The organism is Sphingomonas arvum, assembly GCF_026013565.1.
GTDB classification, from domain to species: Bacteria; Pseudomonadota; Alphaproteobacteria; order Sphingomonadales; family Sphingomonadaceae; genus Sphingomicrobium; species Sphingomicrobium arvum.
On the sequence record NZ_JAPDOB010000001.1, the window covers coordinates 1,419,287 to 1,513,685 of the forward strand.

At 65.3% G+C, this 94,399-nt stretch carries 84 protein-coding genes and 2 pseudogenes (1 of these 86 only partly in view); 25 read left to right on the forward strand and 61 right to left on the reverse strand.

All coding sequences use genetic code 11. From position 1 onward, the window contains the following. The 3 genes from OMW55_RS06975 to OMW55_RS06985 all read left to right on the forward strand — a co-directional run. A protein-coding gene (locus OMW55_RS06975; protein WP_264881824.1) for a putative bifunctional diguanylate cyclase/phosphodiesterase crosses the window boundary here: on the forward strand, positions 1–537 show its 3' portion. It extends 1,767 nt beyond the left edge of the window; only the last 537 of its 2,304 coding nucleotides appear in the window; the start codon falls outside the window, past its left edge; its stop codon occupies positions 535–537. A gap of 281 nt (positions 538–818) precedes the next feature. Next, on the forward strand, positions 819–1,235 hold the full coding sequence (locus tag OMW55_RS06980; protein WP_264881826.1) for a secondary thiamine-phosphate synthase enzyme YjbQ: 417 nt from the start codon (positions 819–821) through the stop codon (positions 1,233–1,235). A 1-nt stretch (position 1,236) separates the two neighbouring features. Continuing rightward, entirely contained in the window at positions 1,237–1,710 is a 474-nt protein-coding gene (locus tag OMW55_RS06985; RefSeq protein WP_264881828.1) for a YbaK/EbsC family protein, read from the forward strand. Here the strand turns inward: OMW55_RS06985 and OMW55_RS06990 are convergent. The 3 genes from OMW55_RS06990 to OMW55_RS07000 all read right to left on the reverse strand — a co-directional run bounded on the left by OMW55_RS06990 (position 1,707) and on the right by OMW55_RS07000 (position 3,347). Then, a complete protein-coding gene (locus OMW55_RS06990) occupies positions 1,707–1,931 on the reverse strand; it encodes a hypothetical protein (protein WP_264881830.1) in 225 nt (74 codons plus the stop codon). The genes OMW55_RS06985 and OMW55_RS06990 overlap by 4 nt on opposite strands. A 125-nt stretch (positions 1,932–2,056) precedes the next feature. After that, positions 2,057–3,187 (reverse strand): Re/Si-specific NAD(P)(+) transhydrogenase subunit alpha, encoded by a 1,131-nt coding sequence (locus OMW55_RS06995; RefSeq protein WP_264881831.1) that lies wholly within the window; start codon positions 3,185–3,187, stop codon positions 2,057–2,059. 10 nt (positions 3,188–3,197) lie between these two features. Further along, entirely contained in the window at positions 3,198–3,347 is a 150-nt protein-coding gene (locus OMW55_RS07000) for a hypothetical protein (protein ID WP_264881833.1), read from the reverse strand. 93 nt (positions 3,348–3,440) lie between these two features. Here OMW55_RS07000 and OMW55_RS07005 point away from each other — a divergent pair, with 93 nt between their 5' ends. The 3 genes from OMW55_RS07005 to OMW55_RS07015 all read left to right on the forward strand — a co-directional run bounded on the left by OMW55_RS07005 (position 3,441) and on the right by OMW55_RS07015 (position 6,975). Next, the gene (locus tag OMW55_RS07005) at positions 3,441–4,877 is read left to right on the forward strand and encodes a sigma-54-dependent transcriptional regulator (RefSeq protein ID WP_264881834.1); all 1,437 of its coding nucleotides are present in this window, start codon (positions 3,441–3,443) and stop codon (positions 4,875–4,877) included. 590 nt (positions 4,878–5,467) lie between these two features. Beyond that, positions 5,468–6,235 (forward strand): phosphodiester glycosidase family protein, encoded by a 768-nt coding sequence (locus OMW55_RS07010; RefSeq protein WP_264881835.1) that lies wholly within the window; start codon positions 5,468–5,470, stop codon positions 6,233–6,235. Continuing rightward, positions 6,232–6,975, forward strand: coding sequence for an SDR family NAD(P)-dependent oxidoreductase (locus OMW55_RS07015; protein ID WP_264881837.1), 744 nt, complete (start codon positions 6,232–6,234; stop codon positions 6,973–6,975). The genes OMW55_RS07010 and OMW55_RS07015 overlap by 4 nt, the downstream gene beginning before the upstream one ends. Here OMW55_RS07015 and folP read toward each other — a convergent pair. The 9 genes from folP to OMW55_RS07060 form a co-directional block, all read right to left on the reverse strand. Continuing rightward, a complete protein-coding gene (gene folP / locus OMW55_RS07020) occupies positions 6,972–8,039 on the reverse strand; it encodes a dihydropteroate synthase (RefSeq protein ID WP_264881839.1) in 1,068 nt (355 codons plus the stop codon). The genes OMW55_RS07015 and folP overlap by 4 nt on opposite strands. Continuing rightward, complete coding sequence (locus OMW55_RS07025; RefSeq protein ID WP_264881840.1) at positions 8,036–9,160, reverse strand: site-specific DNA-methyltransferase; 1,125 nt, start codon at positions 9,158–9,160, stop codon at positions 8,036–8,038. The genes folP and OMW55_RS07025 overlap by 4 nt, the downstream gene beginning before the upstream one ends. 191 nt (positions 9,161–9,351) lie before the next feature. After that, a complete protein-coding gene (locus tag OMW55_RS07030; protein ID WP_264881841.1) occupies positions 9,352–9,987 on the reverse strand; it encodes a ribonuclease HII in 636 nt (211 codons plus the stop codon). Between the two features lie 6 nt (positions 9,988–9,993). After that, positions 9,994–11,253 (reverse strand): bifunctional hydroxymethylpyrimidine kinase/phosphomethylpyrimidine kinase, encoded by a 1,260-nt coding sequence (gene thiD / locus OMW55_RS07035; RefSeq protein WP_264881842.1) that lies wholly within the window; start codon positions 11,251–11,253, stop codon positions 9,994–9,996. Between the two features lie 35 nt (positions 11,254–11,288). Next, the gene (gene glmM / locus OMW55_RS07040; RefSeq protein WP_264881843.1) at positions 11,289–12,629 is read right to left on the reverse strand and encodes a phosphoglucosamine mutase; all 1,341 of its coding nucleotides are present in this window, start codon (positions 12,627–12,629) and stop codon (positions 11,289–11,291) included. A 23-nt stretch (positions 12,630–12,652) separates the two neighbouring features. Then, complete coding sequence (locus OMW55_RS07045; protein WP_264881844.1) at positions 12,653–13,318, reverse strand: NnrU family protein; 666 nt, start codon at positions 13,316–13,318, stop codon at positions 12,653–12,655. Then, positions 13,315–14,697 (reverse strand): amidohydrolase family protein, encoded by a 1,383-nt coding sequence (locus OMW55_RS07050; RefSeq protein ID WP_264881846.1) that lies wholly within the window; start codon positions 14,695–14,697, stop codon positions 13,315–13,317. Before OMW55_RS07050 ends, OMW55_RS07045 begins: the two co-directional genes overlap by 4 nt. Continuing rightward, positions 14,694–16,079, reverse strand: coding sequence for an amidohydrolase (locus tag OMW55_RS07055; protein ID WP_264881848.1), 1,386 nt, complete (start codon positions 16,077–16,079; stop codon positions 14,694–14,696). Before OMW55_RS07055 ends, OMW55_RS07050 begins: the two co-directional genes overlap by 4 nt. Further along, positions 16,076–17,848, reverse strand: a complete 1,773-nt coding sequence (locus OMW55_RS07060; protein ID WP_264882043.1) for a peptide MFS transporter — start codon at positions 17,846–17,848, stop codon at positions 16,076–16,078. Before OMW55_RS07060 ends, OMW55_RS07055 begins: the two co-directional genes overlap by 4 nt. A 152-nt stretch (positions 17,849–18,000) precedes the next feature. Between OMW55_RS07060 and OMW55_RS07065 the strand changes: the two genes are divergently transcribed. After that, entirely contained in the window at positions 18,001–18,591 is a 591-nt protein-coding gene (locus OMW55_RS07065) for a nitroreductase family protein (protein WP_264881850.1), read from the forward strand. Positions 18,592–18,632: 41 nt separating this feature from the next. Then, entirely contained in the window at positions 18,633–18,989 is a 357-nt protein-coding gene (locus tag OMW55_RS07070; RefSeq protein ID WP_264881851.1) for a GntR family transcriptional regulator, read from the forward strand. On the opposite strand, the gene OMW55_RS07075 is transcribed toward OMW55_RS07070, so the two are convergent. Then, entirely contained in the window at positions 18,986–20,662 is a 1,677-nt protein-coding gene (locus tag OMW55_RS07075; RefSeq protein ID WP_264881852.1) for an acyl-CoA dehydrogenase, read from the reverse strand. The two genes, OMW55_RS07070 and OMW55_RS07075, sit on opposite strands and share 4 nt — an antisense overlap. Positions 20,663–20,708: 46 nt before the next feature. Between OMW55_RS07075 and OMW55_RS07080 the strand changes: the two genes are divergently transcribed. Together OMW55_RS07080 and OMW55_RS07085 are read left to right on the forward strand one after the other, a co-directional pair. Next, positions 20,709–21,635 carry an L-threonylcarbamoyladenylate synthase gene (locus OMW55_RS07080; protein WP_264881854.1) on the forward strand — a complete coding sequence of 309 codons (927 nt, stop codon included), beginning with the start codon at positions 20,709–20,711 and terminating at the stop codon, positions 21,633–21,635. 3 nt (positions 21,636–21,638) lie between these two features. Next, positions 21,639–22,400 (forward strand): ZIP family metal transporter, encoded by a 762-nt coding sequence (locus tag OMW55_RS07085; protein ID WP_264881856.1) that lies wholly within the window; start codon positions 21,639–21,641, stop codon positions 22,398–22,400. A 6-nt stretch (positions 22,401–22,406) separates the two neighbouring features. On the opposite strand, the gene msrA is transcribed toward OMW55_RS07085, so the two are convergent. Continuing rightward, entirely contained in the window at positions 22,407–22,955 is a 549-nt protein-coding gene (gene msrA / locus OMW55_RS07090) for a peptide-methionine (S)-S-oxide reductase MsrA (RefSeq protein WP_264881857.1), read from the reverse strand. A gap of 57 nt (positions 22,956–23,012) precedes the next feature. Continuing rightward, positions 23,013–23,672 carry a PilZ domain-containing protein gene (locus OMW55_RS07095; RefSeq protein WP_264881860.1) on the reverse strand — a complete coding sequence of 220 codons (660 nt, stop codon included), beginning with the start codon at positions 23,670–23,672 and terminating at the stop codon, positions 23,013–23,015. Positions 23,673–23,844: 172 nt separating this feature from the next. On the opposite strand from OMW55_RS07095, the gene OMW55_RS07100 reads away from it, so the two are divergent. Both OMW55_RS07100 and OMW55_RS07105 read left to right on the forward strand, forming a co-directional pair. Further along, positions 23,845–24,234 carry a response regulator gene (locus OMW55_RS07100; RefSeq protein ID WP_264881862.1) on the forward strand — a complete coding sequence of 130 codons (390 nt, stop codon included), beginning with the start codon at positions 23,845–23,847 and terminating at the stop codon, positions 24,232–24,234. Then, positions 24,231–25,082, forward strand: coding sequence for an EAL domain-containing protein (locus tag OMW55_RS07105; RefSeq protein ID WP_264881864.1), 852 nt, complete (start codon positions 24,231–24,233; stop codon positions 25,080–25,082). Before OMW55_RS07100 ends, OMW55_RS07105 begins: the two co-directional genes overlap by 4 nt. Here OMW55_RS07105 and amaB read toward each other — a convergent pair. The 3 genes from amaB to OMW55_RS07120 are packed head-to-tail and all read right to left on the reverse strand — an operon-like array spanning position 25,047 to position 28,746. Beyond that, on the reverse strand, positions 25,047–26,513 hold the full coding sequence (gene amaB, locus OMW55_RS07110) for an L-piperidine-6-carboxylate dehydrogenase (protein WP_264881865.1): 1,467 nt from the start codon (positions 26,511–26,513) through the stop codon (positions 25,047–25,049). The two genes, OMW55_RS07105 and amaB, sit on opposite strands and share 36 nt — an antisense overlap. Continuing rightward, the gene (locus OMW55_RS07115) at positions 26,507–27,658 is read right to left on the reverse strand and encodes an aminotransferase (protein WP_264881866.1); all 1,152 of its coding nucleotides are present in this window, start codon (positions 27,656–27,658) and stop codon (positions 26,507–26,509) included. The genes amaB and OMW55_RS07115 overlap by 7 nt, the downstream gene beginning before the upstream one ends. Further along, entirely contained in the window at positions 27,655–28,746 is a 1,092-nt protein-coding gene (locus tag OMW55_RS07120) for a CaiB/BaiF CoA transferase family protein (RefSeq protein WP_264881867.1), read from the reverse strand. The genes OMW55_RS07115 and OMW55_RS07120 overlap by 4 nt, the downstream gene beginning before the upstream one ends. A 59-nt stretch (positions 28,747–28,805) precedes the next feature. On the opposite strand from OMW55_RS07120, the gene OMW55_RS07125 reads away from it, so the two are divergent. Together OMW55_RS07125 and OMW55_RS07130 are read left to right on the forward strand one after the other, a co-directional pair. Then, a complete protein-coding gene (locus tag OMW55_RS07125) occupies positions 28,806–29,939 on the forward strand; it encodes an acyl-CoA dehydrogenase family protein (RefSeq protein WP_264881868.1) in 1,134 nt (377 codons plus the stop codon). A gap of 43 nt (positions 29,940–29,982) precedes the next feature. Continuing rightward, positions 29,983–30,843, forward strand: a complete 861-nt coding sequence (locus tag OMW55_RS07130) for a DUF6544 family protein (protein ID WP_264881870.1) — start codon at positions 29,983–29,985, stop codon at positions 30,841–30,843. Here the strand turns inward: OMW55_RS07130 and OMW55_RS07135 are convergent. The 11 genes from OMW55_RS07135 to OMW55_RS07185 form a co-directional block, all read right to left on the reverse strand. Continuing rightward, the gene (locus OMW55_RS07135) at positions 30,840–32,525 is read right to left on the reverse strand and encodes an AMP-binding protein (RefSeq protein ID WP_264881872.1); all 1,686 of its coding nucleotides are present in this window, start codon (positions 32,523–32,525) and stop codon (positions 30,840–30,842) included. The genes OMW55_RS07130 and OMW55_RS07135 overlap by 4 nt on opposite strands. Before the next feature lie 119 nt (positions 32,526–32,644). Beyond that, the gene (locus tag OMW55_RS07140; protein ID WP_264881874.1) at positions 32,645–34,030 is read right to left on the reverse strand and encodes an efflux transporter outer membrane subunit; all 1,386 of its coding nucleotides are present in this window, start codon (positions 34,028–34,030) and stop codon (positions 32,645–32,647) included. Next, on the reverse strand, positions 34,027–37,236 hold the full coding sequence (locus tag OMW55_RS07145; RefSeq protein ID WP_264881875.1) for an efflux RND transporter permease subunit: 3,210 nt from the start codon (positions 37,234–37,236) through the stop codon (positions 34,027–34,029). Before OMW55_RS07145 ends, OMW55_RS07140 begins: the two co-directional genes overlap by 4 nt. Before the next feature lie 3 nt (positions 37,237–37,239). Beyond that, complete coding sequence (locus OMW55_RS07150; RefSeq protein ID WP_407822125.1) at positions 37,240–38,478, reverse strand: efflux RND transporter periplasmic adaptor subunit; 1,239 nt, start codon at positions 38,476–38,478, stop codon at positions 37,240–37,242. 249 nt (positions 38,479–38,727) lie between these two features. Continuing rightward, positions 38,728–39,771: a YeiH family protein gene (locus tag OMW55_RS07155; RefSeq protein ID WP_264881878.1), complete on the reverse strand. Its 1,044-nt coding sequence runs from the start codon at positions 39,769–39,771 to the stop codon at positions 38,728–38,730. After that, a complete protein-coding gene (locus tag OMW55_RS07160) occupies positions 39,768–41,237 on the reverse strand; it encodes a glycerol kinase (protein WP_264881880.1) in 1,470 nt (489 codons plus the stop codon). The genes OMW55_RS07155 and OMW55_RS07160 overlap by 4 nt, the downstream gene beginning before the upstream one ends. Continuing rightward, on the reverse strand, positions 41,234–41,827 hold the full coding sequence (locus tag OMW55_RS07165; protein ID WP_264881882.1) for a 3,4-dihydroxy-2-butanone-4-phosphate synthase: 594 nt from the start codon (positions 41,825–41,827) through the stop codon (positions 41,234–41,236). The genes OMW55_RS07160 and OMW55_RS07165 overlap by 4 nt, the downstream gene beginning before the upstream one ends. Next, positions 41,824–42,381, reverse strand: a complete 558-nt coding sequence (locus OMW55_RS07170) for an NADPH-dependent FMN reductase (RefSeq protein WP_264881884.1) — start codon at positions 42,379–42,381, stop codon at positions 41,824–41,826. Before OMW55_RS07170 ends, OMW55_RS07165 begins: the two co-directional genes overlap by 4 nt. Next, on the reverse strand, positions 42,378–43,871 hold the full coding sequence (locus OMW55_RS07175) for a glycerol-3-phosphate dehydrogenase (protein WP_264881885.1): 1,494 nt from the start codon (positions 43,869–43,871) through the stop codon (positions 42,378–42,380). The genes OMW55_RS07170 and OMW55_RS07175 overlap by 4 nt, the downstream gene beginning before the upstream one ends. 80 nt (positions 43,872–43,951) lie before the next feature. Continuing rightward, positions 43,952–45,244, reverse strand: a complete 1,293-nt coding sequence (locus OMW55_RS07180) for an MFS transporter (RefSeq protein ID WP_264881887.1) — start codon at positions 45,242–45,244, stop codon at positions 43,952–43,954. A 10-nt stretch (positions 45,245–45,254) separates the two neighbouring features. After that, on the reverse strand, positions 45,255–47,765 hold the full coding sequence (locus tag OMW55_RS07185; RefSeq protein ID WP_264881889.1) for a TonB-dependent receptor: 2,511 nt from the start codon (positions 47,763–47,765) through the stop codon (positions 45,255–45,257). Between the two features lie 109 nt (positions 47,766–47,874). On the opposite strand from OMW55_RS07185, the gene OMW55_RS07190 reads away from it, so the two are divergent. From OMW55_RS07190 to OMW55_RS07205, 4 genes are read left to right on the forward strand one after another with little or no spacing between them, the layout of a single operon-like run. Next, complete coding sequence (locus tag OMW55_RS07190; protein WP_264881891.1) at positions 47,875–49,917, forward strand: alpha-glucosidase; 2,043 nt, start codon at positions 47,875–47,877, stop codon at positions 49,915–49,917. After that, positions 49,914–50,930 (forward strand): LacI family DNA-binding transcriptional regulator, encoded by a 1,017-nt coding sequence (locus OMW55_RS07195; RefSeq protein WP_264881893.1) that lies wholly within the window; start codon positions 49,914–49,916, stop codon positions 50,928–50,930. Before OMW55_RS07190 ends, OMW55_RS07195 begins: the two co-directional genes overlap by 4 nt. Further along, entirely contained in the window at positions 50,927–51,832 is a 906-nt protein-coding gene (locus OMW55_RS07200; RefSeq protein WP_264881895.1) for an aldo/keto reductase, read from the forward strand. Before OMW55_RS07195 ends, OMW55_RS07200 begins: the two co-directional genes overlap by 4 nt. Next, a complete protein-coding gene (locus tag OMW55_RS07205) occupies positions 51,829–52,917 on the forward strand; it encodes an LLM class flavin-dependent oxidoreductase (RefSeq protein WP_264881897.1) in 1,089 nt (362 codons plus the stop codon). The genes OMW55_RS07200 and OMW55_RS07205 overlap by 4 nt, the downstream gene beginning before the upstream one ends. Before the next feature lie 790 nt (positions 52,918–53,707). On the opposite strand, the gene OMW55_RS07210 is transcribed toward OMW55_RS07205, so the two are convergent. Beyond that, positions 53,708–54,880: a glycosyltransferase gene (locus tag OMW55_RS07210; protein ID WP_264881899.1), complete on the reverse strand. Its 1,173-nt coding sequence runs from the start codon at positions 54,878–54,880 to the stop codon at positions 53,708–53,710. A gap of 232 nt (positions 54,881–55,112) precedes the next feature. Here OMW55_RS07210 and OMW55_RS07215 point away from each other — a divergent pair, with 232 nt between their 5' ends. Beyond that, entirely contained in the window at positions 55,113–56,624 is a 1,512-nt protein-coding gene (locus tag OMW55_RS07215) for a lipopolysaccharide biosynthesis protein (protein WP_264881901.1), read from the forward strand. Between the two features lie 64 nt (positions 56,625–56,688). Continuing rightward, positions 56,689–57,297 carry a GNAT family N-acetyltransferase gene (locus OMW55_RS07220; protein ID WP_264881902.1) on the forward strand — a complete coding sequence of 203 codons (609 nt, stop codon included), beginning with the start codon at positions 56,689–56,691 and terminating at the stop codon, positions 57,295–57,297. A 37-nt stretch (positions 57,298–57,334) separates the two neighbouring features. Here the strand turns inward: OMW55_RS07220 and OMW55_RS07225 are convergent, their stop codons facing one another. From OMW55_RS07225 to OMW55_RS07240, 4 genes are read right to left on the reverse strand one after another with little or no spacing between them, the layout of a single operon-like run. Continuing rightward, positions 57,335–58,942, reverse strand: coding sequence for an amino acid adenylation domain-containing protein (locus tag OMW55_RS07225; RefSeq protein ID WP_264881904.1), 1,608 nt, complete (start codon positions 58,940–58,942; stop codon positions 57,335–57,337). Next, on the reverse strand, positions 58,942–59,166 hold the full coding sequence (locus OMW55_RS07230; RefSeq protein ID WP_264881905.1) for an acyl carrier protein: 225 nt from the start codon (positions 59,164–59,166) through the stop codon (positions 58,942–58,944). Before OMW55_RS07230 ends, OMW55_RS07225 begins: the two co-directional genes overlap by 1 nt. Positions 59,167–59,191: 25 nt before the next feature. Beyond that, positions 59,192–60,226 (reverse strand): hypothetical protein, encoded by a 1,035-nt coding sequence (locus OMW55_RS07235; RefSeq protein WP_264881906.1) that lies wholly within the window; start codon positions 60,224–60,226, stop codon positions 59,192–59,194. Further along, positions 60,223–61,368, reverse strand: a complete 1,146-nt coding sequence (locus OMW55_RS07240) for a serine hydrolase domain-containing protein (RefSeq protein WP_264881908.1) — start codon at positions 61,366–61,368, stop codon at positions 60,223–60,225. Before OMW55_RS07240 ends, OMW55_RS07235 begins: the two co-directional genes overlap by 4 nt. Positions 61,369–61,846: 478 nt before the next feature. Here OMW55_RS07240 and OMW55_RS07245 point away from each other — a divergent pair, with 478 nt between their 5' ends. Beyond that, positions 61,847–63,295 (forward strand): glucosamine inositolphosphorylceramide transferase family protein, encoded by a 1,449-nt coding sequence (locus OMW55_RS07245; RefSeq protein WP_264881910.1) that lies wholly within the window; start codon positions 61,847–61,849, stop codon positions 63,293–63,295. An 800-nt stretch (positions 63,296–64,095) separates the two neighbouring features. Here OMW55_RS07245 and OMW55_RS07250 read toward each other — a convergent pair. From OMW55_RS07250 to OMW55_RS07255, 3 genes are all read right to left on the reverse strand, one after another. Continuing rightward, positions 64,096–64,224: a hypothetical protein gene (locus tag OMW55_RS07250; protein ID WP_264881911.1), complete on the reverse strand. Its 129-nt coding sequence runs from the start codon at positions 64,222–64,224 to the stop codon at positions 64,096–64,098. A gap of 543 nt (positions 64,225–64,767) precedes the next feature. After that, positions 64,768–65,031, reverse strand: coding sequence for a helix-turn-helix domain-containing protein (locus tag OMW55_RS13940; RefSeq protein WP_407822106.1), 264 nt, complete (start codon positions 65,029–65,031; stop codon positions 64,768–64,770). A gap of 806 nt (positions 65,032–65,837) precedes the next feature. Continuing rightward, on the reverse strand, positions 65,838–66,056 hold the full coding sequence (locus tag OMW55_RS07255; RefSeq protein ID WP_264881912.1) for a hypothetical protein: 219 nt from the start codon (positions 66,054–66,056) through the stop codon (positions 65,838–65,840). Between the two features lie 384 nt (positions 66,057–66,440). Here OMW55_RS07255 and OMW55_RS07260 point away from each other — a divergent pair, with 384 nt between their 5' ends. Further along, entirely contained in the window at positions 66,441–67,358 is a 918-nt protein-coding gene (locus OMW55_RS07260; RefSeq protein ID WP_407822107.1) for an alpha/beta fold hydrolase, read from the forward strand. Between the two features lie 31 nt (positions 67,359–67,389). Then, positions 67,390–68,259 (forward strand): alpha/beta hydrolase, encoded by an 870-nt coding sequence (locus OMW55_RS07265; protein WP_264881914.1) that lies wholly within the window; start codon positions 67,390–67,392, stop codon positions 68,257–68,259. A gap of 346 nt (positions 68,260–68,605) precedes the next feature. On the opposite strand, the pseudogene poxB reads toward OMW55_RS07265, so the two are convergent. From poxB to OMW55_RS07315, 11 genes and pseudogenes are all read right to left on the reverse strand, one after another. Next, a pseudogene (poxB, locus tag OMW55_RS07270) lies at positions 68,606–70,329 on the reverse strand (ubiquinone-dependent pyruvate dehydrogenase). A gap of 123 nt (positions 70,330–70,452) precedes the next feature. Further along, positions 70,453–71,208 carry an SDR family oxidoreductase gene (locus OMW55_RS07275; protein ID WP_264881915.1) on the reverse strand — a complete coding sequence of 252 codons (756 nt, stop codon included), beginning with the start codon at positions 71,206–71,208 and terminating at the stop codon, positions 70,453–70,455. Positions 71,209–71,251: 43 nt separating this feature from the next. After that, positions 71,252–72,061 (reverse strand): alpha/beta fold hydrolase, encoded by an 810-nt coding sequence (locus OMW55_RS07280; protein WP_264881917.1) that lies wholly within the window; start codon positions 72,059–72,061, stop codon positions 71,252–71,254. Between the two features lie 72 nt (positions 72,062–72,133). After that, complete coding sequence (locus tag OMW55_RS07285; RefSeq protein ID WP_264881918.1) at positions 72,134–73,009, reverse strand: alpha/beta fold hydrolase; 876 nt, start codon at positions 73,007–73,009, stop codon at positions 72,134–72,136. Between the two features lie 69 nt (positions 73,010–73,078). Then, positions 73,079–73,498: pseudogene (locus OMW55_RS13945) on the reverse strand (DUF6130 family protein). 133 nt (positions 73,499–73,631) lie between these two features. Then, positions 73,632–74,573: an AraC family transcriptional regulator gene (locus tag OMW55_RS07290; RefSeq protein WP_264881919.1), complete on the reverse strand. Its 942-nt coding sequence runs from the start codon at positions 74,571–74,573 to the stop codon at positions 73,632–73,634. 25 nt (positions 74,574–74,598) lie between these two features. Then, a complete protein-coding gene (locus tag OMW55_RS07295) occupies positions 74,599–74,859 on the reverse strand; it encodes a hexameric tyrosine-coordinated heme protein (RefSeq protein ID WP_264881921.1) in 261 nt (86 codons plus the stop codon). Positions 74,860–74,918: 59 nt separating this feature from the next. Next, entirely contained in the window at positions 74,919–75,209 is a 291-nt protein-coding gene (locus OMW55_RS07300; protein WP_264881922.1) for a YciI family protein, read from the reverse strand. Positions 75,210–75,232: 23 nt separating this feature from the next. After that, on the reverse strand, positions 75,233–75,724 hold the full coding sequence (msrB, locus tag OMW55_RS07305) for a peptide-methionine (R)-S-oxide reductase MsrB (protein ID WP_264881923.1): 492 nt from the start codon (positions 75,722–75,724) through the stop codon (positions 75,233–75,235). A 778-nt stretch (positions 75,725–76,502) separates the two neighbouring features. Further along, entirely contained in the window at positions 76,503–77,357 is an 855-nt protein-coding gene (locus tag OMW55_RS07310) for a calcium-binding protein (RefSeq protein ID WP_264881924.1), read from the reverse strand. Between the two features lie 45 nt (positions 77,358–77,402). Further along, on the reverse strand, positions 77,403–77,870 hold the full coding sequence (locus OMW55_RS07315; protein ID WP_264881925.1) for a hypothetical protein: 468 nt from the start codon (positions 77,868–77,870) through the stop codon (positions 77,403–77,405). Positions 77,871–77,994: 124 nt separating this feature from the next. On the opposite strand from OMW55_RS07315, the gene OMW55_RS07320 reads away from it, so the two are divergent. Beyond that, positions 77,995–79,167 carry an alpha-hydroxy acid oxidase gene (locus tag OMW55_RS07320; protein WP_264881926.1) on the forward strand — a complete coding sequence of 391 codons (1,173 nt, stop codon included), beginning with the start codon at positions 77,995–77,997 and terminating at the stop codon, positions 79,165–79,167. 222 nt (positions 79,168–79,389) lie between these two features. On the opposite strand, the gene OMW55_RS13950 is transcribed toward OMW55_RS07320, so the two are convergent. From OMW55_RS13950 to OMW55_RS07375, 13 genes are all read right to left on the reverse strand, one after another. Then, the gene (locus tag OMW55_RS13950) at positions 79,390–79,707 is read right to left on the reverse strand and encodes an NUDIX domain-containing protein (RefSeq protein WP_407822108.1); all 318 of its coding nucleotides are present in this window, start codon (positions 79,705–79,707) and stop codon (positions 79,390–79,392) included. Between the two features lie 60 nt (positions 79,708–79,767). Next, entirely contained in the window at positions 79,768–80,499 is a 732-nt protein-coding gene (locus OMW55_RS07325; RefSeq protein WP_264881928.1) for a FadR/GntR family transcriptional regulator, read from the reverse strand. Further along, on the reverse strand, positions 80,499–81,266 hold the full coding sequence (locus OMW55_RS07330; protein ID WP_264881930.1) for a helix-turn-helix transcriptional regulator: 768 nt from the start codon (positions 81,264–81,266) through the stop codon (positions 80,499–80,501). The genes OMW55_RS07325 and OMW55_RS07330 overlap by 1 nt, the downstream gene beginning before the upstream one ends. A 43-nt stretch (positions 81,267–81,309) precedes the next feature. Then, a complete protein-coding gene (locus tag OMW55_RS07335) occupies positions 81,310–82,194 on the reverse strand; it encodes an ROK family protein (protein ID WP_264881931.1) in 885 nt (294 codons plus the stop codon). A 1-nt stretch (position 82,195) separates the two neighbouring features. Then, complete coding sequence (locus OMW55_RS07340) at positions 82,196–83,515, reverse strand: MFS transporter (protein ID WP_264881932.1); 1,320 nt, start codon at positions 83,513–83,515, stop codon at positions 82,196–82,198. A 31-nt stretch (positions 83,516–83,546) separates the two neighbouring features. Beyond that, the gene (locus tag OMW55_RS07345; protein ID WP_264881934.1) at positions 83,547–84,947 is read right to left on the reverse strand and encodes an FAD-binding oxidoreductase; all 1,401 of its coding nucleotides are present in this window, start codon (positions 84,945–84,947) and stop codon (positions 83,547–83,549) included. A 2-nt stretch (positions 84,948–84,949) separates the two neighbouring features. Further along, positions 84,950–87,148, reverse strand: a complete 2,199-nt coding sequence (locus tag OMW55_RS07350) for a TonB-dependent receptor (RefSeq protein WP_264881936.1) — start codon at positions 87,146–87,148, stop codon at positions 84,950–84,952. A 131-nt stretch (positions 87,149–87,279) separates the two neighbouring features. Next, positions 87,280–88,053, reverse strand: coding sequence for an SDR family NAD(P)-dependent oxidoreductase (locus OMW55_RS07355; protein ID WP_264881937.1), 774 nt, complete (start codon positions 88,051–88,053; stop codon positions 87,280–87,282). 11 nt (positions 88,054–88,064) lie between these two features. Beyond that, positions 88,065–89,579, reverse strand: a complete 1,515-nt coding sequence (locus tag OMW55_RS07360) for a carboxylesterase/lipase family protein (protein WP_319950658.1) — start codon at positions 89,577–89,579, stop codon at positions 88,065–88,067. A 464-nt stretch (positions 89,580–90,043) separates the two neighbouring features. Continuing rightward, positions 90,044–90,244, reverse strand: coding sequence for a helix-turn-helix domain-containing protein (locus OMW55_RS13955; RefSeq protein ID WP_407822109.1), 201 nt, complete (start codon positions 90,242–90,244; stop codon positions 90,044–90,046). A 17-nt stretch (positions 90,245–90,261) separates the two neighbouring features. Continuing rightward, complete coding sequence (locus OMW55_RS07365; protein WP_264881939.1) at positions 90,262–90,948, reverse strand: response regulator transcription factor; 687 nt, start codon at positions 90,946–90,948, stop codon at positions 90,262–90,264. Next, positions 90,945–92,411, reverse strand: a complete 1,467-nt coding sequence (locus tag OMW55_RS07370; protein ID WP_264881941.1) for a sensor histidine kinase — start codon at positions 92,409–92,411, stop codon at positions 90,945–90,947. Before OMW55_RS07370 ends, OMW55_RS07365 begins: the two co-directional genes overlap by 4 nt. 139 nt (positions 92,412–92,550) lie before the next feature. Continuing rightward, complete coding sequence (locus tag OMW55_RS07375; RefSeq protein ID WP_264881942.1) at positions 92,551–92,907, reverse strand: response regulator; 357 nt, start codon at positions 92,905–92,907, stop codon at positions 92,551–92,553. Positions 92,908–93,237: 330 nt separating this feature from the next. Here OMW55_RS07375 and OMW55_RS07380 point away from each other — a divergent pair. After that, positions 93,238–94,399, forward strand: a 1,162-nt coding sequence (locus OMW55_RS07380; protein WP_264881944.1) for a VCBS domain-containing protein, incomplete at its 3' end; no start/stop codon positions are given.

Sequence of the window (94,399 nt, forward strand, 5' to 3'; positions counted from 1 at the left end):
ATCAATCGGCGGGGAACCCCGTTCACGATCGCTGTGAACATCTCGCCCCGCCTGCTGACCGATCGCGAGCTGGTGGGCCGCGTGAAGCATGCGCTGGCCCGGCACCAGCTGCCACCCGAGCGGCTGACCCTGGAGCTGACCGAGACCGAGTCGCTGCAAAGTGCCGAGGAGGGCTTGGCCATCCTCGACGGCCTGCGGGCGCTGGGCGTGCGCATCGCCATCGACGACTATGGCACCGGCCTGTCCACGCTGGACTATCTCAAGAAGATTCCGGCCAACGAAATCAAGATCGACCAGAGCTTCGTGAAAGGCATCAAGGTCAATCGCTCCGACCTCATCATGGTGCAGTCCACCATCGCCCTGGCCCACTCGCTCGGCCGCTCCGTGGTCGCGGAAGGAGTCGAGGAGCGTGCGACTCTGGACCAGCTGGCCGAGATGGACTGCGACGTGGCGCAAGGTTTCCTGATCGGCCGACCGATGGGCGTGCGCGAGTTGGTGCAGGCGCTGCAGGTTCGCAGCCTCCGCAGCGTAGCCTGATTTTCCGCTGAATTCTGCAACAAAGGTGCGTTCTTCAAACGAGTTCGCGCGACCTGTTGAAAAATATGGTGAATCGTTTGCTAACCGTTTCGATTAAGGTTAATACACTCTCAAGCAGCAATGATTCGCTGCTGAAACAGGGAGAGTTTTATGTGGAGCTACCTCTTCGGTTGCGGCTGGCGTTAAGCCATTAACCGCCGCCCGGGCTCGGCTGGGCACATAGACAAGCGCGTCCGTCGAAAGACTGGCGCGCTTTTCTGTTGGCGGGTAGCGGCTGGGCCATGTTGCAGGTCACCGGCTCCCTCACGCTCAGCGCGCCTCATGCGGGAATGCACGACATCACCGGCGAGGTCGTCGAGTGGCTGCGCGCCCAGCAGGTGCGCGACGGGCTCCTGACCCTGTTTATCCGGCACACGTCCGCGTCCCTGCTGATCCAGGAGAATGCGGCGCCGGCCGCCCGGCGTGACGTCGAGCGCTACTTCGCCCGGCTAGCACCCGAAAACGACGGTTACGAGCATGACGACGAGGGTCCGGACGACATGCCTGCCCACCTGCGCGCGGCGCTGACGCAGGTGCACCTGTCCATTCCGGTGATCGGCGGCGAGCTCCAGCTGGGCACGTGGCAGGGCATCTACCTGTTCGAGCATCGCCGCCGCCCCTCCCCGCGCGCCATTGCCATGCACCTGATCGGAGAATGATGTGAGCCTGGCGAGCGTGCGGACGTGGTTGGCGAAGCATGCGCCGGAGGTGCGCCTGATCGAGGCGCACGCGAGCACCGCCACTGTCGCGGACGCCGCGGCGGCGCTCGGGGTCGAGCCGGGCCGCATCGCCAAGACGCTGAGCGTCAGGGTTGGCGAGCAGGTGTTCCTGCTGGTCGCGCGCGGCGATGCGCGGTTGGACAATGCCAAGGCGAAGGCGGTGTTCGGCGGGCGGCCGCGGATGCTGGAGGCGGAGCAGACCGAAGCGCTGACCGGCCATCCGGTCGGCGGCGTCTGCCCGTTCGGTCTCGCCACGCCATTGCCGGTCTATTGCGACCGCAGCCTACAGGCATTCGCAACGGTATTTCCCGCGGCGGGCAGCCGCAACAGCTCGGTGGAGATCGCACCGGAACGGCTGGCGGAGGTCACCGGCGCCGCATGGGTGGACGCCTGCATTCTGCCGAATGGCGCTTAGCGGAGCGGCACCGCGCGAATGAGGGCTTCCAGCCGCTCTCGGCGTGGCGCGACCAGCGCCGCTGCATAAGTCAGGCAGTATAGGTCAGCCGTGGCCATGCCGCGCTCCCACCCGGCGCGGCTCTGCGCGACGAGCGGCAGCAGCCCGCGCGGGCGCGCAATCTGCCGGACGGGCTCCAGGGTCGCGTCCCAGCGGCGCGCATCATAGTCGGCGCAGGCCATATGAGTTTCGAGCTCCGCAAACGCGAAGCGGATCGCCTGTTGCTGCGCGGCCGTGGCGCGCGTGTCCGGTGGGGCGGCGGCGAGTCAGGAGCCGAGTAGCAGCACTCCCGGCAGCGGGGCGAGCCTCACGCGCTCGCCAGTCGCTCCGCCACGACCTGCCCATCACGGGTGAGGGTGATGGCCCGGACGATCTCGTCGTCAGCCGGAAGCACCGCGCCGCCAGAGTCCTTGTCCCAAAAGGCAGAGAGGAAGTTGTACAGGTTGCGTGCGAACAGGGCCGAGGCATCGGCCGGAAGGCTGCGCGCGAGGTTGAGCGCGCCGAGGATCGTTACGCCATGCCGCTGGGCGCGCTCGCCGCAAACCGTACCCTCGACGTTGCCGCCGGCATCGGCGGCGAGGTCCACCACCACGCTGCCCGGGCGCATGGTGGCGAGCTGGGCATCGCTGATGAGGCGCGGCGCCGGCTTGCCCGGAATAAGCGCTGTGGTGATGACGATATCCTGCTTGGAGAGGTGGCTAGAAACAAGTTCAGCCTGAGCCCGGCGGTACTCATCGCTGGTCTCGCCGGCGTAGCCACCCTGCCCTTCGCCTTCTATGCCGGCCACCCCCTCGACGAAGATCGGCTTGGCCCCCAGAGACTGGATCTGCTCGCGGGTGGCGGAGCGGACGTCGGTAGCGCTGACCTGGGCGCCAAGACGGCGAGCGGTGGCGATCGCCTGGAGCCCGGCCACGCCAACCCCCATGACGAACACGCGCGCCGGGCTGACGGTGCCGGCGGCCGTCATCATCATCGGAAAGGCGCGGCCGTACGCCGCAGCAGCGTCGATCACCGCCTTGTAGCCGGCAAGGTTGGACTGGCTGGAGAGGATGTCCATGCTTTGCGCCCGCGTGATGCGCGGCATCCACTCCATCGCTAGTGCCTGAAGCCCGGCGGCGGCGTAGCCGCGCACCGCGTCGGCCCGGCGGAACGGATCAAGCGCGCCGATCAGCAGCGCGCCTGCCCGAGCACCCGCAAGGCTGTCCGGCTCCGGACCCGACACGCACAGGATGAGGTCGGCATCGTGCAACACCTCGGCCCGGCTGCCGACCTCCGCGCCGGCGGCGGCGAAGTCCCCGTCGGGTACGGAGGCGGCAGCACCGGCTCCGGCCTCCACAGCGACGCGAGCGCCCAGTGCCGCGAACTTCTTCGCCGTTTCCGGGATGGCGGCCACGCGGGTCTCGCCCTGTGCCGTCTCCCTCAGGACTGCGAGCTTCAAGCCGCCCGGCTCAGCTGGCGATGATGATTACGACGAGCAGCGCGACGACCAACGACGCGATGCCGCCCCATTTCAGCAGGGCCATGACCCGGGTGTAGTCGTTGACGTGGCGTTTGAATTCGACCGGGTTGCCGTTCGGCTCGGAGGTGTGGATGGACATGGTTGCTCCCTGATGCGGTGACTTGTTGACGCGAGCATAACGCCGCCGCCGCCCTACACCAACTCTTTACTCCTTGGCTTGTATGTCCCAGGCATGCGCGCGGATACCATTCGCTTTCTATTGCTGGTCGACGCCGGCCTGACCGAGCGGCGGCTCGTCTCCGCCACGGCCAGCCGGGCGGGCTGGAGCACACTTGGCGCACCGGGCCTCAGCGAAGCCATCGAGCTGCTGCGCGGCCCGCATGGCCATGAGGTCAAGGCCGTGCTGGTCGGCAGCTGGAATGCGGCGAGCGGCCCGCAGCTGGTTCGTACCCTTCGCAGCGATCGTCCCGGATTGCCGATCATTGTCCTAGCCGAGGGCGGCTCCATCGCTCAGGCGGTTGAGGCGATGCGCGCCGGTGCATCCGACTTCCTGGCGACCCCAATCGCGCCGGAAAGGCTGATGGAGGCGCTGGCCGCCAACGCGGACCGGCGCCGGCCTGGCGGCGAACTCGCGCCCCTGTCGGAGAAGCTCGCGCCGGCCTTGGCGCTCGACGAGCTGGTTGGCTCCGTTCCAGACTTCCGCGCCGCGCTGGCGATCGCCGCCAAGGCCGCGCGCAATCGGCTGCCCATGCTGATCGTTGGCGAGCCGGGCACGGGCAAGGAGACGATTGCCAGGGCGATCCACGCCGCATCGCAGCGTGCCAGAGGGCCGCTGCTCAGTATCGATTGCCGCTCAACTCCGGCCAACATCATCGACAGTGAGCTGTTCGGACATGTCGCGGGCGCCTTCCCGGGCGCCTTCGCCGAGCGGGTGGGCAAGCTGGTCGAGGCCGACGGCGGCACGCTGCTGCTCTACGATGTCGGGCACCTGCCGTCCGAGACCCAGGAGCGGCTCGACCGCGTGCTGGCAACGGGCGAAGTCCGGCCGGTCGGCTGCAACGGCAGCCACTCGGTCGACGTGCGGGTGATCGCCACCACCGGTGCGCCGCTGCCGGACGGGTTCGACGGCGGCCTGGCAGAGCGCTTGACGGCGACCACCGTTACCGTTCCGCCGCTAAGGGAGCGCACGCAGGACATTCCGGCGCTCGCCCGCCATCTGCTGGGCCGCATCGCCGGACAGCCGGGGATCCGGCCGCTGTCGCTGGGCAACGATGCGCTAGCGGTGCTGATGCGCTACGGCTGGCCTGGCAACGTGCGCCAGTTGAGCAACGTGCTGTTCCGTGCGGCGCTGCAGTGCCAGGGATCGGCGTTGACGGCGGACGACTTCCCGCACATCGCCATCCAGTCACGCTTCAACGGCCGAGCGCAGGACTTCGCGCCGGAACTCAGCAAGGCGAGCCAGGAAGCGGCCATGTCGGGCGGGCCGGGCGTGACCCTGCTGAAGCCTGACGGGCACCTCCGCAGCCTGGAGGAGATCGAGGCTGACGTCATCCGCCTCGCCATCGGCCACTATCGCGGCAAGATGACGGAGGTTGCCCGGCGGCTGGGGATTGGGCGCTCGACGCTTTACCGCAAGCTCGGCGAACTGGGCATCGACAACCTCGGCTGAGGAGTCCGGCGCGCGTTACCGCGAAGTTGAACTCGGCTGATTAGGGGTCGACCGTTGAGCCTGTATCTCAGGTGTGAGTAACCATAGCTTCCGCGCCTTCTGGTCCAGCACGAAATCAAAGTGGGAGAGAAAGCCCATTTCGAGCCGGCCGTCGCCGTCACTGTTCGAAATCGGTTGCAGGGCAACCGTACCGGAGTCGACCTTAAACGGACCTGCCTGCAACCGATCGACCCTTGCCTCTGAGGTCCGAAAGAGATCCCCCGCAACTGTAGTTGCAACCTTCGCGATCTGTGGCCTGCTGCCGAGGTTCAACCTAGCCCATGCACTGTTGCCGAGCGCAACTGACCCGCCAAACTTCAGATCAAGCGTCAACTCCGCAGGCTTACCGTCGATCCTGGCGGTTACTGTTGGAACGGCATTGTTCAGGTATGCGAAGGGCGTATTTTCTGGAAGCGGAAGTCGACCACTCGGCCCGAACGTGAATTGGCGGCGGCTGTACCAAACGAGGAAGCCGAGATGGTGAAATCGCTCGCCCGCAAGCAGAAGTGGTCGCCATCGACAACGTCGGCTCACACCGGCAAAGCGGGGCGATGCACTGGGTGCTTGCCTTTCTCCTGCTGCTGGCGGGATGCCGCAAGGCGGAGCCGGCAGTTGCCGCGGAGGTGCCGGAGGAAACGGGGCCGTGCCGGACGGAGCTGTTCGACGGCAGCCGGTTCACCGTCTGCTCGGCGGCCGAGCTGCGGCTTGAACTGCACGTGGCCGGGCGGGACGGACGGGCTTATCGAAGCTTCGCCGCGCTGAACCATGTGCTTGGGCAGCGGGCGGAGCGCGTGGCCTTTGCGGTCAACGCGGGAATGTTCGACGAGGGGGGGCTGCCGATCGGGCTGGCGGTGGCGGACGGGCGCGAGCTCAAGGGCCTGAACCGGCGCGACGGCGGCGGTAACTTTCACCTGAAGCCCAACGGCGTGTTCCTGGTGCGGGACGACGGCAGCGCGGCGGTGGTGCCGACGGAGCAGTTCAAGCCGTCCAAGACCGTCCGACTCGCCACGCAATCAGGGCCGATGCTGCTGATTGGCGGCAAGCTGCACCCGCGGATCGAGGCGGATGGGCGCTCGCGATTTGTGCGCAACGCGGTGGGTGTGGACACGCACGGCGTGCCGCTGTTTGTCATCAGCGAGGAAGCGGTCAGCTTCGGCAAGCTGGCGCGGCTGTTCCGGGATCGGCTGGGGTGCCGAAACGCGCTGTACCTCGACGGGTCGGTCAGCTCTTTGTGGGATCCGGCGGGTCACAGGATGGACAGCTTTTCGGCTCTGGGGCCGATGATCGTGGCTCTTCGCGACGAGGAGGAACGGCGGTGAACTTTTCGGGTACGTCGACCCTGATCACCGGCGCCGCGTCGGGCATCGGGCTCGCCTGCGCCACACACCTGGCTGAACAGGGCGCGGGTCGGCTGGTGCTGGTGGACCGGGACGCGGAGGCGCTGGAGCAGGTCAGCTTCAGCTGCGAGGTGGTGCGGATCGCTGGCGACGTGGCGGACCCGCAGCTCTGGTCGTCGCGGCCGCTGGGTGAGCTCGACCATGCGGTGGTGAATGCCGGCGTGGCGGGTGTCGGCCCGATCACCGACATGCCGTTGGCGGAGTGGCGGCGGGTCATGTCGGTCAACCTGGACGGCGTGTTCCTGACCTTGCAGGCGGCCATGCGGGCGATGCGCGAGGGCGGGTCGGCGGTGCTGGTGGCGTCGGCAGCGGGCATCAAGCCCCTGCCCGGCCTGTGCGCCTACGGCACGTCCAAGGCGGCGGTGATCCACCTGGCCAAGATCGCTGCGCTGGAGGGTGCGCCCCGCAAGATTCGGGTCAACGCGATTGCGCCGGGCGGCGTCGAGACGCCGATTTGGTACAACACCGACTGGTTCCGCGGATTGGAGGCGGAGCTAGGCCGCGAGGGTGCGTTCGCCAGGATCGCCGAGGACGGCACGCCGCTCGGGCGGTTCGCCCGGCCGGAGGAGATCGCCGCGCAGATCGCCGTGCTGCTGTCGAACGAGGTGAGCGGCTACACCACCGGCGCCGTACTGGTCAGCGACGGCGGGCACGTCCTCTAGACCTTCGGCGTCAGCGCCTGGTCGCGCAGGCCACGCCAGACGCGCAAGGCCTGGACCGTGTCGTACACGTCGTGGACGCGGATCAGCTGGGCGCCCTGCTCCGCCGCCTTGAGCGCCAGGGCCACGCTGCCGCCCAGGCGAGCGTCGGCGGGCGCTTCGTTGTGGAGCGCGCCAATGGTGCGCTTGCGGCTGGCGCCGAACACCAGCGGGCAGCCGAGGCCGTGCAGGGCAGCGAGGCCATTGATGAGCTCGAGATTGTGGGCGACGGTCTTGCCGAAACCGATGCCCGGGTCGACCATGATGTTCGCGCGGTCGATGCCGGCAGCCACGGCCGCGGCGATCCGCTCTTCCAGCCATAACCAAACCTCGGCGAGGACGCCGCGCGGGTAGCTGGGGTTGCCTTGCATGGTTTCAGGCCGCCCCTGATGGTGCATCAGGATGACCGGTGCCTTCGCTGCGGCGACCACTTCGGCGGCGCGGTGGTCCCAGGTGAGTGCCGAGACATCGTTGACGAGTCGCGCGCCGGCCGCGAGCGCGGCTTCCATGACGACCGCTTTGCGGGTGTCCACAGAGGTGGCCACGCCACCGGCGGCCAAGGCGCGCACGACGGGCTCGACCCGGGCAATCTCGTCGCCTTCCCAGACGGGCCTGGAGCCCGGACGTGTGCTCTCCCCCCCAACGTCGATCAGTGCGGCGCCTTGCTCGGCCATGCCGAAGCCAGCTTGCGCGGCGTCCCTCCCCTCCCCGTGCTTGCCGCCGTCAGAGAAGCTGTCGGGCGTGACGTTGAGGATACCGACGACCTGCGGCTGATCGAGGCGGATCGTGCGCTCGCCCAGCTTGAGCAGTGATCGGGCGGCGGTGAGTGCCGTCCACTGGCGGGCGGTGTCGTCATCGAGACGGTCCTCGATGGCGCTGACCGGCACCAGCTCGGAGCTCGATTCGCCGGGGCGGATCAGTTCAACCTGGCTGAACCAGTTGAGGCCGCCCGCGAGGCGGGCAACCTGGCCGTCGTGGCCGAACGGTGCATCGACGAAGCCGGTCGGGCGCAGGATGGTACGGGTCACTCCACCCCCGCCAGATGCTCCTGCCGAAGGGTGTCGAGCGGCACGAGGCGGCCTTGGCGTTCGACATGCCAGAAGGTCCAACCGTTGCAGCTGGGTGCCTTGTTGAGGCCGGCGCCGACCTTGTGAATGGAGCCGGTGTGCGGACCGCAGTTCAAGGAACCGTCCGCGCGGACGGCCGCCTTCCACCGGCGCTTCGCGTCGCTCAGCACCGTGCCGGGCGGGACCATGCCGCTTTCCACCAGCAGGCCAAACGCGACACGCGGCTGCGAGCGCTTGTCGGGGACGGTCTCCATCGCGCTTTCGTCGAGCGGGAGGGTGGCGTGGATGCGGGTCTCCGCGACTTTGGCGTAGGCAGTTTCGCGCTCGATGCCGATCCAGCGGCGACCGAGCCGGCGGGCGACGGCGCCGGTGGTGCCCGTGCCGAAGAATGGGTCGAGCACCGTGTCGCCCGGCTTGGTGCAGGCGAGGAGCACGCGGTAGAGCAGGCTCTCGGGCTTCTGCGTCGGGTGGGCCTTGTGGCCGTCGACGTCCTTCAGCCGCTCGGCGCCCGAGCAGATCGGCAGCACCCAGTCCGACCGCATCTGCAGGTCGTCGTTGAGCGCCTTCATGGCGCGGTAGTTGAAGTGGTACTTGGCGTCCGCATCCTTGGCGCACCAGATCAACGTCTCATGCGCGTTGGTGAAGCGGGTGCCGCGGAAGTTCGGCATCGGGTTGGCCTTGCGCCAGACGATGTCGTTGAGGACCCAATAGCCGAGGTCCTGGAGCGCCGTGCCGACGCGGAAGATGTTGTGGTAGCTGCCGATCACCCACATTGACCCGTCGTCCTTCAGGACGCGCCGCGCCTCCGTCAGCCAGGCGCGGGTGAAGGCGTCATAGGCGGCGAAGCTGGCGAAGTGATCCCAGTCGTTATCGACCGCGTCGACCCGTCCGCCCTCCGGCCGGAAGAGGTCGCCCCCGAGCTGTAGATTGTAGGGCGGGTCGGCGAAGATCATGTCCACGCTCTTGGCCGGGAGCTTGGCCAGCTCCTCGATGCAATCGCCGAGGATGATCTGGCCATCGTCGAAGATAGGCGTGGCGCGCACGCGTTCCTGGACCGGCCGAACTGGCAGAACGAGATTCATGAAGAGCACCCCCGTGTTGGCCGCCATGCTGAGTCCGGGCGGACTCCCGGTCAACGGGGAAAGGGTTAACGGCCTGCTCGGACCTGGAGAACGGAACGAGTCCGCAATGATTCTGGACACAAGATGTTGAGTCTCGTCGCGGCCAGGGGACTCAATCGGCTGTGGTGTGGCGCGGAGGACTCGTCTTCCGGCTATTCAGCGGCGATGGCGAACAGATCAGGCTGCGCGGCGGCAGCGAGGGCCTCGCGGACGAGGTTGAAGCTGCGGCGATGGAGCGGCGTGGGGCCGAGTTCGCGCAAGGCCCGGCGGTGGTCGGGCGTGGGGTAGCCGCGATTCTGTTCCCAGCCGTAGCCGGGGTGCTGCTCGGCATATTGTGCCATGATTCGGTCGCGGGTCACCTTGGCGACGATGGACGCGGCGGCGATCGAGCGGCACTTGGCGTCGCCGGCGATGATCGGCAGGCTGGGGCGGTCCCACTTGGGGCAGCGGTTGCCGTCGACCATCACCATCGCCGGCTCGAAGCCGAGCGCCTCGACGGCGCGGATCATGGCCAGCATGCGCGCCCAGTAGATGTTGAGGGAGTCGATCTCCTCCACCGTGCAGATGCCGACCCCGCAACGGGCCTGGACCATCAGCTTGGCATGGATCGCTTCGCGGGTGGCGAGATCGAGCTTCTTGCTGTCGTCGATGCCGCGGGGGAACTTGTCGCGATCAAGGACCACGGCGGCCGCGACCACCGGACCCGCGAGCGGCGCGCAGCCGGCCTCGTCCACGCCGGCCAGCGGCATGGGGTGATCACGCTCAAGCTTGAAACAGGGTCTGGCCACGTGTCCCTAGGGTAGGACGGCCCGCTTCACCTCGAAAGAGTCGAATGCGGGTTCCGGGCTCGGCTCGTCGATTTTTGCCGGCGCTTCCGCTTCCGCCATGCGCCAGGGCGGGTAGCGGCGGTGCTCCCCGGCCTTGTAGAGGAAGACGATGTTGCCGCTGGGATCGCGCAGGCGCGCCTCGCGCCACATCCATGGCTGGTTGCGCGGGCCGTGCTCGAAAGGAAGGCCGGTGCGGGCGAGTTGCTCCACCCGAGCATCGAGGTCGTCGCATTCGAGGTAGATGGCGGTGGTTGGACCGATCTCTTCCTCGGGATCGATCTGGACCGAGAGGGTGCCGCCGCCCCAGCTCTCGAAGCGGGCGTAGCCGTTCTCCGGGCTGTCGACGATCTGCTTGAGGCCGACCTTGAGGTAGAAGGCGACGGACTTGGCGTAATCCTTGCCGGTGACCGTGACCTGGTTGAGCCGCGGCCCGCCGCCGACATCGAGGCGGACCTTGTGGTGGCCCATGGGGCCATGGCCCTGACCGAGGCCAGGTGCTTCGTGCAGCGCCATGCGGACGAACTCGCGCGCGGCGGCGATGGAGGATGCCAGGCCGTGCCCCTGCGCAAGGCCGACTGCGATGGCGCTGGCTAGGGTGCAGCCGGTGCCGTGCGTGTGCGGCGTGTCGATGCGGCTGCCCTGCCAGCTAGTGATGTTGTCTTCCTCGATCAGGGCGTCGGCGAGCGCGTCGCCCTCGTCGTGGCCACCCTTGATCATGACCGCACAACCGTGCGCGCCAACCAGCGCCAGCGCGGCCTCGACCGGGTCTTCCTTGCCGGTCAGCCGCTGCAGTTCGGGGAGGTTCGGCGTGGAGATGGTGGCGATCTCCATCAGCCGGGTGAAAGCAGCGACCGTGGCGTCGTCGGCCAGTGCCGCGCCACTGGTGGCGACCATCACGGGGTCGAACACGATCGGGACCTTGGGCTCGAGCGCCTCGAGCCGGTCGGCGACCACGTTGGCGGTGAAGGCCGAGCCGATCATGCCGATCTTGATGGCGTCAACGCCGATGTCGTAGATCACCGCGTCGATCTGCGCCAGCACGGTCTCGGCCGGGACCGGGTGGACCGCGGTGACGCCAAGCGTGTTCTGGGCGGTGATGGCGGTGATCGCGGTCATCGCGTAGCCGCCAAGCATGGTGACGGTCTTGATGTCCGCCTGCACGCCCGCCCCGCCCCCGCTGTCGGAGCCCGCGATGATCAGGATGCGGGGAGTGGTGGCGTTGGTCATTGAACCCTGTTTAGCGGCAAAGGGCGAACAGTTCGTTAAGCAGCGGCCCTGGTCACCGCCGCGCAGATGCGCTCCACGACGTCATGGACCTGCGCCTCGTCGTCGCCTTCGGCCATGACCCGGATCAGCGGCTCGGTGCCCGACTTACGGATAACCAGGCGGCCCCGCCCGTCGAGCTCGCGTTCGGCGGCGGCGATGCAGGCCTTGACGCTGTCTGCCTCGAGCGGCGCGCCGCCGGCGAACCGAACGTTCTTGAGCAGCTGCGGCACGGGCTCGAACTGATCAAGGAGCTCGCTGGCGGGTTTGCCCTGCCCCACCATGGCCGCGAGGATCTGCAGGGCGGCAACTAGCCCGTCGCCCGTGGTGCTGTGATCGGTCAGGATGATGTGGCCTGACTGCTCGCCCCCGACGTTGCAGCCGGTGGCGCGCATCGCTTCGAGCACGTAGCGGTCGCCGACCTTGGTCCGTTCCAGGCGCAACCCTTCAGCATCGAGTTTCCGTTCAAGACCAAGATTGCTCATCACGGTGGCGACCACCGCTCCGCCTTTGAGCTGGCCGAGGCGATGCTGGTCGAGCGCGATCAGCGCCATCAGCTGATCGCCGTCGATCACCTTGCCCGTTTCGTCGACCACGATCAGGCGGTCGGCGTCGCCGTCCAGCGCCAAGCCGATGTCGGCGCCGCTGGCGACCACAGTTTGCTGGAGCAGCTGCGGGTGGGTCGACCCGCAAGCATCGTTGATGTTGATGCCGTTCGGCGTGACGCCAAGAGGGATGACGTCGGCCCCAAGCTCCCACAGCGCATCGGGGGCGACGTGGTAGGCGGCGCCATGCGCGCAATCGACCACGATCTTCAGCCCGTCCAGGCGGAGCTGTTCAGGGAAGGTCGCCTTGGCGAAGTGGACGTAGCGGCCGCGGGCGTCGTCGATCCGCTTGGCCCGGCCGATGAGTTCGGGCTGAGCGAGCGGCGGCGCTCCTTCGAGCAGGCCTTCGATTTCCAGTTCGTCGGCGTCGCTTAGCTTGTAGCCGTCGGGGCCGAACAATTTGATGCCGTTGTCGGCGAAGGGGTTGTGGCTAGCGGAGATCATCACGCCGAGGTCGGCCCGCATGGAGCGGGTCAGCATGGCGACGGCGGGCGTCGGCATCGGTCCGAGCAGGACGACGTCCATGCCGACGCTCGTGAAGCCGGCGACCAGCGCCGATTCCATCATGTAGCCGGACAGGCGGGTGTCCTTGCCGATGACCACCCGGTGGCGGTGGTCGCCGCGCACGAAATGGGCGCCGGCGGCCTGGCCGACCTTGAGCGCTACTTCCGGGGTCATCGGGGCGGTGTTGGTGAGACCGCGGATACCGTCGGTGCCGAAGAACTTGCGTGCCATGCGAGCGCCTTAGCGCTGCTGGATCAGCCTAGCCAGCGCCAGACGCCGACAGGGATCGGGTGAAGCCAGGTTGCGGCGACGAACAGCGCGATCCCGCCGATGATCGCGAACCAGCCGGGGAAAGCGACGCCGCGAGCAAACGGCAGAAAGCTGGTCTGCGCGACCCAATTGGCCCAGCGGTCACCGAGCTGACGGCGCTTCTTGGCCTCCTGTCCGGCGGAGCCGACGAGCGCAAGGACGAGCACCGCCACCGCGATGACCATGGCCGAGGGCTCCGGATGCACCAGCAGGTGGGCGATGGCCCACAGCGCGAACGACCACATCATTGGATGGCGGGTGATGCGGAACACGCCGCTGGGCCGGCCTATCACCGCATCGTGCTGCTGCATGGTGACCATCGCTGGGTTGCGGACGAAGGAGCCGACCAGCAGCACGGACGCGACCAGCATCAGCAGGGCCGCGATCCACCACAGCGCTTCGCCCGGCTGCCACAGCCAGGGCTGCGGGCCGGTGTTGCGGCGGGCGAGGACCATGGGGATGAAGGTGGCGAAGGAAACGGCCGAGTAGGCCGCCTGGAACCCGCGAGCGCCGAGGCGCCCGGCGAGCGGCTCCCGCAACGGATGGGACATCAGCAGGTGGGTACCGACGAACAGGGCCGCGAACAGCGCAACGGCCCCGGTGCCGCTCACTGGCGGTAGGCCTGGGGCAGGACACCCGGCGAGAGGTCCTGGTAGCGTTGGCGGAGGCGGGTCTGGCGTGTGGCGAGCGGTTGCTCGACGCCGTCGATCAGTACCGTTTCCGCCGCCGACGCATTGTCGAGCGGGTCGCTGGACCAGATCACCACGTCGCCGCGGCGGCCAGCCTGGAGACTGCCGATCTCGCCGCCCAGGCCGACAGCCTCGGCCGGTCGGCTGGTTACCATCGCCAGCGCCTCACCCCAGCTCAGGCCGGCGGCGCCGGGCACCTTCGCGAGGGCGACCAGATTACCGGCATAGTAGCGGGCGCGGAACGCCATCCGGGTATCGTCGTCATTGATGGTGCCGATCGCGACCTTCACCCCGGCGGCGCGCATCCGGCCGACGTTGCTTTGCGTCGCGGCAATGCTCTCGAAATTGGCTGGGAGGTCGGACAGGGCGGACGCGATCACCGGAATGCCGCTTTGCGCAAGGCGGTCGGCCACGGTCCAGCCCTCGTCGGCGCCGACGATCACTAGGCGCAACCGCGGAAACTCGCGCCCAAGGGCGATCACCTGCAGGAGGTCGGAGGCGCGCTCGGCATGGATCATGAGCAGCTGGCGGCCCTGCAGCACCGGCACCAGTGCGGCGGCATCGAAGCGGGTCAGCAGGACGTCCTGGCTGCGGTTGCCGCGGTAGTCGCGCGATTCGTTCGGGTTGCGGACGACGGGCCGTTCGCGTTGGTCCATGCTGGCCTCATCCGACCGACTTGCGCCGACGGGTAGCGCGCGGCCGAGCTCAGCCGCTTCCCGCAGGGCGTTGCGGAGCAGCACATGGGCGGCGGCGCGGGACCCACCCGCCTGCTCCGAACCGGTCTCGCCCAGCTCTATGAATTGGAAGAGGCGTGGGCGAGTGACCGCGTCCAGGTCGGCGCCGGTGTCGATCAGCGCGCCCTGCCCGGCGAAGATGCTTTTGCCGACGGACGGCGCAACGATCGCACGGGTGACCCCGTCGGCTCGATTGATGGCGACCGGCTGGCCGTTGGGGTTGATCGCCGGCGCGATGTCCAGGGCGGCGCTGAACGGGCCTTCGGAGCTGGTGTCCGTGGCCTGTTCGACCGCGTCCACGTCGCTGAGGCCAAGGCGGGAGAAGCCGGCGACGATGCCGGGGGTAACCCACTTGCCGGTGGCGTCGATGACCCGAGCGCCGGCGGGGACGGCGACGCCCGCGCCCGCGCCGACCACCCGGCCGTCACGGATGACCACGGTGCCGTTCTGGATCGGCTCGGAGCCATCGCCGATCGCCACGGTGCCCCGGACGATGGCGATGGTTTCGGCGGAGACCGGAACGGCGGTGCCCACCAACAGGGCGCCGAGCAGCACGGAGCGGATCACTTCACGTCTCCCTGGCCAGTCTGGCCGAGCTCGAAATCGCTGACGGGCCGAAGCCGCGGATTGTTGGCGTCGTACATGAGAGCACCGTCAATCCACACGCGTTCGGGCCGGGTGTAGGTGCTGAACGGATTGCCGTTCCACAGCACCACGTCCGCCATCTTGCCGGGCTTGAGGCTGCCCACCCGATCGAAGATGCCGAGCGCCCTGGCCGGATTGGCGCTGAGCCAGGTCCAGGCGTGCTCCTCGGTGATCGGCATGCCCGCGCGGCGGCCTGACGCCATCGCCTTGCCCGCCTCCTGGTAAAGGCGCTGGATGCCGTTGGGGTCGTCGGAGTGGACAATGGCGCAGGCGCCGGCGCGGTCGACCAGCGCGACGTTCTCCGGAATGGCGTCGTAGGCTTCCATCTTGAAGCCGTACCAGTCGGCCCACATCGCCGAGCAGATGCCTTCGCGCGCCAGCAGGTCGGCGATCTTGTAGCTTTCCACCGCGTGGTGGAAGGCCGTGATCTTGTAGCCCATCTCCTTGGACAGATCGATCATGTTGGCCATCTCGTCGGCCCGGTAGCAGTGGTTCTGCACCAGGATTTCGCCGGCGAGCACACCGCGCAGCGTGTCCATCGCGAGGTCGCGATCGGGCATGTCGCCGCCCTCGCGTTCGTAGCGGTCCCATTTGCGCTTATACGCCTGGGCCTGGAGCCAGGTCTGGCGGGTAACCGCGATGTTGCCCATCCGGGTGGAGGGCATCTGGCCCTTGGAGCCGTAGACGCGTTTGGGGTTCTCGCCGCACGCCATCTTGAGGCCGTAGGGCGCGCCCGGGAACTTCATGCCCTGCACGGTGCGGGCAGGCACGTTCTTGAGCACCACGGAACGACCGCCGAACAGGTTGGCGGAGCCGGGCAGGACCTGCAGCGACGTCACGCCGCCGTTGGCGAGCGCCCGCGAGAAACCTGGGTCCTGTGGCCAGACGCTGTGTTCGGCCCAGACCTCTGGCCGCGCGGGCGCGGTTGCTTCGTTGCCGTCGTCGTGGGCCTGGACGGCTGGGCTGGGATAGTCGCCGAGGTGGCTATGGATGTCGATAACGCCGGGGGTCACGTACTTGCCCGCAGCGTCGATCACCACCGCGCCGGCCGGAGCGCTAAGCCCCTGCCCCACGGCCTGGATCTTGCCGTCAACCAGCAGCACGTCGCCGCCGTCGATCCGCCCGCCCTCGCCGTCCAGCACCGTGGCGCCGCGCAGCAGCGTCGGTACGCCCGGATAGGCTCGATAGGTGGAAGGATATGGATTTCGGTTGACCGGCTCCGGTGCCAGCTTGTCGCCAGTGCTGGCGCAACCGGCGAGGGAGACGGCGAAGGCCGCGGCGACGAAGCTCAGACGCATGCTCATTTGACCCCGTGCATCCACTTCTTGAGCGGCCATGAGAGAAGGAACAGCACCACGCCGGCGCCGATCGCGATCCAGGCGATGGTCGTGAAGGTGCCAGTGTAGGTCGTCAGGCTGTTCCGGAGGTTGGTGACCTGGCCACCGACCGTCTCCACGCTGGCGAACTGGGCCACCACGCCCGCGACATACTGCGCGACGGAGATCGACAGGAACCAGACGCCCATCATGAGGCCGACCACGCGGGCGATCGACAGCTTGGTGATCATCGACAGGCCGACGGGCGAGATGCACAGTTCGGCCAGCGAGTGGATCAGGTAAAGGCCCGCCAGCCACCACAAGCCGACCTGATAGTTGTTGCCCGGGCCCGCGAACTGCGCGCCGAACACCAGCAGCAGGAAGCCCGCACCGACGCCCATGAGCGCGATGGCGAACTTAATCGGGATCGAGGGTTCCAACCCCCGTTTGGCGAGGCGGAGCCAAACGGCGCTGAGGATCGGCGCGAAGATGACGATGAACAGCGGGTTGAAGTTCTGAGTCTGCGGCGCCGACAGGCTGAACAGGCCGAACACGCTGCGGTCCGTGTTGCGGTCCGCGAACAGGGTCAGCGAGGAGCCGGCCTGTTCGAACAGCGTCCAGAAGAAGACGTTGAACACGATCAGGATCATCGCCGCCGTCATCATCTGCGCTTCCTGGCGGGTGCCCTTGGCATAGGACCAGAAAAGGATCCCGGGCACTGCCACGATGAAGGTGCCGAACAACAGTTTGCCCATCAGCGACAGGGAAGCGAGATAGCCGATGAAGCCCGACCCGGCCTCAGCCGGCTGCGAGTTCATCAGGTTGTGGAACAGGAACACCAGCACCGGCACGGCAATGAATGCCGCGACGTAGATGAGGATGTCGCGGTTCGGCGCGTTGTCGGGGCGATTGCCATAGTCATTCAGCAGCCCGCGATCGAACTGGACCAGTGCGTAGCTGATCAACATGCCAAAGCCCGCGAGGCTCAGGCCCGCCCACCAGCCGAACCAGTCGGCCAACAGTGGGCAGAAGAACTGGCCACCGATGCTGCCCAGGTTGATGCCCATGTAGAATATGGTGAAGCCCGCATCCCGGCGCCGGTCCCCGGTTGCGTACAATGCACCCACCACCGTTGAGATGTTCGGCTTGAAGAAGCCGTTGCCGACGGAGATCAGCGACAGCGCGATCAGCATGATGGTGAGCGTCAGGTCGTCGCGCTGGGCGCCCGACTCGAACGAACCCTTGGGCAGCCGCCGCGCTTCCTGACCGCCGCTCAACAGCGAGATGGTGCCGTCGTCGTTGCCGCGGATCTGGAGCTTCTGGTTGTCGATGACGACCGAGCGCGTCTCATCCGGGCGGCTGGTCGGCCGGTCAACGAAATTGTCGACAACGACCTCGTAGCGCTGTCCGTTGATGCTGGCATACGGCTTGGCCGGACTGCCGCCGAAGGCCAGCAGGAAGTAGCCGGCCGCCATGACCAGCGCACCGAACTTGATCGCCCGCTTGGAGCCGAGGAATTGGTCCGCCAGCAGGCCGCCGACCAGCGGCGTCAGGTAAACAAGCGCGGTATAACCGCCGTAGAGCCCGGTCGCCTGACTGTCGGAGAAGAGGAAATGCTTGGTCAGGTATAGGGTCAGCAGCGCCCGCATGCCGTAGTAGCCGAACCGCTCCCACATCTCGGTGGTGAACAGCCGGGCCAATTGCCGCGGATGGCCGAACCAGCCCTTCTCATCGCTCCGCCCGACATCGTCAGTCATGGGAGCAGTGGTGGTTTCCGGTCCGACATTGACCATGCAGAATCTCTCCGAGGCGCGCCGGGAGGCGCTGAATGCGGCGGCACCGTAACGAGCATTTCCCGTCTGCCAAGCGCATTGTGACTGCCAGACCCGCGCCTTATGTGGGCTCGCCCATGCTGAATGATCGCTCCACCCCGCTCGCGCTGCTCGAAACCCGCCGTTCAGCCAGGGCCCGCGACATGGTGGGACCAGGCCCGTCGCCGGAGCAGCTGGGGCGGATCATCGCCGTCGCCGCGCGCACGCCCGACCATGGCAAGCTGGCGCCGTGGCGTTTCGTGATCGTCGAAGACGACCAGCGCGAGGCGCTGGCTGCGCTGCTGCACCGGGCGCTGGAGCAGAACGATCCGGAAGCTGGCCCGGCTCACCATGCCAAGGCCGACCAGTTTGCCCGGCAGGGCGAGGCGCTGGTGGTGCTCCTGTCGGCCCCGGTGCGGGGGCACAAGGTACCAATCGACGAGCAGGAGATGTCCGCCGGCGCCGTCGGCATGAACCTGCTGCACGCGGCCAACGCGCTGGGTTTCGTCGGCAGCTGGCTGACCGGCTGGGCTGCCTATGATCCGACGGTGCGCGAGGCCTTTGCTCAAGGTCCGGATGAACGGATCATCGGCTTCTTCTTCTTCGGTTCGCCGGGGCAGCCGCTGCAGGAGCGGCCGCGGCCGCTCCTGAGTCGGATCGTGCGCCAATGGAGCCCGACGGAAGCTTAGCGCCACTTGCAACCCTATGCGGCTCGCTGTATTAAAACAGCATGACGCTTCGTGCCGCTCCCGACAAGCCGGTCTACCTTCGCCTGCGGGAGACAATCGCCGAGCGGATCCTCGCCGGACGCTACAAGGACGGCGATCCCCTGCCCTCGGTCCGCGCGCTTGCTGCCGAGCAGGGCGCCAACCCACTGACGGTCGCGAAGGCGTACCAGGGTTTCCAGGACGATGGTCTGGTGGTCGTCCGGCGCGGCGTGGGCATGTTCGTTGCCGAGGGTGCCCGAGCGCGGTTGTCACACGCCGAGCGGGACCGGTTCGTCACTCAGGAGTGGCCAGCGATCCGCACCCGCATGCAGCAGTTGGGGATCAATCCCGCCGAGCTGCTCGGAACGGAGCGAGCCTAGGCCAGCGCTTCCGCGGGAACAGAGTAAAGCAGCTCGGCGCCAGCTTCTGCCCCAGCGGCGAGCCCGAGTGCTTCGGGCACCACCACTGACATGAAGTAACCGGCGGCCGCCCGCTTGACTTGGTCGAAGGGCGTGCCGCCTCGCGCAGCCTTGGACTGCCGTTCGAGCAACCAGCCGGCACTCAGGACGGCTGTCATCGTCAGGAACGGATAGCTGCCCGCCAGCCGGTCGTCGTGGCCGGCGCCTCGGAGGGTGGCGGCGGCAATCTCGACTGCATCGGCCAGCGCCTGCAGGCTCGGCGAGTCCGTTTCCGCGCGGATGTCGGCGATCAGGCCATCGAAGGCGAGCCCGCCGTCGAGTCCCAGCTTGCGGTTAACCAGGTCGGCGGCCTGGATGCCGTTGGTGCCTTCATAGATCGGCGCGATGCGGGCGTCGCGAAGGTACTGCGCTGCGCCGGTCTCCTCGACATAGCCCATGCCGCCATGGACCTGGATGCCGAGGCTGGCGACCTCGCAGCCGACGTCCGTGCCCCAGGCCTTGACCAGCGGGGTGAGCACGTCGGCGCGCATGCTTGCCTGCGCGTCGCCGCCCTGCCCACGGTCCACCTGCCCGAAGGCATAATAGGTCAGCGCCCGAGCACCCATGGTCAGTGCCCGCATCCGCAGCAGCATGCGACGCACGTCCGGGTGCTCGTGAATTGCAACGGCGTCCTTGCTGGGGCCGCCGGCACGGGCCGACTGGACGCGGCCGAGAGCATAATCGACGGCCCGCTGCGTCGCCCGCTCGGCAATGCCGACGCCCTGCAGGCCGACGTTGAGGCGCGCGTTGTTCATCATCGTGAACATTGCGCGCATCCCGCCATGCTCGGGCCCGATGAGCCAACCGGTCGCGCCGCCGTTGTCTCCGTAGGCCATGACGCAGGTCGGTGAGGCGTGGATGCCAAGCTTGTGCTCGATCGAAGCGCAGCGGACGTCGTTGCGGCTGCCGTCGGGCAGGACCTTGGGGACCAGGAACAGCGAGATGCCACGGGTGCCGACCGGCGCGTCGGGGGTGCGGGCGAGCACCAGGTGGATGATGTTGTCGGCCAGGTCGTGCTCGCCGTAGGTGATGTAGATCTTGGAGCCGGTGATCCGCCAGCTGCCATCGCCGTTCGGCTCCGCCCTGGTCTTGAGCGCGCCGACGTCCGATCCGGCCTGCGGCTCGGTCAGGTTCATGGTTGCCGGCCACTCGCCCGAGACGATCCGGGCCAGATAGTCGCGCTTCTGCTCGGGCGAGCCGTGCGCCTCCAGTGCTTCGATCGCGCCCATGCTGAGCATCGGACAGAGCGCGAACGCGAGGTTGGCAGCGTTCAGATCCTCCATGACAGCAGCCCCGAGCACGCCCGGCAGCCCCTGCCCGCCCGCATCCGCCGGCGCGCTGATCGTCATCCAGCCGCCTTCAACGAAGTGGCGGTAGGCCTCGTGAAAGCCCTGCGGCAGCGTGACCCCATCGGGCGACCATTTGGCGCCAACCTCGTCGCCGACGCGGTTCAGCGGCTCGACTTCGCCCTCGGCATATTGCGCCGCGCCTTCCAGCACGGCGTCGACGATGTCGAGGTCGTTGGTCAGCTCCGCAATCCCGACCACCTGGTCGAGAACGAAGCGCTGTTCCTGGACGGGTACGCGAAAGGTCATGGGGCTTCCCTTGTGAGCTCTTGCCGATTGCCATAGCGAGCCGGGCATGACCGTCCAAGACACCGCAGTACGGCCGTTCGACGAGGCAACGTTGGCCGAGGCGGCGGCGCTGATCCTCGCGGGGCAGCCGGTCGCCGTGCCGACGGAGACGGTCTATGGGCTGGCGGCGGATGCGACGAACGGCGAGGCGGTGGCGCGCATCTATGCGGCCAAGGGGCGGCCGAGCTTCAATCCGCTGATCGTGCATGTGCCGGACTTCGCCGCGGCGGAGGCGCTGGGCGCGTTCGATGAGCGCGCGCGGGAGCTTGCGCAGCGTCATTGGCCTGGGCCGCTGACCCTGGTGGTGCCGCTGCGGGCGGGCGCGCCCGTGGCGCCGCTGGTAACCGCCGGCCTGCCAACCGTGGCGCTGCGGGTGCCGGCGCATCCGGTCATGCAGGCACTGCTGCGGACGACCGGCCGGCCGCTCGCGGCGCCATCGGCCAACGCCAGTGGGCGGATCAGTCCGACGCGCGCGGAGCATGTGCTGGCGTCGCTGGGCGGACGAGTGCCGCTGATCCTGGATGGCGGCGCGACCGAGCGAGGTTTGGAGAGCACGATTGTGGCGGTCGGCCGTGGCGGGTTGCGGCTGCTGCGGCCGGGTCCGGTCCAAGTTCCGGACGCTGAGCAAGTTACCGGCGGACCGGTCCATGCCCCCGGCATGCTGGCGAGCCATTATGCGCCCACCAAGCCCGTGCGCCTCAACGCCACGGAACGGCAGGCAGGCGAGTGGTTGATCGGTTTCGGCCCGATCGCCGGGGACGATACTCTGAGCGCGGCCGGCAGTCTTGAGGAAGCGGCGGCCAACCTGTTCGCAGCGCTTCACCACGCCGACGCGCAACCTGTTGACGCCATTGCCGTTGCTTCGGTGCCGGATCACGAACTTGGCCGGGCAATCAACGACCGGCTGCGCAGGGCGGCGGCCGACAAGGAGTAAGGCATGCCCGTCGCCATCCAAGCTGGATTATGGGGGCTGCTGTCCGGCTCGGCCCTGCTGCTGGGGGCGCTGGTCGGGTGGTATGCCCGGCTGCCGCAACGGCTGATCGCCGCCATTATGGCGTTCGGGGCCGGCGTGCTGATCTCTGCCCTGTCGTTTGAGTTGATGGACGAAGCATGGAAGCAAGGTGGATTCCTGCCGGTGGCCGGCGGATTCCTGTCCGGCGCGACGATTTATACGGCGGCCAATTGGGTCCTGGCGCACCGCGGCGCGCGCCATCGCAAGCGCAGCGGTGCGAGCGGCAAGCGCGATCAGCAAGCGGCCGAGCATCCGAACAACGGCCTGGCGCTGGCGCTCGGCGCTCTGCTCGATGGCATCCCGGAATCGATCGTCATCGGCGTGAGCCTGATCCAGGGCGGCGCTGTTGGTGTGGTGGCCGTTATTGCCGTGTTCCTGTCCAACCTGCCCGAAGGCCTGTCGAGCGCCGCCGGGCTGAAGCAGGAGGGCAAGTCCGCCGCCTACAATTTCGGCCTGTGGACCGGTATTGCGCTGATTTCGGGCGCCGCGGCAGCGATCGGCTACGTTGCCTTTGCCGGCGTCGACCCTGGCGTCGTCGCCTTTGTTCAGGCAGTCGCGGCCGGAGCCATCCTGGCGATGATCGTGGATACCATGGTACCCGAGGCGTCCGAAGGCACCCACGACTTCGCCGGACTGATCTCCGTCAGCGGCTTCCTGGTCGCGTTCGCGCTCAGCAAGCTCGGCTGAGCCGGCTCAGGCGGTGGCTTGGGCCGACTTCAACCGGTTCTGAAAGCTCTTGCGCAGCTTCTGCAGCTTGGGCGGGATCACGGCCATGCAGTACGGGTTGCGCTGGCCCTCGTTCGCCCAATAATCCTGGTGGTAATCCTCGGCCGGATACCAGTCGGATAGCGGCTCAATCGTGGTGACGATGCGTCCGCCCTGGTCCTCATTATGCTCGGCGATCTTGTCCCGGGCGATCTGCGCCTGGGTGTCGTCCAGCGGGAAAATCGCGGAGCGATATTGCGTACCGATATCGTTGCCCTGCCGGTTGAGCTGGGTCGGATCGTGGGTCGCGAAGAAGATGTCCAGCAGGTCGGCATAGCTCACCTGTGCCTCGTCGAAGGTGACCCGGATCGCCTCGGCATGGCCGGTGTCGCCGCCGCAGACCTGCTTGTAAGTCGGGTTCACCGTCTGCCCGCCGATGTAGCCGCTCTCGACGCTGCTGACGCCCACGACGTCCAGAAACACCGCCTCGGTGCACCAGAAGCAGCCGCCGGCCAGAATCGCTTGGCTTTCCGCCATGTTCAAACACTCCGCTCGATAACTCGGAGTGACATGTAGGGTGGAACTGGTGCGAAACTAGCGGCTCTTGTGGACCGCCTTCAAGCTGGCGACTTCCAGCCGCTTGCCGACCCACTCGGCTACCTCTTCGAAGCGAAGCTCCTCGTCGAACACGATGCCGGCGCGACGGTCGCAATACCAGCGCACCTCGCCCTTCACCGGGCGGAGGCTCTCGATGACGACCACGACCTTCTTGCCCAGGCAGTACTCGCCGATCGGCTCCACCTTCATCCCGCCCAGCGAGATGTCATGGACGTTGCAGGTGTAGAAGGTGCGGCCGACCCGGACGGAGGCCTTGCACTCCACCTGCAGGCGCGGTGGGCGGGAGCGGAAACCATGGCGCGGCTTGCGCCCGGCCAGCAGCTCGCCAAGATCGATGTTCTGGTCGAACTTGATGCCGACCGCGCCTTCGCGGATCCAGACAATGGTGGCTGGAATTTTCTGCCCGGAGAACTCCACTTCCACAGCGTCACCGACGGGTGGTGGGACTCCGCAGTCGGCCATCAGCCCGCCCGCTGAGAGGTTGCGGATGCGGATCAGCTGCTCGCCTCCGACGCTGGACAGCTTGCCGACCTGCAAGGTCGACAGCACGCGGTCGTTGCTGCGGCGCTCGACCGGCCGCGGCACAGCGGTGCTGAGCGAGAACGTCGTCGATTCGAACGCGGCCTCTTCGCTCACGGGCTTGCGGCTTTTGCGGCGGATCAACGATGCCAACACGGAAAGCTTCTCCTTTGCCGGGAGTGCCGACATCCTTCGACCCTGCCGCAACGAAGTTAAGAAGCCGTAACAGGGTTTGACGGGAGCGGTTTTCGCGGCGCAAGGGGGAAGATTGCTCGGGGAGAACACAAGAATGGAGCGGCCGCGCCTGCTGCTGATCGACGACGAACCGGCGCTTGCGAGCTTTTTCGCCAGTGCCGCCCAGGACTGCGGCTATGAGCCGGCGATTGGAACCGACCAGGCCGATTTTCGGCGCCGCTACGGTGAGCGGCGGCCGGACGTGGTGGTGCTTGACCTTGGCATGCCAGGAATGGACGGGGTGGAGCTGCTTCGCTTTCTCAGCGGCGAAGATTTCCGCGGCCCCGTGCTGATCATCTCCGGCTTTGACCGGCGGGTGCTCGACAGCGCCTTCCGGCTTGGTGAAGCGTTGGGGCTGACGATGGTTGGCCCGCTCGAGAAACCCGCTCGGCTCGAAGCGCTGGAGGCCATCCTCAAGGAGGTCCGACCGACCGTTTCGCGATGACTTCCCCGGCGGACATCAAGTTGCTCGACGGGTTCGAGCGCGCCCTGCTGAACGGCCGGCTGACGATGGTGTACCAGCCCAAGGTTGCGCTTGCCGACGGTCAGCTGATCCGGGTTGAAGCGCTGGTCCGGTGGGACGACCCAGCGATGGGCCCGGTGGCGCCGTCGCGGTTCGTGCCCTTGGCCGAGCGCCACGGATTGATTGACCAGCTCACCCAATGGGGCCTGCGCACGACCTTGCGGCAATGGCTGACCTGGCGCGCGCAAGGGCTGGATACCACGATCGCCTTCAACATCTCGGCCCTGTCACTGCAACACCTGGACTTTCCGGATCTGGTGGAGCGGATGTGCCGGGCCCTCGATGTGCCGACTGACCGGCTGGTGCTGGAGCTGACCGAAGGCGCCACGCAGCCGCTGATCAAGCTGATGGACACCCTTACCCGGTTCCGGATCAAGGGGATCGGTCTTGCCATCGACGATTTCGGGACCGGCTATTCCAGTCTGATGCAGTTGCGGCAGCTGCCGTTCACGGACGTGAAGATCGATCGGCTGTTCGTTTCGGACATGTGCCGCAGCAACGACAGTCTGGTGATCGTCAAGGCGATCATCGACCTGGCGCATGGGCTGGGCCTCACGGCCACGGCCGAGGGGGTGGAAACGGCCGAGCAGCTGGCGCTGCTGCGCGAACTGGGGTGCGACACGGCGCAAGGATTCCTGATCGCCCAGCCGCTGGTGCCGGGGGAGCTGGTCGGCTGGAACTCACGGCACAAGCGGCGATGGAAGATGCTGGTCAACCCGCCGGCCGATCAGCAGCTACGGCGCCGGGTCGAAGCTGATGCCCTGCGCTAGCGGCAGGTCGTTGCCGTAGTTCACCGTGTTGGTCTGGCGGCGCATATAGGCCTTCCAGCTGTCCGACCCGCTCTCACGGCCGCCGCCGGTCTCCTTTTCCCCGCCGAACGCCCCACCGATCTCCGCGCCGGACGGGCCGATGTTGACGTTGGCGATGCCGCAATCCGAGCCCACGCCTGAGACGAACCGCTCCGCTTCCCTGAGATCGGTTGTGAAGATCGACGAGCTAAGTCCTTGCCGTACGCCGTTGTTGATGGCGATGGCCTGGTCCAGCTCCGAGTAGCGGACGAGGTACAGGATGGGCGCGAAGGTCTCGTTCAGCGCGCGGTGGTCCGGCCATTCGACTTCGACGAGTGCGGGGCGAACGTAGACACCGCCGGCGACCGCCTCAACCTGCTCGGCGTCTGGAACGACCGCCTGCATGGAGGTCCAAGCGGCCTCGTCGATGAGCGGGCCCATCAGCACGCCGGGCTCGCGCGGGTCCCCGATGTTGACCGCCGCGAACAACTCCCGGACTCGGGCGACCAGCTGGTCGGCGATGCTTTCATGAACAATGAGGCGCCGCAGCGTGGTGCAGCGCTGGCCGGCGGTGCCGACGGCCGAGAAGAGGATCCCGCGCTCGGCCAACTTAAGATCGGCGGAAGGCGCGACGATCATTGCGTTGTTGCCGCCGAGTTCCAGGAGGACCCGACCGAAGCGGCGCGCAACGCGTGGACCCAGTTCGCGGCCCATGCGGGTGGAGCCGGTTGCGGATACCAGGGCCATGCGCGAGTGGTCGGCCAGTGCTTCGCCCACTTCCCGGCCGCCTTGGGCGACCTGAACCAGCGTTTCCGGCACGCCGCCGAAGCGCTCCGCCGCACGCCGCAGGAGCACGAGCACCGCCTCGGCGACCAGCGGCGTCTTTTCGCTCGGCTTCCATACCACGGAGTTCCCGCAGACCAGTGCGAGCGCCGCGTTCCAGGCGAACACCGCTACGGGAAAGTTGAAGGCGGAGATGACGAGCACCGGCCCGAGTGGGTGCCATTGCTCCATCATGCGGTGGTCCGGACGCTCGCTGACGATGGTCAGGCCGTACAGCTGGCGCGACAGGCCGACCGCGAAGTCGCAGATGTCGATCATTTCCTGAACTTCGCCCTCGGCCTCGGCTAGGATCTTGCCGCATTCAAGCGTGACCAGTCGGGCAAGCGCCGTCTTCTCCCGGCGAAGTTCCTCGCCCCACAGGCGGACCAACTCGCCACGGCGAGGGGCGGGAACGGTGCGCCAAGCCAGGAACGCAGCCTGCGCGGCCGCGCAGATGCCCTCGACGTCGGTGCATTCGTCGACCGAGCCGATCACTGCCCCATCAATAGGCGAGCGGCTATCGAGACCGCCGGAGCCGCTCAGGCCAAAGTGGCGTAGCAGGTCGGACGCTTCCGCGGCTGGGCTCAGCATGCGAGCGCTCGTGCCTTGGCCAGCGCCTGGAGCCCTGCATCGATGGTCGAGTCCTGCTTGGCGAAGCAGAGGCGGACCATGGTGGTTACCGGCTCCGCTTCGAAGAAAGGCGAAAGCGGGATCACAGCCACCCCGGCCCGCTCAACTGCGAGCGTTGCGAACTCAATGTCGGTCATGTCGATCCCCGATTGGGCCAGGTCTACGCACTGAAAGTAGGTCGCCTGCGCCGGCAGCACGGCATAGCCGGCCTGCTCCAATCCATGCACGAGCCGATTGCGGGCGCGGGTAAACGCGGCGCGCATGGGCGTAAGCCACTCGTGGTGCGCCAGGCCGACGGCAACCGCCGCCTGCAGGTTCGGCGGCGTGGCAAAGGTCAGGAACTGGTGCGCCTTGGCGACCACGCCGGCGAACGCGGGCGGAGCGACCAGCCAGCCCACCTTCCAGCCGGTGAGCGAGAAGATCTTGCCTGCCGACCCGCACTTCAGCGTGCGCTCCGCCATGCCCGGCAGCACGGCAAGGGAGGTGAAGGCGGCGCCGTCGAGCAGCACATGCTCCCAGACCTCGTCGGAAAGGACCAGCAGGTCGTGCTCGCGGGCGATGCTCGCCACAGCCTCCAGTTCGGCGCGGGAGAACAGGCGACCAGTCGGGTTATGGGGGTTGTTCAGGATTAGCAGGCGGCTGCGATCGGTCACGGCGGCCCGCAGCGCAGCTTCGTCGATCTGCCAGTCCGGCGCCCGCAGCGCCACCTCGCGGACTGTGCCGCCGGCGCGGCGAACCAGCGGCGCGTAGGCGTCGTAGGCGGGCGCGATCACGATCGCCTCCTCGCCGGGACCGATCACCGCAAGTATGGCAGCGGCGATCGCCTCCGTGGCGCCGCTCGTCACCAGCACGTGGTCGGCGGTGAGTTGCAGTCCATGGCAGCGGTTGTAGTGGGCGGCCACAGCCTCGCGCAGCACCGGAAGGCCGCGCGAGGGCGGATACTGGTTGCTGCCCTCGCGCAGCAGCCGGGCTGCTTCCTCGACCAGCGGTTCGGGCCAGCCGAAGTCGGGAAAGCCCTGACCCAGGTTGACGGCGCCGTGGCGGATCGCCGCCATGCTCATCCGCTCGAAAATGCTGAGCGGCATATCAGCATAAAGTGGGTTCACCGGAGCACTCCGCTTGCGCGCAAGTCGGCGATCTCGTCTTCGCCATAACCAAGCTCGCCCAGGATCGCCGTGCCGTCAGCGCCCTCCGGACGGGGTGGGCGCGGGCTGGCGGCGGGGGTGGCGGAGAAGCGCGGGGCCGGGCCGGGCTGAACGACGCCGCCGACTTTGATGAAGGTGCCGCGCGCTTGGTTGTGCGGATGTTGCGGCGCCTCGGGCAGGCTGAGCACCGGCGCGACGCAGGCATCCTGCCCGGCGAACAGCGCCACCCACTCGTCGCGCGGCCTGGCGGCAATCGCTTGCGCAACCTCAGCCTTGGTCGGCGCTCCACCGAGCCCCAAGCCTGCGAAAAGCGCAGCCCGGAACTGCGGCTCGATGGCGCCGACGCTCAGCTCCTTGCCGTCGGCGCAGGTGTAGCACCCATACATCGGGTCGCCGCCGTCAAGCAGGTTGGCGCCGCGCTCGTCGCGCCACAGCCCGGCAGCCTTGAGCCCGTAGATGATGGCTCCGGTCAGCGCCGCACCGTCAGTCATGGCAGCGTCGACTACTTGGCCGCTTCCGCCCCGCTGCACGTACAGCAGCGCACTGACCATGCCGAACGCCAGCATTAGCCCACCGCCGGCATAGTCGCCGACCAGGTTCAGGGGCGGCACGGCCGGTCGGTCAGGCTCGCCGATGCAACCCAGCAGGCCGGTCAGCGCCACATAATTGATGTCGTGCCCGGCTTCCGTGCTGAGCGGCCCGTCCTGCCCCCAGCCGGTCACTCGGCCGTAGACCAGCCGCGGGTTCGCCTCGAGCAGCGCGTCGGGGCCAAGTCCAAGCTTCTCCATCACGCCCGGTCGATAGCCCTCGATTAGGCCGTCGGCTTGTTCGGCCAGGCGGCGGACGGCCGCCCTGCCCTCTTCCTGGCGCAGGTCGAGGGCGATGCTTTCCCGATTGCGGGTCAGCGGGTCGTTGGGAACGCTGAGGTTGCCGGGCCGCTCGACCCGGATGACCCGGGCGCCATGGTCGGCCAGCATGGTCGCCGCAAAGGGTCCGGGTCCGAGTCCCGCCAGCTCCACGATTGTCAGCCCTGCCAGCGCTCCGGCCATTCGCACCCTCTTCCTCCCCGCTGCTCTAGCCTCTAGCCTGCCGGGCACAAGGAGGACCCATGCTCGACACTTCGACCCGCGTGATCTTCGATGAGGACCACGACGCCTTCCGCGACACGGTGCGCAAGGTTGTCGCGGGGCTCGACACCGACCGGCATGAGCGGGAGGGCATGGTTGAGCGGGAAGCCTGGCTGGCGGCGGGCGCGGCGGGCATGCTGTGCCCAGGAGTGCCGGAAGCTTATGGCGGGCCGGGCCTCGACTTCGTCTGGAACGCGATCGTCGGCGAGGAGGTGAGCTACGCTGGGTCGGCGGCTGGCTGGTCGCTGCAGAGCGACATCGTGGCGGATTACCTGATCGCCTACGGCTCCGAGGAGCAGAAGCGCCGCTGGCTGCCGGGCATGGTGTCCGGCGAGGTGATCACCGCCATCGCCATGACCGAGCCGGGCGCCGGGTCCGACCTGCAGGGCATGAAGACCATGGCCAGGGCCGACGGCAACGGTTGGCGGCTGTCGGGCAGCAAGACCTACATCACCAACGGCCAGATGGCTGACCTCGTCATCGTCTGCGCCCGCAGCACGGAGGAAGGCGGCGCGCGGGGGATCAGCCTGTTCCTGGTCGAAAGCGGCGACGAGGGCTTCAGCCGGGGGCGGAACCTCAACAAGATCGGGCTGCACGGGAACGACACCAGCGAGCTGTTCTTCGACGAGGTAAAGCTGCCCGCCGACCGCCTGCTGGGGCAGGAGAACGGTGGCTTCGCCATGCTGATGAACCAGTTGCCGCAGGAGCGATTGTCGATCGCGGTCCAGTGCCAGGCGGCAGCGCAGCGGGCGTTCGACCTCGCGGTGGAATTTACCAAGGAGCGCAAGGCATTCGGCAAATCGGTGTTCGATTTTCAGAATACGCGGTTCACGCTGGCGGACCTCAAAGCGCGGCTGCAGGTTGGTTGGGCGCACATCGACTGGGCAATCCAGCGGCATGTGCGCGGTAAGCTGACCCCGGCGGAGGCGAGCGCCGCCAAGCTGTGGCATTCCGAGACCCAGTTCCAGTTATGCGACGCCGCACTGCAGCTGCATGGCGGCGCCGGCTACATGAACGAATATCCTATCGCGCGGCTGTGGCGCGACGCGCGGGTCACGCGGATCTATGGCGGCACGTCGGAAATCATGAAGGAGCTGGTCGCCCGCGAGATCTGATGTGCGTCAATCCAGGGCCAGTCGGACGGCGGTAGAGCGGCGCATGGGCTTGATGCGAAAAGTGGCTCTCGGAGCCGGCGCGGTGCTCGGCGCCGGGGTGGCGCTCGGGGCGGTCTACCGGCAATCGGGGGCGCGCGACGAGCAGCGGGTGCACCGCGCCATGCTCGACGCAGCCGAACTCGCCCAAGCCCGGTTTGACGAACAGATGCTCGCTGGCCTGCCCGAGGTCGCAAAGCGCTACCTACGCCACGCGATCGCGCCCGGCACACCGCTGGCGACCACGGTCGAGCTGGACATGCGCGGCACCTTCCTGCTCGGCGATACGGCCGAGGCCGCGCGGGCCTATGCCATGACGGCGCGTGAGACGCTGGCGCCTTCCCGAAGCGCCTTCCTGTGGCAGCCGCGCCTGGTTCGCGGGCCGGTGATCATCACGGGTTCTGACGGGTTGCACGATGGCAAGGCATGGACCCGCTTCTGGGTCGCCGGGCTGGTGCCGGTCGTCAACGAGGTAAGCAGCGGCCCGGACCTCGTCCGCTCGGCCGCTTTCCGCGCGGCAGCGGAGGCGATCTGGGTGCCGTCAACACTCCTGCCGCAAGCGGGCGCGCGCTGGCGGCAGGTCGGGCCCGACCAAGCCGAGGTTTCGGTGCCGACGGTCGCGGGACCGATCGCCAATCGCCTGACGCTGGCGCCGGACGGCCGCCTGCTCGAGGTGGTGGGTCAGCGCTGGAGCAACGCCAACCCCGACAAGGTCTTCCGTCTGCAGCCGTTCGGGGGCACCGTGCTGGCGGAGCGGCGGTTCGGCGGATTTACGGTGCCCGCCCGGGTCAGCATCGGCAATCACTTCGGCACGCCCGACTTCCTGCCGTTCTTCCAGGCCGAGATCACGGCGGCGCGCTTCCGCTAGGCGGCGATCAGCGGCTCCGTGGCCGCAGCATGGCGAGCGCGTTCCTCGGCCTGCAGGGCCTTGCGATCCGGCTTGCCGATCAGCGTCTTGGGCAGCTCGGGCCGGATCTCCAGCTCGCTGACACGCTCATGCTTGCCGATCTTGGCGTTGAGAAACGCCTTTAGCTCGTCCGGCGTGGCCGCGGCGTCGGGCTTAAGCGCGACAAAGGCCTTCGGCCGCTCCCCTACCCGTTCGTCCTCGGCGGCGATGATGATGGCCTCGGCCACGGCCGGGTGACGGGCAAGGACGGCTTCGAGCTGGCTGGGGAAGACCTTGAAGCCGCCCACGTTGATCATGTCCTTCAGCCGGTCGACGATGCGCAGGTAGCCGTCAGCCTCGATCAGGCCGACGTCGCCGGTCCGGAACTCGCCGCCGGCAAGCGGCTCGACCCCGCCTTCGGCCTGACGCCAATAGCCAGTCATCACCTGCGGGCCGCTGATGACGATCTCGCCGCGTTCGCCCTGCGGCTGCTCCGTTCCGTCCTCGGCGAGAATGCGGACGGCGGTGCCGGGCAGCGGCTGGCCGACAGTGCCGGCGCGCGCTTCGCCGTGGTATGGGTTGACGGAAACCACGCCCGCGCTTTCGGTCATGCCATAGCCTTCCAGCACACGAGCGTTCGTCGCCGCCTCGAACCGCTCCTTGAGCGCCGGGGTCATCGCCGCACCGCCTGAAAAGGCCTGGTTGACGCTGTCGAAGGTCGCGGCGGAGCAGCTTGGATGGTCGATCAAAGCCTGGAACATGGCCGGCACGCCCGCCATGTCGGTGCACCGCCGGCGGCGAATGGCGGCCAGCGCCTCGGCGGCGTCGAACTTGGGCAGCAGCACGATCTCGGCCGCGCTCAGGACCGACCGGTTGAGGATCGCGGTATTCGCGAAGATGTGGAACAGCGGCAGGCAGCCGAGCACCCGCCCTTCGTCGCGCGGCCGCTCCGGATCGATCGCCTCCAGCTGCAGCGCATTGATGGTGAGGTTGGCGTGGCTCAGCGCCGCGCCCTTGGGGACGCCGGTGGTCCCGCCGGTATACTGGACCAGCGCGATGTCGCGGATCGGGTCGACCGTGCTGGCTACATAGGCACCGTCGTTCGCGAGCAGATCGGCCCAGCGCGTCACGCGCGGGTCCGTGGGCAGGGCCTGCCGCTCCTTGCGCTTGAACAGGCGGAAGCCGATCGCCTTGGCCGTTGGCAGCACTTCGGCGAGTGTTCCGACTAGGACGTGCTTGACCGCGTCTTCGTCGAGCAGCCGCTTGATCGGCGGCCACAGCCGGGCGAGATCGAGGCAGACCATCGCGTCGATGCCGGAGTCCTGCGCCTGCGCCAGCACCTCGTCGGGCGAATAAAGCGGCGAGAAGTTGACCACCGTCGCGCCGGCCAGCAACGCGCCATAGTAAGCCGCCGGATAGTGCGGCGTGTTGGGCAGGAACAGGCCAATCCGGCTGCCCTTCCCCAGGCCCAGCTGCTGAACGCCGCGCGCGAACCGCTGCGCCTGGTCGAGCAGTTCCGAATAGAGCGTTCGGCGGCCGTAGAAATCAAGCGCGATGCCGCTCGGCTTGGCGGCCGCGCTGCGGGTCAGCAGCTCGTGAACGGCGAGCGGCTGCAATCGCTCATCCCAGCGGCAAGCGTGGCTGTAATGCTCGTCCCAGATCATGGCCGCGGCCGCCTTTTCGCTCCTGCCCGAGGTCACACAAACCCCCGAGCAACTTCAACCAAGCTGCGCGGCAAAGGTTTCAGACCGGTAACGACCCACGCCGATGCCGATCGGAGGCTTCAGATGCCGTCGCCCCCCAGCGCCCGGTAGACAGTTACCGCATTCCGCGCCTGCGTGAACTGCACCTGCACCAGGGAGCGCTGGGCGGAGTAGGCAGTGCGCTGGGCATCAAGGGTGGCGAGGTACGGATCAATACCCTCGCGATACCGGGCGGTGACCAGCCGCAGGGTCTCATTGGCCGCCGCGGCATTACGGCGGGTAGCGGCGACCCGGTCGACTAGGGTGCTCCGGTCGGCCAACGCGTCGGCCACCTCGCGAAAAGCGGTCTGAATGGTCCGCTCGTAGGTCGCGACGGCGGCCCGCTGCTCGGCCTGGCGGAGCCGGACGTTGGCCCGGCGCGCGCCCCCGCTGAAGATACTGTAGTCGGCGCGGACCCCAGCCGAAAAGTTGAAGGCGCCACCGCTGAACAGGCCAGTCAGCGTATCGCTGGCCAAGCCAAGCAGGCCGGTCAGCGAGATGGTCGGGAACAGGGCAGCGCGGGCGGCCCCGATTTCGGCATTGGTGGCGCGAAGCTCGAATTCGGACTGGATGACGTCCGGCCGGCGCAGGAGGATGCGGGAGTCGAGCCCGGCTGGAAGCGCCGCGACGGTTCCGGCAGCCTGGTCGAGCGAGGTCGGCAGCAGGCTCGAGTCGACCGGCGCCCCGACCAGCAGCTGCAGGAGATTGGCGTCCTGCGCCCTGAGCGCTCGTTGTTCGGCGAGGTCGGCACGGGCGGTTTCCAGCACCTGCTGCGCCTGCAGCAGGTCGGTCCGGGGCGCGACGCCGCCGCGCAGGCGCGCCTCGGTCAGGGCCCGGCTGCGTTCGGCCGAGCGAACGGTATCCTCGGCAATGGCAAGCAGCGAAGTATCGGCGGCATGGGCCAGCCAGGCGTCAGCGATGTCGCCGATCAGCGCCACTCGGGTCGCCCGCTCGGCCGCACCAGTGGCGAACAGTCGCTCCTGCTCCGCCCGGGTCAGTGAGGCCAGGCGGCCGAAGAGGTCGAGCTCGAACGACGGCAGGACGTTGATCGCCGGGCTGAGCCGCACGCCGTTGATCCCGCCGAAGGGGTTCCGGCGGGGGTTGGCATCGAGGGTGGCGCTCGATCCCACCTGTGGCAGCTGGGCCGCACGCGCGATCCGCACCTGTTCCCGCGCGGCCGCGATGTTGGCCGCGGCAATCCTGAGGTCGCGGTTGTTGACCAGCGCCTGGGCGATCAGCGTCTGCAGCCGGATGTCACGGAAGACATCACGATGGGTGAAGTTCGGCAGCGCCGGCGCCTCGGCCAGGTACGGATCACCGGTCGGCCAGCTGAGCGGCACGGGCGCGGCCGGACGCAGGTAGGTCGGGTCGAGTGACGTGCAGCCGGCCAGCGCGGCTGCCGTCAGCAGGAGGACGGCGCGCTTCATGCCCGCGCCTCGGCCGGGGCGGCAGGCGGCGGCGTGCGGCCGAAGCGTTCGCGGATCTTTGCCACCCCCCGCTTGGCGCCGAGCCGGACCAGCACGAAGAAGAACGGGATGTAGAAGATCGCGAGCACCGTTGCCGTGATCATGCCGCCGATCACCGAGGTACCGATTGCGATCCGGCTGTTGGCGCCAGCACCGGTCGAAATCGCCAGCGGCATTACCCCGAAGATGAAGGCGAAGCTGGTCATCAGGATTGGCCGCAAGCGGATGCGGGCCGCTTCCAGCGCAGCATCGAGTACCGGCTTGCCCGCACGCTCGGCCTGCTCGGCGAATTCGATCATCAGAATGGCGTTCTTGGCGGCAAGGCCCATGGTCGTGAGCAGTCCGATCTGTAGGTAGACGTCGTTCTCCAGTCCGCGCAGCGTCACCGCGAAAATGGCGCCGACCAAGCCAAGCGGGATGACCAGCAGCACGGCGACCGGGATCGTCCAGCTTTCGTAAAGGGCGGCGAGGCACAGGAAGACGACCAGCAGCGACAGGGCGTAGAGCAAGGGCGCCTGGCCGGACGACAGCCGTTCCTGGAAGGACGCACCCGACCAGGCCACGCTGGTGCCCGGGATCTGGGAGGCGAGTTCCTCCATCCGCTTCAAAGCAGTACCGGAGCTGACTCCGGGCGCCGGCTGCCCCTGGATCTCGAACGCCGGCACGCCCTGGAAGCGCGACAGGCTGCTCGGCCCGGTGCCCCAGTCGATCCGGGCGAAGGAGGAGAACGGCGACATCTGCCCGTCCGAGCCACGGACGTACCATTGGCTAAGGTCCGACGGATCGGAGCGGAACGGCTCGTCGCCCTGCACATAGACGCGCTTCACCCTCCCCTTGTCGATGAAGTCGTTGACGTAGCGGCCGCCCCAGGCTGTCGACAGGGTGCTGTTGACGTCTCCCTGGTTGAGGCCAAGTGCCGTCAGCCGCTGCTGGTCCATGTCGATCTTCAGGTTGGCGACATCGGGCAGGTCGCTGAGACGCACGCCGGTCAGTTGCGGATCGCTGTTCGCCGCGGCCAGCAGCTGGTCGCGGGCCTGCACGAACTGCTCGCGGCTCATGCCGCTGCGGTTCTGCAGCTCCATGGTGAAGCCGTTGGACTGGCCCAGGCCGCGAATGGCTCCCGGCACGAGGGCGAACACCTGCGCGTCGCGGAAGCCACGAAAAGCGCCGGACGCGCGCTGGACGATGGCGTCGGCGGTGTTCTCCTTGCCCTTGCGCTCGTCCCACGGCGCGAAGTTGATGAACCCCTGCCCCGTGTTCTGGCCCGTCGCACCGCCACCGCCGCCACCTCCGGCCACGGTGAACACCACGCTGAGATTTTTCGCCTCATACTGGTTGAGGTACTGCTCGATCTGCTTCTGCACCTCTAGCGTCCGCTGCTGGGTAGCGCCGGCAGGCAGGCGGAACTGGACACTGGCCGCGCCCTGGTCCTCGGTGGGCAGAAAGCCGGTCGGCAGGCGCTGGAACAGGACCACCAGGATGACGCACAGCAAGGCGTAGATCGCCAGGAACAGCCATTTGCGGTTGATCACCGTCGCGACCGCGTTGCCGTAGCGCTCGACCCCGCGGCTGAAGGTCCGGTTGAACCAGTCCTGAAAGCGGTGCACCGGCCGCTGCCACGCCCTGGTCTCCTGCCGCTCGGCCGCTTCCTGCTCGGCCGGCTTGCGCGCCTTGAGGAGGGTGGCGGTGAGCGCTGGGCTCAGGATCAATGCCGTCAGCACCGACAGCACCATGCAGGAGACGATGGTCAGCGAGAACTGCTGGTAGATGACGCCGGTCGAGCCGCCGAAGAACGCCATGGGCAGGAACACGGCGGACAGCACTACTGCGATGGCGACTAGCGCGACCTGGATCTCCTTCATCGACTGGATGGTGGCGTCCCGCGGCGACATGCCGGGGTTCTCCTCCATTAGCCGTTCGACATTCTCGACTACCACGATGGCGTCGTCGACCAGCAGGCCGATCGCCAGCACCAGGCCGAACAGGGTCAGCGTGTTGATGCTGAACCCCGCGAGATAGAAGACGGCGAAGGTACCGAGCAGCACGACCGGCACCGCGATCGCCGGGACCAGCGTCGCCCGCCAGCTCTGCAGGAAAATGAACATGACGATGACGACGAGGACCACCGCCTCGATCAGCGTCTTGACGACTTCCTCGACCGACAGCTTGATGAAGGCGGTGGTGTCGTTGGCGTACGCGACCTTGAAGCCTTCGGGGAAGCTGCTCGACAGGTCACTTACCCGCGCCTTGACGAGGTCGGCGGTGGCGAGCGCGTCGGCGCCCGGCGCCAGGCTGATCGCCATGCCCGCGCCCGGATGACCGTTCACGCGGATCACCGCGTTGTAGTTCTCGGCACCAAGCTCGACCCGCGCGACGTCCCGGATGCGGACGGTGGCGCCGCTGGCCTCGGTCTTTAAAATGATGTTCTCGAACTGCTCGGGCGTCTGCAGGCGGCCTTGGGCTGTGACGGTGGCGTTGAGCAGCTGGCTGTTGGTCTGCGGCAGGCTGCCGATCTCGCCGGCCGCCACTTCCGTGTTCTGGTTCTGGATGGCGGTGATCACGTCGCCGGGCACTACCCCAACGGCGGCGAGCCGCTGCGGGTTGAGCCAGATGCGCATCGCGCGGGGCGAGCCGAACACGTTGACGTCGCCGACGCCCGACACGCGCGACAGCGGGTCCTGCAGGGTGGAGGTGAGGAAGTCCGATACGTCGATGTTGGTGCGCGTGTTGGTCTCGTCATAGACCCCGACGATCAGCAGGAAATCCGGGTTGGACTTGGTCACCCGGACGCCCTGCTGCTGCACCTGCTGCGGCAGGCGCGACACGGCCTGCTGGACCTGGTTCTGGACCTGGACCTGCGCGGTGTCCGGGTCGGTACCCTTCGCGAACACGGCCGAGATGCTGACGGTGCCGCGCGAGCTGGACGAGGAGGAGAAATAGAGCAGGCCGTCGATGCCGGTGAGCTGCTGCTCCAGAATCTGCGTGACGCTGTTCTCGACCGTCTCGGCCGACGCGCCGGGATAGCTCGCGCGGACGTTGATTTGCGGCGGCGCGATGTCGGGATATTGCTCGACCGGCAGCTGAGTGATGGCTCCGATGCCGGCCAGCATCGTGATGATGGCCAGCACCCAGGCGAAGATCGGACGATTGATGAATAGTTGGGACACGCGTCAGCGGCCACCGGCGCCGGCGCCGCCGGGCCCGCCGCCGCCGACTCCGCCTCCACCGCCGCCCGAACGCCCGCCCGCCGCGACGCTGCCGGGCGGCGGCGGGGCGATCTTCTGCGGGGTGCTGGCCGGCACCGGCCGGATCGGCGCGTTGTTGCGCAGGTTGGCGAGGCCTTGCGTGATCACCTTGTCGCCGGGCCGGAGCCCACCGGTAATCACCCAGTCCGTGCCGAAGGTGCGGTCCGCGGCTACGCCTCGGCGGAGCGCCTTATTGCCCGGACCCACGATGAAGACGTAGGCCTGCCCGCCGATATCCCGCTGCAAGGCGCTTTGCGGGACGAGGATGGCGTTGGGCGTCACCGCCTGCGTGAAGCGCGCCTGCACGAACGAGCCGGGCAACAACACGCCGTTTGGATTAGGAAAACGCGCGCGCAGGGTCACGGTCCCGGTGCTCTCGTTGACCGTCGCTTCGGAGAACTGGACGGTGCCGGTGTAACCGTAGTCACTGCCGTCCTCGAGCAGCAGGCGGACTTGGGTACTGCCGGGATTGGCACCACCGGTTGAAAGAGCGCGGCGGAGGGTGGTCAGGTCAGCACTCGACTGCTGGATGTCGACGAAGATCGGATCGGTACGCTGGATCACGGCGAGCGGGTCGGCCTGGCTGGAGCTGACCAGCGCGCCCTGGGTGAAGAGAGAGCGACCGATCCGACCGCTGATCGGCGCCCGCACGGTGGCGAAGCGCAGGTTGATGCGGGCGGTCTCCAGCGCGGCATTGTTCTGCGCCACTGCAGCGCGGGCCTGGCGCGCCTGGGCGGCAGCGTCCGTATAATCTTGCTGGCTGATCGCTTCGATCTGGGCCAGCGGCCGGTATCGGTTGGCCCTCGCCTGGGCCGCGTCCGCCGCGGCGCGGGCGCTTGCCACGTTGGCATTCGCCTCGTTGACCGACGCGCGGTAGAGGCTCGGGTCGATTTGATACAGCGGCTGCCCCTGCTTCACGTAGCTGCCTTCAGTGAACAGCCGGCGCTGAACCAGGCCGCCGACCTGAGGGCGAACCTCCGACGTCTCAAAGGCGACAGTGCGGCCACCCAGCTGATTGATCACCGGTACGGCAGTGGCCGACACCACCACGAAGCCGACCTGCGTCGGTCCACCCCGCCCACGGCCCTGCCCTTGACCCTGCGCGGCCGATTGCTCGGACCCGCAACCGGCCAACACGGTTGAAAGAGCAACGGCCAGAACCAGCGTGAGCCTGCGGACCGACGCGGCTTCGCCTTGGTTTGTTCCTAGATTTGGGATTGAGCCGTCGGCGCAAGGCCAGCGAGGGTCGATACCGCCCAAACTATCTGTGTCCCGTCAACGATGGCTGCGCCGGTATGGTCCCTGTGCGGCGCACTACGCGCCAGACGCCCAAGCGTTGCCGTGATTTCTGCCTCCGCCGCCATTTGCGGTTGCGACCCGCCTACCGCAAGGCGTTCTTTCGGTCACCTCTAGCTAAAGAATGTGGAGCATGCCGATGGCGAGCACCAGCATCAGGACGTTGGCAAGTGCCGTGCCAAGCGCCACTCGCGGGCCGACCTCGAACAGGCTGCGCAGCCGGACCCCGAAGCCAAGCGCCGCCATGGCGACCACCGCCAGATAGTTGGACAGGGTGCCGAGCCAGCCGGCCACCTGGTCGCTCAGAAGTCCCGTCCAGCGGCACGCCGCCAGCAGCAGAAACGCGACGATGAACCACGGCAGGAACAAGGTTGGCTGTGAACGCCCGTCCGGCGGCCGCTGCGCGGTCCCGTCGAACCTGGGAGCCAGCAGCGAGAGGGCCAGCGTCAATGGTCCAAGCATCAACACCCGGGCCAGCTTCACGAACGTCGCCAGGGTGACAGTCGCCGTCCCGAACGGCGCCGCCGCGGCGATCACCTGGGGCACCGCATAGACCGTCAGTCCGGTCAGCACGGCATAACGCGGCAGGGCCAGCCCGAAGATGTAGACGGCAATAGGCAGCGCCAGCACGGTGAACACACCAAGCAGTGCCGTGAGGGATATGGCGGCAGCGACCTCCTCCTCATCGGCGCCGATGATCGGGGCAACGGCGGCGATCGCGCTGTTGCCGCAGATCGCGTTGCCCGCGGCGATCAGCATGGCGAGCCGGGCGCCCAGACCGAGCGCCCGCCCAAGCAGGAAGGCACCGGCCAGCGCCACGAACACCATCAGCGCAATCAGCAGCACCGTTGTCCCGCCAAGGCTTTCCAGCGCCGCCAGGCTGAGCGTGGCCCCGAGCAGCGCCACGGCGACGTCCAATACCGACTTTGCGCTGAAGCGGATGCCCGGCTTGACGGCCTTAGGAATGTCCACTGCGTTGCCGATGACCATTCCCAGGAGGATGGCGAGCACCAGGGGCTCCAGCCATGCCCGGCTGAACACGGCTGCTTCGATCGCACCCGCCAGCTCGGCCGCGGCGCCAACGGCTAGGCATAGCAGGATGCCAGGCAGCAGCTGGCCTGGGGTCCGCACCCGCTTCCTGACCGGAGCCGACGCGTTCACTCCGTCCCCGCCAGCAGCCTGCTCCAACCCTCGAGGCGGCGCGTGCGTGCGGCGACGTCCGTATGCGGTTCAAAGCTGCGGCTCGGCGGTAGCATGGCCGCTGCGGCCGTCTCCAGGTCCCGATGGAGCCCGGCTCCCACCGCCGCCAGCATGGCCGCACCCCGCGCCGTGGTCTCGACATCGGCCGGACGGCGCACCGCGAGGCCGAGCATATCCGCCAGATCCTGCGCCAGCCAGTCGTTGGCGCTCATCCCGCCATCAATGCGCAGGTCGGCCCAAGGCGCCCCAGCCTCCGCGAACGCTGTGGCGAGGTCGACATTCTGGTGGCTGATCGCTTCAAGAGCGGCGCGGATCACGTGCGGACGCCCGGTCGAGAAGGACAGGCCGGCGATCACCGCGGTTGCATGCGGTCGCCAGTATGGGGCGCCCAGGCCGGACAAGGCCGGCAGCAGGAACACGCCGCCGTTGTCCGGCACCGATCGCGCCAGCTGCTCGCTCTCGCCGGCGGACAGCAGCATCTTGAGGTCGTCACGCAACCACTTGATCAGGCTGCCCGCAACGAAGATCGAGCCTTCCAGCGCATACTGTCGAACGCCACCGACGTCGCACAACACGGTCCCAAGCAGCCGCCCGGGCCGCTCGGGCTTGCGCTGTCCGAGGTTGGTGAGGACAAATGCGCCGGTGCCAAGGGTCAGCTTGGTCTGGCCTTCGCCGAGGCAAGCCTGCCCGATGGTGGCGGACTGCTGGTCGCCGACCAGCGCCGTGATCGGGATGGGCGCGCCGAACCATTCGGAGGAGGTCACTCCGACCTGCTCGGCATTGCCGACGATCCGGGGCAGAGCGGCCGTCGGCACGCCGATCATCTCCGCCAGGTCCCCGTCCCACTCCCGTCCGTCCAGCGCCATCAGCATGGTACGACTGGCGTTGGTTGCGTCCGTCACATGCTCGCCGCCGGTCAGCTTCCATGCCAGCCAGCTCTCGACCGTGCCAAACGCCAGTGCTTCACCGGCGCCGTGCACCGCTTCCTGCCCCAGCAGCCAGGCCATCTTGGTGCCTGAGAAGTACGGGTCGAGCAGTAGGCCCGTGCGGCGCTGCACATCCGCTTCGTGTCCCGCAGCCCGCAGCGCGTCGCAGCGATCGGCCGTGCGGCGGTCCTGCCAGACAATGGCACGGTGCAGCGACTGGCCGGTGCGGCGATCCCACGCGACCACCGTTTCGCGCTGGTTGGTGATGCCGATCGCGGCGATGCGACGCGGCCCGCCTGCCTGCGCGACCATCTCGCGACCGCATGCCAGCGTCTCGCGCCAGATCTCTTCCGCGTCATGTTCCACCAATCCCGGCGCCGGATAATGCTGGGTCAGCGGCCGACTGCAGGAACCATGCACGACGCCATCGAAGGCATAGAGGATGGCCCGGGTCGAACTGGTGCCTTCGTCCAGCACCAGGATCAATGGCTCGTCGCTCACCGCGCCCCCTGCCCCCGCGTCCACTCGCCGATGTCGACGATCGGGATGCCCTGCTCGGCGGCCCAGTCGGTGAGCTCACCGATGCGGGCCATCGAGCCATCTTCTCGCAGCATGGCGCACAGGACTACGCCTTCGCCCAAGCCGCAGGATCGGATGATCTCCAATCCGGCCTCGAGTGTTGACAGCCGCACGGCTGGTCCGCCCGGATTGGCGATCAACGGGAAGACGTGACCGGGTGAGACCAGGTCTTCGCGCCCCCGCGCAGGATCGACCGCCACCTTAATGGTGGTCGCGCGGTCGGCGGCGCTGATGCCCGTGGTGACGCCTTCCTTGGCTTCGATCGACTGCCCGAACGGACGACCGCTGGTGCCGTGGCCGTCGCGCTGCTGCGGTTCGATGCCCAGCGCGGCCGCTCGTTCCGCGCTGAGCCCCAGGCAGATGAGGCCACGGCCGTTGCGGGCCATGAAGGCAATCGCGTCTGGCGTGATGCGGCTGGCCGCCGCGGCAAGGTCGAGGTCGCCGCCGCGCAATGCGTCACCGGCCAGGATGGCTAGCCCGCCGTTCGCGAGGTGCTCCGCAAGTTCGGTCATGCCAGCCGCCCCGCCGCCTGCGCAACCTGCCGCCCGACCAGCTCCAGCTGGCCCTGTACCGTCGGGTCGAGACAGGCGCCGCTCTCGTGAAAGCTGTCCGGCCCGACCTTCAGCGCCGCGCCGAACGGCGTCGGCCACCCGCGCAGGGCATGGGCGATGGTCCGCAGGGTGGTCATGCCGGTATTCGCTGCCTGGTGGCCGAAAGCAGTGACGATCAGGCCGACAGGCCGCCCTTCGAGGTAAGGCCTCTTGTCACCGGCAAGCTCCTCCAGATAGTCGATCGCGTTCTTGACCATGCCCGAGACAGTGCCGTGGTAACCGGGGCTGGCCAGCAGCACGCCGTCGCTGCTCCGCACCGCTTCGATCAGGTCGGCGCCCTGCTCCGCCGTCCAGTCGGGCCCGCGATAATGCGGCAGCCCGGCCATGTAGGCGCCGTCAAAGGTGACCACCTCGGCCCCCTCGTCGCGGGCGGCCGCGGCGGCGATGGCCAGCGCTCGCTCCGTACTGCTGGCCGGCTTGATCGTACCTCCGATCGCGACAATTCGGCGGGTCATGCGGCTTGCTCCTTGAGATCGGCGGAAAGGCGGCGGCGCCCCTCGGCGTCCAGCACCAGCCCAAGCTTGGACCGGCGCCAAAGGATATCGTCGCTCGACGCCGCCCATTCGTGGCTCACCATGAAGTCCACTTCGGCCGGCGACAGCCCCGCGCCATACTGACCACCAAGATCACTCCAGCAGCGGGCACCGGCCAGCCATAGCCGGGAGTCGGTGCCGTAGGCCCGGCCGATACGGCTCGCATCCGCGGCGGTGATGAATGGATAGTCGCGGGTCAGCGCAGCAACCAGCTCGTCCAGACCTTCGACCGGGAAATCGCCGCCCGGCAAGGACGCATTCGCCGTCCACGGTCGCTCGCGGATCGCCGGTACGCGGCCCGCAAGCAGGTTTACAGCCTTCTCGGCTAATTGCCGGTACGACGTGATCTTTCCGCCGAACACGTTTAGCAGGGGCGCTCCCGCCTCGGCCGGGCTGAGGTCCAGGCGATAGCCGCGCGTCGCAGCTTCCGGTTTGCCGGACGCGTCCGCCACCAGCGCCCGAACGCCGCTGAACGTCCAGACGACGTCGCTCCGTCCTAGGCTGCGGCGAAAGTAGAGATTGGCGCCATTGAGCAGGTAGTGGATCTCCTCCTCGCTCGCACGTGGCGGTACGTCGACCGACGGGTGATCGACGTCGGTGGTGCCGATCAGCGTGAAGCGACCCTCGTAAGGCAGCGCAAAGAAGATCCGGCCGTCGCCAAGCTGGAAGAAGTAGGCGTACGAATGGTCGAACAGCGCCGGCACCACGATGTGCGAACCGCGGACGAGGCGGATCGTCGGCGGCGGTCCGGCGTGACCCGAGCGCTCGATGATGCTGGCCACACCCGGACCGGCCGCGTTCACCAGGGCGCGAGCCTGAAAAGCACGGCCCGCGGCTGTAATGATCCACCCATCCTGATGGCGCTCCGCCCGGGTGAGCTCATGTCGCGGGAGGATGGTCGCGCCGCGCTCAGCCGCACCGCGGGCGTTCAATATCACCAGACGACTGTCGTCGCACCAGCCGTCGCTGTATTCGAATGCCCGCCCACCATGCTCGCGCAGCGAGGCACCAGCTGGGTGCTGGACCAGCCGCACCGTCCGGGTCGGCGGAAGCAGCTTGCGGGCGCCCAGGTGATCGTAGAGGAACAGGCCGGAGCGGATCATCCATGCCGGTCGCTGCGTCTGGCTCAGTGGCAGGACGAAACGTAGCGGCTGAATGCAGTGCGGCGCCATCCGCCACAACCGCTCGCGTTCTGCCAACGCTTCCCGCACCAGCCCGAATTCGCCATGCTCGAGGTAGCGCAGGCCGCCGTGGATCAGCTTAGTCGAGGCCGACGAGGTGCCCGAGGCGAGGTCGCCGCGCTCCAGCAGCAGCACCCGGGCGCCACGCCCGGCCGCGTCGAACGCGATGCCGGCACCGTTGATGCCGCCGCCGATCACCGCCAAGTCGAAGATGCGTTCTGCCTCGCTCACCGATCCTCTCCACCGCGTATGTCCCACGGTGTCATACCCTTGTCCTCTACGCGCAAGGTCATGACCTTGGCAACGCGGTGTCAGTGGGTCGGCAGCGCCGCGCCGGCCTCCGCCCGTTCCGCCCGCCTGATTTCCGGCAGCAGCAATCGGATGCAGGCATATGCCAGCAGGTAGGAGACCGCGGCGAACAGGAACAAGGGCAGGTAGCCGAGGCCCGCGGTCAGCACGACCCCAGCGATCCACGCGATTGCCGCGCCGCCGAGATTGCCAGCAAAGGCGCCGAACGAGGTCACGCGTCCAACCTTCGCCCGCGGCACCACGTCCGTGATGACGGAGAACAGACTGAGCGAGAAGCCTTGGTGGCCCGCCAGCACGATAGCCATGACGAGCGCCACCAGCACCAGGTTGTCGATGCCGAGCACCAGCGGGACGGGCGTTACGATCAGCGCGGACACAAGCATCACCCGCTTGCGGACCAGGTCGACGCTCCAGCCGCGTTCCAGCAGGCGGGTGGACAGCCAACCCCAGAAGAAAGCGCCGCCGCCCGAGCCGAAGTAAGCCACAGCCATCGCACCCGCGAGGCCCGTTCCAGACAGTCCGTATTGGCGACGATAGAAGTCCGGCAGCCAGTAGAGGAACAGCCACCAGGTCGCGTCCGAAAGGGCCTTTGCGATGGCGATGGCCCAGGTCCGACGCTCCGTTAGGATCGGACCATAGGGCTGCTCGTCATCGGCAAAGTCGATCCGCGCGTCCTCCGCTCCATCGTCGAAGCGGATGCCCCGTGTTGCCAGCAGCCAAAGCCCGACAATCACGATCCCGGCCGCGCCGGCGATGATAAACGCGCCGCGCCAGCCCATGAGGCTTGCGAACCACGGAATGAGGAACGGCATGGAGACCAGGCCCACCGCAGCGATCAACGTCTGCAGACCGATCGCCAACGATCGCTGGTCGGGTGGAAACACCGCCGCCACCGTCTTGATGGTCAGCGGCGTGCCCATCGCCTCCGTCGCGCCCAGGCCAATTCGACATGCGACGAAATGCCAGCCCGCCGTCGCCCAGCCGTGCGCGGCAGCAGCAATGCTCCATGCCGCGACGCCCACCACATTGCCCCACTTCACGCCCAGCTTGTCCACCAGCCACCCGGTAACCAGGAACGCAGCGGCGGCGGCGAACTGGAAATAGGCAGCCAGCCGCCCGTAGGTCTCATCCGTCCAGCCCAGCTCAGCGGACATCTCGCTCTTGAGCAGGGCGATGATCTGCCGGTCCATGGCGTTGGAAATGCCCGCCAGGCACAGGATGCCGAACAGCACCCAGCGCACTGACGGCGCGAGCGACGACGGTGCCGCCGGGTTCGCCGCTGCTACCGTCGCCATCGCCGGCCTCCTAGAAGTTCACGCGGCCAGTCACCCCGAAGTAGCGGTCGGCGTCGCGCGGGATCTGGTAACGATATGAGCCCGCCGGACCGCCGTTCTGGATCGCCGCCGCATAGCTGGTGTCGAACAGGTTGCGGACCTGGAAGGTCAGCCGGTAGCGATCCTCGCTGTCGCCGACACCGACGGACGCGTTGACTATCGAATAGCCCCCAATCGTGCCCAGTTGCCGCTGCACTGGGTCCGGCGCGAACAGCGACAATTGCTTGGTTTGCGCATTGCCGCTCGCGCCGAGGTAGACGTCCAGCGGACCGCCCGTCCGAACGTGATAGTTCGCGCTCAGCGAGCCCTTCCACTTGGGCGCGAAGCCAAGCGGCGTAAGCGCCGGGATCACGGCCGTCGCCGCTGCCCCCGGCGGTACCCGGAATTTGTCGACCGTGGCATCGGTGTAGGCGACGCCGCCGCTGACCGTCAGGTCGTCGATCGGGCGCCAGATCACGTCCGCCTCCACGCCACGGGTCGACACGGCGCCTGCATTGGTGAAGCGGGTGACAACAACGCCGGCGACCACATCCGGGTTGTTTGCCTGGAAGTTCTGGTACTTGGCATAGAAGGCGTCGAGGTTGAGGACCAGTCGCCCGCCGAGCAGCGTGTTCTTCAGCCCGACCTCGTAGCTGTTGGAGGTCTCAGGATCGATCTCGTTGGTGCCGGTCGCCGTCAGGTTGAAGAAGATGTTGTAGGCCGGCCCTTTGTAGCCGCGGGTGTAGCTGACATAGCCCATCGCGTCCGGGGTGAAATCGTACTGCAGTGCGGCCTTGCCCGAAACGTTGTCGCTGCTCGTGTTGGTACGGAAGGGCACGCCGTTTGAGCCTAGCGGCGCCGCGGCAAGCGCCGCGGCGACCGTGCTGCCGGCCGCGATCAACTGGTTGTAGCGATCGAAGACGCCCTGGTCGAAGTTGGGCTGGATGCCCGGTCCGGCAACAGGCTGGCCTGCCGCATTGACGGCGAGCCCGGTTGCGACGCGCTGGTGGAAGACGGACAGCTTGTCCCGGGTGTAGCGTAGACCGGCGACGACCCGGAACGCGTCAGTGAGGTGGAACACGCCCTGCCCGAACAAGGCCAGGTTGTTAAACGTCGAGCCGAAATCAGCCGTCGCCGTTGGGAACGTGGACGGGCCGGCCTGTGCGCTGCCGCACGGGATCAGCGTACTGGCCGGCACCCCGGCAGCGGCCGTGCACACGACGTCGTTGCGGGTGAAGGTCCGCTCCGACTTCGCGCGGGAGTAGTAGCCGCCCAACACATAAGTGAAGAACTGCTGCGACGGGCTGGTCAGCCGCACTTCTTGAGAAACGGTGCTGCTGGTCTGCGGCCCGAAGTCATGGAGCTGGTTGAAGCTGTTGCCACCCGCAACCGCCGGCGGTGAGATGACGTACGCTCGGGGAAGGAAGTCGCCGTCGCGAATCTCAGTGTTGTCCCACTTGCGATAAGCGGTGATGCTGGTCAGCGTGTGTTCGCCCAGCGGCACGTCGACTTCACCCGACAGGCCCCAACCCTTCTCCTTCGTGCGGGTGACCAGATCCTGCGCGATCCGGCGCGTCTTGTCGCCGCGCGGGGTCGGCAACGCGGCCGCGATCGGATTGGTGATCGACACGCCCGCGCCATTCAGCAATCCGGTGCCGATCACCTCTGCGCAGCAATCGTCGTTGTTCTTGTGATAATCGCCGATGACCAGCACCCGCAGGCCGTTGTCAGGACGATAAAGCAGCTGTCCGCGCACGCCATAATGCTTGTAACCGTTGACCCGCTGGTCGGTGGTGACGTTGCGGATGTTGCCGTCGTACTTGCCGTAGAAGGCCGTGACGCGGCTCAGCAGGTCCTTGGACAACGGCACGTTCGCAACACCGCGGACCCGAACCTCGTTCTTGGTGAAATAGCTGGCCTCAATGCTTCCGCCGGGGCGGCTGGTCGGCTGCTTGGTGGTGATGTTGATCACGCCGGCCGACGCGTTCTTGCCGAACAGGGTGCCCTGCGGCCCGCGCAGCACCTCGAGCTGGTCAACGTCGATCAGGTCGGAGAAGGCTTCGCCGGAGCGCGCAAACACCACGCCGTCCACCACCGTCGACACGGACGGCTCGCCCGCGATCGAGAAAGTGGCGGTGCCGACGCCGCGCAGAAAAATGGTCTGGTTAAGCGTGGTGCCCGACTTCAGGAAGTTGAGCGCCGGGACCAGCTGGGTCGCGCTTTCGATGCTCGGGCGGGCGGCGGTCTCCAGCGCCGTGCCGCTCACCACGGACACCGCGATCGGCACGTCCTGCAGACGCTCGCTACGCTTTTGCGCGGTGACCACAATCTCGGCCGGGGCGACTCGATTGGGAGTGGACTGCTCTTCGCTCGTCGGAGCGAGGTCCGCAGACTGCGCCTGGTTGCCACTTGTCTGGGTGCCTGGCTCAACCACCTGGGCCCAGACCGGCGAGGCAAGACCAACGGTGGACAGAACCGAACCGACCAGTAGCTGCTTCTTCATCGTTACCCCCTCCGCCCGCGACGCAGGCGCTCTGTCATAGCCCGCATGGCGAGCTCATCTCCTTGGGGGAGGTTGATCGAGGTGGCCGGTTTATGTCAAGCGTTGTCATATGCAGGGGACAGACACCATCCGCCGGCTGCAATGGCGCGAACGGGACGGACGGCTGCAGCTGGCTCTCGGCGAGCACATCCTGCTCGATAGTAGCCGGGGTCCGCTTGCATCCGTCGGTCGCGGGCAGGCGTCGGTAGCGATGTACCGTGGCAACTTCGACATCAGCGACTCGCCGACCGAGGTGACCGAGCTTGCCGCTGCGCGGCTGGACGGGAACGCGGTCCTGCTGGCGGAACTGCAGGGCGGCGAGCCATTGCTGGCGCTTACCCTTGCCGACCACCCGCACGCCGACGGCGTCCTGGAGGTGCGCTCACTACGAGCCGATCTCGACCGTATCTGGCTGCGGCTCAGCGCTACGGAAGACGAGAATTTGTGGGGCGGCGGCGAGCAGATGAGCTACCTGCGCCTGAACGGCCGACGCTTTCCAATGTGGACCAGCGAACCGGGTGTCGGGCGCGACAAAAGCGACCCATTCACCCAGGCGATGGACGCGGCCGGAAACGCCGGGGGCGACTATTGGACCACCAACTACCCGCAACCCACCTTTCTTTCCTCGCGCGGCTACGCCGTGCACGCGGATGTCAGCAGCTACAGCGTACTCGACTTCATCGATGCGGCCGGACCGACGCTGGAGCTATGGCAGGGTCAGGCGACGATCGAGTTCACTGCCGCCCCGACCCTCGTCGAGCTGGTCTCGCGCCTGTCGATCCGCTTCGGCCGGCAGCCGCCCCTTCCAGATTGGGCGATCGGCGGCGCAATCGTCGGCCTCAAGGAAGGCCAGCGCAGCTTCGAACGGCTGGACCGGATCATTGCCGCGGGCGCTTCTATCAGCGCGCTTTGGTGCGAGGACTGGGCTGGCATTCGGGAGACCAGCTTCGGCCGCCGCTTGTTCTGGAACTGGACGTGGAACGCCGCGCGCTACCCCGACCTGCCGCGTCGCATCAAGGAGCTTAGAGAGCGGGGGGTCCGCTTCATGGCCTACGCCAACCCCTATTTGGCGGTCGACGGCACCTTGTATCGCGAAGCCGCAGCGCTTGGCCATCTTGCGCTCGCGCCTAGCTCCGACGAGCCTTACGCGGTGGATTTCGGTGAGTTCGACGCCGGTGTTGTCGATTTCACCCGTGATGAAAGCCGCCGCTGGTTTGCGGACCGGGTCTTGGGCCGCGAACTGCTGGACATAGGCATCGACGGCTGGATGGCGGATTTCGGCGAGTACTTGCCGACCGATGTTCGCCTCGCTAGCGGCGAAGACCCGATGCGGGCGCACAATCGCTGGCCGGTACTATGGGCCGAGGTCAACGACCAGGCGCTGCGCTCACGCGGCCGTCGCGGCGACGCGCTGTTCTTCATGCGCGCGGGATTTTCGGGCGTGCAGGCGCACTGTCCCCTGCTGTGGGCGGGCGACCAAAGCGTCGACTTCTCACGCCACGACGGCATCAACACGGTGATCACCGCCGCCCTTTCCGCCGGGCTGGTAGGCAACGCCTACAGCCACTCGGACTGTGGCGGATACACGTCTCTCGGTGGCAAGGTCAGGACGGCTGAGCTCATGATGCGATGGTGCGAGCTGGCCGCCTTCGCCCCCGTCATGCGCACGCATGAAGGCAATCGCCCCGACGAGAACCTGCAGGTGGACTCCACGCCGGAGCTGCTTGCCTGCTTCGCCGCATGGAGCCGGGTGCATGCCGCGCTTGCTCCGTATGTCCGGCACTTGTGCGATCAGGCGGTCGCAACGGGCTTGCCGGCGCAACGGCCGCTTTTCCTCCACTACCCCGACGATCCCGATTGCGCAGGGATCCAGGACCAATATCTCTACGGCGAGGACCTGCTGGTCGCGCCGGTCGTGGAGGAAGGCGCGACGGGGCGCCGCGTCTACCTGCCCGAGGGCGATTGGGTGCACGTATGGAATGGAAGCCCGGCGGCACCCGGCTGGACCGACGCCGCCGCGCCCCTCGGTTCGCCGCCTGTCTACCATCGCCGGGGCAGCACGTTTGCCGGCTTGTTCGGGAGTCTACCCGCTGCCCTCGCCGGAGCCGCATGAGCGACCGCGCCAACATTCGCGACGTGGCCGCCCGGGCCGGCGTGTCGGTGAAGACGGTCAGCCGCGTGCTGAACCGCCACCCTTATGTGCGTGAGACGACCCGGCAGAAGATCGACGAGGCGATGCGCGCGCTCGACTTTCGCCCGAGCATCGCCGCCCGCATCCTGTCGGGCGCAAAGTCCAACCAATTGGCGCTAATCTACGACAACCACAGCCCCTATTACATGCACCAGGTGCAGACCGGCTGCTGGCAGCGCTGCCACGAGGAGGGCATCCGCCTTCTCGCGCAGCCGGTGATCGTCACCGACGCCGACGTTGGCGAGCAGGTGCGTGGTTTGATCGGCGAAACCCATGTCGACGGCGTGGTTCTGTCCTCGCCGGTGACCGATTGCGACCCGGTGCTGCGCGCGCTTGAGGCGCTCGGCACTCCGTTCGTCCGCATCAGCCCTGGTACCAACCACGCGATGAGCAGTTCGGTGTTCATGGACGACGGGCAGGCGGCGGATGACATCACCACCTACCTCATCAACCGCGGCCACCGCCGGATCGCCTTCATCAAGGGCCATCCCGACCACATGGCTTCCGACGACCGCCTGTTCGGCTACCGCCGCGCGCTCGATCGGGCGGGCATCCGCTTCGAGCCGCAGCTGATCGCGGAAGGTTCGTTCGACTTCGATAGCGGCTGCGCGGCAGCGGAGCTGTTCCTCGGTCTGGCAAGTCCGCCCACGGCCGTCTTCGCCAGCAACGACGACATGGCCGCCGGTGTGCTGGCCGTGGCGCACGGCCGGGGCATGGACCTGCCGGCGGAGCTGTCCGTGGTCGGGTTCGACGATACGACCCTCGCGCGCACCGTATGGCCGCCGCTCACCACCATTCACCAGCCGATGTTCGATCTCGCCTACACCGCCACCAGCTTGCTGCTGTCCGGCGAGTTCGAGCACCGCCGCCTCGATCATCGACTGGTGGAGCGCGCGTCCGTAGCGCCGCCCCGCCAGCGCCAGGAGAACCCATGAGCCTACTTCCTCTACCAGCCGAACAACTGCCGCTCGGCCGAGACGGCCCGGATGTGTCGCGCATCGCCTGGGGCATGTGGCGGCTTGCCGGATCGCGCGAGGAGGCCGCGCGCCTGGTCGCAGCCGCGCTCGACGCCGGCATCAACCTGCTCGACACGGCTGACATCTACGGCTTCGACGGCAGCACCGGATTCGGCGATGCCGAGACCCTGCTGGGCGAGGTGCTGGCGGCGGACGCCGGCCTGCGCTCCCGCACGGTGCTCGCCACCAAGGGCGGCATCCGCCCGCCCCTGCCCTACGATCAGAGTCCGGCTTACCTGGCCGAGGCGATCGACGCCTCGCTCCGCCGCCTGCAGGTTGACCGCGTCGAGCTCTACCAGATCCACCGTCCCGACATCCTCGCTCACCCGCAGGAGGTGGCCCGCGCGCTGGAAGCGGCGGTCGTGAGCGGCAAGATCGGCCATCTGGGCGTGTCGAACTTCACCCTCGCGCAGATCGATACGTTGCAGCACTTTTTCACCGTTCCGCTCGCCACCACCCAGCCGGAGATTTCGCCGTTGCGGATCACCTGCTTCGAGAACGGCGAACTCGACCAGGCCATGCGTCTCGGCCTGCGCCCGCTGGCCTGGTCGCCGCTCGGCGGTGGGCGCCTGGCGCAGCCGCAGGACGAACGCGACCACGCCGTCGCCGCCGCCCTCGACGCGATTGCGGCAGATCAAGGCGTCAGCCGCACGGTCGCGGCCTACAGCTGGCTGATGGCGCATCCGGCCGGGATCATCCCGATCGTCGGCAGCCAGCGGCCAGAGCGGATCGCCGAGGCCGCGCAGGCCCGCACGGTCCGCTGGACGCGTGAGCAATGGTATGCGGTGCTGGTCGCCGCCAGAGGAGAGCGTTTGCCATGACTGATGCCCAGGGTCCGTGCGAGATCAGCTGGTTCTCGGCGCTATGCGATGACGACTACGACTTCCTGGGCGTGCCTGATGAAAAGCTGCGCTCCAGCTGGGAGCATTGCCGCAATATCGTGCTGGCCGCCGAGGATGGCGGGTTCGACAACATCTTGCTGCCGTCGGGTTACCAGCTAGGCATCGACACCACCGTCTTCGCGGCGGCGATCGCACCCTACCTGCGGCGCTTAAAGCTGCTGTGGGCGTGCCGGATGGGCGAGGATTGGCCCCCGCAGCTGGCGCGGCGCATCGCCACCCTCGACCGCATCCTCGGCTGGAACGCCGACGGGAGCGGCGGGCGGCTGACCGTCAACGTCATCGCGTCCGACCTGCCGGGCGAGAAGCTCGAGTCCGCGCCGCGCTACCAGCGGGCGATCGAGGTCATGCAGATTCTGAAGACGCTGCTCGCTGGCAAGCACCTCAGCCATCGCGGCGAGTTCTACAATCTCGAGCTCGATCCCATGCGGATCGGCACCCTGTCGGGCAAGCCGCCCCTGCTCTATTTCGGCGGCCTCAGCCACGAAGCGCGCGAAGCGGCGGCGATCGGCTGCGACGTCTACCTGATGTGGCCCGACACCATGCCCAAGGTGCGCGAGACGATCGCCGACCTCAAGGCGCGCGCCGCCAATCACGGCCGCACCCTCAAGTTCGGCTACCGCGTCCACGTGATCGTCCGCGAGACCGAGTCCGAAGCCCGCGCCTATGCCGACCGGCTGCTGTCCAAGCTCGACGCGGCTACCGGTGACGCGATCCGGAACAAGTCGCTGGACGCGCAGAACTATGGCGTCCAGCGCCAGGCCGAACTGCGCGGCGCAGCCGACGGCGAAGGCTTCGTCGAGGACAATTTGTGGACCGGCATCGGCCGCGCCCGCTCTGGCTGCGGCTCGGCTATCGTCGGCGACCCCGACCAGGTGCTTGCGAAGCTGCAGGCCTACCGCGAGGTAGGCATCGACGCCTTCATCCTGTCCGGCTACCCGCACATTGCCGAATGCGACCTGTTCGCCCGCTACGTCCTGCCGAGAATGCAGCACGCGCCATTCTGATGTGAGCTGGCTGGGCGGCAGGATCCCAAGTCAAGGTACGCGCGCGCGGCCTAACCTGCGCGCGTTTATTCTCCGCCGCTGTTGGCTGAGAAGATGAAGCAAGCCGCACGCAATCTACGATCCCGGTCAGGAAACCGTTCTGCGAGGTGTGTTGGTCGGAAGCTCGGCGCCAAGCGGCCGCTCCTACCTAAGCAGGTTTGGGCCGTGCGCTTCTTTCTGGAGCAGGAGCATCGCCTCTGTGACCGCGCTTTGTGACCTGGCAATCGACAGCAAGTTTCGTGACTGTGACCTCGTGAGAGTCAAGATGGATGGGTTGGTGAGCGGCGCCCGGATTTGCCAGCGAGCAATCACAATTCAACAGAAGACTGGCCGGCCAGCGTAGTTCGCGCTTCTTTCAGCCGACACGTACGAGCTTGCTTCGGTCGCTCGAACGATGGGAGGGTCTCTTGATGAATATGTCTTCCCCATCCGCACCGACTGGCTCACTCATCTGAGCACCCGACTATATGCTCGCCTCGTTGACGAATGGACGACTGCCATCCGCCTGCGCCGAGAGGACCACGGTCCTACGTCGGAACCGTGGAGGGCAGCGCTAGCCGGATCTCAGAAAGTGGTCGAGAGCGATGACGATTGCGGCGAGCATAATGAAGGTTACAGGTGTCACCAGTTCGCGCCACATTGAAGTTTTGTCGTCGTTTGAACTCACTTTATGCTCTCAATAGGGGTGTTGCTTCACCAGCTTACCAGCCCTTCATTGAACGGCTCCGGACCGTCGCTTGTCCAAAGCTCACTAGCAGGTTCCTCGAACCTGCACCGAGTCGCCTTGATTTGCCGAGCGTCCTAGACTCACTAGTGCCTCGAGGTGTTTCAGTGCTGCCTTGTTCGCACCATAGCGTTCATTGGCGGCGAGAGCTGCGTTGGCAGCCATGGCGTTCAAGCGGTCAGGATTGCGCAGGTGCTTGGCAATAGCCTCGGCTAAGGCGTCATGATCTTCTACGGGCACTAGGTCGCCCAACCGCCCGCCATCGAGGATCTCGTTTGGTCCAGCTACGCAATTCGCCGCAACCATGGGCACACCTAAAGCTGCCGCTTCCGCGAGCGCTAGGGAAAAGCCTTCCCAGCGGCTCGACAGAACAAACACGTCGGCATTGGCCATTGTCGGATAAGGGTTCCGAAGAAATCCAGTGAAAATGACGCTTCCAGACACCCCAAGCGTCTCGGCGAGACTCGCTAGGTCTTCCAACATGGGACCTTGTCCGACAAGCACCAGATCGTGTGGGGGAGCGCCCTTCTGCAACGCCGATGCATGGGCGCGGATGAGAAGGTCGAAGCCTTTCTCGTATGATAATCGCCCAAGCCCCATGATGTACGGACGGGAGGCGACGTGAGCCCGCGGCGTGTCGCCGCTCAGCCTTAGTAGCCGACCCGTATCAATCCCATTCTCGACCACTTGCAGCCGCTCAGTTCGGATCCCGATCGCCGATAAACCGGGCGCCAGGCCAGAAGAAACCGGTACGAGCAGATCGGCGGCCTTGAGGCAGGCCAGCACATTGCGACGATGGCGCGGAGTTCCGTGGTGCGACAGGGCGGCTTCCACGTTGCTGTGGATCGTGACCGCCAACGGGCGTCGTGCGAGCTTCGCCAGGAGTGTTCCGATCAGAAGCCCGGACGCGATCTCGCGCCCAGCCACGATCACGTCCGCGCGACGCGCCGCCCCAAGCCCACGCACCAGTGAGTTCGGCAGCATCCAGCGGGCGCTCCGTAAACCCTTGTTGGCAATGATCGTCCGCAACGACGATGGCACATCTACCGGTGGACCGCTTGCATGGTTGGAAACGAACAGACAGGTGACTTCCGCTCCCATGTTCGCCCACCGGCTAGCGCGATCAAGGGACACGCGGATGGCGCCATTGTCTTCAAGATCGGGTTCCACCAGCAATATGCGCAAGAAATCGTCCTTCACCCCAGCGCGCTCAACCAAACGCTAACGTACAACGGTCGCACTAGGTCCGAAACGGCCCGGCCGCAGGCGCACGGATCGCTTCAAGCCTGTCCGAGTTGAACGTCTTTGCCAAAACCAGCCCTGGCCGGTACCGCCCGACCCATAAGTTCATCGGTTGGACTGGCGTGGAGGAGCTTGGCACCACCACTCGGGCGGGCCTCGGTCGGTCATCATCAAGAGGCAACATACCTTCGTGCGCAATCCCTCACCGGACAGAAATTCGCAGTCCGCGCCCGAAACTGGTTACCGTCGCAAGGCCGTTGGTGGCACGATCGTCACCGGTGTAGGTGCGGTCAGTAGAGCCTTCCTGCAGGTGCTGGCCATTGTTTTGCTCGCCCGGCTCCTCACGCCCGACGACTTCGGCGTGATGGGCATGGTCTTCCCGATCGTTGCATTCGCCGGCATCTTCCAAGAAGCCGGTCTCAACCTTGCGGTAGTCCAGCGCGGACAGATTTCCGATGAGGAGTTGAGCACGGTCTTCTGGATCAACACCGCGCTGGGGGTTACCCTTTGCCTTCTACTCATCGCCGCAGCGCCCTTCGTTGCGGCATTCTATGGTGAGCCGCGCGTAGCGGCTCTGACGGCGGCTTCCGGAACGCTTGTGCTGCTCGGCGCACTGGCGGCACAGCATTCGGCGTTGCTGAACCGAGCCATGCATTTCGGCCGGCTGGCGTTAATCGATGGGCTTTCGCTTCTCGCCGGAACAGCCTTGGCCATCGCCGCGGCCTTCTACTACCGAACGTACTGGGCGATATTCCTGCTCAACTTCGGCACTTCCGTCGCTTACTGCCTGCTGTCGTGGACGTTCAGCGGCTGGCGACCCGGCAAGCGGGCATCCTTACGCCAAGTGTCGGACATTCTTGGCTTTGGTGCTCATTTTACGCTCGGCACGGTCGCCACCTACTTCGGCCGAAACCTCGACAAGGTGCTGATCGGCCGTTTCTGGGGCACCACGGCGCTCGGATATTACGAGCGCGCGTACAAGGTTGTGCTCATGCCGATCCTTTTCGTCCACAACCCGCTGATGCGTGTGGCTCTTCCAATGCTGAGCCAGACCCGTGGGGATCCCGGACGCTACCGGCGCATCTTCATGCTGAGCTTCCAGCTCTCCTTGCTCCTGACTGTCCCCGGCATTGTCCTGCTCGCGTCTGCCGCCGCTCAGGTAGTTGATCTCGTCATGGGGCCGCAGTGGATTGTCGGAGCTCCGGTCTTCGCTTGGCTGGCCGTGGCTTGCCTCGGGCAGCTGGCGACCGGTCCGCTGACGATGCTGTTCGTGAGTCAGGACCGGGCACGCGAAGCGATGATCTCAAGCGTGGTCACCAGCATCTACTCGTCGGTTGCGTTCGTGATCGGCTTGCCGTGGGGCGCAACGGGCGTCGCGATGGCCTACGCGTTCAGTGAACTCATTCGGACGCCGGTGATGCTTTGGTACGCGAGCCGTAGTGGGCCGGTCAGCTTCGCCGATACGGGCCGCGCGATCCTGCCGTTCGTTGCTGCCACTCCCCTGTGCTTTCTGGCGGTGACCCACCTCGCCTGGCTGACCGACGGTCGGGCAAGCCCGCTCGTCTTTACCCTGATCTCGTCCGTCGCGGTCTATCTGCTCGCAATTCCCTGCTTGCTGCTCAACCAGGCAGGCCGGCAGTGTCTTGGTGAGATGGTCAGCATTGGGCGTTCTGTCGCGCTCAGGACGCGAGCGGCTGCCTGACTCAGGATCCCGCTCCACATCGGGCCGGTTTGCGGTATTGCGCTGGACCGCATAGAAACGCGCCGTGACGCATTGGACTTCGGAGCTTCAGGCCTACCGAGCGCCTCTTCTCAAGCTCGAGGAAGCAGCGTCCGCGGCCTACAACGCCTTCGTCTACCGGGACGAGCAACAGGCCGCGCTCGTGCGAGCCATGCTGTTCGACCGAGGCGTTGCGGAGTTCACGGGTCCGCGAACCTCCGGCATGGTGCACGATGGAAGACTCATGGCGTTTATCAGCGCCTTGCCGGCAGAGGAGCTTCGCAAGTGCCGGATGAAATCGGCTCTGGCGATCGCCAAGGCGGGCTTCTTCGACGAGGACCCTGAGCTTTACGGACGAATGCAGGTAGCCGCGACAACCGGGGCTTCGCTGGAGGATGGGGACCACTACATCAGTCGGGTCGCGGTGGATCCGCAGTTCAGCGGCCGAGGACTTGCGGGGCTGCTGATCGAACATGCCCGTGAGCGGGCGGCAAGCGGGGGCGCAAGCAGGCTGACGCTGGAAGTCGCGAGCCAGAACCATGTGGCACAGAAGCTGTACCTCCGACACGGCTTCCAGGAAGTCGCGGTCCGGCAGGCCGACGATCCCCGAACCGGACGTTCGCTGTCGCTCATTCAACTTGCGAAACGGGTCTGAGGCGAGTTCAAGGCAAGGCGTTGACGACTGGCGGCGATCAGCTTTCCGACAAGCTTTCCGCCAGCGCCTTGCGATCAATCTTGCCATTGGCGTTGAGCGGCATGCGCTCGACCACCCGAATGTCCTTCGGGATCATGTAGTCCGGCAAGCGCTTGCGGGCTTGCGCCCGGGACCAGTCGAGATCCACCTCTGTTCCGCTCACGAACGCGACGATACCTTCCGCGCTGCCGTCCTTGACGGGCCAGCCTATTGCTACTGCTTCCACCGTATTGGCTTCGCTGAGCAGGCAAGCCTCAACTTCGCCGAGCTCGACGCGGAAGCCCATGACCTTGATCTGGTGATCGGTCCGGCCAAGGTAGACATAGTCGCCGGTGGGCAGACGCCGGACGCGATCTCCGGTACGGTAGAAGCGCTCACCTGGGTAACCCTGGCCGGGTAATTCGACGAAGCGCTCGGCGGTCTTCTCGCGATCGCGCCAGTAGCCTGGCGTGGTCTGCGGCCCCGAGACGCACAACTCCCCGGAAGCGCCGTCCTCAACGGACCGCAGCTCATCATCGACGACAGCAGCGCCAAGTCCAGGAAATGGGCGCCCGATCGGCACCAGGCCGTTGACGCAAGCCGCCGGCGAAGATCCCGTATCCCAGCGATACCAAAGGCAAGCGATCGTCAGTTCGGTCGGACCGTAGAGGTTCTCGACCACCGAACTGGGAGCCGCCCCCTGCCACGCTTCGGCGGTTTCGGCCGGCAGCGGCTCGCCGCAGAACAAACTCACCCGGAGTGAGCCGAGCGAGGCGGGCTTGAGCGTGTTCTTCTTGCGCATCAATGCCGGAATGGAAGGCACGGAGAACCATACCGTCAGCTCGTTCCTGGTAATGAAACGCGCCGGTGCAATCAGGTCCAGCGGCTGCAACGCATAGACGCTGGCGCCCTTCTCCCACGCCACGAACAGGTCGAAGATCGACAGATCGAATGTTTGATCGAAGGTCTGCGAGAAGCGGTCGTCACCCGTGATGCCGTAATGAGCAACGGCGAAGTCGATGAAGGCCAATGCGTTGGCGTGGGTAACGGGGACGCCTTTCGGCCGACCCGTACTGCCCGAAGTGAACAGGAGATAAGCGATGTCGTTCGGCAGGAGGGGAGGCAGGTCCTGGAGCTGCGGCTCGCTCGCCAACTCCGCCGCTGCCACGACGGCCCCCACGACGGCATCGACACTCTCCGCCTCGGGTGCAAGCAGCAGTGGCGCGACGTCGAGCCCATCCAGGACCTCCGCTAGCTGCGCCAGCGCGGTTTGATCGACGATGATGGCGTCCAGCTCCGCCTGCCGGATCATCTCCCGGGTCCGCTCCCGTGGGAACGTTGGATTCAGCGGCACGAAGGTGGCGCCGCTGAACAGCGCCGCGAGCACTCCTGCATAGCTCACCCGGCTACGATAACCGAATACCCCGATCCGCTGGGCGGGCCGGCCGAGCCGTGAGACGATCGCATTGGCCCAAGTGCGGGCGGATCGCTCGATTTCCGAATAGCTGTGGGTTGCCCCCTTGATCACCAGGCATGGCGAGTCGGGGCGTTCGGCCGCGGAGCGAAGAAAACCGGTCCGCATCGAACGGCCATCGACCCGGTCGATCGTCAGCGGCTCGGCATGCATCAGGCCGCGACCCCTTCGACGTACTTCCTGATGGCCCCGACGGTAGTCAGCTCCACCATCGTGTCTTCGTCGATCTCCACATCATAGTCGCTTTCGATCTGAAGCATGAGCGAGACATGGGCGAGGCTGTCCCAGCCCGGGATTGACCCATATGCCAAGTCGTCCTGCACATCCTGCGGTGCGATCTTGAGCGTTTGCGCGATGACCTCGGTAAGCTTGTCCATCAGACTTCATTCCTCTTGCGCTTGTTCACGGGACAAGCCCCAGATCGGTGTCAAGGTAACTCATCTCGGCGAAGCCCTGCTCACATGCGCCAGGACCCTCGAGCAGAGTGATGTAGAGATCGTGCGCTTCGCCCGTGATGAAGCCTCCTCGCTTCAACAACTCCAATGTCGGAACGTCGTTGCCGGAGACCACCGTTGCCAGCACCGTTGCAGCTTCCTGATTGCGCAAACGCGCCAGAATATCGGCAAGCAGCGGCTCCAGCAGGTGCTTCCCCTCCGCGGTCGACCGCACTGACAGGCGCCACTTGTCGGGGTTGTCATGGCGTCTCCAGAGCAGGGCTCCGGCCGCAGCGGAACCCGAACCGACATGGCATGACCGCACATCCAGGCTGGGGCAGCGCCCTATCCAGGCCAGATGCCGAGCGTCGTAGCGCACGACGGCGACGCCTGCTTCCGGTCGGTCGAACAGCGCTGCCACGGGGGCGCTCACACCCGTGGACATCGTCACCGGCACTTCCGGATCAGCCGTCTTCCGCAACGGAAGGGTTAGCTGTCCGAGGCGCGTTCGGCTCAGTTTGGGGGCGAACGACGCTGCCCGCTCGATCCGTTCGAGCAGCGGCTTCAGCCGCAATGGCCGCCGCAGTGCGACCGCCGCATCCGGGATGGTCCGCGTGCGCATGCGGGGCACAATCGAGCGAGTATATTCGGTGCCCCCAACTCCACCCACGAAATCGTAGTTCTTGTGCACCTTGCTAAGCAGAAGAATGCCGATCCCGGGACTGTTGGCGGGATCCTCGACCGCCCAATCACAGGTCCAGACGAGGTCGCGGTCGCCAGCGTCGCCGGTCGCGACCGTGACCGGAATCACCCCGATGAAGCCCTGCACGCGGCCTTGCTTGAGCCAGGCGAAACCCCGCTCACGACCGTTGTTGAACTCGCTGTCGTAGTACTTCCAGCGGAGTTCATCGGGCGAGAAGCCCCGGCCGATGCCCGGCTTCGTAAGATAGTCTTCGACGAGCTCCTGCGGGACGGTGCTCATCGGCACGATCGACGTTTTCAAGCAGGCCTCCCGATCGCCGACTGCTGCTCGGGCGCGGCTGATTCGTCCTCCGCCAGTTGCCCCGCCGCGGCCAGGGCCGACTGAGCGATCCGCGCTCCATGACGGACCAGCCACCCGCTTTCCGTGGTCCTTGACGCGATGAGCGCCCAGGTCACGCCGGTGGCCGGATCATGCCAACCCACGCAGCCCGACGACCCGATCTGACCGAACGAACCCGGCATGGTCGGGGGAGCCCAATGCGGCTGCTTGCCACCCTGTAACTCCACCGCCAGCCCCCAAGGGCACGGGGACCAGGTGATGCTTCTCGAAGATCCATGCGCAAGGAATGCCTCGGTGGAGATGAAACCACCACTCAGCCCCCCGGTTCGATCCGTGGTGGCCCGTTCGACCATGGCCGGTGAAAGGAAGTTCCCGGAAGCACTGTAACTACGAACAAGGGTCAGGAGACCGGAAACGTCCGTAAGCACGCCAGCCCATGGCGTGCCCCCCTCTCGGCTCATCGGGGAGTTGTACGGCTCCAGCGGCGTACCCGTGTAGGGACTTGGTACATCCGTCACCGCGACCACATGACCGGCGGCCGGCCGACCGACATAGGCTTCGATCCGCAGTGGCTCAAACACGATTTCCTGAAGTAGGTCCGCGAAGCTGCGCCTGGTGACCCGCTCGGCGGCGAGAGCCAGCAGCCCATAGGCGACATTGCTGTACTGAACGACCGTGCCCGGCTCGTGCACCACATCGGTCACCAGGCAGGCTTCGGCGAGTTCGCCAGGCCACTGCATGCCCTCATGCACTCGTAGGTCGCCAGGCGGCTCTGACAGCTCATGCCGAACTTCGATCGGGAGGCCTGCGATATGGCACAGCATGCGCTCGATTGTGACGCCGGGTGTTCGCGCGACCCGTGCGTCGGCCAGATAGTCGCCGATGTGTGCAGTCTCGTCGATCAGCCCGTCCTCGATCAGACGAAGGATCAGCAGGCCGGTTGCCAGCTTGCTGGCCGAGGCCAAATGGGCAAGGCTCCCTTCCGACAGGGGAACACCCAGCGCGTCTTCGCCCAGGCAAGCGCTGAGCTGATCACCGGCTGGCGTGGCGATGGCGAAGATTGCCCCGGGCACTCCGAACGGACTGGCCGGATTGTTGCTCACAATGCGCTCGAGCCGCGAGCAAAGGTGGCTTCTCGCCTTGCCCGCGGCACTCCGCGGCGTAACCAACACGATCAAAAGTCTCCCTAAAGCTCGCTCAACTCGCTCATGAAAGAGCACGGAGGATTGGTTCGTTCCTGAACCAGCTATTCTCGCGAAGGTTGCGAGCACACGAAACCTCCGTCCTCATCCTGCATTCTTCTAATGCAATAAGAGGAATTTAGTGACGGATTCTGACGCTCCTGCTCGCAACGTACGGTTCGGCATATCGTGCGACGCGGAGCGGCTGGCCACGTGGCAGATCGATTGCATCCACGCACTGTTGCGTTTGGAGGGGGTCAGCCCCGCATTGCTGATCATCCGTGACTTACCGCCGGGGAAAGCCGTGCGGGCTGGGAGTGCAAGCCGTCGGCCCCTTCGCGAGACCCTCTGGCGTTCATATCGCCGGCGTCGGTTCGACGAAGCGTCAGACCCGGAGCACATGCAAAGCCTGCCTCCTGAATTCGCCGAAGTCCCGGTGAAGCGCTGGCCGGGCAACGAGCCGCCTGGTGACGGCGGGGATGTCCGTCGTTGCGATTTGGACTTCGTCTTGCACTTCGGCACTGGTGAACCCCACGGCGAACTACACGACCTGGCTCGCCATGGCGTCTGGGCATTCCATTTCGGTGATCCGCAGGAGCCATCGAGAAACCCCCCGGGCTTCTGGGAAGTCTATCGTCGCAAGCCGGTGACCGCGGCCGCGCTGACCCAATGGAGCAAGGATGGTCGTGAACAAAGGACGCTACACAGCGGCTTCTTCGAGACGGACGCCACATCCTACCGACGGAATCGAGATCAACTGCTCAGCGCCGCCGCCGCATGGCCAGCTCAGGTCTGCAAACATCTTCGGCTGACGGGCTCCGTTCAAACCACCGACCAGGTCAAGCCACCGCTCCTCGGACAGCAGGAGGTTCCCTCGAGCTTCGACCTTCTGAACTTGTGGTGGCGGCAGGCCACGGCATCGTTGCGCAAGCAGTATCGATCGCTCTTCCGCCATCAACAGTGGCGCATCGGCATCGTCGATGCTCCCATCGAACAGGTGGCGGGGCTCAGCGGCGGCGGCGGCGAGATGCCGGTCCGGTGGCTCTCCAACCCGCCAGGGAGATTCCTAGCAGATCCGTTCGCGGTTGAACTTGAGGACGGCAACGGCGGGTCTGCGCTACTCCTCGCGGAAGATTACAGCTGGTCTAAAGCCCGGGGTCGGATTTCCGCCGTTCTCCTCAACGAGCCTGCGCCCAGCCAGCCGGAGATCATCTTCGACCTGCCATACCACATGTCCTATCCGTACGTGTTCTGGCACGATGGACGCCTGTTCTGTGTTCCGGAAACCAATGAGGCACGACAGGTGAGTCTCTACGCTTACGACCAGGCGAATATGACTTGGGCTAGGGAGCGGGTACTGATCGAAGGACGACGGCTGGCAGATTCCACTCTGTTGCAGTGGCAAGGCTGCTGGTGGCTGTTCGCGACGGACGAAGAAGACCAATCGCTCGTCAACTTGCATGCTTGGATGGCACCAAATCTTCGGGGCCCGTGGCGCGAGCATCCCGCCAATCCGCTCAAGAGCGACATCCGCTCCAGTCGCCCCGCTGGGCGGCCGTTCGTCTACAAAGGTGCCTTATACCGACCGGCCCAGGATTGCTCACTCGTTTATGGCGGGGCTGTGGCCGTGAACCGGGTCGACTGCCTGACCCCTACGCAGTTCCGCGAAACAACCGTGCACGTCGTGCGCCCTTTCCGCGAATGGCACGTTCGCGACGGTCTCCACACCCTCTGCGCGATGGGCGAACGCACGGTCATCGATGCTTGTCAAGAGGTATTCGTCGGGCGGGCGCTGAAGGCGGCTCTGGCCCGCAAGGTGAAGCGCGTGTCCTTCCCCCGAGTGAGATAGGTGCAACGACGTCATAAGTTCGTGCGAGAACTTGGCGGCGCAGGGACGTCCCCCTTCCCAGTGCAAGCCATAGCTGCTTGCGGGTGCCTCGCAAAATCAGCCGTAGACAGTAGCCCAGTCCGTATCTGATTTGTTCCGACTGCCTTGGACAGGACGCTGCGGCCCGTGGCGTTAGGAACAGGATGGCTGCGGCTTCAGGCCCAGTCCTCGTAGATCGCTAGGGACGCACCCCTACCCTAACGTTTCGACCCTGGCGCGGTTTGACCGGGACCCAAGCCTTCCCTCCTCCTAGGGATTATGTCGATGCTGACGCCATCGGCACTACGGCTGAAAGTCCCAGAGCGTGGGTCACGAGAAGATTCTTTGCATCAGCGATGAAGACAACGCGGTAGGCGCCTGCTCACGGCTGCGATCTCGGGTGTTGAGGCGCGTGTTTCTCGCATTCTCTTGGGTGATCATGTCACGCCCGAGCCAACGGTGGACTCCAGCACGGCCATTCAGTGGCAGTCTCCTCAGCGATCCGGCTATGAGGTAAACAGCTTGTTGGAAAACATGCTGGATGCAGTGCTATCGTCACTTGTCCGCCGACTGCTAGCCGAGCAGATGGTGGTCGCGACCTTGGAGAATGACCTGTGAAAGCCGGTAAGCCCAGGACCATCGGTTAGGTCGCTTCAGCGATGAAAAGCAGAGCCCCACCTCCACGGAGGACCCCGGGCGCAACATCGCCGTATACGCCAGTGAGAAGGTTATGGATCTGATCGCCTACTTCTCTGACGCGCAATTACCGGAGCTTCAATGGCTCAGCCCGGGCTCCAATGATGATCCGAGCCGTCGACACCGGCGAAGTCGACGTCGCGATAATCGAGGATTTGGATCGCCTCGGGCGTGATGAGGATTGTCTTTAATTTCTCGAGAAACTTCACGCCCACCGAGATGTGGTGCTGCTGTCTGGAGACATCGATCGAGGCGACGGCATTTTCAACAACCGACTGTATGTCGGCGAGCGCATCTTTAAATGCCGCCGCTATGTTGAAGAGCCGGATGGCAGAGGTGGTATCAAAAGACGCCCTCGGGACGATGACCGCAGTTTGTGGAAGGTCATCTCGACGCCGGAGTTGCGCATCATCTCAGATGAAACGGGCCCGCGTGAAAGCTCGGCAAGCCACCGAGCGAACCCGGTGCGATGATGACTCGTGAGACGAGTCGTCATTCCGCCCTCCCTTGGTCACCAAGACTCGCTCAAGCTTGAGCTGCATGGAGACCTGTTCCGAATGATCGAGTTTGCCCAAACGGCATCCGATGCCTTCGGCAAAGCTAAGCACGCCACAAACGGCAACGGCCCCCAGCTGGTGACTGGGGGCCGTATGACACTGTTGGTTGCGGGGGCGCGATCACACCGCTGTAGAACGATCATCCGAATAGAACGCACTTCGCATCTGCAACGACGACGTTAAGCGCCCCAGCTGCGACCTTCAATCGACTTCGTGTCCAGCCTCAACAAACGCGAGGCGAACATCCGCGTTTAGGTCTCGTGTTAGGTCAGCAACTGAGGTTTCGAGGTGAGCGGCCAGCCAAACCAGTCTTTCGAGAGTGACGTTCTGCTGCCCCCACTTGATCCGCCCGTAGTAGGTTCGAGCGAGGCCAGTGTAGTGAGCGAAGCCCTCCTGCGTGAAATCGAGCTCAGCTCGCCGCTCCCGAATTCTATCGCCCAGCAATGCTCTTACGTCAGGTCTCACGCGCCGCAGCGTTAGTCAGTAGCCGCAGACGGTCCACACTCTGATAGGTGCCCCTTTTTTAAGTTTGAGCCGGCGGTGCTGGGGAATGGGAATCGGCAAAAGAAATCAGGGCGAGTGACCCAGCTTGCTGCCTGAAAAGCTCGAAAAGAGTCGCTGTCGCGAACTGTCGCAATGCGCCCCTTCGAGAGTCCAGAACTTACGAGGCGTCGATGAAGCGGAAAGGCAACGCCGGATACGGTCAGATGATCGCTGATGCGGTGCTAGCATCGGCAAACGATCTCGATCGGCATTCACCGGCTAAAACGTGGTTGGGCTCATGGTTGGAGCCGTGTTCTGTTCGGGATCGTGCACGCAAATGGTTGTCGATGTGCCTTAAGAATTACTTGAACGACATCCCTGACGAGCAAACTGCGCGATTTCTCAAGGAGATGGCCTGCGACGTGAGGACCATTGGGGCGGATGAGGCGGTGAATCGCTTCATAGACAAGGTCCTCCCTCAGATCATCTGCAACAGCTCGCCTGCCTGAGTCTGGATCGAAGATCTGGGTGCCGAGACCGCATACCTCTGGCCTGCAAATGAGTCCGCCGTCTGGCTGAAATAGGCCGAAAGACTGACCGCCTGCTTATGTGGATCGCCGCCCGTCGAAGACAGCTAACTCACCAATAGGCGGGTCTCTACGCCCGCAGCTTACCTAATCCCCGGGACTCTACTCGCGGGTACAGCTGACAATCTGTCGGCGGCACGGACTAACGAAGACTTTCTGCGCCGAGAGGAGCAGCTTTCATCCGCTCTCGTTCGCTTTCATTCACCTGAAAATCGCCGATCCGCTAGCATCGTCCACGGCTGCTTGATCAAGAACGGCATTGTTCATGTCCTCGATGGACACAGGCTCCTCCCCTTCTCGTTCAAGCACCCCGAACACGTCCGAGATCAGCGCGGGTCGACCACGACGCGCCGATCTTGGCGCTCGGGCAATTGAGGTATCGTCTTCAGGTCCTTGGTTCTGCTCGCGCAATCTGCTCATTTTCATCTCCTAGCTGCAAACGCTGGAAACTCTTTGAACTCCAGCTTTCGCTCAAAGTCGCGTCAGCAGATAGGAGCGTGCTAGCGGCTGAAGGTCTGCAATTGGCCGCTAGGAGATCGTCCGGTTCTCGCGCGTGGAGGCCGGAAGCGGACGCCCGTTCAGCTAAGTAGCTATATCCACTTTCGACCCGACGGCGACAGTCTGCTGATCCGTCACCCACTTGCGGCTGCGAACCCGGCGAGAACGTCTGTGCTTGAAGCAGACGTCAACACACAAGGCAGCCATTCCGACTAGAGCCAATCTGGGTTAAAAGAATCATCGCAAGTCGCGTCGTCGAGTCGCATTTGGGCGTCAGCTTCACCGCTCTAGATGAGGGGACGTACGATGCTCCTACGCACACCCTTGATTGCCTTGTGTATCGCGCTTGCGGCACCAACCGCTTCGGCCGTCCCACCTTATCCGGCAGGCTTCTCCACGCAGGAGATCGCCACCAACGGCACGACCATCCATGTTCGTACTGGTGGCAAGGGTCCGGCCGTGGTTCTTCTCCATGGGTACGGCGAAACCGGGGACATGTGGTCGCCGCTCGCGGCAGAGTTGATGCGTGACCACCAAGTCATCGTGCCTGACCTTCGTGGCCTTGGCCTTTCGGCGAAGCCAAAGACGGGTTTCGACAAGAAGACGCAAGGTGGGGATGTAGCGGGTGTCCTCGATGCGCTTCGGGTGACCAAAGCCGACCTAGTTACGCATGACATCGGCAACATGGTGGGTTTTGCGTTCGCCATGGAGCACCCCGAGCGCGTTCGCCGGTTCGTTCTGATCGATGCACCGGTGCCCGGCGTCGGGCCTTGGGAAGAGGTACTGAAGAACCCGCTCCTGTGGCACTTCCGCTTTGGCGGGCCAGATATGGAGCGCCTAGTCGCCGGGCGCGAGCGGATCTACCTCGACCGGTTCTGGAATGAGTTTTCGGCCGACCCGCAGCGGTTCGATGAAGAATCGCGGCGGCATTATGCGAGGATTTACGCCCTGCCCGGCGCCATGCATTCGGGCTTCGAGCAATTTCATGCTTTCGACCAGGACGCCGTGGATAATCGCGCCTGGCTGGCAGCAAAGGGCAAGCTGAAGATGCCCGTGCTCGCGCTTGGCGGGGAGAAGAGCTTCGGCGACCAGATGGCCGTGGTGATGCGGTCCGGAGCCGAAAACGTCACTGGTGGCGTCGTTCCGGCCTCGGGGCACTGGATCATGGAGGAAAACCCGGACGCGACCGTCAAGCTCGTTCGGGCTTTTCTCGACAAGCAATGACCAGAGGCGATCCTTATTAGGAGAACTGGTGATGACCGAGGCAACCGAACATTGGCTTGAAGGCACGGGTGGTCGGATCTTCGCCCGTCATTACCAGCCTGAGGGAAGGGTGAAGGCGAACCTTATCATCTGTCATGGAGTCAATTCGCACGGTGGCCAGCACGCCCGTGCCGCCACGGATTTCGCTGCTCGGGGCTTTGCCGTCACGGCTCTTGACCTGCGCGGCCGCGGCAAGTCGGATGGCGAGCGCTTCTATGCCTCGAGCATCGACGAGTATGTGTCCGATCTCAGCCAGGCCATCGAACTGGGCCGCTCCAAACACCCGGACCTGCCGGTTTACCTGCTGGGCCATAGCGCCGGAGGAGTGACGTCGGTCAGCTATGCGCTTGATCATCAGGACCGGATAGACGGGCTGATCTGCGAAAGCTTCGCCTTCCGCGTGTTCGCGCCGAATATAGCGTTGAAACTGCTCGAAGGTGCCAGCCACGTCGCGCCGCACGCGCATGTATTGAAGCTCAAGATGGAAGACTTTTCGCGAGACCCGGAGTGGGTGGCACAACTCAACGCGGATCCGCTCACACTTAACGAGGTTCAGCCGGTGGCGACCGTGGCTGCCTTCGCGCGCGCAGGTGAGCGGTTCGAGCGCGAGTTCGGACGAATTAAGTTGCCCGTCCTCATCCTTCACGGCACCGCCGACCACGCGACCCGCCCCGACGGCAGCGAGCAATTCTACCGCGAGACAGGGTCGAGCGATAAGACACTAAAGCTTTATGAGGGTCACTATCACGACCTTCTCAATGACTTAGGGCGCGAGCAGGTGATGGGCGACATCGTCGAATGGATCGACGCTCGGCTCCCCAGTGCTGAGCTCAGGATGCAGACATCTTCGGAGGTAGCCTAATTCCTAGTGTCGTTTGCAAGCGGAGGTGAGCCATACAACCGGACAAACGTTTCGTGAGCAGGAGCGGCTGCGATGGAGTCCGATCAGCGTGGCGGGAACGACAGCGCCTTACGTAGCGACCATCTCAAGGTTAATTTGTTCCGTTTCGCGAACCTTCGCGACCAGTCGAATTTGGGTTCCCCCTTAAAGATAGTGTCAGCATCGATCACGCTGCGGCGGTGCTGGCGAGCTGGGACAAACACCTGACCTGCTCAATAGGCTCGGGATCTCTGCCTCGCCTTGTGACCTGACTTCAGGTCCGCTGGGAAGCCGGTCTGAGCGATTGACGCAAGCAGATCGCAGCTCTTCACCGCAGCAGGTTGCTGCGGGCAAGATCGATGATTTCGGTGCCGCGCCCGTTCATCACCGCCTTCAGCACGTAGAGGCTGAATCCTTTCATCTGCTCGGCGGTGACCTTGGGCGGTAGCGAGAGCTCCTGCCGGTTCACGACCACGTTCAAAAGGGCCGGACCCGGATGGGCGAAGATGTCTTGGGCGGCTTGGGAGAGGTCGCCCGGGTCCTCGACCCTGAGGGCATGAACACCAACTGCCCTCGCCATCTCGGCAAAATCCGGGTTCTCGAGAGCGACGCCTGTTTCGATCAAGCCTGCGCTTTTCATCTCGAGCTCTACGAACCCGAGCGAACCATTGTTGAAGATCACCACCTTCAAGGGCAGCTTGTGCTGGTTCAGGGTAAGGAAGTCACCCATCAGCATGGCAAAGCCGCCATCGCCGGACATGGAGATGACCTGCCTTCCCGGGAACGCCGCTTGCGCGCCGATTCCTTGCGTCATCGCATTGGCCATGGAACCATGTACCCAGGAGCCGATCAGCCGCCGACGACCATTCATCCTGACGTATCGCGCGGCCCAGATGGTGGGCGTGCCGACATCTGCGGTGAATACCGCATCGTCGGCGGCCGTATCGTTGATGACCTTGGCGAGGTATTGGGGGTGGATGGGCTTGCGGCCTGGCTGCCCAACAGCAAGCTCGTCCAGATCTGCGCGGGCTTTGCGGTAGTGGTCGAGGCTGCTCTCCAGGTGGGAGCGGTCGTCCTTTCGCGTGAGCCTCGGCAGCAGCGCTTCGATCGTGGCGGAGACATCGCCGATCAGACCGAGGTCCAACTGGCAGCGGCGACCTAGGTGCTCCGGCCGGAGGTCCACCTGCGCGATCCGCGCTTCTGTTGGATAGAATTGCCGGTATGGGAAGTCGGTACCGAGCATCAGCAGCATGTCGCACGTCAGCATCGCCCGATAGCCCGACGAGAAGCCGATCAAGCCCGTCATGCCGACGTCATACGGGTTGTCGTACTCGACGAATTCCTTGCCTCCGAGGGCGTGCACGATCGGTGCACCCAGGGTTTCGGCAAATTGAAGTAGCTGCGGGTGCGCGTTCGCGCACCCACGACCGCAAAGCAGCGTAACCCGCTTCGCGCCGTTCAGCATCTCTGCAAGCGTCTCCAGCTCCCGGTCGAACGGGCGCACCAATGCTGGTGGGGGCAGCAAAGCGGCTCGCGGCGCGACGGATGTTGCGGCGGTATCCTTGAGAGCAACGTTGCCGGGTACGATGACGACCGACACGCCGCCCTTACCAACGGCGGTGCGGATAGCGATTTCCAGAACCCGGGGCATCTGTTCGGGACTGGAGACAAGCTCGCAATAATGGCTGCACTCGGCGAACAGGCGCTCGGGCTTGGTCTCCTGAAAGTAGCCGCTGCCGATCTCGCCGCTAGGAATGTGAGCGGCTATCGCCAGCACCGGAACGCCCGTGCGGTGGCAGTCGTACAACCCATTAATGAGATGGACATGGCCCGGTCCGCACGAACCTGCGCAGACCGCGAGCCGACCAGTGAGTTGGGCCTCAGCACCCGCAGCAACGCGCCGGCCTCCTCGTGGCGGACATGCACCCACTCGATCACTCCGCGGCTGCGGATCGCCTCTGTGATACCGTTAAGGCTGTCCCCGACTACGCCGTAGATGCGCTCGACTCCGGCTTTCTGCAGCGTCTCCACAATCGAGTCGGCAATGTTCACGGGAGCTGCTCCTCTTCACCTTACCGCAAACGCGCGGAAGGCCCCGGCGGCTCACCCTTAGACGCCTGCACACCCTCAGATCGCCAAAAGGTAGAGGTTGCTCGTCCAGCTTGAGAAGCGCTTTCAAACTTGCGCAGACCCGCCGTCCGCGAAGAGTTCGATGCCGGTTACGAAGCTGGACTGACCCGACGCCAGAAACAGGGCTGCGCTGGCGATCTCGTCGGGGTCCGCAACTCTCCCGAGGGGCACCTGAGATGCGATCTCCGCAAGCAGCTGCTGCTGCGCGGCCGCATCATCCCCGGCCAGACCGAGAAGGCCCGGCGTCGCAGTCGGGCCCGGGCTCAGGACATTGACCCGAATCGACCGCGCCTTGAGGTCGAGCGTCCAAGTTCGCGCAAAGCTTCGGATGGCGGCCTTCGACGCTCCGTACACGCTGAAAGCCGGGACCGGCGCGATGCTTGTCGTTGAGCCGGTCAGGATCACGGCAGCTCCATTCACGAGCAGCGGAAGCGCCTTCTGGACCGTGAACAGAACGCCTTTCACGTTGCGGTCGAACGTGACGTCGAACTGCTCCTCGGTGATGCTGCCGAGCGGGAGGTAAGAGCCGCCGCCGGCATTCGCAAATAAGACATCTATGCGCCCCGCCTCGGCTTCGACCTCCGCATACAGGCGATCAAGGTCGGCCATGACGGTCGAGTCCGCCTGTATGCCCCGCAAACCGGAGCCTATTTCGGCAACTGCTCTGCCCAGTTCGGCTTCGCGGCGCCCGGTGATGAACACCCGCGCGCCTTCGGCCACGAAGCGCTTCGCCGTGGCAAAGCCGATGCCGGTCGTGCCGCCGGTAATAACGGCGACCTTGCCTTCGAGTGCGTAACCCATCGGCTCGTGTCCGTTGTTGGAGGGAATGGCAAGCGCAACCAGCTCATCGGCGAGCTTCGGCAGAGCGGGCCGGAGCCGACCCTGCCCGCTCGATCATCGCAGCGACCAGGTCCGGGTGCGACAGCATCAGCACGTGGCTGGCGCCAGGCACCTCCACGGACTCGCGCGCCTTAGCGCGTCTAGCGAGGTAGGCGTGCAGGTTGGCCGGAATGTTACGGTCCAGCTGACCGTAGGCAAACCAAGAGGGGATCGAGCGCCAGGACTCGGCCGCAGCGGGCTCGGCAAGCGCGGATTGCGCCACTGGCCGCTGCGTGACGGCCATCTGAGATCCCTCAGCCTCCGGCAAGTCGGCCGCGAACTGCTTCCAGTAACGCGCCTGCAGGATGTAGAGGTCGGCACTGCCGTCTGCCAGCGGTACTGGCGGCGCAAGCGCGGCCGAGAGCATGCCCATCGGGAACTGCTTGCCGAGACTTGCGGCGCTTTCTCCGACATCAGGGGCAAGCCCGGCGATGAACACGAGTGCCTTGACCTTGCGGTGATTGGCGGCAGCGACGGAGATGACCTCTCCACCGTAGGAGTGGCCAACCAGGACCACCTCGCCCGGAAGGCTTGCGACTAGGCTCCCGATATAGCTTGCGTCGCCCTTCAGCGTTCTGAGCGGAACGGCAGCGGCGATCACCGGATAGCCATCGCGCGTCAACCTGGTGATCACCGGATTCCAACTTGACGATCCGGCAAAAGCGCCATGCACCAGCACGATAGTCGGTTTGACGCTCGTCGGCGCTGCGGCTTGTGCGACGAAGGGCGTCGATAGCGAAAGGGCGAAAACGGTAGCCACGACCGGTAGGCGCATCGCACATATCCTTTGTTCGACAAGGTGGTGGTGATCGGGCCGGCACAATCCCGGTGCCGGCCCGGGCGCTCGTCACGCGGCGGTCGCGGGCTCGGCGCCGGCCGAAGCGGCTGCTCCTTCCGACCTCACGAAGGCGAGGATCTCCGCGTTCACGAGTTCAGCGTGCGTTACCGGCATGCCATGGGGAAGATCCTCGAAGGTCTTTAGCGTGCCGTTTTTCAGCAGCTTCACCGCGAGCGGGGCCGACGCGACATAGGGTACGACCTGGTCGTCCTTGCTGTGCAGCAGGAGAACCGGAACGTCGATCGCTTTCAGGTCCTCGGTAAGGTCAGTCTCCGAGAACACCTTGATGCACTCATATTGCGCCTTGATGCCGCCGGTCATTGCCTGCCGCCACCAGTTGCGGACGGAGCCCTCGATGACCTTCGCTGCTGGACGGTTGAACCCGTAGAACGGACCCGCTGCGATCTCGAGATATGCTTGCGCACGGTTCGCCGCGACGGCCTGACGGTAGCCATCGAACGTCTCGATCGGCAGCCCGTCGGGATTGCTGTCCTTGCGCACCATGACCGGCGGGATTGCACTGATAAGGATCACCTTCGACAGGCGGCCCGGATCGGCACGGGCAGCATAGCGAGTGGCTTCGCCGCCGCCGGTTGAATGACCGACATGCACCGCGTTCTTGAGGTCCAGCGCGCGAACGAGTTCGATCACGTCTGCCGCGTAGGTGTCCATGTCATTCCCGTTGTCGGTCTGGGTTGACCGGCCATGGCCCCGTCGATCGTGGGCAATGACTCGGAAGCCCTCGCCCAGGAAGAACATGAGTTGCCCGTCCCACTCGTCCGCACTGAGCGGCCAGCCGTGGTGGAAGAACATGGCTGGCGCATCCTTGGGGCCCCAATCCTTGTAGTAGATGTCCGTGCCGTCGCTGGTCGTGAAAACATCCATGGTCTCTCTCCGTTGAAAGAAGGTTGGTTGAACCTTCGGCGTGGTGGGCGTCATTGGACCGGCGAGTTGCTATCCGGCTGGCGGCTCGTCCGGTGCCGGTATGGTGAACTGGATGGCTTCGCTTGCCACGACCGCGTGCGTAGCGTCGGCGAGTTCGACGGTGACTTGGTGAGGACCTGGGGCCAGACCGACGATCGCCAGCGGCTCGTCGCTTGCATGGACGAAGTGCTATGCTGCTTCGTCCACCGTTACATGGAGGTGTCCTACCCGTGGCGAGACCTGCAGCGCGCCCGCCCCGAAGACCGGCAGGACACGCATGTTCTCAGTCTGAAAGGAGATGAACACGCGTCCCTTGGCGAGAGACCTTGGATGGGGAGGCGCTACACTCAGGCGAGGAGCAGCTTCTTCCTTGATCTCGATCAGCGGGGACGCGGCCTTACCACTTTCGTGCCACCCGGTTACCCCGATCTGTGACCATGCTCGCGGCATATCCTCGACGCCTCCGAAGAACGCGTAAGCCGCGCTCGGTCATCTCACCGGCTCGAGGTCTAGAGTGTTCGTTCGCACGGGGATTGAACCAAACCGCCATACTTTGAACGTTTCGCGCGCGGCCGGGCGTTTCTCACAACTGCCGCCGCCATGCGGCCGGTGTCAGTCCCGTATGCCATCCGAACACGCGCGTCATATGACTCTGGTCGGCAAAGCCGCACAGCAGGGCCACGTGCGCAAGCGGCATAGATCTGTTCGCGAGATGAACTTTGGCAGTTTCCACTCGCCGCTGGATCAACCAACGATGTGGAGCTAGCCCGGTGCTCTTCTTGAACGCTCGGGCAAAGTGCTGAACTGAAAGCCGGCACTCACGAGCGATGCTTGCTACCGGCGTGTTGCCGGTCAAATCGCCGCTGAGCATCTCCTGCGCCCGCTTGAGCTGCCATCTTGCCAGGCCGCCCCTTATATCTGCAGGCCGGGCCACCACGCCGCCATAGGCGTGTGAGACATGCGATGCGATCGCCATCAGGACGTGCTCGATAAACGACCGGTCGGCTTGCTCGGGCGAAGCCAAGGTCGGGACGAGGCAATTTGCAAGATCTCGAACGACAGAGTCGAACCGGGGTTCGCCAGGGTGGCAGTCTATATTTCGAACGTGTGGTTCCGCTGCGTTGTCGGCCATCTCGTCGAGTGCAGCGCGCGGCAGGTAAAAGTGCAAGGAATGATGCGGCCGATCGATGAGGGCAGCCTGACTTCGTGTTAGATCGCGCAATATGAACTCGCCTGCCTTGATAGTGCGTTTCGGCAGAGCGCGCCCGTCTTCCCACACCTGATGGTCGCCTAAGTCCTCCAGCTGCAGGCACAGGAGGAAAGCCTCTTCGGTCGGCACCGCGTCTGTCATACCAATCACCGGATCCATGGACTGGATCTCCGTCACTGCGAGCGGGCCGGCACGCAGGCTGGTGGTAACAAGCGACGGTGCTGCCTTGATGTGGAACAGCTCACCAAGGCGCCCGCCAACGGCACCGGATCCCCGAGTTAATCCTGCTTCGCTCGTCTCGGTGGCGTGTTGCACGACGGGCTCCTTCGAGGACAGATCGTCAAAGCTCCGATGGGGTCTTCCAGTAGTTGTTGGCTGCCGCGATTGTCGCGAACTCGGTGGCCACGACATGGCTCGCGGCAATCAAGCCGTACGGATCGTGCGAATATTGTGCGCGCCCGTTGGTCAGCACCTCCAGCTGCTTCTGCATCGCATGAACCGAATGTCGAGCGAGCATCAGCGCCAGTGCGCGGCCTTCTTCCGGGGTTGGGGTGATCAGGGTATTTCCGGGGACCAGAGGGATCGTAGGGACGTCCGTCATCGCGCGCGCTCCAACTTCAAGGGTCGTCTGGCGTCAGTCCGGACGACGTTTGTCTACGCTCACGGGCCAGTCAGCTTGCCGACCTCAATCCTGAACTCGGTCACGATCGTGCGTTCGTACAAGTCGTGCTGGTAAAAGGGGCTGATGCCAAGCAGGCGCTTCGCTTCGTCGAAGTCGGCTGCATCCACCAGCATTAGATTGCCCATCCTCCGGTCATGCTCGTCGAACAGTGGCCCGGCAACCCTGATCTGCTTGAGAGGCTGGCCGACAAACTCGTTCACCTCGTCCTGCAAGTCGGCCAGGTGGAGTTCGGCTTCCGGCTTGTAGAAACCCATGATGGCGAACAACATCGGCCTTCTCCCCGGCTCGGCACCTAGCTCTGACCATACGGCTGCCCCTCAGGCGCCCCCTTGCCCAGCTTGTCGGGCAACGGCTCACCCGCTGGCGTGAAGGCCAGGGAAACTGAGTTGATGCAGTAGCGCTCGCCAGTGGGTGGCGGGCCGTCCGGAAAGACGTGCCCTTGATGACCGCCGCAGCGAGCGCAGACGATCTCCGTTCGAACCATGCCGAAGCTTGTGTCGCTGATCGTTCGCAAGTGATCTTCCTTGAATGGCGACGTGAAGCTCGGCCAGCCTGTCCCGCTCTCGAACTTGGTGCCGCCGTTGAACAGCGGCAAGCCGCAGAGTCGGCAAGTGTACAGGCCACGCCGCTTCTCCTGCAGGAACACGCCGCAGAACGGTGCCTCCGTCCCGTGGTTCAGAAGAACCTGGCGTTCCTCGACGGAGAGATCCTCCGCGAGGAGCCGGAACTGCTCCGCGCTGGGCGGCGTCAGGTCGAAAGCGGTTACGGATGTAGCTTTATCCACGGCCGATCTCTCCTGCCTACGTCTGCCGAGTCAAAATTCAACCATAGTATCGGACTAGCGGAGATGTCTGTTCCACGTCGAAGGTTCGCCGGCGGGTGGAACAAGTACAGTGCAGCTGAATACTTCCCCAACGGGAAGATCATCTCATTCGCCTACGCAACATTTTAGGTGAACGGCCTTGAAGGGGCACTTGACGCACTTAATGCTGTGTTCTGGCAGGCACTGACCCCGTGATTGAGTTCACGACTCGGTTACCCGGAGCTGATCTGTATTAGCCTATGCTGGCAGGGCTTGCACGCATTTGTTCTCGGCGCTGGCGGATAAGCAGACGTCGGTCAGGTGATGATTTCCATCCCGCTCGACTCACCTGAAGGTTTAAGTCTGGGACGCTTGATCGCAACGCAAGCAATCCGCGCCGGCACCCAGTCGGTTCCTTGCCCAACTTCCTCCCAGCAGGCGCCGTGTTCGCCATTTGGAACCCAGCGTCGGAACGCGCGCTTAGCGGCTGCAGCTCGAATGTCCGCTCTGTGTGGATCCCTAACATCAGCTAAGATAGCTGAACGAAGGTCCGCTTACGGGTGCCGGCCGAACCATTCAGAACGACCAAGATGGGCACATTGCTGCCTCGACAGCGCGTTTGAACGGATGTCCGCTCCTGCCGATCGGCGCCCCAAAGTAGCCCTTCCGCTTACCACCATCAGCAGACGCTCACTGTAAGGCCAACCTGCGCATCGGCAAGTGGGCGCCAACAGACCGTCACCTGAAGAGGTGTTGTTGCCTAGAGAAGGCTTCCGATCTGTGCGACTGGCGCGAGGAGAATCCATCCTGGGCTCGCATCCAAGATCAGATCGTCAGCAGCGATTACGTGTCGACCATCAAGCCTGATCATGAACTCGGGCGAGGCATCCCAATCCGTGTTCGCCGCGATCCATGTCGTATTCCCTTCCATCCAGCTGACGACCTGACCCGGAGCCAAGAACTTCGTTCCTTGCACAAAGGTGAAATCCTGCTTGCCGAGCATGTCAGCACGAGCATCGATCGCGGACAGGTCGATCTTGTCGCCGTCGAGGTGGTCGAAATCGAGGATAGCGTCGCTGCCCGAGGGGCTGCTTCCGCTCTCAGCAATTCCGTTGAAGACGAAAACATCTGCTCCGCTTGCCCCGCTCATGATGTCCTTTCCTGGCCCGCCGACGATCGTGTCGTCCCCACCTAGGCCCGCCAGAACATCATCGCCGCGACTGCCAGCGACAAACAGCGAAAGGGACCCGGACGGCCCATAGCTTGGATCGATCGCGTTGCCGGTAGGAAAGTCGGCATTCACCACTGCCGTTGCTGCTTCCTGATCTTGGGTCGAAAGCCAGTCGGGTAGCCCCAAAGCGGAAGCATAGGTGGTCGGTGAGTGCGCCGCTACCGGAGCCGTGGCAGCATCGACGATGCCGGAGCCGGTGAATGCTGGAAGGAAGTAGGTTGTCCCTATCCTTTCCACGCCGTTGATAAGGACGGGATCATTGGCTGCCGTGTAGTCGGCAAACCTATTCTCCATGAGCAACGGGTCGATTCCGAAGTGGCGTGCAGCAGCTCCTTCCCAGTTCGGCGCTCCAAAGCCAACGAAATCCGCTCGTGCATCGGTCAAGGCCGAACCATAGGTCGCAAGCGAGTAGGCCAGGACATACTCGGTTTAGCCACCACCGAGTGAGTGGCCCATCACATGGATGCGCGCGTCGGCATAGGCGGGATTGGCGAGTATGGCATCGTAAATGCTGGTGGCGCGCGCAGCCTCGTCCAGCGGTATGCCTGCCAGGATGGATTCACCCTGGACTGCGTCAATGCCCTGAGCGCCCGCGAACGCAAGGATAACGTCGGTGACTCGGCCGGCAGCGTCCGTCCGAGTTACGATGCCTGCGAAAAAATCTCGCTCAGAGGTCCGCTCCAGCCCTGCGACGTGAAAGCCTCCGCCCAACACGAGCGATGCTCCGGCACCGTCAAGGACCTGCCAGTATGTTCCGAAATAGACTTGGTCTTGCAGGGTAATACTGACGACCCGAACCCTCCGTCTTGCCGCCGCTCTCACTACCATCGAGCGTCGTTTTATGTCCGGCGAGGTGCGGATGTTGCAGCCGGGCAAATCATAATCGACGATCTGCACAGCGCGACGATGTCAGTGCGTGCGCATGCATGGCATGACGCGCTCCACCGATGGCAGTACGACAACCTCTCGCGATGGCTGAAGCCACGTTCTCAGCCTCGTTCGCGCCAGCTGGGCGATGCTCATGCGCCTAAGCAGGACAAGGCGGCTGGAGCGTGCCAACAACATAGGCGACCTGCGTCGACTGGCGCGCCGCAGACTCCCGCGTCCGATCTTCGACTATATCGACGGCGGGGCGGACGACGAGGTGACGCTTCAGCGGAACCAGTCGGCCTTCTCGACATACGAACTCGTGCCGGATGTTCTCACGGACGTGTCGAGCATCAGGACTGCGACATCCCTATTCGGGCAGCCGACGACTTTACCTTTGATGCTCGCGCCCACGGGGCTCACCCGGATGTTCCACCAAGAGGCCGAGTTGGCAGTCGCACGCGCAGCGGGCAAGCATGGCTTGCTTTACAGCCTTTCGACGCTCGGTACGACGCGGCTGGAGGCGCTCGCTCAGGCCTGCGCCGGTCCCAAGGTCTTCCAGATCTACATCTTCAAGGATCGCGGGCTTACCGCCGAGTTCGTGGCGCGCTGCAAGGCGGCTGGCTTTGATGGTTTGGCGCTTACGGTCGACACGCCCGTGGCGGGCAATCGCGAGCGGGACCGACTGAACGGTCTTTCGCTGCCACCGAGGCTGACCTTGCGCTCGATGCTGAGCTTCGCAGCTCACCCATCCTGGTCCATTCCTGCGCTCTCCGGTTCCAAGTTCGACCTCGCTAACGTCAGCCACAGGGTGGATGCCCTGGCTGGCGGGCCAATGAGCCTGTTCGACTACATCGGCGCGCAGTTTGACCGGAGCCTGACCTGGGCGGACGTTGAATGGCTTGCGCGTGAGTGGGGTGGCCCACTCTCGATCAAGGGCGTCATGACCCGGGAAGACGCCAAGCGCGCGATAGGCTCTGGTGCAACCGGCGTAATGATCTCGAACCATGGCGGTCGCCAGCTCGACGGCGCCCCCGCGCCGGTTGATCAGATCGCGGCCGTTCGCGAGGCCCTTGGCGATGGTCCCGATGTTATCTGCGACGGAGGCATTCGACGCGGGTCGGACATCGTGAAGGCTTGTGCGCTCGGCGCGAGTGGGTGCTCGATCGGGAGGCCATATCTCTACGGCCTTGCTGCCGGCGGGGAAGCCGGTGTGGACCGCGCTTTGACCTTACTGCGCGAGGAGTTCGAACGAACGCTGACGTTGGCCGGGGTGAATAGTGTAAATCACCTTGCACGCAGGCACGTGCGTCGGGTGCCTCGATAAACAGGAGGCGTGCCCATCGGATTCCGCGCACGACTCGACAGGCGTAAGCCATGCTGGGATACGAGGTCGGCCGACCAGCCTACCAGTCCCCATCCGCTACCCTGGCCCCTTTCTTTTCGGCCAGCCGTCGCATCGTTGCGGGCGAGACAGTTTCCGGCAATGCATCAAGATCAAAGAAAGCTGCTTCCACGATCTCCCGGTTGTCTGTCTGGGGTCTTCCGATCACCTGCGCTTCGAACAGCGAGATCGTGTCGCGCTCCCTTCAGCAGACGTGCTATGTGTCGAGATCAATCTGAGATCTTGGATCATGCATCCAAGCTCCTCGCCGATCTCACGCGCGGCGGCGGCGGCGAGCCTCTCCCATGGACGCACCCCGCCTCCAGGCAGCATGAACAGGTGAGTGGCGCCGTAGCTATGGCGCACCAGCAGGACCTCACCCACATCGTTGAAGAGCATGACCTTCACATCGCGGGTTCGGGGCCGCACGGCCCTCCACATGAGCCGCCGTGCCTGGTAAGCTAGCTGCAGCAGAGAGCCCATTGCCGTAAGCTACTGCAAGCTGCGGATCGCCTCCATCCAATTCACTGCACGCAAGCTCAGCTAGGCTGTGCGGGATGAACTCGCATGAGGCGAAGCGCTGAGCAGGGCTCCGATCGACTCGTCGAAGTGCGCGGCCATGCACTGGCGGGCTTGCTCCGGCTCGTGCTCGGCGATGGCCTTCGCCAATTGCCGGTGCCGCTCGCGGATCTCGCGTCGCTGCTCAGGAGTGCGCCGTGTCTCCCAGGCGGTCGGCACTGCCACCCGCATCAGCGGCACGAAGGAGCTCACGATCTGGTAGAAAAGCGGATTGCCGCTGGCCTCGGCAATAGCGAGATGGAATTGGATGTCCTCAGCGGTTAGCTGCTCCTGGCTGAGGTCCTCGCTAGCCAGTCGCTCGGCAATCGCGACGATCTTGCGGGCCTGCGGCAGTGTGGAGTGGCGCGCGGCCAATTCGGCGGTTCGCAGCTCGATCGTGCGGCGCACGTCCCAAACGTCCGCCACGTCGATCTGGGCCGTCGAGATCGCATGATCGAGCGACGCTGACATGGCCGAGCCATCGAGCGCGGCGACCCTGGCGCGGCGGCCGTTGGCGACGTCGATGAGCTTAAGGGCTGCAAGCGCACCGAAGGCTTCGCGCATGACCGCACGGCTGACGCCAAGCCGCTCGGCAAAGAAACCCTCTCCAGGGAGAGCGTCACCGACCCGCAGCTGTTCGTCGTGGATGTAACGGCGAACCGCATCCATGGCCGTCTTGGAGAGAGACCGCGCTCCGCCAGCGGGTGCAGCGTCCATTATGCTGCCCTTAGGCTGCGGAAGTCGCTTGGGCTAACGCCGTAACGTCGCCCGAACGCCCGAGTGAAGCTGGCGTTGTTCAGGTAACCGCTGCGATAGCCGATCACGCCCACAGGAAGGTCGGTCCCCAATAGTTGCCGGCGAGCCTCCGCGAGGCGGCGTTCGACGAGGGCCTCACTGATAGACGAACGATAAACCTCGCGAAACCCTTTGGTCAGTTTGGAGCGGTTCAGTCCGCAGCGGCGGGCAAGATGGTCGATGGTCAGTTTCTCCGACCATTGCTCGTCGATAATCTGCCGCGCCAGGGTGACACGCTCCAGATCATTCCTGCTGAGCAGGGCGTCGTCAGGCATCGGAGTGAGTGTGCCTGCTTTCAGGGCGCCGACCAGCTCACAGAGCAGCTCGATACTCTTCGCCAGGCGGTAGGTGGCGGTCGCTCCTTCGCAGTCGCGCTTCTCGAACAGGCTGCGCGCGATCGCCGCCTGGCCGTTGCCAAGGTAGAAGCGCTGAGGCTCGCAGACGTTCGGTGACCAATCGAACAGGCTTGCCAGCGCGTCGCCGCGAACAGCGAGGACGATGCTGCCTTGTCCCAATTGCTCTCCAGCGATCCCCTCCTGGCCAAGGTGGATGCACAGCCGTGCCGGTTGCTCGACTTGGATCACCAGCGCGATCCTTCCTGGTGGAAGATTGGCGGCGATGCTCTGCGACGGGCCGAGCAGAGTGACCAACTCGGCAGAGATGTCGATCGTTCGGGCAGACTCCGGCATCCAAGGTCCTCCTGTGCTTGGATGCTGGCAGCTATCCGATAGCTTAGCAATACCTATCTGACAGCTTCAACTCGGCAAGATGGAGTGCTCCGCTCACGCCCGCATTCTCCAGGGCGGCAGGAACGATCAATTCGGAGTCGTCGATGAACGGCAGGTAGCCAGCCAACTTGTCGGAGCAGCGCTTCGCGGCGGCCGTGAGCAGCTCGGGGCGGCTGCGGATCACTCCGCCGCCCACGACGATCCGCTCCGTCGCGAGCAGCAGAAGCAGGTCGGCGCAGGCCTCCGCTAGTGCGTCCACGAACAGCTGCCAGACCGGATGGTCGCTGGACAAGGTGGCTGGATCGCAGCCGAGGCGAGCGGCCAACGCTGGACCGCTGATCAGCCCCTCGAGGCAGTCCCCATGATAAGGGCAGTTCCCGGCGAACTCGTCAGACGGGACGCGCCGTACGCGGAGGTGCCCGCCTTCCGGGTGCATTCGACCGATGATCGGCCGGCCGCCAGCGACGATGCCGATCCCGACCCCGGTTCCGATTGTGATGTACAGGTGGTCGGAACACCCATGGGCCGCGCCCCACCGGCCCTCGGCCAGCGCGGCTGCGGTAACATCGGTCTGGAGAACCGCCGGGCCCGCGACGGCAGCTGCCAGCGGACCCAGCACGTCCGCGCCGCTCCACCCTGGTTTGGGCGTCGGGAGCATATGGCCATGGTCCGGAGCGGCAAGGTCCACGCGGATCGGGCCGAAGCTGGCGACCCCAAGCGCCTCGATCGGCTGCTCCCTATTCCAGCGTGCGAGTTGGGCCGCGATCTGGCCCAACGTCGCGCCGGGATCGGTGACCTTGAACGCCGCACGGCCGATAAGCTCAGTTCCCTCGCCAAGCGCCACCAAGGCGTTGGTGCCGCCCAGCTCAACGCCCGCCAGCCTTGTCATTTCACGCGTGAGCGTTGGCTGTGCGCGCAACTGGCTCCGGTGCCCGGCGCATGGCCAGCACGAAGCCAATCACCGCGACGGCGCTGACGACGATGCCAACGCCGGCAAGCGCCTGAGCTAGGTATCGCTCCCCACCCAATAGGCTGCTGACGAGGGTAACCAGGGTCGGAGCCAGCCCGAAGCCGATCAGCCCGGCGATGGCGATGAAGGCACCAATCGACAGGCCGCGCAGTTCGTTGGGCAGGAACACGGTCAGCGCCACGGACGTGATCAGCCCGGTGATGCTCCCCGCCAGCATCAGCATACCGATCATCACCGCAAATCCGGTCACGTCCGGCATGATCGGGAACAGCGCGGTGGGCACGCCAACGATCGCCGCAAACACCGCTCCGATCAGCAAGCCGCCCTTCCGACCGCTCTTCTGACCCCAGTCGGCAAGCAGGCCGCCAAGGATGGAGCCGAGAATGCCCTGAGCCAGGATGATTCCGCCCAGCCATCCGCCAAAGTCAGCCGGCGCCGATCCGTAGAAGCGCTCTAATACCGGCGATGCCCAGATGCCCGCGGCGCCGTCTGCCATGACGACGCTGGTCTGGCCGACGAACAAAGGCAGGAGGAAGCGCCGCCGCGACCAGAGTTCGGCCGCCACTACCCGGAAAGGCGCATGCGGTCCGGCCTCCACTTCATGCCGCGCGGGCTCACGAAGCAGCAGGAGCGGCAGGATCAGCAAAGTGCTGACAATGCCGAGGGTGTATTGCGCGCTGCGCCACGGGGTGATGTCGCCGTACCAGGCGGGCGCGCCGGGCCGTCCGAACCAGCCGAGCAGCCACCCCGCAACCGCGAAACCGGCCGCGATGCCGACGCTCTTGCCGAGATTTGCCAGCAGCATTGCGCGGCCGCGTTGCTCGGGCAGGCACATATCCGCCATCAGCGACAGAATGGCGGTCAATGCGCCAGTGGTGCCGATCCCGGTCAGCATGCGCCCGACGAACAGGATTGCGGGGTTGGCAGCCATCGCGGTCACGAAGCAACCAAACGTCCAGATCGCAGCCAACCAGAGCATCAGGCGGACGCGGTTGCGCCGGTCGATCAGCACCCCGATCGGAACCGAAAAGACTAGCAGCGGCAGCGCTGCCCCGCCGCCCTGGATCAGCGCCAGCGCACTATCCGAAAGTCCCAGCTCTCGCTTGGCGCTTTCAGCCATGATGCCGAAGCTCTGCATGGCGGTGAACCCGGTGGCGATGGACACCGTCAGGATCAGCATGGCGGCGAGCGAACGGCGAAGCGGCCAGGCGCGATCGTTCGGAACGGCGAGCGTAGCCATCAGCGGCGGCTCCATACGCGGCCGGACATGTTCACGAGAAGATCTTGCCAGGGTTGAGCACGCCCTGCGGATCCAGTGCCTGCTTCACCGCGCGCATGAGGTCCACTGCTTCGCCAAGCTCCTCGACCAGATATTCCTGCTTGCCGAGACCAATGCCATGTTCGCCCGTGCACGTCCCGTCCATCGCCAGCGCGCGGCGGACCATGCGATTGTTGATCGCCCGCACCTCTTCCAGTTCTGCTGCCTTCGTCGGATCGATCGAGAAGACGACATGGAAGTTGCCGTCCCCGACGTGACCCAGGATGGTTGCCGGAACGGACGAGTTCTGCAAGTCCGCCTTGGTCTCGGCGATGCACTCGGCCAGCCGGCTCATCGGCACGCACACGTCCGTGGCCCAGCCGATGGCGCCTGGCCGCAGGTTGACCGCCGCATAATAGGCCTCGTGCCGCGCCTTCCACAGGGCGTTGCGCTCTTCCGTGCGGTGCGACCAGCGGAACTCGCCGCCGCCGTTCGCCGCGGCGAGCTCGCCAACCGTCTCGACCTGCTCCGCGACATAGCGTTCGGAGCCGTGGAACTCGAAGAATAACGTGGTCTGCTCTGGCAGGTCGAGCTTGGACCAAACGTTCACCGCCCTGATCTGTATGTCGTCCAGTATCTCAACCCGCGCCAACGGAATGCCGAGCTGGATCGATTGCACCACGGTGTCGACCGCGCCACCGATCGTTTCGAAGCTGCACGTCGCTGCCGAGATCGCCTCTGGGATGGCGTGCAGCCTGAGCGTCACTTCGGTGATGATGCCCAGCGTACCTTCCGAGCCGACGAACAGGCGGGTCAGGTCATAGCCGGCGGCGGACTTGCGGGCGCGTCGGCTGGTTCGGATCACGCGCCCGTCTGCCGTCACCACGGTCAGCGAGAGCACCGCCTCGCGCATGGTGCCGTAGCGCACCGCGTTGGTGCCGGATGCGCGGGTCGAGGCCATGCCGCCGATCGTCGCATTGGCACCGGGATCGATCGGGAAGAACAATCCTTGGTCCCGGAGATGCGCATTAAGCTCCTCGCGTCGAACCCCGGCCTCCACCACGCAGTCGAAGTCCTCGGCGTTCACCTGCAGGATGCGGTCCATGCGGGACAGGTTCAGCGACACGCCGCCGCGCACGGCCAACGTGTTTCCCTCGACCGACGTGCCCGCACCGAAGGGGATGACCGCCACGCCAGCCTGGCGGCACAGATTGACCACGGCGACCACGTCGTCAGTGCTCCGTGCAAAGGCGACGGCGTCCGGCGGCATCGGCGAAAAGTGCGTCTCGCTGCGGCCATGCTCGTCGCACATCGCCTGCCCGACGTGGAAGCGGTCGCCCAAGCGCTCACCGAGCGCCGCAACCAGCGTCTCGGGGAGCGGCTTCCGGAGCGGCGGTTCGACTGGCGCGCCCATGACTAGAACCGCAGGCGCGTGCGCAGGCCGTAGCGGCGGCCCTCGCCGACGATGCCGACGTCGGTTGGGGTGAGCCCAGCCAGGATCAGCGTGGTCTTCTCGATGTAGGACTCGAAGAACTTCTTGTTGAACAGGTTGTCGGCGAACGCGGTGAACTCGACCGGACCGGTCCGATAGGTCAGGCCGGTGTTGACCAAAGTGTACGCCTTCAACACCGGTGCCGCCGTCTCGCTGAGACTGCCGGCGATACGGCTGCCCTTGCCGAGGAGACCGATGTTCCAGGTCACCTCGCCGCTGCCGACCGGGACGGTGTAGTCACTGTTGAGGTTGAAGTTGTAGTCGGGCTGGAACGGGAGGCGGTCGGACGCGAGGGTGCGGCCGGTCAGCTCCGTGTAGATATCCGTGTTCGTCAGCCGCGCGTGCTGCAACGACAGGCCGCCGCTCAGCGTCCAGTTGCGGGTCGGGCGAAAGGTCCCTTCCACCTCGACACCGTAGCTGCGAACGTCGCCTGAGTTGAGGTCAACGGTGGTGAACCCGCCGGTCACTGCCGGAGCAATGCTGTTAAGGCCGACGAAGTCCCGATAATCGTTATAGAACACCGCGCCCGCAAGCGAGAAGCGCCGGTCGGGCGACGAGTACTTCGTGCCCGCCTCATAGGTCCAGACGTTGTCGCCCTTGTAGGTGCGGAACGGCGCGGTCGGCGAGTTGAAGCCCCCACCGCGGAAACCGCGCGAGATGGAGGCGTAGCTCATCAGGTTGCGGTTCCAATGCCGGGTCAGCGCGACCCGTGGCGAGAGGTGCTTCTCGTTCAGCTCCTCGTCAGTGACCTGCTGCACGCCCGTGAACAGGGTGATGAGGCCGTCGGCATCGCGCTTCTGCACGTCGTAGCGCAGGCCGGCCGACAGCTCCCAATCGGTGCTCGGTCGCCAGAAAATGTTGCCGAACGCAGCGTAGGTGTCACCCTTGGTTGCTGCATCGGTGACGTTCTGGAGGTTCAGCACGCCGGGGAACAGGGTGGTGATCGTGTTCGCATCGCGTGTCTCGCGGCTGTAGAACAGGCCGACGATCGAGCTCAGCGTGTCCGACAGGCGGGTGTCGAAGCGCAGCTCCGCGGTGCGGGTCTGAAACAGGTCGGTACCGCTGTTTCGGGCGATGTCCTGCTCCGAGAAGTCGAGGTCCGAGTCCGGAGCCTCGCCGCGGCGGCGGTCATAGGCCCCGATTAGGGTGACGTCGGTATTCAGGCTTTCGAGCGGGAACTCCAGGCGGGCGTTGATGCCGCTGTAGCGAAAGCGCTGGATATTGCGGGTATTGAACCGGATCTCGCGATTATAGTCGGTGGGGCCATCGACATAAGCGTAGGGCGTGGAAGCGCCTTTCACCCAATCGCGATAGCCGTTCACCGTCAGGATCACGTCCGGCGCCGGCAACGCTCGGATCGTGCCCCGCAGGCTGTCGGTCTGCAGCGGATTGCCGTCCGTGCCGAGCAGGGTGTTGCGGGTGAAACCTTCCTGCTGGCGGTGCGCATAACCGATCCGCGCCTGCAAGCGGTCGGTGACGATCGGGCCACTGACGGACCCGGACAGCAGCCAGTTCTTGTCCGGGCGGGCGTAGCTACCGATGGCGCGGACCTGCAGCTCGTTGGACGGCTGGCGCGTGATGATGTTGATCGCGCCGCCGAGGGTGTTCTTGCCGTACAAGGTGCCCTGCGGTCCGCGAAGCACCTCCACCCGCTCGACATCGACCAGAGGGTTGTTCAGGTAGGACGTATTCTGCTGATAGACACCGTCGATGAAGATGCCGACACCCGGCTGCACGGTGTCCACCAGCGTCACGCCCACGCCGCGAATGGCGACAAACGCGCGGCCAGCAGCGTCGCTGTTGATGTTGAGTCCCGGGGTCAATGCGGCGATGTCGCGCGCCGACACCAGTCCGCGCTTCTCGATCACTTCACCGGTGATGGCAGTGGCGGCGACCGGCACGTCCAGCAGAGCTTCGACGCGCTTGCGGGCGGTGACCACGATGTCGGACGGCGCCGCGCCGGTCTCGTCGGACTGCTGCGCGGCCGTTCCCGCCGGAGTGGCTCCGGTTCCGTCCTGCTGCTCGGTCGGCTGCGGCGAAGGAGTTGTCTCCTGGGCCAAGGCAGGCGTGGCAGTGAGCGCGACAGCGCTAGCGGACAAGAAAAGGTGCAGACTGCTGCGCATGAATTTCCGAGCTCCTCCTTCGCAGCTACGCCGGGGCGCAGCCGCTCTCCGTGGAGTAGGCTAGGCTGCATCTAACCTATCTGAAAGGTGTAGAAGCTATGCCGATCGGAACGGAGGATTGACCGATCGGCTTACCAGCAGGTGTAGCCGCCATCGGCCAGAACGATGCTTCCGGTCATCAGGCTGGAGGCAGGGCTGGCCAGGAACAGGATCACGGCTGCGACCTCCTCCGGCTCGCCCAGGCGCCCCATCGGCGTTCCGTCGATCCAGCGGCGGTACATCTCGCCTTCCTTGTCCGCAAAGGCGTTCAGTGGGGTCGCGATGTAGGTAGGCGCGACTGCGTTGACCCGAACTCCGCGCCCTGCCCACTCTGCAGCCAGGGAGCGGGTTAATTGGTGAACCGCCGCCTTGGAAGCGTTGTAGTAGCTTTGCGGCTGAGGCCGGTTGACAATGAAGCCGCTCATAGACCCGACGTTGATGATCGTGCCCCTGCCCGCAGCCAGCATGTGCCGGCCAAAAGCCCGCGCGCACCAGAACGTGCCGTTCAGATTGACGTCGAGCACGTTCAGCCAATGCTCGTCCGCGACGTCCTCGGCCGGCGTTTCGCTGCGGGCGATGCCGGCGTTATTGACGAGAATGTCGACCCGCCCGTGACGCTCGACCACCTCGTCGGCCGCGAACTTCACGGCGGCCGCGTCCGTCGCGTCAAGCTCAATGGCACGAACGTCGTAGCCTTTGTCTGCCAGCACCGCCGTGCCACGCTCCAATACGACCCGGTCACGGTCGGCGATGATCAGGGCCGCGCCGGCTTCGGCCAGCGCCTCGGCGGCTGCCAAGCCGATGCCCTGACCGCCGCCCGTCACGAAGGCAGTCTGCCCATCCAGCCGGAAGCGTTGGAGATACATGGCTGGACACCTCAACGTGGAGTGAAGGCGGCCGCCGGCATCACCGGCTCGGTCACAGCTTTCGCGGCATCGAGCTGATAGACCTGTCGTCCCTCGACATCGAATTCCGCCCACGGCAGGCTGCCGTCGCGGGCGAAGCTGACCCACAGTGATTGCACGCGGTCCGCCAGCTCCTGCGGCGGGTTCTCTCCGGCCAGGCCGCGCGGGCCGGTGACGGTGCTCAGGGTATTGAACACGAACGGCAGCTCGATCCCGTGGCAGGCGCCGAGTTCTCCATTGGAGGCCGGCGAGCGCCAGTCCATCTCGTAGACGTGCGTCCGTCCGGAGTGCGCCACGGCGAACTGGCGTGCCGGCCAGCGGAACACCAGGTCGTTCATCGCCTCCGTCATCGCCTCACCCGGCCGCTTGCCCGAGCCAAGGCCGTAAGCTTTCAGCGCCGCTCGAGCGTGGGGGTTCGAGCGGCCAAGCAGCCAACTTGCGAGTAGCCCGGGAATGCGCCGCCTGATGCCGGTCGGGACGAAGTAAAGGTTCATCTCCTCAGCGTTGGTGCCGATCAGCAGGTCGACGTCCTTGCCGGCGCCTTTCTCCAGCGCGCGCAAGGGGAGCTCCGGAAGCACGTCGTCGCCGTAGACCGGGATGAACCGGCTGATGCCGTATACGGGCTCATAGCCATCCGCGTCGCGCAGGTCGGCGCCGCCGATCGGCTTGCCGGCCTTCTCCATCGCGGCCCACACCCGGTCGAACGGTACGGACGCGAAGCCCTCGGCGTCGGGGCTGATTTTGAGCAGCTTGGCCAGCTTGCTCACCAGCCGGCGGGCAACCGGGATCTCACGCACCATCGATCCATGGCCGCTCTGCACGATGGCCCGGCGGAACAGGCCTTTCGCCAGCGGTGAAGTGACGAGGTTCGCGGTCGCCATGGCGCCCGCGCTTTCGCCGAACAGCGTAACGTTGTCCGGATCGCCCCCAAATGCCGCGATGTTGTCGCGGACCCAACGCAGGGCCGCGATCATGTCGCGAAGGCCAAGGTTTGTCGGAATGCCCGGCACAGGCAGGAAGCCATCGATGTTCAGGCGGTAGTTGATGGCGACGCTGACCACGCCGGCCCGGGCCAGGGCCGTCCCGTCGTGCGCGGCCGAGTCCTTGCTTCCAAGCACGAAGCCGCCGCCGTGGATGAACAACATCACGGGCAGGTTTCGGGCGTTCTCCGGTGCCCAGATATTCAGCCTGAGATAGTCACCGCCTTGTTCGCCACTATTGCCGACCAGCGGCACTACATCGAGCTGCGGGAACGGCCGGATCTTGTAGGGAGCACTCGGACCGGGCATTATCGCATCCCGCACACCTTCCCATGGCAGAACGGGCACTGGTTCTCGGAATCGATTCGCCCCGACCGGCGGTGCGGCGTAATGGATACCCAAGAACCGTCGGACACCCCTCTCAAGCGAGCCGCGCACCAGCCCGCCTGCCGTTCGAATTGCGTCAATCTCGGGAGCGTTCAGGTCCTTGTTCATTTGCGGGCTCATAGCCGATCAAACCGGATCGAAGCCGCGAGCCACTTTGCCGTGCGACATAAAATGTTTGCCGCTTAGGTCTCTATCTGTAGATCATCGCTTTGGGGGCGAACGTCCGCTTCCTGCCGGTTGGGACCCAGAAACCGCCGCTCCCCTTCCCACCACAAAAAATACGTTGCGGCGCTACCCATCTATGCGGCCGCAAGAAGACGGTCCGGTATGCGTGGCAGCGAGGGGAATGCGGCCATTGGAAAGCTAATGCTTGGCGTGAATTTGACCAGCAAAACACGGTTGCGATTGCTGTAGCTTACTTGGCTGGCTGCTCAAATCGGCGAGTCTGATAAAGATATCGATACATCATTGATGCTTATTCAAGGGCGGCGGCTATCTCCATCTTAGCTCTGAGAACGATTTCAGAAGGAGTGAGTACATCTCGGTCCGTGTAGTTGCGTCCGAGGAGGTATTCAAAACTGACACTAAGCACTTTTGCAGCTCGAATGGCGGGAATCGGCATTGAGAACCGATCTACCCTGCTCCCAGTAGCAGACGGCCGCCGGCGTTACGCCGAGCAGCTGCGCCAGCTGCCGTTGAGTCATGCCGGATCTTATGCGCGCAAGCTTTAGGCGCTCTGGCACCACCTCTTCGTATCTCGTACGTGGCTGTAGCGGAGCATTCATCCCGTTCCACCAGTTCCCTAATCGGCTTTGGTCAGGCGGTAGCCTACGCCGGGCTCAGTTCGAAGTATTCGTGGAGTTGAGGGATCTTGCTCGAGCTTCTGTCTGAGCTGCCCCACAAGGACGCGCACTGACTGGGTCTCCGCGCTAGCTTCTCTTCCCCAGACGCGCTCGATGATCTGCCGGTGCGTAGCAATCCCATCCACTGATTGAGCAAGCAAGGTAAGCAGAGAATGTTCGCGGACTGAGAGACTGATCTCTTGGCCGTGAAGGACTACGCGCCTGCGATCAAGATCGACTTCAAGCTCGCCGAACCTGATCCTTCGAGCCCCCCGAGTTGGAGAGCGGCGCCGTACGGCCGCCCTGATGCGAGCAAGCAGTTCACCTGCCGAGAATGGCTTGGCTACGAAGTCGTCAGCGCCAGCATCGAGCGCCTTGATGCGGTCCTGCTCATCAGCTCGTGCAGAGAGCACGATGATCGGGATGTCCGAGTCCTCCCTGATCTTCGCCACGAGCTCGTGCCCGTCGAGATCCGGAAGTCCAAGGTCGCATAGAACCACATCGTACTTGTCGACTTTCAGGCAAGCCAGAGCTTCTCGGCCATTCCAGGCAATTCTCACGGCTGCGCCAGTTGCTGTTAGTGTACGCTCCAAGACCCGGACGATCCCCAGCTCGTCCTCGACCACGAGTATGTTGAGTTTGTTCATTCCTGACTCCGGGGCAAGGTGATGGCGATCTCCAGCCCCGACAGCCCGTCCGTTCGGTTTCGGGCCTCAATGTTGCCATTCATGGCCTCCACAAAGCCCTGCGAGATGGACAAGCCCAGTCCTGTGCCTTTCGAGTGCCCGTTCTTGCGGGTGAAATGAAAGGTGCTGAAGATGCCTGCCTGGTCTTCTTTCGAAAGCCCCGGTCCATTGTCGGTGATCAGGATCTCACACAGTCCGCCTACTGTGGTGGAAGTCACCCGAATGGCATCGCCGCAGCCCGCATATTTCAGCCCATTATCAAGAACGTTATAAAGCGCCTGCTCGAGCAGCATCGGATCAGCGCTCACCTCGCAGTTGGCATCAATCTTGATTTTAGGTTCGGTGCCATGATGACGTGCTAGTCGCTCGACCGCTGCCGAAGCAGCGTCCCGAACCTTCACAGGCTTCATGCTGGGTTTGACAACGCCTGCTTGAAGTCGCGTCATGTTCAGCAGATTGGCGACGAACTGGTTCAGTTTTTCTCCTTCGTCACGGATATTCAGCAAGAGATCCTGGCGAACCTCGGAGCCAAACTTTTCGCCATATTCAAGAAGGCTCGTCGCTGATCCGATGATGGCCGCCAAAGGCGAACGGAAATCGTGCGAGATGGAAGACAACAGCGCCTGGCGCAGCTTGCCTCCCTCCTCGGCCGCCTTCATGCGAAGCTGTTCTTCGCGGATGCGGGTGCGTGAGAGATACGCGGAGCCCAGATCCACAAGCAACTCGACGAACTCTTCCATGCCGCGGCCAGCGTCGCCGTCCTCCCACAAGAGTACTCCGGCAAAAGGCTCCTCGACCGGGATGGTTCGTCCTCGCCAGGTCCCGTTGTGAAGACTTCGGGTGTACCTAGGGGCCTGAAGAATATCCCTGCCGAGAGCTTGAGCTTCTGACGCGTGCTCTGTGTCCCCGGCCTGGGCTCGCAGAAGGCCGCTTGCATCAAGCGCCAAGCTTCCCTTGCCCGAGGCCCTCGCTAGAGCGTCAGTCAAAGCTGGCCAGAATGATCTCTCGCCCTCTTCCGACAAGGCGCGACTGGTTTGGAATAGAAGATCCATGCTCTCGGCGTGGCGGCGCGCCTTGGCGGCCTCATCGTGAACCTTGCCTGCGAGCGCCCCGGTGATGAGGGCGACGATCAGGAAAATGACGAGGTTGATCAGGTCCTCAGCGGCCGTCGGCTGATCATTGGTGCGGAACTCGAGAAAGAGCCGGTAAGCGGCCACACTGATGAAAGCAGCAAAGACAGCGGCCCGGCTTCCGCGGATCGAGGCAGCCAGTGTTACGGACGCCAGAAAAAGAATGCCTAGGCGGGCCACGCCAAGCAGCGAATGGATGGCTTCGGCCGCAAGAAGCGCGAGCGTAGGTGCCAGCAAGGCAGTGACGAAGTCACTCGCAAGCGCAGCAGTGTTCCCGGTACGCGTTACAGGCATTCCCTCACCCAATCGCAGGTGTGGTAGCACTAACGCGATTAAACCCGAACATACTAGACGAAGTTAATTGCGGACTTCTGCCACGCTGCCCCATTCCTGAACGCTTGATGTCTGCATATAATCGGCTGCTGCAAGCACCTTAGTTGGGCAATAGCCGGCTCAGACATTGGACTAGGTCTGGGGTCCTGAACGGCTTGTGGAGGAAGCAGCTGGCTCCCACGAGTTTTGCCGCGTCGACCTCTGCTGCTGAATGCTGGGCCGAGATGACGACCACGGGCGTGGTGAACTTGGTTCGGAGATGCCGGATCACCGATTTTCCGTCCATGTCGGGCAGGCCGAGGTCTACGATGAGGGCGTCCCACTCGGACGCGTCCACCTGATTAATAGCGTCCTGCCCGTTAGTGGTTACCTTAACTGTGAGTCCGCTCACCTGGAGGGCTGGGACGATCGCACGCACGATCTGAGTATCATCATCGACGAGGAGGATGGAAGTCATCGAGTTTACTGCGCCTGAGTGCGTGAGCTGTTAACCAGGCGTACGCCAGCACGCGATAGAGCGGCAGCATAACGATTGCATAAGGAAGCGAGCTTGGGCGGCGCAAACGCGCATGTCCCAAATTGGGTCCTTTATATATTCCTTATGCTAACTTCTTGTTAACGTCTGTAATAACCCCGCCCAACGACATCAGGGGGACGGGCACCGGCGAGCCTGCGCAGACGCGCGGGCTAGCCGATCACCTGACCCGAGCGGACTCAGGAGATGCTCCAAATGCCTACGAACACGAGCGGCGGTACCACGACTTCGTTCACTCTCACCCCGCAGGCGATGGACGACAAATTCGCCGCGACCGAGAACATCATCTCCTACTTTGACGTGATGGCTAATGATCTTGGCGGAAACGCGAAGATCCTGTGGTCTATCGATGACACGACGCAAACTGATGACAGTGGCAACGGCAGCATCGACCTATTAACCCAAGACGGTCTGGCCAATTCCGTTCCGGAGTACAGCGACCTCAAAGCTCGCATCTCAATCGTGAACGGTGTCGTGAAGTACGACTCCAGTTCGGTTGATTTCCTCGCTGCCGGCGAAACAGCTGTGGACAAGTTCACCTACGCCATCCGGCTGGCGAACGGTACTCTTAGCTGGGCCACAGTCTGGGTGACTCTCAAGGGTACCAACGATGTTCCGGACATTAAGGTTGTGGGCAGTGACTCGGCTTCGGTGTCGCTCCTGGAGACCAATGCGGGCCTGAAGGCATCGGGCACGCTGACAGTCAGCGATGCGGACACTAGCGACACTGTGAACGTGGTGGTGAGCTCGGTGGCGACCAGTGGCACCGGTGGCGCTGGCGGGATCAGCGCGGCCGACCTGAAAGCGATGCTGAGCCTGACCGGCAACACGGGCAATGCCGCGGACGGAACCACTGGCAGCCTGTGCTGGAACTTCAATTCCGGCAGCCAGGCGTTTGATTACCTCGCCGCTGGCGAGACCTTGGTTCTCACCTACACCCTGACTGGCACCGACAAAAGCGGTGCGACCGACACCCAGACCATCACGGTTACGATCACCGGCACCAACGATGGCGCGACCATCAACGGCAACTCGGCGGGCAACGTGGCCGAGGACGGCCAGCTGACCACCGGCGGCACCCTGACCATCACCGACATCGACACCGGCGAGGCCGAGCTGCGGCCGATCTCCGGCGATGACGGCAAGAAGGCCTACGGCGCCTTCACGGTCAACGCCAACGGCACCTGGAGCTACACGCTCGACAACGCCAACACCGATGTCCAGCATCTGCCGGCGGGCCAGACCCTGACCGACAGCATCCTGGTGACCTCCGAGGACGGCACGGCGACCAAGACCATCACGGTTACGATCACCGGCACCAACGATGGCGCGACCATCAACGGCAACTCGGCGGGCAACGTGGCCGAGGACGGCCAGCTGACCACCGGCGGCACCCTGACCATCACCGACATCG

Coding starts and splice junctions, on each gene's coding strand:
- OMW55_RS07000 (WP_264881833.1), bottom strand. CDS start 3,347: ATGTCCATCCACACCTCCGAGCCGAACGGCAACCCGGTCGAATTCAAA.
- OMW55_RS07025 (WP_264881840.1), bottom strand. CDS start 9,160: ATGAATCTCGTTCTGCCAGTTCGGCCGGTCCAGGAACGCGTGCGCGCC.
- OMW55_RS07285 (WP_264881918.1), bottom strand. CDS start 73,009: ATGGATGTTTTCACGACCAGCGACGGCACGGACATCTACTACAAGGAT.
- OMW55_RS07260 (WP_407822107.1), top strand. CDS start 66,441: ATGCTCCTACGCACACCCTTGATTGCCTTGTGTATCGCGCTTGCGGCA.
- OMW55_RS07300 (WP_264881922.1), bottom strand. CDS start 75,209: ATGTTGTTCGCCATCATGGGTTTCTACAAGCCGGAAGCCGAACTCCAC.
- OMW55_RS07005 (WP_264881834.1), top strand. CDS start 3,441: ATGCGCGCGGATACCATTCGCTTTCTATTGCTGGTCGACGCCGGCCTG.
- OMW55_RS07140 (WP_264881874.1), bottom strand. CDS start 34,030: ATGAAGCGCGCCGTCCTCCTGCTGACGGCAGCCGCGCTGGCCGGCTGC.
- OMW55_RS07255 (WP_264881912.1), bottom strand. CDS start 66,056: ATGAGCAGATTGCGCGAGCAGAACCAAGGACCTGAAGACGATACCTCA.
- OMW55_RS07080 (WP_264881854.1), top strand. CDS start 20,709: ATGACCGTCCAAGACACCGCAGTACGGCCGTTCGACGAGGCAACGTTG.
- OMW55_RS07180 (WP_264881887.1), bottom strand. CDS start 45,244: ATGGCGACGGTAGCAGCGGCGAACCCGGCGGCACCGTCGTCGCTCGCG.
- OMW55_RS07320 (WP_264881926.1), top strand. CDS start 77,995: ATGCGCCTAAGCAGGACAAGGCGGCTGGAGCGTGCCAACAACATAGGC.
- OMW55_RS07195 (WP_264881893.1), top strand. CDS start 49,914: ATGAGCGACCGCGCCAACATTCGCGACGTGGCCGCCCGGGCCGGCGTG.
- OMW55_RS07125 (WP_264881868.1), top strand. CDS start 28,806: ATGCTCGACACTTCGACCCGCGTGATCTTCGATGAGGACCACGACGCC.
- OMW55_RS07100 (WP_264881862.1), top strand. CDS start 23,845: ATGGAGCGGCCGCGCCTGCTGCTGATCGACGACGAACCGGCGCTTGCG.
- OMW55_RS07330 (WP_264881930.1), bottom strand. CDS start 81,266: ATGCCGGAGTCTGCCCGAACGATCGACATCTCTGCCGAGTTGGTCACT.
- OMW55_RS07190 (WP_264881891.1), top strand. CDS start 47,875: ATGCAGGGGACAGACACCATCCGCCGGCTGCAATGGCGCGAACGGGAC.
- OMW55_RS07130 (WP_264881870.1), top strand. CDS start 29,983: ATGGGCTTGATGCGAAAAGTGGCTCTCGGAGCCGGCGCGGTGCTCGGC.
- OMW55_RS06980 (WP_264881826.1), top strand. CDS start 819: ATGTTGCAGGTCACCGGCTCCCTCACGCTCAGCGCGCCTCATGCGGGA.
- OMW55_RS07335 (WP_264881931.1), bottom strand. CDS start 82,194: ATGACAAGGCTGGCGGGCGTTGAGCTGGGCGGCACCAACGCCTTGGTG.
- OMW55_RS13950 (WP_407822108.1), bottom strand. CDS start 79,707: ATGGGCTCTCTGCTGCAGCTAGCTTACCAGGCACGGCGGCTCATGTGG.
- OMW55_RS07065 (WP_264881850.1), top strand. CDS start 18,001: ATGCTGAATGATCGCTCCACCCCGCTCGCGCTGCTCGAAACCCGCCGT.
- OMW55_RS07105 (WP_264881864.1), top strand. CDS start 24,231: ATGACTTCCCCGGCGGACATCAAGTTGCTCGACGGGTTCGAGCGCGCC.
- OMW55_RS07200 (WP_264881895.1), top strand. CDS start 50,927: ATGAGCCTACTTCCTCTACCAGCCGAACAACTGCCGCTCGGCCGAGAC.
- OMW55_RS07280 (WP_264881917.1), bottom strand. CDS start 72,061: ATGCGCCTACCGGTCGTGGCTACCGTTTTCGCCCTTTCGCTATCGACG.
- glmM (WP_264881843.1), bottom strand. CDS start 12,629: ATGGCACGCAAGTTCTTCGGCACCGACGGTATCCGCGGTCTCACCAAC.
- OMW55_RS07225 (WP_264881904.1), bottom strand. CDS start 58,942: ATGCATGCCGAGCCGCTGACGATCGACCGGGTCGATGGCCGTTCGATG.
- OMW55_RS07185 (WP_264881889.1), bottom strand. CDS start 47,765: ATGAAGAAGCAGCTACTGGTCGGTTCGGTTCTGTCCACCGTTGGTCTT.
- OMW55_RS07055 (WP_264881848.1), bottom strand. CDS start 16,079: ATGAGCATGCGTCTGAGCTTCGTCGCCGCGGCCTTCGCCGTCTCCCTC.
- OMW55_RS07275 (WP_264881915.1), bottom strand. CDS start 71,208: ATGGGTTACGCACTCGAAGGCAAGGTCGCCGTTATTACCGGCGGCACG.
- OMW55_RS07340 (WP_264881932.1), bottom strand. CDS start 83,515: ATGGCTACGCTCGCCGTTCCGAACGATCGCGCCTGGCCGCTTCGCCGT.
- OMW55_RS07355 (WP_264881937.1), bottom strand. CDS start 88,053: ATGTATCTCCAACGCTTCCGGCTGGATGGGCAGACTGCCTTCGTGACG.
- OMW55_RS07295 (WP_264881921.1), bottom strand. CDS start 74,859: ATGACGGACGTCCCTACGATCCCTCTGGTCCCCGGAAATACCCTGATC.
- OMW55_RS07135 (WP_264881872.1), bottom strand. CDS start 32,525: ATGATCTGGGACGAGCATTACAGCCACGCTTGCCGCTGGGATGAGCGA.
- OMW55_RS07245 (WP_264881910.1), top strand. CDS start 61,847: ATGCAAAGCCTGCCTCCTGAATTCGCCGAAGTCCCGGTGAAGCGCTGG.
- OMW55_RS07365 (WP_264881939.1), bottom strand. CDS start 90,948: ATGAACAAACTCAACATACTCGTGGTCGAGGACGAGCTGGGGATCGTC.
- OMW55_RS07075 (WP_264881852.1), bottom strand. CDS start 20,662: ATGACCTTTCGCGTACCCGTCCAGGAACAGCGCTTCGTTCTCGACCAG.
- OMW55_RS07350 (WP_264881936.1), bottom strand. CDS start 87,148: ATGCGCAGCAGTCTGCACCTTTTCTTGTCCGCTAGCGCTGTCGCGCTC.
- OMW55_RS13955 (WP_407822109.1), bottom strand. CDS start 90,244: ATGAATGCTCCGCTACAGCCACGTACGAGATACGAAGAGGTGGTGCCA.
- thiD (WP_264881842.1), bottom strand. CDS start 11,253: ATGACCAACGCCACCACTCCCCGCATCCTGATCATCGCGGGCTCCGAC.
- OMW55_RS07170 (WP_264881884.1), bottom strand. CDS start 42,381: ATGACCCGCCGAATTGTCGCGATCGGAGGTACGATCAAGCCGGCCAGC.
- OMW55_RS07085 (WP_264881856.1), top strand. CDS start 21,639: ATGCCCGTCGCCATCCAAGCTGGATTATGGGGGCTGCTGTCCGGCTCG.
- OMW55_RS07060 (WP_264882043.1), bottom strand. CDS start 17,848: ATGACTGACGATGTCGGGCGGAGCGATGAGAAGGGCTGGTTCGGCCAT.
- OMW55_RS07010 (WP_264881835.1), top strand. CDS start 5,468: ATGCACTGGGTGCTTGCCTTTCTCCTGCTGCTGGCGGGATGCCGCAAG.
- amaB (WP_264881865.1), bottom strand. CDS start 26,513: ATGCTGAGCCCAGCCGCGGAAGCGTCCGACCTGCTACGCCACTTTGGC.
- msrA (WP_264881857.1), bottom strand. CDS start 22,955: ATGGCGGAAAGCCAAGCGATTCTGGCCGGCGGCTGCTTCTGGTGCACC.
- OMW55_RS07230 (WP_264881905.1), bottom strand. CDS start 59,166: ATGGACAAGCTTACCGAGGTCATCGCGCAAACGCTCAAGATCGCACCG.
- OMW55_RS07165 (WP_264881882.1), bottom strand. CDS start 41,827: ATGACCGAACTTGCGGAGCACCTCGCGAACGGCGGGCTAGCCATCCTG.
- OMW55_RS07360 (WP_319950658.1), bottom strand. CDS start 89,579: ATGAGCCCGCAAATGAACAAGGACCTGAACGCTCCCGAGATTGACGCA.
- OMW55_RS07375 (WP_264881942.1), bottom strand. CDS start 92,907: ATGACTTCCATCCTCCTCGTCGATGATGATACTCAGATCGTGCGTGCG.
- OMW55_RS07070 (WP_264881851.1), top strand. CDS start 18,633: ATGACGCTTCGTGCCGCTCCCGACAAGCCGGTCTACCTTCGCCTGCGG.
- OMW55_RS07205 (WP_264881897.1), top strand. CDS start 51,829: ATGACTGATGCCCAGGGTCCGTGCGAGATCAGCTGGTTCTCGGCGCTA.
- OMW55_RS07120 (WP_264881867.1), bottom strand. CDS start 28,746: ATGGCCGGAGCGCTGGCAGGGCTGACAATCGTGGAGCTGGCGGGACTC.
- OMW55_RS07370 (WP_264881941.1), bottom strand. CDS start 92,411: ATGCCTGTAACGCGTACCGGGAACACTGCTGCGCTTGCGAGTGACTTC.
- OMW55_RS06990 (WP_264881830.1), bottom strand. CDS start 1,931: ATGGCCTGCGCCGACTATGATGCGCGCCGCTGGGACGCGACCCTGGAG.
- OMW55_RS07265 (WP_264881914.1), top strand. CDS start 67,390: ATGACCGAGGCAACCGAACATTGGCTTGAAGGCACGGGTGGTCGGATC.
- OMW55_RS07345 (WP_264881934.1), bottom strand. CDS start 84,947: ATGGGCGCGCCAGTCGAACCGCCGCTCCGGAAGCCGCTCCCCGAGACG.
- OMW55_RS07325 (WP_264881928.1), bottom strand. CDS start 80,499: ATGGACGCTGCACCCGCTGGCGGAGCGCGGTCTCTCTCCAAGACGGCC.